This window comes from Mesorhizobium sp. M0960 (assembly GCF_040319055.1).
Classification (GTDB): domain Bacteria; phylum Pseudomonadota; class Alphaproteobacteria; order Rhizobiales; family Rhizobiaceae; genus Mesorhizobium.
This window is the reverse complement of sequence record NZ_JAMYNN010000020.1, coordinates 1-106124: the sequence shown is the minus strand read 5'-3', so window position 1 is coordinate 106124 and position 106124 is coordinate 1. Positions and strand designations below refer to the sequence as shown.

The 106124-nt window shown below is 59.7% G+C and carries 75 protein-coding genes and 28 pseudogenes; 65 read left to right on the top strand and 38 right to left on the bottom strand.

What is annotated here, in order from left to right; all coding sequences use genetic code 11:
* The 3 genes and pseudogenes from NKH63_RS26615 to NKH63_RS26605 all read left to right on the top strand — a co-directional run.
* Nucleotides 1-211: hypothetical protein (locus NKH63_RS26615; protein ID WP_352919413.1), on the top strand; the 211-nt coding region annotated here is incomplete at its 5' end.
* Between the two features lie 707 nt (nucleotides 212-918).
* Nucleotides 919-1539: a nitrogen fixation protein NifQ gene (locus NKH63_RS26610; protein ID WP_352842913.1), complete on the top strand. Its 621-nt coding sequence runs from the start codon at nucleotides 919-921 to the stop codon at nucleotides 1537-1539.
* A gap of 145 nt (nucleotides 1540-1684) precedes the next feature.
* Nucleotides 1685-2459: pseudogene (locus NKH63_RS26605) on the top strand (ABC transporter permease); the annotation flags it as partial.
* Between the two features lie 235 nt (nucleotides 2460-2694).
* Here NKH63_RS26605 and NKH63_RS26600 read toward each other — a convergent pair.
* From NKH63_RS26600 to NKH63_RS26590, 3 genes are all read right to left on the bottom strand, one after another.
* Nucleotides 2695-3912: an MFS transporter gene (locus tag NKH63_RS26600; RefSeq protein WP_352919410.1), complete on the bottom strand. Its 1218-nt coding sequence runs from the start codon at nucleotides 3910-3912 to the stop codon at nucleotides 2695-2697.
* Between the two features lie 57 nt (nucleotides 3913-3969).
* Nucleotides 3970-5406 (bottom strand): RNA polymerase factor sigma-54, encoded by a 1437-nt coding sequence (gene rpoN / locus NKH63_RS26595; protein WP_352919407.1) that lies wholly within the window; start codon nucleotides 5404-5406, stop codon nucleotides 3970-3972.
* 69 nt (nucleotides 5407-5475) lie between these two features.
* A complete protein-coding gene (locus tag NKH63_RS26590; RefSeq protein ID WP_352456996.1) occupies nucleotides 5476-6009 on the bottom strand; it encodes a peroxiredoxin in 534 nt (177 codons plus the stop codon).
* 1644 nt (nucleotides 6010-7653) lie between these two features.
* Between NKH63_RS26590 and NKH63_RS26585 the strand changes: the two genes are divergently transcribed.
* From NKH63_RS26585 to fni, 9 genes and pseudogenes are all read left to right on the top strand, one after another.
* Entirely contained in the window at nucleotides 7654-8856 is a 1203-nt protein-coding gene (locus tag NKH63_RS26585; RefSeq protein WP_352919404.1) for a cytochrome P450, read from the top strand.
* 94 nt (nucleotides 8857-8950) lie between these two features.
* Nucleotides 8951-10240 carry a cytochrome P450 gene (locus NKH63_RS26580; protein WP_352919401.1) on the top strand — a complete coding sequence of 430 codons (1290 nt, stop codon included), beginning with the start codon at nucleotides 8951-8953 and terminating at the stop codon, nucleotides 10238-10240.
* Nucleotides 10224-10367, top strand: a pseudogene (locus NKH63_RS26575) (ferredoxin); the annotation flags it as partial. The gene NKH63_RS26580 and the pseudogene NKH63_RS26575, both read left to right, overlap by 17 nt.
* Nucleotides 10368-10535: 168 nt before the next feature.
* Complete coding sequence (locus tag NKH63_RS26570; protein ID WP_352919430.1) at nucleotides 10536-11378, top strand: SDR family oxidoreductase; 843 nt, start codon at nucleotides 10536-10538, stop codon at nucleotides 11376-11378.
* Nucleotides 11378-12721, top strand: a complete 1344-nt coding sequence (locus tag NKH63_RS26565; protein ID WP_352919398.1) for a cytochrome P450 — start codon at nucleotides 11378-11380, stop codon at nucleotides 12719-12721. Before NKH63_RS26570 ends, NKH63_RS26565 begins: the two co-directional genes overlap by 1 nt.
* Nucleotides 12722-12875: 154 nt before the next feature.
* Nucleotides 12876-13874: a polyprenyl synthetase family protein gene (locus tag NKH63_RS26560; RefSeq protein WP_352777127.1), complete on the top strand. Its 999-nt coding sequence runs from the start codon at nucleotides 12876-12878 to the stop codon at nucleotides 13872-13874.
* Between the two features lie 148 nt (nucleotides 13875-14022).
* Nucleotides 14023-15573, top strand: a complete 1551-nt coding sequence (locus NKH63_RS26555) for a hypothetical protein (protein ID WP_352919395.1) — start codon at nucleotides 14023-14025, stop codon at nucleotides 15571-15573.
* Nucleotides 15570-16472 carry a terpene synthase family protein gene (locus NKH63_RS26550; protein WP_352919393.1) on the top strand — a complete coding sequence of 301 codons (903 nt, stop codon included), beginning with the start codon at nucleotides 15570-15572 and terminating at the stop codon, nucleotides 16470-16472. The genes NKH63_RS26555 and NKH63_RS26550 overlap by 4 nt, the downstream gene beginning before the upstream one ends.
* A 69-nt stretch (nucleotides 16473-16541) precedes the next feature.
* Complete coding sequence (fni, locus tag NKH63_RS26545; protein WP_502896366.1) at nucleotides 16542-17606, top strand: type 2 isopentenyl-diphosphate Delta-isomerase; 1065 nt, start codon at nucleotides 16542-16544, stop codon at nucleotides 17604-17606.
* A 322-nt stretch (nucleotides 17607-17928) separates the two neighbouring features.
* Here fni and NKH63_RS26540 read toward each other — a convergent pair.
* The 4 genes and pseudogenes from NKH63_RS26540 to NKH63_RS26525 all read right to left on the bottom strand — a co-directional run.
* Nucleotides 17929-18419, bottom strand: a pseudogene (locus tag NKH63_RS26540) (helix-turn-helix domain-containing protein); the annotation flags it as partial.
* 218 nt (nucleotides 18420-18637) lie between these two features.
* Nucleotides 18638-20452 (bottom strand): hypothetical protein, encoded by a 1815-nt coding sequence (locus tag NKH63_RS26535; protein ID WP_352919388.1) that lies wholly within the window; start codon nucleotides 20450-20452, stop codon nucleotides 18638-18640.
* Between the two features lie 544 nt (nucleotides 20453-20996).
* A pseudogene (locus NKH63_RS26530) lies at nucleotides 20997-21104 on the bottom strand (excalibur calcium-binding domain-containing protein); the annotation flags it as partial.
* A 76-nt stretch (nucleotides 21105-21180) separates the two neighbouring features.
* Nucleotides 21181-21732: a thermonuclease family protein gene (locus NKH63_RS26525; RefSeq protein ID WP_352919386.1), complete on the bottom strand. Its 552-nt coding sequence runs from the start codon at nucleotides 21730-21732 to the stop codon at nucleotides 21181-21183.
* Between the two features lie 116 nt (nucleotides 21733-21848).
* On the opposite strand from NKH63_RS26525, the pseudogene NKH63_RS26520 reads away from it, so the two are divergent.
* Both NKH63_RS26520 and NKH63_RS26515 read left to right on the top strand, forming a co-directional pair.
* Nucleotides 21849-22109 (top strand): annotated as a pseudogene (locus NKH63_RS26520) (KTSC domain-containing protein); the annotation flags it as partial.
* Nucleotides 22092-22412, top strand: a pseudogene (locus tag NKH63_RS26515) (hypothetical protein). The pseudogenes NKH63_RS26520 and NKH63_RS26515, both read left to right, overlap by 18 nt.
* A 13-nt stretch (nucleotides 22413-22425) precedes the next feature.
* On the opposite strand, the gene NKH63_RS26510 reads toward NKH63_RS26515, so the two are convergent.
* The 3 genes from NKH63_RS26510 to NKH63_RS26500 all read right to left on the bottom strand — a co-directional run bounded on the left by NKH63_RS26510 (nucleotide 22426) and on the right by NKH63_RS26500 (nucleotide 23858).
* Nucleotides 22426-22599: a hypothetical protein gene (locus NKH63_RS26510; protein ID WP_352919383.1), complete on the bottom strand. Its 174-nt coding sequence runs from the start codon at nucleotides 22597-22599 to the stop codon at nucleotides 22426-22428.
* A 57-nt stretch (nucleotides 22600-22656) separates the two neighbouring features.
* Complete coding sequence (locus NKH63_RS26505) at nucleotides 22657-23451, bottom strand: deaminase (RefSeq protein ID WP_352919382.1); 795 nt, start codon at nucleotides 23449-23451, stop codon at nucleotides 22657-22659.
* Nucleotides 23452-23513: 62 nt separating this feature from the next.
* Nucleotides 23514-23858: a hypothetical protein gene (locus tag NKH63_RS26500; protein ID WP_352919379.1), complete on the bottom strand. Its 345-nt coding sequence runs from the start codon at nucleotides 23856-23858 to the stop codon at nucleotides 23514-23516.
* A 1848-nt stretch (nucleotides 23859-25706) separates the two neighbouring features.
* Here NKH63_RS26500 and NKH63_RS26495 point away from each other — a divergent pair.
* Both NKH63_RS26495 and NKH63_RS26490 read left to right on the top strand, forming a co-directional pair.
* On the top strand, nucleotides 25707-25904 hold the full coding sequence (locus tag NKH63_RS26495; protein ID WP_352919377.1) for a hypothetical protein: 198 nt from the start codon (nucleotides 25707-25709) through the stop codon (nucleotides 25902-25904).
* Entirely contained in the window at nucleotides 25894-27966 is a 2073-nt protein-coding gene (locus NKH63_RS26490; RefSeq protein ID WP_352919374.1) for a recombinase family protein, read from the top strand. The genes NKH63_RS26495 and NKH63_RS26490 overlap by 11 nt, the downstream gene beginning before the upstream one ends.
* Before the next feature lie 23 nt (nucleotides 27967-27989).
* Here the strand turns inward: NKH63_RS26490 and NKH63_RS26485 are convergent.
* Nucleotides 27990-29004 (bottom strand): annotated as a pseudogene (locus NKH63_RS26485) (IS3 family transposase); the annotation flags it as partial.
* On the opposite strand from NKH63_RS26485, the gene NKH63_RS26480 reads away from it, so the two are divergent.
* The gene (locus NKH63_RS26480) at nucleotides 28951-29505 is read left to right on the top strand and encodes an FRG domain-containing protein (protein WP_352919372.1); all 555 of its coding nucleotides are present in this window, start codon (nucleotides 28951-28953) and stop codon (nucleotides 29503-29505) included. The pseudogene NKH63_RS26485 and the gene NKH63_RS26480 overlap by 54 nt on opposite strands.
* A 634-nt stretch (nucleotides 29506-30139) precedes the next feature.
* Here the strand turns inward: NKH63_RS26480 and NKH63_RS26475 are convergent.
* On the bottom strand, nucleotides 30140-30937 hold the full coding sequence (locus NKH63_RS26475; protein ID WP_352919369.1) for a hypothetical protein: 798 nt from the start codon (nucleotides 30935-30937) through the stop codon (nucleotides 30140-30142).
* A 118-nt stretch (nucleotides 30938-31055) separates the two neighbouring features.
* On the opposite strand from NKH63_RS26475, the gene NKH63_RS26470 reads away from it, so the two are divergent.
* From NKH63_RS26470 to NKH63_RS26385, 18 genes and pseudogenes are all read left to right on the top strand, one after another.
* Complete coding sequence (locus tag NKH63_RS26470) at nucleotides 31056-32561, top strand: hypothetical protein (protein ID WP_352919367.1); 1506 nt, start codon at nucleotides 31056-31058, stop codon at nucleotides 32559-32561.
* Nucleotides 32525-33991, top strand: a complete 1467-nt coding sequence (locus NKH63_RS26465) for a hypothetical protein (RefSeq protein ID WP_352919364.1) — start codon at nucleotides 32525-32527, stop codon at nucleotides 33989-33991. Before NKH63_RS26470 ends, NKH63_RS26465 begins: the two co-directional genes overlap by 37 nt.
* Nucleotides 33933-34286, top strand: coding sequence for a hypothetical protein (locus NKH63_RS26460; protein WP_352919362.1), 354 nt, complete (start codon nucleotides 33933-33935; stop codon nucleotides 34284-34286). Before NKH63_RS26465 ends, NKH63_RS26460 begins: the two co-directional genes overlap by 59 nt.
* A 126-nt stretch (nucleotides 34287-34412) precedes the next feature.
* A complete protein-coding gene (locus NKH63_RS26455; RefSeq protein ID WP_352919359.1) occupies nucleotides 34413-35054 on the top strand; it encodes a hypothetical protein in 642 nt (213 codons plus the stop codon).
* A 394-nt stretch (nucleotides 35055-35448) separates the two neighbouring features.
* Nucleotides 35449-36342 (top strand): nitrogenase iron protein, encoded by an 894-nt coding sequence (gene nifH / locus NKH63_RS26450; RefSeq protein ID WP_023801970.1) that lies wholly within the window; start codon nucleotides 35449-35451, stop codon nucleotides 36340-36342.
* Between the two features lie 99 nt (nucleotides 36343-36441).
* Complete coding sequence (gene nifD, locus NKH63_RS26445) at nucleotides 36442-37944, top strand: nitrogenase molybdenum-iron protein alpha chain (protein ID WP_352919356.1); 1503 nt, start codon at nucleotides 36442-36444, stop codon at nucleotides 37942-37944.
* 126 nt (nucleotides 37945-38070) lie between these two features.
* Nucleotides 38071-39612 (top strand): nitrogenase molybdenum-iron protein subunit beta, encoded by a 1542-nt coding sequence (gene nifK / locus NKH63_RS26440; RefSeq protein ID WP_352843534.1) that lies wholly within the window; start codon nucleotides 38071-38073, stop codon nucleotides 39610-39612.
* A gap of 63 nt (nucleotides 39613-39675) precedes the next feature.
* Nucleotides 39676-41166 carry a nitrogenase iron-molybdenum cofactor biosynthesis protein NifE gene (gene nifE, locus NKH63_RS26435; RefSeq protein WP_352919353.1) on the top strand — a complete coding sequence of 497 codons (1491 nt, stop codon included), beginning with the start codon at nucleotides 39676-39678 and terminating at the stop codon, nucleotides 41164-41166.
* Between the two features lie 9 nt (nucleotides 41167-41175).
* On the top strand, nucleotides 41176-42558 hold the full coding sequence (gene nifN / locus NKH63_RS26430; RefSeq protein ID WP_352919350.1) for a nitrogenase iron-molybdenum cofactor biosynthesis protein NifN: 1383 nt from the start codon (nucleotides 41176-41178) through the stop codon (nucleotides 42556-42558).
* Entirely contained in the window at nucleotides 42524-43021 is a 498-nt protein-coding gene (nifX, locus tag NKH63_RS26425; protein WP_352919348.1) for a nitrogen fixation protein NifX, read from the top strand. The genes nifN and nifX overlap by 35 nt, the downstream gene beginning before the upstream one ends.
* Nucleotides 43022-43038: 17 nt before the next feature.
* Nucleotides 43039-43518, top strand: coding sequence for a NifX-associated nitrogen fixation protein (locus NKH63_RS26420; RefSeq protein WP_352919345.1), 480 nt, complete (start codon nucleotides 43039-43041; stop codon nucleotides 43516-43518).
* A gap of 66 nt (nucleotides 43519-43584) precedes the next feature.
* Nucleotides 43585-44331 (top strand): response regulator transcription factor, encoded by a 747-nt coding sequence (locus NKH63_RS26415; RefSeq protein ID WP_502896364.1) that lies wholly within the window; start codon nucleotides 43585-43587, stop codon nucleotides 44329-44331.
* A 108-nt stretch (nucleotides 44332-44439) separates the two neighbouring features.
* Nucleotides 44440-45327 (top strand): universal stress protein, encoded by an 888-nt coding sequence (locus NKH63_RS26410; RefSeq protein ID WP_352919340.1) that lies wholly within the window; start codon nucleotides 44440-44442, stop codon nucleotides 45325-45327.
* Nucleotides 45328-46690: 1363 nt separating this feature from the next.
* On the top strand, nucleotides 46691-47860 hold the full coding sequence (locus tag NKH63_RS26405) for a TlpA disulfide reductase family protein (protein WP_352919338.1): 1170 nt from the start codon (nucleotides 46691-46693) through the stop codon (nucleotides 47858-47860).
* 335 nt (nucleotides 47861-48195) lie between these two features.
* Nucleotides 48196-48654 (top strand): annotated as a pseudogene (locus NKH63_RS26400) (DUF269 domain-containing protein).
* Nucleotides 48655-48679: 25 nt separating this feature from the next.
* Nucleotides 48680-48883 (top strand): CCE_0567 family metalloprotein, encoded by a 204-nt coding sequence (locus tag NKH63_RS26395; RefSeq protein WP_352919335.1) that lies wholly within the window; start codon nucleotides 48680-48682, stop codon nucleotides 48881-48883.
* Nucleotides 48880-49197: a ferredoxin III, nif-specific gene (gene fdxB, locus NKH63_RS26390; protein WP_352919333.1), complete on the top strand. Its 318-nt coding sequence runs from the start codon at nucleotides 48880-48882 to the stop codon at nucleotides 49195-49197. The genes NKH63_RS26395 and fdxB overlap by 4 nt, the downstream gene beginning before the upstream one ends.
* A gap of 65 nt (nucleotides 49198-49262) precedes the next feature.
* Nucleotides 49263-49547, top strand: coding sequence for an exopolysaccharide production repressor protein (locus NKH63_RS26385; protein ID WP_352919427.1), 285 nt, complete (start codon nucleotides 49263-49265; stop codon nucleotides 49545-49547).
* 386 nt (nucleotides 49548-49933) lie between these two features.
* Here the strand turns inward: NKH63_RS26385 and NKH63_RS26380 are convergent, their stop codons facing one another.
* From NKH63_RS26380 to NKH63_RS26365, 4 genes and pseudogenes are all read right to left on the bottom strand, one after another.
* A complete protein-coding gene (locus tag NKH63_RS26380; RefSeq protein ID WP_352919424.1) occupies nucleotides 49934-50170 on the bottom strand; it encodes an integrase core domain-containing protein in 237 nt (78 codons plus the stop codon).
* A gap of 97 nt (nucleotides 50171-50267) precedes the next feature.
* Nucleotides 50268-51641, bottom strand: a pseudogene (locus NKH63_RS26375) (IS30 family transposase).
* On the bottom strand, nucleotides 51556-52215 hold the full coding sequence (locus tag NKH63_RS26370) for an IS3 family transposase (protein WP_352919421.1): 660 nt from the start codon (nucleotides 52213-52215) through the stop codon (nucleotides 51556-51558). The pseudogene NKH63_RS26375 and the gene NKH63_RS26370 overlap by 86 nt, the downstream one beginning before the upstream one ends.
* On the bottom strand, nucleotides 52194-52544 hold the full coding sequence (locus NKH63_RS26365) for a transposase (RefSeq protein WP_023680086.1): 351 nt from the start codon (nucleotides 52542-52544) through the stop codon (nucleotides 52194-52196). The genes NKH63_RS26370 and NKH63_RS26365 overlap by 22 nt, the downstream gene beginning before the upstream one ends.
* A 104-nt stretch (nucleotides 52545-52648) precedes the next feature.
* On the opposite strand from NKH63_RS26365, the pseudogene NKH63_RS26360 reads away from it, so the two are divergent.
* From NKH63_RS26360 to NKH63_RS26345, 4 genes and pseudogenes are all read left to right on the top strand, one after another.
* Nucleotides 52649-53386, top strand: a pseudogene (locus NKH63_RS26360) (pyridoxal-phosphate dependent enzyme); the annotation flags it as partial.
* Nucleotides 53387-54074: 688 nt separating this feature from the next.
* Nucleotides 54075-55346: a diaminobutyrate--2-oxoglutarate transaminase gene (gene ectB, locus NKH63_RS26355; RefSeq protein ID WP_352919330.1), complete on the top strand. Its 1272-nt coding sequence runs from the start codon at nucleotides 54075-54077 to the stop codon at nucleotides 55344-55346.
* Nucleotides 55324-56166, top strand: coding sequence for a 2OG-Fe(II)-dependent halogenase WelO5 family protein (locus NKH63_RS26350; RefSeq protein ID WP_352919328.1), 843 nt, complete (start codon nucleotides 55324-55326; stop codon nucleotides 56164-56166). The genes ectB (NKH63_RS26355) and NKH63_RS26350 overlap by 23 nt, the downstream gene beginning before the upstream one ends.
* Before the next feature lie 6 nt (nucleotides 56167-56172).
* A complete protein-coding gene (locus NKH63_RS26345; protein WP_352919325.1) occupies nucleotides 56173-56406 on the top strand; it encodes a hypothetical protein in 234 nt (77 codons plus the stop codon).
* Between the two features lie 577 nt (nucleotides 56407-56983).
* Here the strand turns inward: NKH63_RS26345 and NKH63_RS26340 are convergent.
* A pseudogene (locus NKH63_RS26340) lies at nucleotides 56984-57103 on the bottom strand (transposase); the annotation flags it as partial.
* Nucleotides 57104-57121: 18 nt separating this feature from the next.
* Here NKH63_RS26340 and NKH63_RS26335 point away from each other — a divergent pair.
* A pseudogene (locus tag NKH63_RS26335) lies at nucleotides 57122-57393 on the top strand (1-aminocyclopropane-1-carboxylate deaminase); the annotation flags it as partial.
* Between the two features lie 31 nt (nucleotides 57394-57424).
* Here the strand turns inward: NKH63_RS26335 and NKH63_RS26330 are convergent.
* Nucleotides 57425-58461, bottom strand: a pseudogene (locus NKH63_RS26330) (IS256 family transposase); the annotation flags it as partial.
* A gap of 580 nt (nucleotides 58462-59041) precedes the next feature.
* Between NKH63_RS26330 and NKH63_RS26325 the strand changes: the two are divergent.
* Nucleotides 59042-59995 (top strand): Rossmann-fold NAD(P)-binding domain-containing protein, encoded by a 954-nt coding sequence (locus NKH63_RS26325; RefSeq protein WP_352919322.1) that lies wholly within the window; start codon nucleotides 59042-59044, stop codon nucleotides 59993-59995.
* A gap of 92 nt (nucleotides 59996-60087) precedes the next feature.
* Here the strand turns inward: NKH63_RS26325 and NKH63_RS26320 are convergent.
* Nucleotides 60088-60372, bottom strand: a pseudogene (locus NKH63_RS26320) (transposase); the annotation flags it as partial.
* 443 nt (nucleotides 60373-60815) lie between these two features.
* Here NKH63_RS26320 and NKH63_RS26315 point away from each other — a divergent pair.
* Together NKH63_RS26315 and NKH63_RS26310 are read left to right on the top strand one after the other, a co-directional pair.
* Nucleotides 60816-61061: pseudogene (locus tag NKH63_RS26315) on the top strand (transposase); the annotation flags it as partial.
* 859 nt (nucleotides 61062-61920) lie between these two features.
* On the top strand, nucleotides 61921-62220 hold the full coding sequence (locus NKH63_RS26310) for a hypothetical protein (protein WP_352919319.1): 300 nt from the start codon (nucleotides 61921-61923) through the stop codon (nucleotides 62218-62220).
* Nucleotides 62221-62440: 220 nt separating this feature from the next.
* On the opposite strand, the gene NKH63_RS26305 is transcribed toward NKH63_RS26310, so the two are convergent.
* On the bottom strand, nucleotides 62441-63370 hold the full coding sequence (locus NKH63_RS26305) for a 2-oxoglutarate and iron-dependent oxygenase domain-containing protein (protein WP_352919317.1): 930 nt from the start codon (nucleotides 63368-63370) through the stop codon (nucleotides 62441-62443).
* 1385 nt (nucleotides 63371-64755) lie between these two features.
* Between NKH63_RS26305 and NKH63_RS26300 the strand changes: the two genes are divergently transcribed.
* Both NKH63_RS26300 and NKH63_RS26295 read left to right on the top strand, forming a co-directional pair.
* Nucleotides 64756-65997 carry an ATP-grasp domain-containing protein gene (locus NKH63_RS26300; protein WP_352919314.1) on the top strand — a complete coding sequence of 414 codons (1242 nt, stop codon included), beginning with the start codon at nucleotides 64756-64758 and terminating at the stop codon, nucleotides 65995-65997.
* A gap of 421 nt (nucleotides 65998-66418) precedes the next feature.
* Nucleotides 66419-66615, top strand: a pseudogene (locus tag NKH63_RS26295) (ATP-binding protein); the annotation flags it as partial.
* Here the strand turns inward: NKH63_RS26295 and NKH63_RS26290 are convergent.
* The 4 genes and pseudogenes from NKH63_RS26290 to NKH63_RS26270 form a co-directional block, all read right to left on the bottom strand.
* Nucleotides 66607-67288 (bottom strand): annotated as a pseudogene (locus NKH63_RS26290) (helix-turn-helix domain-containing protein); the annotation flags it as partial. The pseudogenes NKH63_RS26295 and NKH63_RS26290 overlap by 9 nt on opposite strands.
* A gap of 560 nt (nucleotides 67289-67848) precedes the next feature.
* Nucleotides 67849-68780, bottom strand: a pseudogene (locus NKH63_RS26280) (IS110 family RNA-guided transposase).
* A 221-nt stretch (nucleotides 68781-69001) separates the two neighbouring features.
* Nucleotides 69002-70107, bottom strand: a pseudogene (locus NKH63_RS26275) (IS256 family transposase).
* A 194-nt stretch (nucleotides 70108-70301) separates the two neighbouring features.
* Complete coding sequence (locus NKH63_RS26270; RefSeq protein WP_352919311.1) at nucleotides 70302-70781, bottom strand: GNAT family N-acetyltransferase; 480 nt, start codon at nucleotides 70779-70781, stop codon at nucleotides 70302-70304.
* A gap of 217 nt (nucleotides 70782-70998) precedes the next feature.
* Here NKH63_RS26270 and NKH63_RS26265 point away from each other — a divergent pair, with 217 nt between their 5' ends.
* Nucleotides 70999-72879 carry a M81 family metallopeptidase gene (locus NKH63_RS26265; protein WP_352919308.1) on the top strand — a complete coding sequence of 627 codons (1881 nt, stop codon included), beginning with the start codon at nucleotides 70999-71001 and terminating at the stop codon, nucleotides 72877-72879.
* Nucleotides 72880-73142: 263 nt separating this feature from the next.
* Here the strand turns inward: NKH63_RS26265 and hisD are convergent, their stop codons facing one another.
* On the bottom strand, nucleotides 73143-74441 hold the full coding sequence (gene hisD, locus NKH63_RS26260; RefSeq protein WP_352919305.1) for a histidinol dehydrogenase: 1299 nt from the start codon (nucleotides 74439-74441) through the stop codon (nucleotides 73143-73145).
* A 176-nt stretch (nucleotides 74442-74617) separates the two neighbouring features.
* Between hisD and NKH63_RS26255 the strand changes: the two genes are divergently transcribed.
* From NKH63_RS26255 to NKH63_RS26220, 8 genes and pseudogenes are all read left to right on the top strand, one after another.
* Entirely contained in the window at nucleotides 74618-75166 is a 549-nt protein-coding gene (locus NKH63_RS26255) for a cupin domain-containing protein (RefSeq protein WP_352919303.1), read from the top strand.
* A gap of 237 nt (nucleotides 75167-75403) precedes the next feature.
* On the top strand, nucleotides 75404-76288 hold the full coding sequence (locus NKH63_RS26250; RefSeq protein ID WP_352919300.1) for a transporter substrate-binding domain-containing protein: 885 nt from the start codon (nucleotides 75404-75406) through the stop codon (nucleotides 76286-76288).
* 79 nt (nucleotides 76289-76367) lie between these two features.
* Nucleotides 76368-77039 carry an ectoine/hydroxyectoine ABC transporter permease subunit EhuC gene (gene ehuC / locus NKH63_RS26245; protein WP_352919298.1) on the top strand — a complete coding sequence of 224 codons (672 nt, stop codon included), beginning with the start codon at nucleotides 76368-76370 and terminating at the stop codon, nucleotides 77037-77039.
* Entirely contained in the window at nucleotides 77036-77704 is a 669-nt protein-coding gene (ehuD, locus tag NKH63_RS26240) for an ectoine/hydroxyectoine ABC transporter permease subunit EhuD (protein ID WP_352919295.1), read from the top strand. Before ehuC ends, ehuD begins: the two co-directional genes overlap by 4 nt.
* A 115-nt stretch (nucleotides 77705-77819) precedes the next feature.
* Entirely contained in the window at nucleotides 77820-78596 is a 777-nt protein-coding gene (gene ehuA, locus NKH63_RS26235; protein ID WP_352919418.1) for an ectoine/hydroxyectoine ABC transporter ATP-binding protein EhuA, read from the top strand.
* A 60-nt stretch (nucleotides 78597-78656) separates the two neighbouring features.
* Nucleotides 78657-79117: pseudogene (locus tag NKH63_RS26230) on the top strand (M24 family metallopeptidase); the annotation flags it as partial.
* 428 nt (nucleotides 79118-79545) lie between these two features.
* Nucleotides 79546-80709: a M20 aminoacylase family protein gene (locus NKH63_RS26225; RefSeq protein WP_352919292.1), complete on the top strand. Its 1164-nt coding sequence runs from the start codon at nucleotides 79546-79548 to the stop codon at nucleotides 80707-80709.
* Nucleotides 80710-80810: 101 nt separating this feature from the next.
* Nucleotides 80811-81971, top strand: a complete 1161-nt coding sequence (locus NKH63_RS26220) for a M24 family metallopeptidase (protein ID WP_352919289.1) — start codon at nucleotides 80811-80813, stop codon at nucleotides 81969-81971.
* 328 nt (nucleotides 81972-82299) lie between these two features.
* Here the strand turns inward: NKH63_RS26220 and NKH63_RS26215 are convergent, their stop codons facing one another.
* The gene (locus NKH63_RS26215) at nucleotides 82300-82626 is read right to left on the bottom strand and encodes a GNAT family N-acetyltransferase (RefSeq protein ID WP_352919415.1); all 327 of its coding nucleotides are present in this window, start codon (nucleotides 82624-82626) and stop codon (nucleotides 82300-82302) included.
* Nucleotides 82627-83063: 437 nt separating this feature from the next.
* Between NKH63_RS26215 and NKH63_RS26210 the strand changes: the two genes are divergently transcribed.
* The 3 genes and pseudogenes from NKH63_RS26210 to istA all read left to right on the top strand — a co-directional run.
* On the top strand, nucleotides 83064-83495 hold the full coding sequence (locus tag NKH63_RS26210) for a transposase (RefSeq protein WP_352919287.1): 432 nt from the start codon (nucleotides 83064-83066) through the stop codon (nucleotides 83493-83495).
* A gap of 40 nt (nucleotides 83496-83535) precedes the next feature.
* A complete protein-coding gene (locus NKH63_RS26205) occupies nucleotides 83536-84354 on the top strand; it encodes an IS3 family transposase (protein ID WP_352919285.1) in 819 nt (272 codons plus the stop codon).
* Between the two features lie 175 nt (nucleotides 84355-84529).
* Nucleotides 84530-85294, top strand: a pseudogene (gene istA / locus NKH63_RS26200) (IS21 family transposase); the annotation flags it as partial.
* Nucleotides 85295-85325: 31 nt separating this feature from the next.
* Here the strand turns inward: istA and istB are convergent.
* Nucleotides 85326-86042 (bottom strand): annotated as a pseudogene (istB, locus tag NKH63_RS26195) (IS21-like element helper ATPase IstB); the annotation flags it as partial.
* Between istB and NKH63_RS26190 the strand changes: the two are divergent.
* Together NKH63_RS26190 and NKH63_RS26185 are read left to right on the top strand one after the other, a co-directional pair.
* Nucleotides 85995-86198, top strand: a complete 204-nt coding sequence (locus tag NKH63_RS26190) for a hypothetical protein (protein WP_352919432.1) — start codon at nucleotides 85995-85997, stop codon at nucleotides 86196-86198. The pseudogene istB and the gene NKH63_RS26190 overlap by 48 nt on opposite strands.
* 141 nt (nucleotides 86199-86339) lie before the next feature.
* A pseudogene (locus NKH63_RS26185) lies at nucleotides 86340-87061 on the top strand (IS701 family transposase); the annotation flags it as partial.
* Nucleotides 87062-87689: 628 nt separating this feature from the next.
* Here NKH63_RS26185 and ehuB read toward each other — a convergent pair.
* Nucleotides 87690-88517 carry an ectoine/hydroxyectoine ABC transporter substrate-binding protein EhuB gene (gene ehuB / locus NKH63_RS26180; RefSeq protein ID WP_352919280.1) on the bottom strand — a complete coding sequence of 276 codons (828 nt, stop codon included), beginning with the start codon at nucleotides 88515-88517 and terminating at the stop codon, nucleotides 87690-87692.
* A gap of 456 nt (nucleotides 88518-88973) precedes the next feature.
* Between ehuB and NKH63_RS26175 the strand changes: the two are divergent.
* Nucleotides 88974-89370, top strand: a pseudogene (locus NKH63_RS26175) (transposase); the annotation flags it as partial.
* 152 nt (nucleotides 89371-89522) lie between these two features.
* Here the strand turns inward: NKH63_RS26175 and NKH63_RS26170 are convergent.
* From NKH63_RS26170 to NKH63_RS26155, 4 genes are all read right to left on the bottom strand, one after another.
* Nucleotides 89523-90509 (bottom strand): aldo/keto reductase, encoded by a 987-nt coding sequence (locus tag NKH63_RS26170; protein WP_352919279.1) that lies wholly within the window; start codon nucleotides 90507-90509, stop codon nucleotides 89523-89525.
* Nucleotides 90510-90551: 42 nt separating this feature from the next.
* Nucleotides 90552-92030 carry an aldehyde dehydrogenase family protein gene (locus tag NKH63_RS26165; RefSeq protein ID WP_352919276.1) on the bottom strand — a complete coding sequence of 493 codons (1479 nt, stop codon included), beginning with the start codon at nucleotides 92028-92030 and terminating at the stop codon, nucleotides 90552-90554.
* A gap of 141 nt (nucleotides 92031-92171) precedes the next feature.
* Complete coding sequence (gene ectB, locus NKH63_RS26160) at nucleotides 92172-93485, bottom strand: diaminobutyrate--2-oxoglutarate transaminase (RefSeq protein WP_352919273.1); 1314 nt, start codon at nucleotides 93483-93485, stop codon at nucleotides 92172-92174.
* 82 nt (nucleotides 93486-93567) lie between these two features.
* Nucleotides 93568-93927, bottom strand: a complete 360-nt coding sequence (locus tag NKH63_RS26155) for a hypothetical protein (protein WP_352919270.1) — start codon at nucleotides 93925-93927, stop codon at nucleotides 93568-93570.
* Between the two features lie 125 nt (nucleotides 93928-94052).
* Here NKH63_RS26155 and NKH63_RS26150 point away from each other — a divergent pair, with 125 nt between their 5' ends.
* The 4 genes and pseudogenes from NKH63_RS26150 to NKH63_RS26135 all read left to right on the top strand — a co-directional run bounded on the left by NKH63_RS26150 (nucleotide 94053) and on the right by NKH63_RS26135 (nucleotide 99403).
* Nucleotides 94053-94523, top strand: coding sequence for an Lrp/AsnC family transcriptional regulator (locus NKH63_RS26150; RefSeq protein WP_352919267.1), 471 nt, complete (start codon nucleotides 94053-94055; stop codon nucleotides 94521-94523).
* Between the two features lie 337 nt (nucleotides 94524-94860).
* Nucleotides 94861-96014 (top strand): annotated as a pseudogene (locus NKH63_RS26145) (IS3 family transposase).
* A 410-nt stretch (nucleotides 96015-96424) separates the two neighbouring features.
* Nucleotides 96425-98146, top strand: coding sequence for a GMC family oxidoreductase (locus tag NKH63_RS26140; protein WP_502896365.1), 1722 nt, complete (start codon nucleotides 96425-96427; stop codon nucleotides 98144-98146).
* 498 nt (nucleotides 98147-98644) lie between these two features.
* Entirely contained in the window at nucleotides 98645-99403 is a 759-nt protein-coding gene (locus tag NKH63_RS26135; RefSeq protein WP_352919261.1) for an aspartate/glutamate racemase family protein, read from the top strand.
* A 465-nt stretch (nucleotides 99404-99868) separates the two neighbouring features.
* Here the strand turns inward: NKH63_RS26135 and NKH63_RS26130 are convergent, their stop codons facing one another.
* From NKH63_RS26130 to NKH63_RS26120, 3 genes and pseudogenes are all read right to left on the bottom strand, one after another.
* On the bottom strand, nucleotides 99869-101035 hold the full coding sequence (locus NKH63_RS26130; RefSeq protein WP_352919258.1) for a M20 aminoacylase family protein: 1167 nt from the start codon (nucleotides 101033-101035) through the stop codon (nucleotides 99869-99871).
* Nucleotides 101036-101213: 178 nt separating this feature from the next.
* On the bottom strand, nucleotides 101214-102392 hold the full coding sequence (locus tag NKH63_RS26125) for a M24 family metallopeptidase (protein WP_352919255.1): 1179 nt from the start codon (nucleotides 102390-102392) through the stop codon (nucleotides 101214-101216).
* Nucleotides 102393-102881: 489 nt separating this feature from the next.
* Nucleotides 102882-103344, bottom strand: a pseudogene (locus tag NKH63_RS26120) (Lrp/AsnC family transcriptional regulator).
* Between the two features lie 456 nt (nucleotides 103345-103800).
* Here NKH63_RS26120 and NKH63_RS26115 point away from each other — a divergent pair.
* Nucleotides 103801-104169, top strand: a complete 369-nt coding sequence (locus tag NKH63_RS26115; RefSeq protein ID WP_352919253.1) for an SDR family oxidoreductase — start codon at nucleotides 103801-103803, stop codon at nucleotides 104167-104169.
* 214 nt (nucleotides 104170-104383) lie between these two features.
* Here the strand turns inward: NKH63_RS26115 and NKH63_RS26110 are convergent.
* The 3 genes and pseudogenes from NKH63_RS26110 to NKH63_RS26100 all read right to left on the bottom strand — a co-directional run.
* Nucleotides 104384-105166: pseudogene (locus NKH63_RS26110) on the bottom strand (IS3 family transposase); the annotation flags it as partial.
* Between the two features lie 14 nt (nucleotides 105167-105180).
* Nucleotides 105181-105402: pseudogene (locus NKH63_RS26105) on the bottom strand (transposase domain-containing protein); the annotation flags it as partial.
* Nucleotides 105396-106124 (bottom strand): helix-turn-helix domain-containing protein (locus tag NKH63_RS26100; protein ID WP_352919251.1); only part of this gene is annotated, 729 nt, incomplete at its 5' end. The gene NKH63_RS26100 and the pseudogene NKH63_RS26105, both read right to left, overlap by 7 nt.

The window sequence follows — 106124 nt, the reverse complement described above, 5'->3', positions numbered from 1 at the left end:
TGACATGTCGACTCTCGAGACACACGACAGGGAAGCCCTCGTCGACCAGGTGTCCGCCGATCCACTCCGATGTCGCACCGGCTTCCAAGCCAACGCGAACGAGATCGTCCCGCCATCGCTGAAGTGCAGCCGTCACAGCATCCGGGTCACCGAGCACCTTTCCCTGCCACAGCATCTCGCCGGTCTCGGCGATAACGCAAATAGCAAATAGCTACAGCGTCGAGTGAAGTATCCAGTCCTGCATAAACGCTCATGCCGATCTCCTCTTGCCAGGTCGGCTCTGAGCATCAGACAAACGCCATGATCCGAAAAGGGGCCAGGCGTTCAGCGAGCTGAACCGAATACTCCATCTCTTCAGAGAAGCGGCTACGTTTCATGTCCTGGTCCTCTCGATGGGCCAGAACGAACTTCAAACCGGATTAGATCAGAGGGGCAAGGTCAGTTCGACCTTGACGGGCAGACCGTGAGCGGCCGCAGCATGAGACCGGATAAGTTTTTACAAAGCCGATGTCGATACCGAGAGTCATCGGCCCGGCAGGATCGCGACATGAGCCGTTTGCGATCGAGAGCTGCGATGTTGCACTTCCCCAGATGTCTTTGGGGCATATCGAGGGCTGCTCCCTTGGAGCCGCGAGGGGACTTGCCTACCTCGCACATGTCGTCGATATGGAGGTCGATGAGTTCGCCGAAAGTTTTCAGGCGCGCTATACGGGACTCGGTCGGCGTGAATCCTCAGTCTGCGACGGCGAGGATACGTTTCGACGGCGAGGTCGATCGCATGATCATGGTTCTCCACCATTGCCGGCCTGTGCATTGGCTGCGGAGCGCGCCCGCTTCTGCCCGAAGAACTGCCCGACCCATGTTGCGGCCGACCCGGTCGCTGCATGACTTGATAGGACACACCAGGAGAACGGCACCATGTTTGCCCAACACTATGCCCGGCTCAGCACTGGCCAATGGCCGCAGATCGAGCTGGAGAGGAGGTTCGACCAGCATGTGCTTGCCTGTGTGCTTTCAAGTGCGCTCGAGGAGATCGAGGCCGGCGAGGCGACGGCGACGGAGGCAACCGGCCTTTCGCGCGCCGAGCTGCGCGATGTCCTGGCCCGCTGTTTCCCTGCTATTCCTATCAACGCGTTTGCCTTGGAAGAGGTGAGCGAGCCCGAGCCGGATCTGGAGGAAGAACTTCTGCGCGGACTGCTGCTGGCGCATGCCCGGCCGGGCGACCCGGCGAGCGCCCGCTTCGCCAAGATCATCGCCCGGCGTGCCATGCGCAATGACCATCTCTGGCAGGACCTTGGCCTTTTTAATCGAACCGACCTCGGCCGCCTGCTCGCCTTGCATTTTCCGACGCTGGCGGCCGGCAACACCCAAAACATGAAATGGAAGAAATACTTTTACCGCAAGCTCTGCGAGGCCGAAGGTTTTTCGCTGTGCAGCGCGCCCAGTTGCCGGGAATGCAATGATTTCGAAAGCTGCTTCGGCCCGGAGGAAGGCGAAAGCCGCCTCACACGGATCAAGAACGGCATCGCCTCGGATTGAGAGCCGCTTTCGTCAGTCGTACCCCCCCAGCGCTCGCGCCGCGCCATATGTCTCTTGTCGAATGTCGACGGACGCCTTCGAGGATTTCAATGCTGTGCCTGCTGTCCGATTGCTCGCGATGCTCGCTTCGGCGGGCGCCGTCATCATGGCGGTGCAGGACCCGACCCGCACCATCGCCGCCGAGCAACTGGTGTTCTCCGGGCCGTTGCTGCTCGCCTGCCTAGCCGGGCTCTATTCGGAGCGGGCCGGCGTCTTCGACACCGGGATCGAGGGCAAGATGCTGGCCGGCGCCTTTGCGGCGCCTCGGCGGCCGCGGCTACAGGCTCGGCCCGGCTCGGCCTAGGCGCCGCCGTAGCCACCGCCGTGGATCTTTCGCGCCAGTGCACGGTTTCGCCTGGATCACCCATCGCGGCGGCCAGATTGTCTTCGGCGTCGCCATCAATTTCATCGCTGCCGGCTCCACCATCATTCTCGGTCAGGCCTGGTCTCGGCAGGGCCCGCGCGCCGGCGCTCTCTGAAGACTCGCGTTTCGAGGCGATCGTTGTGCCCAGCGCCAAAGCGGTGCGCGGCGTGCCGGTGCTCGGGCCGGTTATTCCGAGCTGATCTACGGGCCGTTCGCTGCTGGTCTATGTCGCGTCCCCGATGGTGCCTGGTTGGTGCTGTTTCGCACCCGCTTCGGCCTCGGGCTTCGCGCGGTCGGCGAAAATCCGGCCGCCGTTGATACTTGGTATTTCGGTGATTTGGCTGCGCTGTCGTGCGGCATCTTCACCGGCGTTCTGACGGGCATGGCCGGCGCGTAGCTGTCGCTCCCCCAGAATGCCGGCTTCGTGAAGGATATGACCGCCAGCAAGGGTTCCATCGCGCTGGCAGCGCTCATCGTCGCCAGATGGAAATCGGTGCCGGTGAGGTTCGCCTGTCTGGCGGCGAAGGTCGCCATGGCCCGGAGGTGAAGCCGGCGAGGCGCTGACGCTGGTCCATGCGAGATCGGAGGCCGACACGGAACAGGCTGCCGCGGCGGCGATCCAGTCGGCCTATACGCTCGGCGAAACGAAGCCTGCAACCGCCAAAGTCATCATGCGGAGGATCGCGCCGCGCCGTGCATGCGATTGCATCTCTCGTCCCGCTGCGCTGCTGAGGCCTCTTTTGTCAGGCGGTCTAGGTTTCGCGCTTCGGGCCGAGCAGGAACACTGTCAGGGCGGCGAGGAACGTGGCAACAGCACTGTAGGCAATGGCACTGGCAATCCCGGCATTGTCCACCAATAGTCCGCCGAAAATCGCGCCGGCTGCGATTGCCACTTGGAACGCTACGACCATCAGCACACCGGCGCTTTCGGCCTGCTCGGGAACGGCGCGCCGCACCATCCACGTCTGCAATCCCACTGGCACCGCGCCGAAGGCAAAGCCCCACGCGGCAACCGCAATCGCCGAGCCCGAGGCCGATGCTCCCGCCGTCAGCAGCGAAACAGCGGCTATCGCTATGAGCAGCGGGGCAAGGGCCGCGACTGCCTTGAGACTGTACTCGGCCAGAAGCCCGCCGGCCAAATTGCCGAAGAATCCGCCGATGCCAAAAGCAAGCAACACAAGCGAGATCGTGTCGACATCCAGCGCGGGAACCTTCTCGAGGAAGGCGCGGATATAGGTGATTCCGGCGAAGTGGCCGGAAGCGACCAGCAGGACGACCAAAAGCGCGACCTTGACCATCGGAATCTTGGCCACATCCAGCAGGCTGCGGAAGCTAGCCACTCCGACCGGAGGCAGCCTCGGAATGGTTATGAGTTGCACCAGCAGTGTAGCGGCGCCGAAGGCTGCGGCGAGCATGAAGGCGCTTCGCCATCCCCAAATATCGCCGACATAAGCGCCGATTGGAGCTGCGCAAACGGTAGCGACGGAAACGCCGGTGAGGATGATCGACATCGCGCGCGGCAGGAGGTGGCTTGGAACGAGCCGCATCGCCAGGGATGCCGACATCGACCAAAAGCCTCCGAGCGCTATGCCGAGCACGACGCGTGCAGTCAGGAGAACCGCCAGCGACCACGCGCCGGCCGCCAGAACGTCCGACAGGATCAGCAGCAGCGTCATCGCCCACATGACGATCCTGCGGTCCAGGCGCTTTGCGATGATGGCCACCGTCGGCGCCGAGATCGCCCCGACGATAGCGGTCGCCGTCATCGCCTGTCCAGCCGCACCCTCGGTGACACCGAGATCATGCGCGAGGGGCGTGAGCAGGCTGACAGGCAGAAACTCTGCCGTCACCAACCCGAAGGTGCCCAAGGAAAGCGAAATGACCGCACCCCATGCGGGACCAGACGGTTGGTCGGGCTTTTCTGGGTCGTGCAGAACAGCGTCCATGACGCCTGCTGCGGATTGGGTCATGAACGAAGTCTCCACTTTGATGCAATGCAACGTGATGTTGGCTGCCTTGACCCAAATCTAAAAACACAAGCGCATTTCCCGGCGGCGTTGCACGGAGGAGGGGATGTTCATTGCTTCGCGATATTTTGTGACGGTGCGGCGCGCAACATCGATGCCGGTTTCCTTCAGCCGGACAGCGATGTCCTCATCGGAAAGCACGTCGCCGGGAGATTCTGCGGCAATGATCGCTTTGATCCGATGCCGGACAGCTTCGGCGGAGTGCGCATCGCCGCCTTGGCAGGACGCGATCGCGACGGTGAAAAAATACTTCAGTTCAAAGACTCCGCGCGGGGTAAGCATGTACTTGTTCGAGGTCACCCGGCTTACCGTCGACTCGTGCACGCCGATCGCGTCAGCGACGGTTCTAAGATTGAGAGGCCGCAGGTGGGCGACGCCATGTTCCAAAAAGGCATCCTGCTGACGCACGATTTCAGCCGCAACCTTAACAATGGTCTTGGCGCGCTGATCGAGGCTGCGGATTAGCCAGGTCGCGTTTTGCAAGCATTCGTCGAGAAATGCTTTATCTTTCGAATTTTGGGGAGTTTGACGCGAGACTTCGGCATAGTAGCTTTGGTTGATCAGCAGCTTTGGCAGCGTGGCAGGATCAAGTTCGATCTGCCACCCGCCTTGCGGCGAGGGCGTGACCCAGACGTCGGGTATGATTGATTCAGACGCACCGGATTGGAATCGGTTCCCAGGCTTGGGATCGAGCGCCCGAATCTCATGCATCATGTCGAGAAGGTCTTCTTCATCGACGCCGCAATGCTGCTTCAGTGCCTCAAAATCGCGTCGCGCAAGCATTTCAAGATTGGCAACCAAGGATGCCATTGCCGGGTCGAGCCGATTTCGCTGGCGCAACTGAATCTCGAGGCATTCTCTGAGACTTCGCGCAAAAACTCCCGGTGGATCAAATTGCTGCAAGGTTCCGAGAACCCGTTCCACAACAGCCTCATGGACATTCAGGCTCTCGGCCAGCTCCAAAAGGTTTGCCCGAAGATAGCCAGCATCTTCCAGATCGGCGGCAAGCTGGCCAGCGATCAGCCGCTCCTGTGGTGTGAACGCAGTGAGGGCGATCTGACGAGCGACATGGTCGTGCAATGTTTCGGCGAGGGTGGCAAACTCGTCGAGGGAAGGGCCATTGCCCGGCGGGTTGTTGGTCGTGTTGCCGAGTGATTTCCATTGCCCGAGCCGTTCAGGCGACCCTGCCCCGGTCGGTCCTTCAACGGCGTTTGCGCCAGGGCCGACAGGCTGATCCGCTCCCGAAATCGAGACGTCGTCAAAAGGCCCGCCATCGCTTGATGCAGATTCCAAAAGCGGGTTCTTCTCGATTTCCCCCTCCACGAACTGATGCAGTTCAGTATGCGCCAGTTGCAGCAGGCGAATCGACTCAATGAGTTGAGGCGATGCGACCATGGATTGCTTCTGGCGCTGAAGCAGGCTTGCTGAGGATTGCATGGTGAGCGCGAAAATCCTGTCGAGGAGCCTCTTGGGGCCGGCAATGGCACCACTGAGACGTATTCTAGGTCATGCGGCGGCTTTCAGCGTTTCGAGAACGTTTTGCGGGGACGAGACGCCATAGGGGTCGGCCTCGCAGTTGTCGGAGAAACCTTCCTCCTCGAACCAATGCTCCACCACGCCATTGTTGATCAGGGCGGCGTAGCGCCAGGAGCGCATCCCGAAGCCGAGATTGTCCTTGGCGACCAGCATGCCCATTTTGCGTGTGAACTCGCCTGAGCCATCGGGGATGAGCTCGACCTGCTTCAGACCCAAGGACTTCCCCCACGCATTCATGACGAAGGCGTCGTTGACTGAGAGGCAGTAAATCGCGTCAATTCCCTCCTTCTCAAACTCATCATAGAGCTCTTCGAACTGGGGCAATTGGTAGGTCGAGCAGGTCGGCGTGAAGGCGCCAGGCAGCGAGAACAGGATGACCCGCTTGCCGGCAAAGTAGTCGTCAGATGTCTTTTCTTGCCAGCGATATGGATTTGGCCCCTGGACTGACTTATCGTGAACACGCGTGAGAAAGGTGACGAAGGGAACTTTCTTTTGAACTGTCATCAAGTTGCTCCTAAAGAAGAAAACTGGCGCTGAATTCTGGCAGAGGCTGGCGCAATACCGAGCAAAGGCTCGTATGCCCGGCACGGAATGAGGACCTCGCGGCTCGCAACCTCCTTTTTCCCTCCCGACGTATGGGAACGTCTTGGCGGCTGGTCTTGTCACCCGAACGCAATCGATCTGAGCGAGCTGGACACCGTCGAGCCGCTTGGTTCCCACGGCTATGGCGCCGGAAGCGGGATCGGTCACTCGCGATCGTGCGTTTGGAAAAGGGATAGCGGCCGGAAGTAGCCAATATCGCAAGCATGTGGGGGCCTGAAATGTCACTTCACGCAGACTCGGGTCACTGGACTGGTTCAGCGTGTTGTCGATATGTGGCAGTGACCCGCCGGCCTTGGCTTGGGTGACCCTTTGACGGGGCTCTTGGGCACTCACATGCTGAACAGAACCGGTAAACGGCATTTGCGCGAGCGGCCCGTGTTGGCGTGCCGGCATCGGACCAGCCATGCGCAAAGCGGCCACCGAGAACGGCCTTCCGGAGGAGACGATGTCCCGATGTTCAGCGGGAACGGGCATCGTCTCCTCAGGCCACTGTCTAGAGCTTCGCGCGTCGGGCATGGTGCAAGTCGCTTTCATCGTGATTTTGATGGTGCTCTAACCAGGAGCAGCAAGCGGCGTGCCATTTCAAATAGAGGTGCTGTTGGACCGCCCCCTTCTTCTCGGAGGCCGTGTGTTAGAAGATCGGGCGCGCGCTATACCGCCTCGTCACACAGGCAACAACGATGCTGTATGGTGCGGATATTCGGCGCTTCAGCCCCGGCTGGGCAAAGAAGAACCGGAAGCCGAGCCGATGCACTACCTCAGGCTGGCGGGCACTCCAGTCATTGCGTAGCGTGTGCCGCTAGCGTTCATGGGTGCGCAGGCCCGGCTATCGCGAACACGCGCCTGTCGCAGCAACATGAGCGCGCGCTCTTGGGCAAGCGCCCTGGCGCCGTGAGGATCGAATTCCCAATCGTGTCTGTTTGCCGCCCTCTTATGTTCGAAACTGGACCAGAATGTCGCAAGCCCGACCTAAAGCTCGCCCGAGGCGTTCTGTCCGACACTGTTCCGTCGCCTTTGTTGGCCCGCGACACCGGCCTATTTCGCCTAGCTCTTCTCTGGCCTCACGCTAGGCCGCTGAGAAGCTGCCACAATTTTTTTCTGCTGCGGCCAAATTGGCACGAGATTTGAAGCACCTTCGTTGCGGGCCGGGAGCCGCCGACCGACTTTCATTTCGTGGATGACACGAATGGAACGAAGAAAGAAAAGCAAAATGTCAAATCCGCGTCGAATAGCGTCTATGGGCAAGGGGTCCTCGGCGAAACCGCCCTTACCCAACAGTTCGCCGCCCTTGTCGACCCTTGCGCAGGAAATCTTGGCCGGCGGCGGCTCAAAGGCCCACCACACCGACTTTGTCCTGACCTCGAAGGTGCAGGATAACGTTCTGCATCTCGCCGCGCGATGTGCCTAGACAGGTACGCGTTAGCCGATCTTGATAATCGGGTCTGCCTTCGGACGACGTCGTCTACATGCCGTCTTAGGTCTTCGCTGCCGCAGCGCCCGGCGGTCACCTTCCGCCCTTCCATCGCTATAGAGTGAAGTGCCACCATGCCCGAACAACCTTTGCCGACGCTGCCGATGTGGCGCGTCGATCACATTGAGCCCTCGCCCGAGATGTTGGCGCAACGCGCCAACGGTCCGATCCACCGCGTGCGCTTCCCGTCCGGGCACGAAGGCTGGTGGGTGACAGGCTACGATGAAGCCAAGGCGGTGCTGTCCGACGCGGCGTTCCGGCCCTCGGGAATGCCGCCGGCGGCATTCACCCCGGATTCGGTGATTCTCGGATCGCCGGGGTGGTTGGTCTCGCACGAGGGGGGCGAGCATGCCCGGTTACGCACGATCGTGGCGCCGGCCTTCAGCAACCGCAGGGTGAAGCTGCTCGCGCAGCAGGTCGAGGTGATCGCCGCGCAGTTGTTCGAGACACTGGCGGCCCAGCCCCAGCCCGCCGACCTGCGGCGCCACCTCTCCTTTCCACTTCCGGCCATGGTCATCAGCGCGCTGATGGGCGTGCTCTACCAGGATCACGCCTTTTTCACCGGGCTGTCCGACGAGGTGATGACGCACCAGCATGAAAGCGGCCCGCGCAGCGCGTCGCGCTTGGCCTGGGAAGAACTGCGCGCCTACATTCGCGGCAAGATGCGGGACAAGCGCCAGGATCCTGGCGACAACCTGCTGACGGATCTGCTCGCGGCGGTCGACCAGGGCAAGGCGACCGAGGAAGAGGCGATCGGCCTGGCGACGGGCATGCTGGTGGCGGGGCACGAGAGCACCGTCGCGCAGATCGAATTCGGCCTGCTGGCCATGTTCCGCCATCCGCAACAGCGCGAACGCCTGGTCGGCGATCCATCCCTGGTGGACAAGGCGGTGGAGGAAATCCTGCGCATGTACCCGCCGGGCGCGGGCTGGGACGGCATCATGCGCTATCCGAGGACCGACGTGACCATCGCGGGCGTGGATATTCCCGCGGAGAGCAAGGTGCTTGTCGGCCTGCCGGCGACGTCGTTCGATGCGCGCCATTTCGACGACCCGGAAATCTTCGACATCGGACGCGACGAAAACCCGCACCTGGCGTTCTCCCATGGGCCGCACTACTGCATCGGCGCGGCGCTGGCCAGGCTGGAACTCAAGGTGGTGTTCGGTTCGATCTTCCAGCGCTTTCCCGCGCTGCGCCTGGCCGTGGCGCCCGAAGAACTGAAGTTGCGCAAGGAGATCATCACTGGCGGGTTCGAGGAGTTCCCGGTGCTCTGGTGATGCGCCGACGCCGCCGGGAATCGCGATCTTCTCCGCAATTTGCCGGCGCGCCTGGCGCGCGCCGGTCAGATCAGCCAGCCAACAGGTAACCAAGATGGACGTGCAAGAAACCACGGCAGCATGCCGGGACGCCTTCGCCGAACTGGCGTCGCCAGCGTGCATCCACGACCCGTATCCGTTCATGCGGTGGTTGCGCGAGCACGATCCGGTGCATCGCGCGGCGTCGGGCCTCTTTCTGTTGAGCCGCCACGCCGACATCTACTGGGCGCTCAAGGCCACGGGCGATGCTTTTCGGGGACCGGCGCCGGGCGAACTCGCGCGCTATTTCCCGCGTGCGGCGACCAGCCTGTCACTCAATCTGCTGGCGTCCACGCTAGCGATGAAGGAACCACCGACGCATACGCGTCTGCGCCGGCTGATCTCGCGCGATTTCACCATGGGCCAGATCGACAACCTGAGGCCGACCATCGCTCGCATCGTCGCAGCGCGCCTGGACGGCATGGCGCCCGCGCTGGAGCGCGGGGAGGCGGTGGACCTGCATCGGGAATTCGCGCTGGCCTTGCCCATGCTGGTTTTCGGCGAACTGTTCGGCATGCCCCAGGAACACATGTTGGGGCTCGTCGCCGGCATCAGCGCCATTCTGGAAGGCCTGAGCCCGCACGCCAGCGATCCCCAGCTCGCCGCGGCGGACGCGGCCAGCGCCAGGGTGCAGGCCTACTTCGGCGACCTCATACAGCGCAAGCGCACCGATTCCCGCCACGACATCGTGTCAATGCTGGTCGGCGCACACGACGACGATGCCGAGACGCTGTCGGATGCGGAATTGATCAGCATGCTCTGGGGCATGCTGCTGGGCGGCTTCGCCACCACTGCCGCGGCCATCGGCCATGCGGTCCTGGCGATGCTGGCGTATCCCGAACAGCGGCACTGGCTGAAGGGAGATGCCGTGGGGGTGAAGGCTTTCGTCGAAGAAGCCCTGCGCTACGACGCGCCCGCCATGTTCAGCTCCATTCCGCGTATCGCCCAGCGCGACATCGAACTGGGCGGCGTGGTGATCCCGAAGAACGCGGACGTGCGTGTGCTGATCGCGGCCGGCAATCGCGACCCGGACGCCTTCGCCGATCCCGATCGCTTCGATCCCGTGCGGTTCTACGGCACCAGTCCTGGCATGTCGATCGACGGGAAGATCATGCTGACCTTCGGCCACGGCATCCACTTCTGCCTTGGTGCGCAACTGGCCCGGGTGCAGTTGGCCGAAAGCCTGCCGCGGATCCAGGCGCGCTTCCCCACGCTGGCATTGGCCGAGCAGCCGACCCGGGAGCCCTCCGCGTTCCTTAGGACGTTCCGCGCGCTGCCGGTGCGGCTGCATGGGCAGGAGGCCTGAGATGCGCGTCCTGGTCGATCAGGATCTGTGCGGAACTACCGGGCAGTGCGTGCTGACGCTGCCGGGCACCTTTCGCCAGCGCGAACCGGACGGCGTGGCCGAAGTGTGCGTGGCGACGGTCCCGCAGGCGCTGCACGCCGCCGTGCGGCTTGCGGCCAACCAGTGCCCGGTCGGCGCCATTCGGGTCATCGAAAGCGACGCTGGCCATGACGAGCGCGCCGGCGCCGACCCTGCGCCCTCTCCGGCGGATGCCGAGCGGCATGCCGCGAAAGACCAATGCAATTCAGGAGACACGATGGGACGGTTTGAAGGCAAGGTGGCCGTGGTGACCGGCGCCGGCGCCGGCATCGGCAAGGCATGCGCTCTCGCCATCGCGCGCGGGGGCGCCAGAGTGGTGGTGGCCGACATTGATGGCTCGGCGGCCATCGCCTGCACCGCGCAGATCGCGGCCGAAGCAGGCCACGCGCTGCCCTTAGCCATGGATATCGCCGATGAGCAGGCGGTGGCAGCGCTGTTCGAGACGGCGGAGCGGCACTTCGGGGGGGTCGACCTGCTGGTGAACAATGCGAGCGCCATGCATCTGACCCCGCGCGACCGCGCGATCCTCGACCTGGACCTGGCAGTCTGGGACCAGACCATGGCGACCAATCTGCGCGGCACGCTGCTCTGCTGCCGGCAGGCCATCCCACGGATGATCGCCCGCGGCGGTGGCGCGATCGTCAACATGTCGTCGTGCCAGGGGCTCAGCGGTGACACGGCGCAGACGTCCTACGCCGCGTCGAAGGCGGCGATGAACATGCTCTCGGCTTCGCTCGCCACCCAATACGGTCATGCGCAGATCCGCTGCAACGCCGTTGCGCCGGGTCTCGTCATGACCGAGCGTCTCCTCGCCAAGCTGGACGAGTGCATGCAACGGCATCTGCGCCGGCACCAGCTCCTGCAGCGCGTCGGCCGCCCCGAGGACGTGGCCGCGCTCGTGGCGTTCCTGCTCTCCGACGATGCTGCGTTCATCACCGGCCAGGTCGTGTGCATCGACGGCGGCATGCTGGCGCATGTGCCGACATACGCCGACGGTGGCAACAGCTGCGCCGCGCCCCCTGCCGGCGATACCGAATCGGCGGCGGCGGCGCGCTGCTGATGGACATGCTGCTCAACCCACTCAACCGTCGGCACCGGCTGCGATGCGACATCCCGGTCATGCCTGGCGCTTTCCCCCTGGTCGGGCATCTTCCCGCCATTGTCTGCGACCTGCCGCGCCTGCTGCAGCGCGCAGAACGGACGCTGGGCAGCCACTTCTGGCTGGATTTCGGCCCTGCCGGACATCTGATGACCTGTGTGGATCCGGACGCGTTCTCACTGCTCAAGCACAAGGACGTGTCCTCGGCGCTGATCGAAGAGATCGCGCCCGAATTGCTTGGCGGAACGTTGGTTGCCCTGGACGGCGGCGCGCACCGGCAGGCGCGCGATGCCATCAAGGCAGCGTTCCTGCCCAAGGGGCTGACCCAGGCCGGGATCGGCGACCTGTTCGCGCCCGTCATCCGGGCGCGGGTGCAGGCATGGCGCGCCCGCGGCGAGGTAACCATCCTGCGCGAAACCGGCGACCTGATGCTCAAGCTCATCTTCAGCCTCATGGGAATCCCCGCGCAGGACCTGCCGGGATGGCATCGCAAATACCGGCAACTGCTGCAGTTGATCGTCGCGCCCCCGGTCGACCTGCCCGGACTGCCCTTGCGGCGAGGCCGCGCCGCCCGCGACTGGATCGACGCGCAGTTGCGCCAGTTCGTCCGCGACGCGCGCGCGCATGCCGCGCGCACCGGGTTGATCAACGACATGGTGAGCGCCTTCGACCGCAGCGACGATGCGCTTTCCGATGACGTCCTGGTCGCCAATATCCGCTTGCTGCTGCTTGCCGGTCACGACACCACTGCCTCGACGATGGCCTGGATAGTGATCGAGCTGGCGCGGCAGCCTGTGCTGTGGGACGCCCTAGTCGAGGAGGCGCAACGCGTGGGCGCGGTGCCGACCCGGCACGCGGACCTGGCGGAGTGTCCGGTCGCCGAGGCGCTGTTCCGCGAGACGCTGCGCCTGCATCCGGCGACCACGCTCCTGCCGCGTCGCGTCCTGCAGGAATTGCAACTCGGCCAACGACGCATTCCCGCGGGCACCCATCTGTGCATCCCGCTGCTGCATTTCTCGACCTCGGCGCTGCTGCACGAGGAGCCTGATCAGTTCCGCCTGGCGCGGTGGCTGCAACGCACGGAGCCGATCCGGCCGGTGGACATGCTGCAGTTCGGTACCGGCCCACACGTCTGCATCGGCTACCACCTGGTATGGCTGGAAATGGTGCAGTTCTGCATCGCCTTGGCGCTGATCATGCACAAGGCCGGGGTGCGGCCGCGGTTGCTGAGCGGCGTCGAAAAAGGCCGGCGGTATTACCCGACCGCACATCCGTCCATGGCAATCCGCATAGGCTTCTCATGAGCTGGCATCGCATGCCCCGTGTGGCGAGGCAGCGGCGCCGGCGAGGCGCGGCATTGCTGCACTCAGCGCACGCGCTCGGTGCGACGCCGGCAACACCGCTGCGGCTTGGCGCTCGCTGTGGTCATCTCGTGTCAGGTACAAGGACATGAAAAACATGCAGACCGGTTCCACGCTATACGACGACCGAACTGGCGTTTCCGCGCTCCGCGGATTGGGCGCGCAGGCGCGCGGCGCATCCGGCAGGCTGCTGCCGGAGATCTGGATGCAGGACGGCGCAAAGCGGGTCGAACAGGCGCTGGCGCGTCTTCTCTGCGCCGAAGACGACGGTGAGACCGAGCTGATGGCGGCGATGCGCTACGCCACCTTGCATGGCGGGAAGCGCACCCGCGCCTTGCTCTGTCTGGCTGCCGGCGCACTGGCCGACACGCCGGCGCACATGCTCGACGACGTCGGCGCCGCCATCGAGATGATGCACGCCTGTACCCTGGTCCACGACGACCTGCCCGCGATGGACGACGACGTGCTTCGCCGCGGCCTTCCGACCGTGCACGTCAAGTTCGGCGAAGCCACTGCGATCCTGGTCGGCGATGCGCTGCAGGCGCACGCCTTCCTGACCCTGGCGAGCCTGGATGCGCCGGGCGACAACCGTATCGCGCTCGTGCGCGAACTGGCGCAGGCCGTGTCCGCCGAGGGTGCCGCAGGCGGGCAGGCCATGGATCTGTCGCTGGTCGGAAAGCACGCCGAGCTGGACAGGATCGTGGCGATGCACCGGATGAAGAGCGGAGCGCTAGTGCGCGCGTCCGTTCGCATGGGCGCGCTATGCTCCATCGCGGAGGATGCCGCGCACGCTGCGCTGTACTGTGCGCTCGATCGGTACACCGCCTGTTTCGGCCTGGCGTTGCAGGTGGTCGACGACATTCTCGACGCGACAGCGGATACCGCGACGCTGGGCAAGACCCCCGGCAAGGACGCGGCGGCGCAGAAGCCGACCTGCGCGTCGATCATGGGGCTGCAGGCAGCGCGCCAGTTCGCGCTGGATTTGTTGCGCGACGCCGGGGAAGCCATCGCCCCGTTGGGGCCGCGTGCGGAACGGTTGGCGCAGATACTGCAGCGGGCCAACGGGTATCTGTTCAAGCACGCGCCATGCGCATGAGCGCGCCCGTCCGCATGGAGTCGCCCCTGTGCCGCTGCGATCGGCCGGCGGCAGCGGTGCATGCTGCACTGTGTCCGAGTCCGCGGCGATGTGCGCGGCGTCTGCCGATCCTGGTTCTCGTCAACCGTCTGCAGAAGGAACATCCTGCGTGAACGCGCTGTCCGAACAGATCCTTTCCGAATTGCGCCACCTGCTGAGCGAGATGAGCGACGGCGGGAGCGTCGGTCCGTCCGTCTACGACACGGCGCGAGCTCTGCAGTTCCACGGCAACGTCACTGGTCGGCAGGACGCATACGCGTGGCTCATCGCGCAGCAACAGGCCGATGGCGGATGGGGAAGTGCGGACTTCCCGCTGTTCCGCCATGCGCCCACGTGGGCGGCGTTGCTGGCATTGCAGCGTGCCGATCCTCTTCCCGGCGCTGCCGACGCAGTCCAGGCTGCAACCCGGTTCCTCGAGCGCCAGCCCGATCCCTACGCGCATGCGGTGCCGGAAGACGCGCCGATCGGCGCGGAGCTGATCCTGCCGCAGTTGTGCGGCGAGGCCGCATCCTTGCTGGGCGGCGTGGCGTTTCCGCACCACCCGGCGCTGTTGCCGTTGCGGCAAGCGTGCCTGCTCAAGCTGGGGGAGGTGGCGACGTTGCCGAGCGGCCATCCGTTGCTGCACTCCTGGGAAGCCTGGGGGACATCGCCGACCACCGCATGCCCGGATGACGACGGCAGCATCGGCATCAGTCCGGCGGCCACTGCCGCGTGGCGTGCGCACGCCGTGACACAGGGAAGCACGCCGCAGGTCGGGCGCGCCGACGCGTATCTGCAGGCGGCATCGCGGGCGACGCGCAGCGGCATCGAAGGTGTCGTTCCCAACGTCTGGCCGATCAATGTGTTCGAGCCGTGCTGGTCGCTGTACACCTTGCATCTGGCCGGGCTGTTCGCGCATCCCGCGCTCGCCGAGGCGGTGCAAGTGATCGTCGCGCAGCTCGACGCCCGCCTGGGCGTGCGCGGTCTGGGCCCGGCCTTGCACTTCGCGGCCGATGCGGACGATACCGCCGTTGCGATGTGCGTCCTGCGCCTTGCAGGCGGCGACCCGGCGGTCGGTGCGTTGCGCCATTTCGAAATCGGCGAGCTGTTCGTCACCTTCCCCGGCGAGCGCAATGCCTCGGTGTCGACCAACATCCATGCCCTGCATGCGTTGCGAATGTTGGGAAAGCCCGCCGCCGGCACCAGCGCCTACGTCGAGGCCAATCGCAATCCGCACGGTCTATGGGACAACGAAAAATGGCACGTTTCGTGGCTGTATCCCACCGCGCATGCGGTCGCTGCGCTGGCGCAAGGCAAGCCCCAGTGGCGCGACGAGCGCGCGCTGGCGGCGCTGCTGCAGGCGCAGCGCGACGACGGCGGCTGGGGCGCCGGTCGCGCGTCCACATTCGAGGAAACCGCCTATGCGCTGTTCGCGTTGCACGTGATGGACGGGAGCGAAGAGCCGACAGGGCGCCGGCGCATCGCGCAGGCGGTGGCGCGTGCGCTGGAGTGGATGCTCGCCCGCCATGCGGCGCGTGCATTGCCGCAGACGCCGCTGTGGATCGGCAAGGAACTGTATTGCCCCACCCGGGTGGTGCGCGTGGCCGAACTCGCCGGGTTGTGGCTGGCGCTTCGTTGGGGGCGGCGCGTCCTGGCCGAGGGAGCAGGGGCGGCGCCATGATCCAGACCGAACGCGCGCTGCAGCAGGTGCTGGAGTGGGGGCGTTCCCTGACCGGGTTCGCCAACGGGCATGCCGTGGAAGCGGTCAGGGGCGGCCAGTACATCCTGCAGCGGATCCTACCGAGCCTGCGCCACACCAGCGCCCGCACCGGCCGCGATCCGCAGGACGAAACGCTGATCGTGGCGTTCTATCGCGAACTGGCGCTGCTGTTCTGGCTCGACGATTGCAACGACCTTGGCCTGATCGCGCCGGAGCAGCTCGCCGCGGTGGAGCAGGCGCTGGGGCAGGGCGTGCCGTGCGCGCTCCCCGGATTCGAGGGCTGCGCTGTGCTGCGCGCTTCGCTGGCCGCGCTCGCCTACGATCGTCGCGACTATGCTCAGCTTCTCGACGATACGCGGTGCTACTGCGCGGCGCTGCGCGCCGGACACGCGCAGGCGGCAGGGGCGGAACGCTGGTCCTACGCCGAGTACCTGCACAACGGCATCGATTCGATCGCCTACACGAACGTCTTCTGTTGCCTGTCGTTGCTGTGGGGGCTGGACATGGCGACCTTGCGCGCGCGTCCGGCGTTTCGCCAGGTCCTGCGGCTCATCTCCGCGATAGGGCGCCTGCAGAACGATCTGCATGGACGCGACAAGGACAGGTCGGCCGGCGAGGCCGACAACGCGGCAATCCTGCTGCTGCAGCGCTATCCGGCTATGCCTGTGGAGGAGTTCCTCAACGACGAGCTGGCCGGCCATATGCGCATGCTGCACCGGATGATGGCGGAAGAACGCTTTCCCGCGCCGTGGGGACTGTTGATCGAGGCCATGGCGGCCATCCGCGCGCAGTACTACCAGACCTCGACCAGCCGCTACCGCAGCGACGCTGCGGGTGGAGGCCAGCGTGCGCCGGCCTGAACGCACGGGAGGGGCGGCGTGCGCGCGCTGCCGTCGGTCCGATCCGACGCAACGCCGTCGCCCGATGCGATGGATGGAGCGAGCATGAGCGACACTGCCCTGAGCCGGCGCAAGGACGACCATCTGGACATCGTGCTGGATCGGCGAACGGCGTCGGCCACGGTCGCCGCCGGCTGGGAGTACATCCGTTTCGAACACTGCGCATTGCCCGAGTTGGACCTGACGCAGATCGACCTGCGCGCCTCGCTGCTGGGCAAGACCATGCGCGCGCCGCTGCTGATCAGCTCCATGACCGGCGGCATGCCACGCGCCGAGGCCATCAACCGGCATCTGAGCGAGGCAGCGCAAGCCTTGGGGATCGCCATGTGCGTCGGTTCGCAGCGCGTGAGCCTGCAATCCCGCAACTCCCAGGGGCTGACGCGCGCGCTGCGCCGCCTGGCCCCAGACATTCCCTTGCTGGCCAATATCGGTGCCGCGCAACTGTGCGAGGCCCACGGCCTGGACCTGGCGCGCCGGGCGGTGGATGCGCTGGAGGCCGATGGACTCATCGTCCATCTCAATCCGCTGCAGGAAGCGGTACAACCGGAGGGCGACCGCGACTGGCGCGGCGTCCTGGCGCAGATCGCTCGCGCCGCGCGCAGCGTGGGCGTGCCGATCGTGGCCAAGGAAGTGGGGTCGGGCCTGTCCGCTTCGGTGGCCTGTGCGCTCGTCGACGCGGGCGTGGCGGTGATCGATGTCGCCGGCGCCGGCGGCACCAGTTGGGCCGCGGTGGAGGGCGAGCGCGCCCGCGATGCCGCCGACCGTGCAGTGGCGATGGCGTTCGCCGATTGGGGGATTCCGACCCCGGCCAGCGTGCAGGCGGTACGTCGGGCGCTGCCAAGAGTGAAGCTGATCGCGTCGGGCGGGATCCGCGACGGCGTCGACGTGGCCAAGGCCATCCGCCTGGGCGCGGACATCGCCGGGCAGGCGGCTGGCGTGCTGTGCGCGGCTACGGTATCCACCGAGGCGGTTGTCGCGCATTTCGAGATCGTCATTCGCCAGTTGACCGTCGCCTGCTTCTGCACCGGCTCGGCTGATCTGGCGGCGTTGCGTCAGGCGCGCTTGTTGCCCTCGGCACATCTGCCCGCCGGTTGATCCCGGCATCGCCCGCACGTGGCGGCGGGCGCCTAGTCTTACTGAGTCAGAAAATCGCGGATGCGGAGGGATTCGCGCCGGTCGCGGAAGTGATCAGGGAAGCGCCCCACCATGCCCGACTGACAGCCGAGAGTGAAGCCGCATTTGACGCCTAAGTCGATTGCTCTGATCGGTCACGCCGACCGAGCTGAGCCCCTGAAGGGGTCGGAACAAGGTGCGCCGGGAGACCGGCAGGGAGTAGAGGAACGATATCGCGGCCAGACCGGCAGGCCGTGTCCCATCCCCATTTGCCGGCGACGCTTCGCCTGCTTGCTGGTCGGTCGCCGCGCGACTTGCCCTTTTGCGGATCGCCGGCGATGCGATGGCCGACTTGGCTGAAGCGGCCGAGCTTCTTGATGTCGATATGGATCATCTCGCTGGGATGCGCGCGCTCGTAGCGCCGGACTGGTCGGCCGGCTCGACATCGCTCAGCCGCGACAGCCCGGCGCGCTTGAGAACCCGGCTGACGGTGGCGGGCGAGACGCCGACCTTCATGGCGATGTGACTGCCGGTCCAACGCTGCCGCCGCAGCGCCACGATACGCTCGGCGATCGACGTGGCGGTGGTCTGTGGCATATGGCAGGTCGCGAGGAACGATCGACCATGCCGGCCCGCCCTTCGGCCTTGTAGCGCTCGACCCAGCGCGCCACGATCTTGGCCGACACGTCGTAGACGCGCGCCGCATGGCTTGGGAAAGACGCCCCTCAATGACCGACAGCGCCATCTCTCCTCTCGACGCAGCGGCGTGAGACGGGCATTCTTGTGGATGTTCATTCGGACCCTCCGGTGAGTGCTGCAGCGTGATAACTCCAGTCTCCTCGGTCCGGTCCGAATGGACAACCCTCTGAAAGCTCACACCTAGGCCCTCCGAAGGCAGGGTCACAGGTTCGAATTCCTGTCGGGTTCGCCAACGAAAGCAATGGCTTAGTTAAATTGGTCGCCGCCGGCTCACACTTGCGTCCCACATAGGCACCGATTGGATAGTTACCGTCCTAAAGGCTGGCAGAAGTTTTATATCGCCATGACCACGCCCCGTCGTTAATTCGGCCATCTAGAGTCTGGTCGACAACGTTCTTTGCCTCTAGGCTCAGCAACAGGGATCGAGAGCCCTCATCCAAGGTTAGCTCTCTTGTGGTGCCGCTCTCATCCCGCCACATTGCGACGGTGGAGTTCGGTGGGTACTTGCCGGCCCTAGTGCTTCGGTCCATCAGTCCGAGAGATGTAACCGTAAGCACCGATGTGCCGGGGTCGTCCGCAAGTGTCGCAGCATAGCGCGCCGGCCATCTGAAACGCGTCTGGGGACCGTCCATTAAAATTGCGAATAGCAAATTCGGGCCAATTGCCCTGAGGATGTCGTGGCAAGGATCGCTCCGGGCCAAGTCCTCACATATCATTGTAGTGAAAACAGACGTCTGTCTGAAATGGAAGAAATGAATTTCTCTTTGCGCAATTCGATGGCTTTCCCACCAGGCTGCACTTTCGTCAAGTATGCCCTGAAGATTATAGTCGAGTATTTGATCTCCGGATAGGCGCCATCTATGATGCTTTCTTCTGCTTGTAAGAAGATACCGATTTTCTTTTTCGCTTAAGGCGTCAAGCCTGTTATTCTTCCAAATCGCCGTCAACACGAAGTTTCCTTCTTCTGTGTCGCAGTTTGTACTACTTCCTGTGATGGCGAACTCGAGTTCGGGCGCTATTTGTTTTATTCTGTCGCAGATCTTGTTAAACACTGGTTCGGTTAGAGCGTACTCTGGAAATATCACTCCATTGAGATATTCAGTGCCGAGCTGCTTCTTTGCCTTTTGTACCTCCTGCGCGACCATCTCTATGAGGGCCGATTGATCGACCAACCAGTCTTGAGCGATCTCGAAATTCCCCCAGCGCGGTCGCCTGTCGTCATGCGGCAGCGCCGTGCTCTTGGTGCGAAACCAGTTATCTTCTATCACGAAAGGCAAAGGAATAATGAGAATGTCTAGGGCGTCCGCATCCTCTTGTAGGGTCGAATTTATAGGCTGATGCCAGTGGCAACGGACGTTGCCCACATGCGGGATGTAGGCGAGGTTTCTTGTCAGATTTCGCATATTACAGCCGACCGCAGAGATCCTGTTTTTGGGCTGAACACACGCGACGTCTGGATCGCTGTCACGTCCAAACGTCATCAGTTGTCGCTTAGCTCTATAGGCGCCCTCATCAGTCAGCCTTCGCAGACCCACGAAGGGCTTTGCGAAAAGCTGCTGAAAGGCGTCGATGAGCCACCGGGGCTTGCGCGGATCCGGCGGCGATCCGAGCCCGACGCATGCCTGATCGGCGATAATTAGAAGCTCAATTGCTGCCTTCCACCATTTCGGAACATTCTTTCGATTGCTTTTTTGGGTGTGGAACGACGCCCGGATTGGCTGCGACCAACCAGCAATGACTACGTCCCATAGATCGTACACGAAATCAGGAATGTCGTCGTTCTCCGACCAAGTCGTGCCTGCGCGCTCACATTTGGCCCGGTCTTCCAAGCTTAGTGTGAAACACATTGGCCTGTCACCCAATTGTGGAATGACATCGGGGTCGGGATCAAAATAAGGCAGCAGTCCTGAAATGTGAACAATGTGAGCTGCAGTCGCGAAAAGGTCCGTTGGCCAAATGGGAGGATCAATCCAAGGTTCGTAATCGGCCAGATCATCATCCGTTTCTTGAATTTCTTCTGTCGCGTCGCCGACATCTTCCACTGGGAGATCGGACAGTGGCAGAGTCCCCATCGGCATGATGCTCATCACCGTGTCGCCAACGGTATGCCGTAAACTTTCGTCGATCATTCGATGGATGCCCCCTTATTTTCCCCGCGCGAATTTCTACTTGTTGATGCTGGCTTTGCAAGCCGAGACTTCCAGGCTCGTTTGCTCGCCTGTTGACAAGCCGGGTGTGGGGGTGCATTGGAACCGCCCGAAGTCCGGCCCGTTGTAGTGAATGCGGTTCGAACTCGTTAGGCTCCTGTTAAGCCGTTTCGACCATCTTGACCCTGCCTCGGCGAGGGTGTCTTATGTGCTGCGCAGCATGCTTCGGGGAGCGGGCAGAAGGATGAGCACATGTCGTCAATGATTTCGAAGGAACTTCGGGGAGAGGTCTTGGCTGAGGCCAGGCGCAAGAATGCAGGTACCGTAGCGTCGGTGCAGGGCATGTATCGTAAGCGTCTTGAGAAGTCTGAGAAGCGAGGCCACATATCTCGCGGTCGCAAGGATGCTCTGGCCCGCCAGTTCGAAGTCCGGATCTCGAAGGAATTTGCGCTTTAGAGGCTTTCGTTCGATTTTGCGTGAAAGGCGGCCAACGCCGCCTTTTTTTGTGTGCTAGTGTGTACCCGTCCTAGCACAGAGTTTCGCAGGCTACTCCGTCGCCATCACGATCCAGATTGCCACCCCACGAGCAGTTGCTGAGATACCGTTGGGCCTCGTCGCAGGAGCCAATTTGCGAGCATTTCCGCCGCGGTTGACAGGAATAGCTCTGCGCGCGACCTGTCTGTTGATGAACCCAAGAGGCTGGCTGGTTGTCATCCGAACACCGCCGTCCCTATGCCCCGCGCGCCATTGCCAAGGCGCCTGAAACGTTCCGGCCCACAGTCCACCTTCGCTGCTTCTGCCTTCGGCCGCTGCGCTGCATAGGCGCCGCGGCTGTAGCTAGGCCAATCAAGAGCCTGGCCGTTCTCCACCAGCCACGAGGCAACGCTTCTGCCGTCGGCCCGCGAGCAGTCGGCAACAAAGCGGCCGTAGCGGTCCCAAGCGACGAAAGTGCACCGGAGCGGCCTCGAGGCTGCCAGGAAGGCGTCAAGGGCGCCGGCGGACTTCGCACCGCACTGGTAGCGGAAGCCCTTGGCGTCATCGCACCGTTGCGCGACCTCCGGGGCGTCGATTCCACTGAAACGGATACGCTGGCCGCGGATTTCGATCGTGTCGCCGTCGATCACGGAAGCAACACCCGCTATAGGCGCCGGAGCCGGGCCGACCCATTTCGACACGGCTTCTTGGAAACCGTCGGTGTGCTGCAGGAAGTACTGTGTCGCCAGTGCGGCCACTGCCGCGATGGTCACATACACCAGCCGCATCGGCACGCCCGAGAGCCGTCGCGCACGATACCGCCTTAAGCCAGCGCGCTTCCGCCACCGGCCAGACCGATTGTTATGTCGAGATTTGTCCAAGTCCCCCGCTCCCCTCGGGAACAATGCGATCTTTGCTCCGGAGAGTCCAGTGGGCCTTCACAGTTGCGCGGACAGTTGGCGTGACAAGGGCGTTCGGCTTCGTAGTCACGAAGCCCATTGACCTCGTAGTCCCTGGGACCTCCTGGACCTTGCGCATCCCCGCCGTCATGCCATCCACCTCGATACGCAAAACGGAATACGATCTGGATCGCAGAATCCTTTCGGTGTGGTTCGTCGCCAGCGGCAAACGATACGAATTTGAAGATGTGCCGCCGGAGACCTTTGCCGAGTTCCGAGGCCCGGTCGTTGCTGCCGGCCTCGCTGGGGGCGTCCTGCGCGCTCTGTCGCGCCACCGCTACAAGATACGCGCATGGTGGCGTCGCCGATCTGCGGCGCCCTGGCGGCTGCCCTAGCTGACGCTGCCGGTAGTGAATTACTTCCGCGCCACAGGGTTGCCGATTCCGGCGACCGACGACGACACAACGACGCTCGCCGCGGCGTTCCTGATCGGGGTGTCGGCAATGTGGATCTCGGACATCCTGTTCGAATTCATCGTGCGGAAGTTCAGACCGGCGGCGGAGGAGTGAATCGGCCGCTGGGTCACTGGGCCGCAATATTTTCTGTATCTGCTGTCGTCTTGTCGATTTCATCCGACTCGGACTGCTCTGATTTGACCACTATACCTAGCTCCTCAGCCACTGCTATTAGGGAGGAGTATATAGCGGACTCTTCATCGTAAATGTACGACGGGCCTTTAGCTTCGAGCAAAGGCATAGGCTCTCCTTTGTACCATTCAGCAACTTTCCCATCAGCAGAGCGTCTCGAACCTTTTTAAAATATGCCTCGATACCTGCGGGGCGAAATACCCACGAAATGCTCAAATAAAACGCGTCCTTCATTCTTTTCATCAAGGACGGCAGAGTCCTCGTGAAACTCCAGGGCCTTACTTTTTGGGTACGGTTCGATGAACACAACCCGCTTTAAACCTGATGCAATTATGTGCTTCGCGCAGTTGTGGCATGGAAAGGTTGTGACAAAGATGGTCGCGCCGCCTGTTGGCCGACCCAAGCGCGCCGCATCGCAGAGTGCCGTCATCTCGGCATGGGTCATTCTCCCGAATTCCGTGATATCGGAAATCGAGGCTGCCTTAATTCGCTTCCGGACGGCCGAGTCGGCATAAAGCGCTTCGGCTGTTGCGCCATCCTTCAAAACGGATGCCTCCTCCAAAGTTCGAAGGAAGTTGAAAATAATTCGGTTCTTTTCGGTTCGATTTACGTCGACCCCATCATCATAGTCCCTATGGGGATCATCGTCTTCGGTCCAATAGGTGCCGCCACCAAATTTCGGCACCTCGTTGCAGCCCAACGCAATAATTTCCCCTTTGGAAGAAAACACTGCCGCCCCGACCTGGCGTGCAAGGTCCAGCGAACGAAGAGATGCGGAGGCAGCCATGTATGCCCCATACTCATCTTTGTTTGGGCTGATCGAGTTTTTTCCAAAAAAAACCTGAACAAAACGGTCGATGGTTCGAGAGATACTCTCTTCGTTTCGCCCATGAATAAAGGTATCTCCCATATGGAACACCTCTTCAATCCGTTGCCCATGCACGTCGGAACGCTCGTACATATCTGTCTCAACGAGAGTTTCGGCCGCTTCAGCACAACTGCTTGGGCTCAGATTAGGATTGCTTAGCGCGATGGTCCGCTCCAGATTCTTGCGCCTTTCCTTCTCATGAGGTGCACCGAAATCTGAATGAACTTGCGTCCGTAAACCTTCTCGAGCAGCAATATCTCCTCGGCTCTTTTCAACTGTCGCAGGATGTAAGCGCTCTCTTCGACAGGTAGTCGCTGAGGTTGAGCAGAAGGGTGATCGGGTCCCCAGTGGACAGAACGCAACCCTCGGATGTCATTTATGGCAAGAGCGGCCAAAGCAGCATCGTTGGCGCATTTTAAACGCACCGCATTTGCGTATTGGATTCGTGATTGATAGTGGCTCACTGGATCGCCGCCGTCGGCGACTTCACCCCCGTCCACAGCTATATCCTCATGAGACCAGTCAGTCTTATGACCTGCGGACGATATCCTACCGAAACCAACGCTTCTTCAAGTTTGCGCGTGACGATGTTCATGTCGACCCCAATGGGCCCCACCAACCCGAAGACCAATTCTGGCCAGTCGGTGGAGTCGCGGACTTCCGCGTCGGATACAATCATCACTTTTCCCCCCGAGCCCAACAAATCGCTTGTTCGTAGGACCGGAAGGATTCATTAATCGGAATCGCGGAGGAATCAATTATGGCTGAGAGTTTTAAAGGAGCGTCGGTGGCACACGGTACAGTGAAGCAGCACTCGAGTGAGCTCCAAAATAGTCTTCGGTTGGTTGCAAAATCGCTGAGCAGCCGCCCGCAGGAGCTTCGCGGCCCTTTTGTAATTCGTTCTGTATCCAGCGCGCTGCCAAAGACGAAATGAGTTCGTGATATCGACCAGCCCGCCGCATCCAAGTTGCGGCGGGTTTTTGCGTGGCGATGAACTAGGAACGCTACTCCGATCGTTGATGGTTTTTGATCGAGCCGCGGTCGTGCCAGGCAAGCTGTCGAAACATTCCAACTGCCGGTTGGTAGACGCAGCCGCCTATGAGCATAGGTTCTACGATCACGTGCAGGGCACACCACCCCGCCCACACCCCCGTGCCTGGTGAACGACTGATCGCCCGCCGTGCCGAAAGGTGCGGCGGGCGGTTCCCGATCGCCGGGTTTTGTCGGCGCTCAGACCAGAGGCACGTCGCAGCGCGAGCGCAGTTTCTACCTAGTGGAAGTCAATCTTTTTTGACGACTGCGAGGTGTGTCTTTGGAGACTGATGAGCGCAGGCGTGTCGATCTTCGACGCTATGCGCCTAGCGAGTTCCCGCAATTCGAAAAAGCCGTCAATACTCATTAGGCTCAACGGTTGGCCTGACGAAGTGTCCCACCGCAAAGGTGCTTTGTCTTGCCTGTACGAAGATCCGTTCATCTCGCAAATGGCATCGTAAATCGCCTGTGCGATCGACATTTCGGCAAGGATACGCTCTGCATCTTTTTGGCTATTCACGAAAAGTTCCCCCAAATCCGCGCTCCCCTTAGCCGGTTTCATTAGAAGCCGCTAGATTACCCGGATGTGACACCTCGGATAAAATCGATTGATATGGCGGAGGGAGCACGCCGGGCTTTTTGTCTGGCCGTATGTCCGCGATGAAAAATCGACGTTTTTGTTGCTGCAGCCCGGCGCCCGCCGGCTCGAGTTCATTTCGCCGATGGAGCCAAAGCTGGTCGCCAAGCCGCCCGGTGGCGAGTGACCTTGCCCCCAGTTTCTATCCAGTTTTGAGTTCGTTTCCGGCGTGGGTTGTGCCCTGCTGGGCGGGTGAAGCGACGGGCGCTGGCGCGGAGCCTTTGGCATCGCGCAGCGCGAGCGACCGTCGCAGATTGAAGGTGGTGGCGAACTCGGCCGGTGTCTGCCAGGCGATTTGGGAATGCGGCCGGGCGGTGTTGTACAACACGACGAGAGAACGCCCACGGGACCGAGGAACGCAAGTTTCTTTATCCATGGCATCCCTGGGCCGGGCGTTGTGTTCACGTTCATGAGGTGATCGAGAAGGCTGACCGGGAGGTTTTCCGCTGCAGTCTCTCTGGCCACGCCTCCGATCGGTGGCTGGAGGTTCCGGCCTGGATGTTTGATCGCGCGGTCTGCACCGCGTGGCGCATTGCCGCTGCCCCACATGTCGATCCCAGAACGCTTGGCGTCTTGGTGACACTGCTGCAGGACGCGACGGCCAATTCCCACACCCCATCGCAATTGGAGGATTCGGGCGCAGCATCGGATCCTCACGACGCGAATCGGGGAGAGGTCCATGCCGCGCCAGCCCACGACATATCAGTTCGATCTGTTCTCCAACCCGCACGATGCGGAGACCGCGCAGATGCCACCATGGCAGGCGCTGCCGGAAGAGACGCGCCTGACGCTGACAAAGCTGTTGGTGCGCCTGATCCTCGACCACGTCGACGGCGAGCGCGCCGTTCCACGGCAGGAGGCACGCCATGATGCATGAGAAGATCCGGCCCCACCATCTGGAGCGAAAGGCGATCCTTTATGTGCGGCAGTCCTCGGCCCATCAGGTTCTGCACAATCGTGAGAGCAGCGCCCTGCAGTATGCGATGCGCGATCGCCTGGTCGCGCTCGGCTGGTCTTGCATCGAGACGGTCGATGACGATCTCGGCCGCTCTGCTGCTGGCGGTGTCGCGCGAGCGGGCTTCGATCGGATGGTCGCAGCAGTCTGTCTCGGCAAGGTTGGGGCGGTTGCGGCGCGGGAGGTATCGCGCTTCGCCCGCAACAGCCGCGACTGGCAGCAGCTCATCGAGATGTGCCGCGTCGTCGATACCGTGCTGATCGACCAGGAGACGGTCTACGCACCGCGCCAGGGCAATGACCGGCTGCTGCTGGGATTGAAGGGCAGTCTCAACGAGTATGAGCTCGATCTTCTGCGTCAGCGCTCCTTGTCGGCCCGCTATGAGAAGGCCCGGCGCGGTGAACTCGTCGTCGCTTCCCCGGTCGGCTTCGTGAAGGTCGGCGACCGGCTGGAGAAGGATCCCGACCGTCGCATGCAGGAGGCCATCACCCTTGTGTTTGACAAGGTGGCGGAACTCGGCAGTGCCCGCCAGGCCCTGCTCTGGTTCCTCGAACATGGGCTGGATTTGCCTGCCAAGCGCAACAATGGCGATGTGGTCTGGCGCAGGCCAAGCTATGCGACCATCCACCGAATGATCGAGAACCCGATCTACGGCGGCGCCTACGCCTATGGTAAGACTCGTGCTGCGTCGGGATATGATGCAACAGCCATTCGTTCGCGCAGCCGCCGTAAGGCGCGTGATGAATGGCTGGCGCTGATCCCGGGTGCACACGAAGGCTACGTCAGCTGGGAAAGGGCGGAAGCGATCCGCAAGATGGTGAGCGACAACGTGCCCACGAGCCGGCATCACGGGGCGCCCAAGCATGGCGACGCTCTGCTCGCCGGCCTTGTCCGCTGCCGGCGCTGCGGCCGCAAGCTGACGGTCCACTACACGGGAACCAAGCACAACATTCCGCGCTATTCCTGCTGGCGTGGTCTGCTTGACAATGGCGAGCCGCGTTGCATCGCCTTCGGTGGACTACGCGTCGACGACGCCATCGAGGAAGCTCTTCTGCGGGTTGTCGAGCCGGCAGCGATAGCCGCGGCCGTCGAGGCCGAAGCGCAAGCGGCCAGTCGCCGCGATCAGGTCCGCGATGCTCTGATGCGCGATCGCGAGGCGGCACGCTACAACGCCGATCGGGCGTTCCGGCAATACGACGCCATCGATCCGCAGAACCGGCTGGTCGCGGCGGAACTGGAGTTGCGATGGAACCGGGCGCTTACGCGTGTCGGCGAGATCGAGAGCAGGATTGCCGCGCATGATGCCTCGACATCGGAGCCATCACTTCTGTCGCCAATACACGTCACCGCGCTCGCCGCCGATCTCAAGGCTGTATGGGCGGCGCCGACGACGGATGCAAGGCTCAAGAAGCGCATCGTTCGCACCGTCATCCGGGAGGTGGTCGCCGATATCGATGACGAAGCGTCAGAGATCGTTCTTCTGATCCATTGGGTTGGCGGCGTCCATACTGAACTGCGCCTGCCGAAGCGGCGCCGTGGACAGCGCAACAGCACGTCCGGCGATATCATCGCGGCCGTCCGCCAACTGGTGCTCATCGCCAATGATGATCTGATTGCTGGCATCCTCAACCGCAATGGACTGGTGACCGGTCACGGCAATCGATGGACACGCGAACGGGTCACCGCGCACAGGTCGCATCATAAGATCCCTGTCTTCCGGCCAGCGGCGGACGGCAAAGAGCCATGGCTTAACCTGAACAAGGCGGCGCGCCTTCTCGGCGTTGCACCGAAGACCCTCAGGCTCGCCGCCGAGGCGGGCGAGATCGAAGGCGTTCATCCTCTGCCGGATGGTCCATGGGTCTTCAGCCGATCAACGCTTGGCGAACCTGCGGCACAGCGCATCGTTCATCGCGCGCGGCAAAACCCAAAATACCCCACGGGATCGCATCCAGATCAGCAAAACCTATTCACTTCAACGACATAGACAGATGGGTGTTATGAAACAGGATTGTAGTCGGCGCGCCACAGGGCGATGGCGACGCGTGCCTGAGCCAGCGAAGTAAACAGCGTCTCGTTGAGCAGTTCATCGCGCAGTCGGCCGTTGAAGCTCTCGATGAAACCATTCTGCATCGGCTTGTCGGGCGCAATGTAATGCCATTCGACGCGGTTCTGATCCGCCCAGGAGAGGATGGCGTTCGAGGTGAACTCGCTGCCATTGTCGCTGACGATCATTCTCGGCCGGCCGCGCTCGGTGATGAGCCGGTCCAATTCGCGGGCAACCCGCATGCCCGAGAGAGACGTATCAATGATGAGTGCCAGGCACTCTCTCGTGCAGTCGTCGACGACGGCCAGGATGCGGAAGCGGCGCCCGTCTGTGAGCTGGTCCGATACGAAGTCGAGCGACCAGCGCTCGTCGGGCCTCAGCGGCACCACCATCGGCGCCCTGGTCCCGATCGCCCGTTTGCGGCCGCCACGGCGGCGAACGGCGAGCTTCTCCTCCCGATAGAGCCGGAACAGCTTCTTGCGGTTCACGACCAAGCCCTCCCGCCTCAGCATCACGAGAAGACGCCGGTAGCCGAACCGGCGACGCTCCTGCGCGATCGCCTTCATCCGCTCGCGAAGCTCGCGGTCGTCCGGCCTGCTGGTCTCGTAGCCAACCGTCATGCGGCAACAGCCGATGGCTTTACACGCCCGCCGTTCGCTCATCCCGAAGCCTTCCTTCAGGCGAGCGACAGCTTTCCGCTTGGCCGCGGGCGTCACCATTTCTTTCCCACAAGATCCTTCAACGCGGCATTGTCGAGCATGGCGTCGGCCAGAAGCCGCTTCAGCCGCGTGTTCTCGTCCTCCAGAGCCTTCAGTCGCCGAGCCTCGGAGACATCCATCCCGCCGAAGCGGGCCTTCCAGTTGTAAATCGAGGCGTCGCTGACCCCAGCTTGCGGCACAGATCGGCAACCGATACCCCGGCCTCATGTTCCTTCAACATTCCGATGATCTGCTCTTCAGAGAAGCGGCTACGTTTCATGTCCTGGTCCTCTCGATGGGCCAGAACGAACTTCAAACCGCATTAGATCAGAGGGGCAAGGTCAGTGGCAACCGCGATTTCGTCTTCCGAGGACACCAGGACGAAGATTGGGAGATCGAAACGACTTACGCCCGCTTTACAACGACACCCCATAGCGCTTGGGATTCTTCAATTGACGAGATGTTGTCGCACTTTCTCGCAAATACTTTGACGATCGGATCGGTTCCATTCTCGGTGTCCAATCGTCGCTCCCGACTAGAGTACGCGCGGCACCACGGCGTTCCTACACCCGTAGTAGATTACTCGTATTCGCCTTATGTCGCGCTCTATTTTGCGTTTGGCGGACTACAGTATCGCCACGGGTCAGTTCCAAAAAACGCTTCGATCTATGCACTAGATCTAAGTCGCCTGGGCATCCATTGGCGTCGCGCGTCGGCAAGGAAAAGAGGAATTTGGTGTGGCCTACGATGCGTTCATGCGAGAAAGGCCCCAGTTCTTTGACCATGGGTTTCCGGCTGGTACTCTGAAGTTCGTGTCAGTTTGCGCCCAGCTGGAACACCCGGATGCTAAGCCAACTGGGTTGCTTTATCTATGACACTCTGGACTACGGCGGTATCGGCGTTGGCCATAAAGGATTTGAGAGCTGGGTCGACAGCCTTGACGAGCCTCTTTCACCCGACGGAGTTAAGGAGCCTACCTTGATCAAGTTCGTCATCCCTCACGCAGAGGCACGCAACGTCTTCGCTCGTCTCGAGATAATGAACATCACTGGCACCAAACTGCTCGATCAGGAAGGGCGCGCTTCAGACGTAAGGAATTCGTACGATTACGTCAGAAAGACAGGCATCCCATGGACTTGGCGATCGATCCCGCCAAGGGATAAGGCGATCGTAAGATGTCGAAACCATCCACCAATGCCGTTTTGCCCGCATTTTTACTGAACCGTTTCAAATACGCGCCCGTTGAGTGCTGTACTCGCCAACAGGGAGAGAAATCATGGAAATAGTTCTAGCCGTTGTTGCATTCTGATTTGCGTCGGCCTGGCGAACATCGTCTTCTCGCTGTTTGGAGACGCGAGAGAAGATGCCCGGAGCCGCCCACGCCTAAAGCCTATCGAGAAGCGAAACGCGCAGCATCAACGCGCGCCGCGCGGATCCTGAAGCGTCTGCCCAATTTCGAAGAGCGTCCGTAGCCCGGCCTCCGGATAGCTGACAGTCGGCCGCCGATCGCGTGCCGCACGAGTCCTTTGCACAGCATCTGGTCCCGTCAGGATATCGGCCAAATCGCCAAGATTACCGCGCAATTGCGCTCGCTTCGCTGCGGCGCCAGCTTGCGTCACAAAGCTGGTGCCGAGCGACTTGGTTAGGTCGATAACCGCCCCCAAAGGTGATCTCGAGCCCAAGTCGCCATGTATCAACTGGTTTGCCGCCGTGGCGCTGCCCGGAGCGTCGCGGCGCATCGTTGCTTGCAAGACGTCCAGCAATTCCGGCATGGCTGCAGCGGCTTGTCCGCCTGGCAAACTGCGCAACACTGCATCGAGCACTTCACGTCGCTGATCATTCCCGGCGACGCTCTTGTGGAACTTTGCGCCAACCGATTCGCGGCTACCGCTTTGCGTTTCCATCTGCGCTGCCGAATACCGATCGGCAAGGTTCTGGCGCACGAGCGCAGCCGTCGTCTCAGGGTCTTGCCGGGTGAGACGCTGCACGGCGTCTGCGGCCTCCGGCGCCGAGCCCGCAAGCGGGTTCTGCGGCAAAATGGCGTTGCCGGCCCCAACTGTGTCCTGGGCCGTGGCCACGCGCCCGACCGGTCCCTGCACGAGCGGGTTCAACTCGTGCGGCGCAGCCGCTCCTGTTCTGCCAGCGCCTGTTCGAGCGCGCGAAAAACCGGGTGAGCGACTGCGGTTAGCTGGAAAGTTTTCCTCGTAGCGCAACGTCGTCTCCCCGTTGTACGATTCAGGGAGACTCGCGATCCAGGTCTGAGCACAGCGTTTGCGAGCATTTATGACGACCGAGCGTGAGCCGGGGGTGTGCCGTGCTGGAGGAGCTTTATTGACGAGCGTTTTCGGGTCAGGACCAAGCCTCGATGCACCAAAGGGTGATGTCGCGCGCCAGGCAACCGCTGCGCTGCGCGGTTATGGCTATCAGCTCTACGCATCAGGCTTGGCCTGGTTGGGTTTGGAAGACGGCGAGATCCTCCACCTCGAAGTGGCCGAAGACTATGCAGTCGCAACACGTGACGCGCTCGCAGGAACCCAAGTCAAAGACACGGGCGGAAGCGTGAACATCACCCTCCAGTCGGCAGGTGTTCGCGCCGCAATCGATTCCTTCTTCGATGTCGTGCACCGCAATCCCAAGCGCGCTGTTTCGTTCCACTATCTGACCACGTCCGAAATCGGCGTGGAGCGAAGCAAGGCGCATCGCATCGCAGGAGGTGCCGCACTCCATTATTGGCGCCGGGCCGCGGCGGGAGCCGATGTCGGGCCCTTACGCACGCTGGTGGCAGCGCTCGATCTGGAGCCGTCCACGAAAGCCCATCTCGAAGCACTGACGGACGACGATGCGTTCCGGAGCGATTTCCTCCGGCGCATACACTGGGATTGTGGCGCACCGGGCATTGCGGGCATGCGCGACGAGCTTGAGGCTGGGCTTATCGAATATGTTGCATCCGCAAGACGGCTCTCGAGCCATACGGCGAGGGCTGTTTTGCCGGCGGTTGTCGAGCGCCTGCTGATGACGGCGGTTACCGGCAATGCGCGACAATTGCGTCGTGCCGATCTCCTCGTGCTAATCGACGAGACAGCCATTGTTGCAGTTCCTCTGCAGCAACTATCGGCGGCGTTCCAGGGCGGCGGCACAGGCGCGACCTTCACGCGGCCGGCCTTGCTGGTACCGGCGAGCGACTTACCTCTTCCCGCGATCCGGGCTCCGCGAATAGACTTGGTCGCGGCGCTCGACACCGCACGCCGCACAGCAGGGGTTGCGATCGCGAGCGGCGCGACGGGATTGGGCAAGTCGCTCGCCGCGCGCGTCGTGGCAGACTGCTGTGAAGGGCGGTGGTCGATCGTCGACTTCCGCAACTTATCTCCCGCCGAGACCGCCGCACGGTTGTCGCTTCTGCGGGGGGAACTGGCTGCCACGTCCGCAACGCACCTTATTCTGGATGACGTGAACGAGATCGACGATCCAGCCGTACGTGATGCGCTGCTGCGCGTCGTCACCAGCCTTCGGCGACGTGATTGTAATGCGGTAATCACAAGCTATCGCGCACCGACCAAGGCTACCCATTACCAACTGGCACCCGAGGCGCCCTCATCAGTCGAGGTCGCGTATCTGGCGGAGGAGGAAGTTACCGAACTCGTCGCGTTGGCCGGCGGCGATACCAACTACGCCGGTGCGGTCTATCGCGCTGCGGCACGCGGCCATCCTCAGCTCACCTGGCCGCGCTGCTCCATCTCAAGTCAGCAAATTGGTCAAGGGCATCGATTGGCGCGGTCCTGGGCGGGCAGATCCCCGACGAATTGGGCGCGGAACGGCGCGCAGCGCGACAACGCCTGATCGCGGCGTTTCCGACCGACGCACAGACGCTGCTGCTGCGCGCCAGCCTGATCCGCGGTGGGTTCGACCGCGGCCTTGCCCTAGAGATCGCGGGGCTGGAACCGATCTTACCGCTTCCCGGCCTTCTGCTCGACCAACTCGTTGGTCCTTGGATCGAGCCCTATCGGACAAAGCGACTGCGGGTTTCGCCATTGCTCGAAGATGCCGCTGAGGATGTGCTCACCTCCGCAGAATGCCGCGCCGTTCATCGCCGCATTGCCGACGCGATGTTCCGGGCCAGGAGCATCTCCGTACTTGATGCGCCCGCAGCGATGCATCACGCGCTCAGGAGCGAGGAGGGTGGCTTCGTCTTCGCCTTCGCGCATAGTGTGATCACCTGCCCGGTCGAGGTGCTGGATTTTCTCGCTCCCTTCCTGGGCGAGCTTATGGCCTTCGCAACCGACACGCCGATCTTCCCGCAAGACCTCGCAGTGTCGGCGATGCTGCGATTGGCCCAATTGCTCGTCCTTCTTCCTTATGGCACTCCCGGGAATGCTCGGGCTGCCTGGGACGCCTTCGAACGCGAGCGTTTTCATGTGACGGGACCGGAACTCATCGAGGGCTTCACGCTTTCCAAGCTCCTACTTCATCCGCGCACCGGCGAGCTCTTTTCCGATTGGTTGGAGATACTACTTCGGTTCGACCGGCTGCTTGGGATCTCGCCCCAACTCGCCACGGCCAACAGCAACTTCAAGTCCGTTGCCGGCGATCCGCATGTGAGCGGCGTGTTGTTTGGGGCGCAACTTGGCAACGTCCGAACGGTCGCTCGTTTCAAGGAAATCCTGGAGCGACTTGATAATGAAGAGCCCGCGACGCGCGACCGGGTCCTCTCATCCTTCCAGCCTGGGCGAGGCGATATTTCGATCCTCGTCAACCATGGCTGGCTCAAGGAATCACGAATCGACACGTTTGATTGGGAGGCCGCTGCCCGCGATTATGCCGCCTGCGCAGACCTCGCGATCAACTGGGGCAATGCCATGCTCGCGACGCGCTGCGCGATAGCGCAGGCCATCTGCCTTGACGAGAATGGCGACGATGCCGAACGGGGCACTTGCCTGCCTCGCGCAAGCCGAGGACAAATTCGGCTTCGACATCGCAATTTCGCGCGCCCGGGCCAAGATCCATTGGCTCAGGCGCGATCATGCCGCGGCGCTCCCGCTGCTGACAGCGGCTGCAGAAGCCGGCGGCCAGGACACTATCGAACGGGCCTATATCGCTCGCGAGGCTGGCATAAGCGCCGCGACGCTCGGCGACTGGGCAGCCGCCCAGCAATGGTTCGAACGTGCTCAGGGGGAGGCTTCGACGCTCGACAAGATGCCTTCGGTGCGCGCGATGGCGATCGGGCTGCTCGCCGATACCGCCCATGCCGCTTATTGCGCGGGCCGGCCTGAAATCGCGATCGTCAAGATGCGCGACGCCCTGTCGGCCCTGCCTGGCATCGACCCGGCCCATTGCCACCGTGTCGTGCGCCATGGCCTGCTCTGGCTTTACCGCGAAATCACGGGGACCAAGGCCGGCGGTCAGGAAGAAGTGATCTATTCGCCTGGCTGCGCCAGCAACACCGAGCCGCTTGAAGCTATCCGCGAACATCCAGTCGTCGCCCTCGACGTCGCCTTCTACCTACTCGCCGATGCGGACGAAGCACTCGCGGCACCCACCGGCTTCTATCGCGATTTTCGTGACTAGCTCTTAGAGGGCCCGATCGTCTCGTCGAAGCTTTCAGCCGCGGTCGCCGAGGATCGAAGGACTATCGCAACCCACGATCCTACCAATTTCGTCCAGCGAGTGCGGCGCCATGCCTCGGTCGCCCAAATGGTCGCCTCCGGTGAGTGGCTCGAAACCGACGCTGCGCTCAAGAACCCCAGACGCGGCACGATACCGTTGGCGACCATTGGTGAAGACGCCGATGAGGACCTGCGCCGTGCGGCTGAAGACTATCTGTTGAGCTTCGCCACGGCCGCGGCGCTCGCCGGCGCGTTCGACGCGATCGACGCAGTTGTTCATGAGGGATTGGCCTCGTCCGAGATCGGAGCACTTCATTCCTTGCTTCGCCGCATGCGTGGCGACCTTACGATAATCGCGACCGATCGAGATGGCGCCGCCAACACGATCTGGCTGCTGCGCGAGGACCTAACGGCGCGCCCCGCCGAATTCTGCTGGGCAAGCGCATGGCTACTGTTCCATGTCAATGCCTCGCGGCTCCGTCTGGGTGTTGAAGAGCCGCTCGTGGCGTGGATTTTCGCTGGGTGCGCCTATCTGGTCAGCAACGGCCGCTTCCGCCTTTCGCTTCCGGCGACCACGGTGCCGCCGGTCGAGGCTGTGCTTGCGCGACCCGAGCGAACGATCGCGTCCGCCGCCGAGCTGCTTCTCACGCTCGCACCCGCAGTGGCGACACGGTTCATTCCACAGGCGCGGTCTACGCTGGAGAAGATCGCCGGAACCTCGCCGAAGTGAACGCTGCGATGAACTCCACTGCAATTCTGCAGGCGGTGTTGCTGCTGTCAGCCTCGTCCTCCGGCTCCATCACGGTGCCGCAATTAACGCTAGAGGGTCGAGATGCTGTTCGCCCACCTCAACACAACGATGCGGTTCGAACGAATGCGGTGACTGAGGATCGCGATCCGACGCTTTGTGTCGCCATTGTCGGGTCCGCTACACGGCTTGTTCCGACGATCCTTTCTTTGGCCTCGAGCTAAATCCCTGAAAAGCAACCACGAAATTATTCTTCGGTTCGATCAGCCAAGTTGGCACGACTCTTGAGATCCTTGGGTGCGAGGCGGCGACAGCTGCCCGACCGGCATTCATGTCGCGGCAGCCGCGATGAATGGAACGAAGGAAGGAAAGCTACATGTCAGGTTTGCGTCAGATCGCCTTTTACGGCAAGGGCGGCATCGGCAAGTCCACCACCTCCCAAAATACGCTCGCCGCCCTTGTCGACCTCGGGCAGAGAATCCTCATCGTCGGGTGCGACCCCAAAGCCGACTCCACCCGCCTGATCCTGAACGCGAAGGCGCAGGATACGGTCCTGCACCTCGCGGCAGAGGAAGGTTCGGTGGAAGACCTGGAACTCGCGGACGTGCTCAAGGTCGGCTACAAAGGCATCAAATGCGTGGAGTCGGGCGGCCCTGAGCCGGGTGTCGGCTGCGCCGGCCGCGGTGTGATCACCTCGATCAACTTCCTCGAGGAGAACGGTGCCTACGACGATGTCGACTATGTCTCCTACGACGTGCTCGGGGATGTGGTGTGCGGCGGTTTCGCGATGCCGATCCGCGAGAACAAGGCCCAGGAAATCTATATCGTCATGTCCGGCGAGATGATGGCGCTCTATGCCGCCAACAACATCGCCAAGGGCATCCTGAAATACGCCCATTCGGGCGGCGTGCGGCTCGGCGGCCTGATCTGCAACGAGCGCCAAACGGACCGCGAGCTCGACCTCGCCGAAGCGCTGGCTTCCAGGCTCAATTCCAAGCTCATCCACTTCGTGCCGCGCGACAACATCGTCCAGCACGCCGAACTCAGGAAGATGTCTGTCATCCAGTATGCGCCGGACTCCAAGCAGGCCGGGGAATACCGGGCGCTGGCCGAGAAGATCCATGCCAATTCGGGCCAGGGCACCATCCCCACCCCCATCACCATGGAGGAGCTCGAGGACATGCTGCTCGACTTCGGCATCATGAAGACGGATGAGCAGATGCTTGCCGAGCTTCAGGTCAAGGAAGCGGCGAAGGCGGCCGCACAGTAACCACCGCTACTGACTGGGGGCGCGGCCTTGACCTGGCGCGCCTTTCAAAGAACGGCGCCTCGTTGGTGAGGCGTCACCCTGAACCTTGAAAGGGGTCCCATGAGCCTGGAATACGAGAATGACGGCGCCCTCCATGCGAAGCTTATCGAGGAGGTGCTGTCGCAATATCCTGACAAGGCGGCGAAGCGCCGCAAAAAGCACCTGAGCGTCGCAAAGAGCGGCGACGAGGCTGGCGAGGAAAGCGAGGTCCTTTCCGAATGCGAGGTCAAATCGAACATCAAGTCCATCCCCGGAGTGATGACGATTCGCGGCTGCGCCTATGCCGGCTCGAAAGGCGTGGTCTGGGGTCCTGTCAAGGATATGGTCCATATCTCGCACGGCCCGGTCGGCTGCGGGCAATATTCCTGGTCGCAACGCCGCAACTACTACGTCGGCACGACCGGCATCGACACGTTCGTCACGATGCAGTTCACCTCCGATTTCCAGGAGAAGGACATTGTTTTCGGCGGCGACAAGAAGCTGGAACGGATCATCGACGAGATCGAGGAACTGTTTCCGCTGAACAAGGGCATGACTGTACAATCCGAATGCCCGATCGGCCTGATTGGCGACGACACTGAAGCTGTGTCCCGCAACAAGGCAAAGGAGCACGAAAAGACGATCGTGCCGGTGCGCTGCGAGGGCTTCCGCGGCGTCTCGCAATCCCTCGGCCACCACATCGCCAACGACGCGATCCGCGACTGGGTGTTCGAGAAGAAGGACGTCGAGTTCGAGGCCAGCCCGTACGATGTCAATGTGATCGGCGACTACAATATCGGCGGCGACGCCTGGGCTTCGCGCATCCTGCTCGAGGAGATGGGCCTGCGCGTGGTCGGCAACTGGTCGGGCGACGCTACGCTGGCCGAAATAGAGCGCGCGCCGAAGGCCAAGCTCAATCTGATCCATTGCTACAGGTCGATGAACTACATCTGCCGGCACATGGAGGAAAAGTATGGCATCGACTGGATGGAGTATAATTTCTTCGGCCCCTCCCAGACCGAAGCCTCTCTGCGCAAGATAGCCAAGCATTTCGGGCCGGAAATCGAGGCCAAGGCCGAGGCGGTCATCGCCAAATACCGGCCCCTGGTCGATGCCGTCATCGCCAAGTACCGGCCGCGCCTCGAAGGCAGGACGGTGATGCTCTATGTCGGCGGGCTGCGCCCCCGTCACGTGGTCACGGCATATGAGGATCTGGGCATGGTGATCGTCGGCACTGGCTATGAATTTGGCCATAACGACGACTATCAGCGTACCGGCCATTACGTGAAGAAGGGCACGCTGATCTATGACGACGTGACTGGTTACGAGCTGGAGAAGTTCATCGAGGGGATCCGTCCTGATCTCGTTGGCTCCGGCATCAAAGAAAAGTACCCGGTCCAGAAGATGGGCATACCGTTCCGTCAAATGCATTCCTGGGATTATTCCGGCCCGTATCACGGCTACGACGGCTTCGCCATCTTCGCCCGCGACATGGATCTGGCCATCAACAACCCGGTCTGGAACCTCTACGACGCCCCCTGGAAGAAAAAAGCCGAGTCGTCGGCGGCGATCGCAGCCGAATGAAAACCTGGCCTCCCGTAAGCCGGGAGGCCGTTAAACGCCTGTGGCCCTTTGTCCGCGGGAGACCTGAAACGTTTCGACGTCCCTGTGCCGCCGTATGGCGGGCCAGATGGAAAGAGGTAACCACCCATGCCGCAGTCGGCTGAAAAAGTTCTCGACCACGCTCCCCTGTTCCGCGAGCCGGAATACAGGCAGATGCTCGCCGAGAAGAGGCTGAATTTCGAATGTCCGCACCCGGACCAGGTCGTTACCGACCAACGCGAATTCACCAAGACGTGGGAATACCGCGAAAAGAACCTTGCTCGCGAAGCGCTTGTCGTGAACCCCGCCAAGGCCTGCCAGCCGCTCGGCGCGGTATTCGCGGCCGCGGGCTTCGAGCGAACCATGTCCTTCGTCCACGGCAGCCAGGGCTGCGTGGCCTATTACCGCTCGCACCTGTCGCGCCATTTCAAGGAGCCTGCTTCGGCAGTTTCCTCCTCGATGACCGAGGACGCGGCAGTGTTCGGCGGTCTGAAGAACATGGTCGACGGGCTAGCCAACACGTATCAACTCTACGACCCGAAGATGATCGCCGTCTCGACCACTTGTATGGCCGAGGTCATTGGCGACGACCTGCACAGCTTCATCGAGAACGCCAAGGACGAAGGCTCGGTCCCGCGCGACTTCGACGTGCCCTTCGCCCACACGCCGGCCTTCGTCGGTAGTCATGTCGACGGCTATGACGTAACGGTCAAGGGCATTTTGGAGCACTTCTGGAAAGGCGAGGAGCGAACCGAAGCCGAGGGAACCATCAACATCATTCCGGGTTTCGACGGCTTTTGCGTTGGCAACAACCGGGAGCTCAAGCGCCTGCTCGATCTGATAGGCGTGTCCTATACCTTCATCCAAGACGCCTCTGACCAGTTCGACACGCCGTCGGACGGCGAATACCGCATGTACGACGGCGGCACGAAGATCGAAGACGTGAGGAAGGCACTCAACGCGGAGGCGACACTCTCGCTACAGCATTACAACACCCGAAAAACACTGGAGTATTGCGAGGGGGTAGGGCAGGCGACTGCCTCGTTCCATTACCCGCTCGGAGTCCAGGCGACCGACGAGTTCCTGATGGAGGTCTCCGCGATTTCCGGCAAGCAAATCCCCGAGGCAATCCGCCTGGAGCGCGGCCGACTTGTTGACGCCATGGCGGACAGCCAATCCTGGCTGCACGGTAAGAAATACGCCATCTACGGGGATCCGGACTTTGTCTACGGCATGGCCCGCTTCATCATGGAGACGGGCGGCGAGCCGACCCATTGCCTCGCCACCAACGGCACCTCGGCATGGGAAGCGGACTTGAAGGAACTGCTTGCATCATCACCCTTCGGCAAGGATGCTCAAGTCTGGGCGGGCAAGGACCTCTGGGCGATGCGCTCGCTGCTCTTCACCGAGCCGGTGGACCTGCTGATCGGCAACTCCTATGGCAAGTATCTGGAGCGCGACACCGGGACGCCGCTGATCCGGCTGACGTTTCCGATCTTCGACCGCCACCATCACCATCGGTTTGCGCTTATGGGCTACCAAGGCGGGTTGCGCGTCCTGACGACGATCCTCGACAAGATCTTCGACAAGCTCGATCGCGAGACAAGCGAGACGGGCGTGACGGACTATTCGTATGACCTCACCCGCTAAGCGTGGCAGCCGGCTCTTCGGTGAGGCCGGTCGTCTTCCCGAGGGACTTTGGAGACCGACGCAATGTCCTCGCTCAGAGCCAAAATCCAGGATGTCTTCAACGAGCCCGCCTGCGAGCAGAACCGCGGCAAGGATGCCAAGGCGCGCAAGGAGGGCTGTTCGAAGCCACTGACCCCCGGGGCGGCGGCCGGCGGCTGTGCCTTCGATGGCGCCAAGATCGTGCTGCAGCCGATCACCGACGTCGCGCACCTGATCCATGCGCCGCTCGCCTGCGAGGGCAATTCCTGGGACAACCGCGGTGCGGCTTCGTCCGGGCCAACGCTGTGGCGCACGAGCTTCACGACCGACCTCACCGAACTCGATGTTGTGATGGGACAGGGCGAGCGGAAGCTTTTCAAAGCGATCCGCGAAATCAAGGAAGCGTATGGGCCGCCGGCTATCTTCGTCTATCCGACCTGTGTGACGGCGCTGATCGGCGACGACATCGAGGCCGTCTGTACGCGCGCGGCGGAAAAGTTCGGCCTACCGGTGGTGCCGGTCAATGCGCCGGGCTTCGTAGGCTCCAAGAATCTCGGCAACAAGCTTGCCGGCGAGGCGTTGCTCGAGCATGTCATCGGCACGGTGGAGCCCGACGATGCCGGCCCTTACGACATCAACATTCTTGGCGAATTCAACCTCTCGGGGGAATTTTGGCTGGTGAAGCCGCTGCTGGATCGGCTCGGCATCCGGGTGCGCGCCTGCATTCCGGGCGACGCGCGTTACCTCGACATTGCCTGCGCGCACCGCGCCCGGGCGGCTATGATGGTGTGCTCGACCGCGCTCATCAATCTCGCCCGCAAGATGGAGCAGCGCTGGGATATTCCGTTCTTCGAGGGCTCCTTCTACGGCATCACCGACACCTCGGAAGCGCTCCGACAGATCTCTCAGCTGCTCGTGAAGAAGGGTGCCGATCCGGAGATCCTCGGCCGCACCGAGGCATTGATTGCAGATGAGGAGGCGATCGCCTGGAAGAAGCTCACGGCCTACCGGCCGAGGCTCGAAGGCAAGCGCGTGCTGCTCAACACCGGCGGTGTGAAGTCCTGGTCCGTCGTTCATGCGCTGATGGAGATCGGCATCGAGATCGTCGGCACCTCGGTCAAGAAGTCGACGGTCGAAGACAAGGAGCGAATCAAGCAGATACTCAAGGACGACAACCACATATTCGAGCAGATGGCAGCGCGCGAGCTTTACGCGATGCTCTCAGAACACAAGGCCGATATCATGCTGTCGGGCGGGCGCACGCAGTTCATCGCGCTAAAGGCCAAGACACCCTGGCTCGATATCAACCAGGAGCGCCAACACCCTTACGCCGGCTATGACGGCATGGTGGAACTCGTACGCCAGATCGACCTCGCCATTCATAACCCGATCTGGCGCCAGGTGCGGGAGCCGGCACCATGGGATTGCCAGCCTGCGGTGAGGGAGGAACTGCCGAGCACAAGGAGCGAGACCGCGACCGTCCAGGCTTTCAAGAAATTCGCCGGCACGATGGCCGACGATCTCGGCGAGTCTTGAGGAAAGCCGATGGTCCACATCCTTCCCCAGACGAAAGCGGCGGCGGTCAATCCGCTGAAGTCATCGCAGCCGCTGGGTGCCGCCTTGGCCTTTCTTGGCGTCGACGGTGCGATGCCGTTGTTCCACGGCAGCCAGGGGTGCACCAGCTTCGCCCTCGTGCTCTTCGTGCGGCATTTCAAGGAAGCCATCCCCTTGCAGACAACGGCGATGGACGAGGTGGCGACGATCCTCGGCGGGGCAGACCATCTGGAAGAGGCGATCCTCAACCTCAAGGCCCGCACAAAGCCAACGCTGATCGGGGTCTGCACGACGGCGCTGGTGGAAACCCGGGGCGAAGACTGCGCAGGAGATATCGCCAATATCAGGCTCAAGCGCACGGAAGAACTCGCGGGTACGGAGGTGGTGCTAGCCAACACACCGGATTTCGACGGCGCGATCGAAGAGGGCTGGGCCAAGGCTGTCACCGCGATGATCGAAAGGATTACGCGGCCCGGCGAGCAGGCGCGGCAATCGAAGAAGATCGTGATCCTGCCTGGCTGGAACCTCACTGTGGCTGATATCGAGCATTTGCGTGAGATGATTGAAAGCTTTGGACTTAAGCCGGTGATTCTGCCGGACGTCTCCGGCTCGCTCGACGGTACGGTGCCCGACCGCTGGATCACGACCACCTACGGCGGCACCAGCGTCGAGGATATCCGCGAGCTTGGCACGGCCGAGCAATGCGTCGTCATCGGTGAGCATATGCGCCGCCCGGCCGAGCTGCTTCAGAGGTTGACCGGCGTGCCTTACGTGCTGTTCCGGTCGCTGACTGGATTGAAGGACGCCGACCGGTTCGTCTCTCTGCTATCTGCGGTTTCGGGCGCGGCGGCGCCGGCTGGGGTGCGCCGTCGCCGGGCGCAGTTGCAGGACGCGTTGCTCGACGGACATTTCCATTTTGGAGGCAAGAAAATTGCGATCGCTGCTGAACCAGACCAACTCTACCAACTCGCGAGCTTCTTCATCGGCATGGGCTCCGAAATCGCGGCGGCGGTCACCACGACCGACATGTCGAAAATTTTGGAGGAAGTACCGGCGCAGTCGGTTCAAATCGGCGATCTCGGTGATTTGGAAGCTCTTGGCGCCGGCGCTGATCTTCTCGTCACTCATTCCCACGGCCGCCAGGCGGCGCAGCGCCTCGGCATTCCGCTCATGCGGGTCGGCTTCCCGATCTTCGACCGGCTCGGCAGCCAGCACAAGCTCACAATCCTCTACCAGGGGACCCGCGACCTGATCTTCGAGGTTGCCAACATTTTTGAAGCCGACCGGCACGCGCCGACGCCTGAGGCGCTTGATCCACTCCGTAAGCGAGAAATGCCAGATGAGCTCCGTTCGTCGCCTCTCGCTCGTCACTGACGAGGTTCACGCACCGACGCCGGAACGCCAAGCCGGCGCATTGCGCGTGGCGATCGCCACGCAGGACATGAAGAACCTCAACGCCCATTTCGGGTCGGCCAAGCGCTTTGCTGTCTACGACGTGACGCGCGAGGAGTGGCACCTGGTCGAAGCCGTGGCCTTCGATGACGTTTCCGACGAAACCGGGAAGCACCGAACTGAGGGCGATGACCGCATCACCCCGAAGGTGGAGGCACTGAAGGGCTGTCATCTGCTGTTTTGTCTGGCGATCGGCGGACCTTCGGCAGCCAAGGTTGTTTCGGCAAAAATTCATCCGATCAAAGTGCCGCACCCCCAAAGCATCCAGGAGGTGCTGTTGCGCACGCAGATGATGCTCAGGACGTGTCCTCCCCCTTGGCTGCGCAAGGTGCTGGCGCAGGCAGGTGTCGCCGAACAGAAACCGTCCTTCGAGGACGAGGACTGAAATGAGGAGTGGGCGAAATGTCTGACGCCGTGGTTAGCCCTGCTGTCGCCGAAGACGAGGCGGCCCTTGCCACCCCGTTCGTCAAATGTCTCGTGCGGCTGGTCCGGGCTCATGATTCCCACGGGTCTTGGGAAGGCAAATCGGACGCCGAGCTGCTGGGCGACTTCATCATCACCAGGGAACAGCGCCGTGCGATCCCGATCATCGGCGATCCCGATCCGGACGTGCTGTGGAGGCTCGAGATGTTTTACACCGCCGTCGGGCATGCGATCGAGGAGCGCTCCGGCCTGATGGCATCGCCGATGATGGAGATGAGCCATGAGGGCTTCGGGCGCGTGCTTTTCACGGCCGGGCGGTTGGTCGTTCTGTCGAAGACCCTGCGCGACGTCCACCGGTTCGGCTTCGAGACGTTCCGGAAACTCGCCGCGGCCGGTACCAAACTGGCCGGCGATGCGACCGCAGCCATTGAGGCTCATCCCGAGGTGGCGCGGGCGTGATGGAACCGATTTTCGATCAAGGGGACCATGTCAGGCCTTGAGCACATGCGATGGCCAGCCCTCTCAATGGAGGCGGTCGAGGCCGATGTGGTTCTTGGGGTAGCGCTGATGAAGCCACTGGTCCTGATCTGTTCGCAAGATGCTGAGTTGTATCTGTTCCTCAGCCACATTCTGGGAGTGGACGGCTTCACGAGTGAGCCGGCAGGCGGCGTGAAGGAAGCACTTGCATTGGCCGATGAACGGGAGCTCCAGGCGGTAGTGCTGGACTGCGGGCCAGCAAGCGCGACAGGCTCCACAATCTGCGCCCGGTTCAAGGGCGAGCCCCGGACCGGCGGCCTGCCCGTAATTGCGCTGATCGCGCCCGGCGCCGAGAACCAGCACCTCGATCTCTTGAAGGCAGGTATTGACGAGAGCTTTGTGCGGCCCTTCGCGCCGGCCAAGCTGCTCGACTGTCTACGGACGAAGCTGGCGCTGCCGAAGCCGGGTTCAAACGGGATCGAAAACGGCGGCTGGATCTCCTGTGGCGACCTTGAGATAAGGCTCGATGCCCACCGCGTTCGGGGTAATGGCCACGAAGTCCACCTTGGGCCGATCGAGTTCAACCTGCTGCGGCTTTTGCTTGAGACTCCCGGCAAGGTCTTCACCAGAGACGAGCTGATCAGCGCGGCCTGGCCGGCCAATATCCATGTCGGTGTACGCACCGTGGATGTCCATATCAGCCGGCTCAGAAGGGCTCTGAATGCGGCCTCCCCCTCCAGCGTCATTCGTACCGTCAGGTCGGCCGGCTACTCGCTCGAGTGGCCGGACGGCTGAATAGATAACCGATGTGGTGCCACTCCGCATTTCCGCCGTGCTGAGGGCAACCCTTGCGGCTTCGAAAAGGCGCCGGCAGGTACGACATATTCAGAAAGTAGCAGTCAAATGGCTTTCAGAAGCGTACTCAGTGTGACGGGAGCTGACCACTCCGATCAGGATGTCAGAACAGCTGCCAGCTTGTGTGCCGAAGTCGGCGCGTATCTTTCCGTACTGGTGATGTCGCCTCAGCCGCTCATTATGCCGTCTCCGCTGCTCGGCGATGGCATCCCCGAGTGGCCTGGACAACGCGCACAGGCCATCGCCAGACTGGACAAACGGTTTAGGCAGATCGAAAGATTTTCACAGGACATAGCCAAGCTGGAAAAGATATCCAGGGAAATTCACAAACTGCTGAGAGCCACGTGGCGGTGCTATGATGTCGATATTGCGAACTGCGATCAGGCCAGCGTCGGTGACGCGGTGCGACAGCGGGCGCTCTGCAACGACCTGACAATCGTCGGCCCCGCACTTCTCAACGACATTAACCTCGGACCCCTTGTTGTCAACGGCAGCCTGTTCGATACCGGAAAGCCGGTGCTTGTCGTGCCGGAGGGCGCTGAGGCGACTCTGTCGCCACGGCGAGTGCTGGTCGGCTGGGATTCGCGAGTCGAGGCGTCTCGTTCGGTTCGGGAAGCGCTGGATCTGCTAGCCGGTGCTGAGGAAGTTCGTGTCGCACTAGTCGATCCGGAGGCGACCTGCACCGGAAACGGCGCCGAGCCGGGAGCCGACATCGCTGCCTATCTCACTCGGCACGGTGCTCGGGTGTCGGTTGACCGGCTGGCGAGCGCCGGCAAACCGGTGGCTATGGTGCTCGCGCAGCACGCAATCGACACGTCTGCCGACATGATAGTCATGGGCGCTTATGGCAACCGCAGGCTACGTGAGCGACTCTTCGGCGGCGTGACGAGATGGATAGTTGGGAAGCCGTCATTGCCCTTGTTTTTGGCTCGCTGACGCGTTCCAAAGTAGCACCGACGCTGTCCGAAGCTCTACTCCCCTGGGTCACCTATCCCGATGCCAAGTTAGAGAAAGGTCGCGGCAAACGCGCCCAGTTTCGCGCGCCTCCTCGAGCCAATCTGCAATCGCCGTCGCCGAGAAAATCGCGGACGTCTCGCGTTCGGGGTTCTGCTCGCCCGAGATGATCCATAACGCGGAGACCAACACCGGGCAGAGATATGGGCAGTCCTCAATGCAGTGAAGATCACGGCTCGCAGGTCGGCGTCAGGTTAAAGAGAGTCGTTCAGCGCGGCTGGCCGAGTTCCGATCCGTAGCGGCATCGTACGGGCGGTATCATGATCTCTCCTGACTACTGGCCGGGAGCTGAACAACGCGATGACCGGGCCGAGGCCGACGCCCCTCAATTTCGAGTCGGGACGGTCGGGCTCTTGCCGGGTTCGGCAGGAATCGATCGTATCAATCACATTGTCATCATGTGGGATGGTAGCCGGGTTAGCGGCGAGGACGGCCGCGTCCTCAGTGTTTCAGTCGGTCCGGCCGGACCCGCGTGACGACCGAGCGGTCTTTGGGGCTGGTCAAATTCCGACAACGCTCAAATTCGAACCAGGCGGTCCCTGTAGCGCCTGAGCACAGGGAATACAGAAAATATCGGCACAAAGCAGGAATGCCGGAGAGTTCAACGGCCGGCACATGCCGGCACTCGGCTTGGCGTTTTTCGCCACGATATCATCGCGATCTGACGATGGCGGTATTGGCGAGCTACAGCTGGACCGGCTTCGGTCGTGAAGAACTCCCATGAAGCCAGCTAGGAATTCAATCGCAACGCGCAAGGGGGCAGGGCGCAGGCGGCGCTCGGTCGGGATGGAGCGCCTCCCTGCAATCGCAAATGACGAGATCCGCTACCGCCCGAAGGACTGGAACGGCAAAACGCTCAAGCCGGTGGCGTGAAGCGGACGATGGTGACGGGCCTGACGATAGCCAACGCTGTCATGATGTCCATCAGCCTCGTCCCTCGGCCCGAATGCATATTGAGTCGTCCGGGCCACGCTTTTCTGCCGCCGCGAAGCGCGTGATGGTTGTCGAAAACCTGACAGCGGCAGAAAACATGTCGGCTTCAATACAACCGGCCATCTTGCCTTTTGGAGGTTTTTCTAGCGATTCATGCGCTTACTGCCCGCTGAGCGCGGTGGCACGGCCTTTGCGAATTGAGATTCAGCAACACTGAGTGAAGGCTGACTGCACGCAGATGCGCAAGACGAGCGATGCTCTCCCTTCGTTGAACCCTAGTGCCCCGTCTCAAAGGGGGAACAAGCTTGCGCATAAGGTCACGCAACCTTTGGCAACAGCTTTGGAGAGCAAAATGATGTTGCGGATGGGGTCACCGGCTCCTTCGATCAAAGTGGAGGACTGGCTGCGTGGCGAGCCCCTTGCGAACTTCCAGCCCGGCAAAGTCTATATTGTCGAATTTTGGGCAACTTGGTGCGAACTATGTGCGGCGGAGATGCTCGATCTGATGCGGCTACAGGAGAAATACAGGGACAGCGGACTTGAGGTCGTCGCAGTCGCGGCTAATGAAGACGCTCCAACGGCCGTTGAGGCTCGCACCAAGTTAAAAGCTTGGTTGACCGAAAAGTGCTCGCATCTGAACTATCGGATCGCGTTCGACCACACAGGTGAAATGAACAAGCTTTGGAGGGACCCCAGCTTTTCCGTCGGGATTCCGACCTCGTTCGTGGTCGACCGAGACGGCCACATCGCCTTTATCGGTCATCCCAGCCAACTCGATAAGGTTTTGCCGAAAGTGCTCAACGGCAGCTGGCGCATCAGAGATAAAGCTAAAGCCGCCGATACGGAGCGGATCGCCACAAGCGAACCCATAGCGCGCGAACAAGCGTTGAAGCAGCCGATCGATGAGAGATTCTGGGCGGCGGTGAAGTTAGAAGATTGGAAGACGGCGCTCTGGGCGATCGAAGAGGGCATCGCCTTAATGCCCGACGACATCAATTTCCGCCTGGCTCATGCGCATCTGTTGCTTCACAAAATTCAAGACATGTGGACCGGCTTGCCCGTGATGCGCCAATTGGTTCGCGACGCGATCGACAAAAACTCCGAGGACTGGATGGTTTCGGCGCTAGACCAACTTTTCCATCCGGCCAATGACCATTCGCGCCTTCCCTCTGCTGAGCGCTTCGCGATGGGCAAGGAGCTGTCCGAACACATCCTGACGCTGAATCCCCCGCAAGGCGACAGCCCTAAGTTCCGGTCCTATCCCGCGGTCGCCCGGTACTATCACGAGAACGGCAACAATGATCGCGCGATCGAGTTGGTCGAACTGGCACTGACGTCGCTGGACGGTCCGGAGCCTATCCCGGCCGAATTGAAAGAGCAGCATCTGCCGGATTTGCTGCAGGCCCTCGCCAAGTACAGGGGTGGGAAGGTTTGTTGCGGCGCAATCTGTGCGGCTCCGCAAAACCATTTCCCGAAGGTGCCAAAGCGCGGTCGGCCGAGGAGGAAAGATAAAAAAGGTTAATTGGTCGAAATGGCTTACTGGGCAATTCGTCCATTTCCCTGGCGTGACCGCAGCAGGAGGGTCCATGCAGCACTTGGTCGATCGTCTGCAGCAGGATCGAGGCTCGAAACTTCATGGCCTCCGGCCGCATTGCGGCGGAAGTGATGTTCGACGCGAATTCACGTTGAAGACTTCGCAGTCAAGGACGTGTTCAAGGTCGGCCAGAGGGATATCAATTGCGTGGCATCAGCCGCGCCGAGCCGGGCGTCGGCTGCGCAAGTGTGCCCGAAGTAGGCATCCCAGGAAAACAGACGTCGTGCTTCGACGAAGAGGACTGAAATTGAGGAGAAGGCGAAATGTCTGATACCGCGATCGGCCCTGCCGAGGACGAGGCGGCGCTTGCCACGCCTTTTGTCAGATGCCTCGTGCGGCTGATCCGTGCTCAAGACTCCTACGGCTCGTGGGAAGGCAAATCGGACGCCACGTTGCTGGCCGACTTCATCGTCACCAGAAAACAGCGCCCTGGGATGCCTGTCATCGACGATCCCGATCCTGACGTGCTGTGGAGGCTCGACATGTTCTAAACGGCCGTCGGGCTCGCGATCGAGGAGCGCTCCGGCCTGATAACATCGGCAATGATGGAGATGAAACCTTGGGGGCTTCGGGCGATTGCTTTTCACGGCCGGGCGCTTGCTCTGTCGAGACATCCACCGGTTCGGCTTGAGACGTTCAGGAAGCTCGCGGAGGCCGGTACGAACTTGGTCGACGATGCGACTGCAGCCAATGAAGCCTATCCCGACGTGGCGCGGGCGTGATGAAACAGATTTCGAGGAAGGATTTATGTCAAAGTTAGATGAGATGCGGAAGAAAGTTCGAAACCTTCAGCTGCGCGCGGCAGTTGCCAAGATAAGATTGCGCGGCCTTGCAGAGGATCTCCCGAGAAAATGGAGGGAGATAGAGGAAGTTGCCGAGGAAACGTCCGCCGTTTTTGCCGAGTTGGATGGTGCCAAGAGAGAGCTCGCTGCAATGAAGAAGTTACGATGAAGAACACATTCACCACCCGCGACGGCTCCGGATGGATGCCGGAATATCTCACCGCTATAGACTGCACGACCTGCATCGGCTGCGGCCGGTGTTTCAAAGTCTGCTCGCGCGAGGTCATGCATCTTTACGGCGTCGATGACGCGGGTGAGATCCTCGGCGCCTGCGACGGCGAAGACGACGATTTCGACGGCGAGCTCAATCGCATGATCATGGTCGTCGACCATGCCGGCCGCTGCATTGGCTGCGGAGCCTGCGGCCGCGTCTGCCCAAAGAACTGCCAGACCCATGTTGCGGCCGACCTGGTCGCAGCATGATCTGAGGAGACAAAACCAGGAGAACGGCGTTGCCCTTTAGAATCTTTTGTCGCGTCCTGGGGCTGGTGCTGTGCAGCACCGCACTGACTGTCTACTTCGCTTCTCACTCCATCGGCACAGTATTCGTCACGACGCTGACTTGTTCGCTGCTCCTTCAGCTGGCGTATTTCGCAAGCGTGCTCTTTCTGATCTGGCGGTCTGGCTGCGTTAGCCGAGCTGGCCAAAGGGCTGAGCATTCCGACAGTTGCAAGGAAGTTGGATCCGAGCCAGACCATTATGAGGTGACGAATGAATGCGCAGAGTTGCTCCAGCGGGATCAAATGCTCGCCATATCGCTGCTGCTGCCTTGAGGCTCCACAACAAGGTCAGTGCTCAAGCCGGCGCAGACTTTGGACCAAATAAACATTGAACGAGTATCATAAGGGACCCTGTGCTTGAGAATGGCGACGCAATCCGGGTCATTCTATTTAATCGAGGAGATACAGTTCTTGAATGCCATACGCATTGGGGTGGTCTCTCGCATGCCGGCGTGCGGTTGCAACTCTCAATGACGAACGAGGCGCTGGAAATAGGTAATGGGACTCTTCTCGCGCCGAAAAATGCAGATGAGGTCAAATCAAAGACGCCTCTAGTATGAATTGTGAATGGCTCAGTCAGCTCCATCGCGTGTTGCCGGAGAGAAAATGCTGGAAAAGTTCGAACGCTATCTGGAGTGCGCCCCTCAGACCGGACAGGGTCAAGCCGCAGTTTTGACCATCTGCCGGGCGTGTTGGTCCTCGAACTGTTGCGGGCTGAGATAGCCGAGCGCTGAGTGCAATCGGCGGGTGTTGTAAACCTCATCAATGAAGCGGGGAAGGTCCTCAGCGACGTCGGCGAAGGTTTCGTAGGCCATCGGACAGACGGCTTCGACCTTCATCGTCTTCATGAAGCCTTCCGCTTTCGCATTATCGTAGGGATTGCCGCGCCGGCCCATCGATCCAATAAGATCGTGCTCGGCGAGAACGTTGCGGTAGAGAAGTGCGGCATATTGGGCGGATTCAAGCGATCGTCGCAACACCGATTGTGTTCACTCACGACAGCAACTCGTCAAGCGCCTCTGCGGGCGTTTTCCAGCCCAGGGTCTTTCTCGGTCTGGCATTGAGGGCCGCAGCCACGGCGGCGATCTCGTCAGCGCTATGGATGCTCAGGTCGGTGCCTTTCGGGAAGTACTGACGTAGCAGCCCATTGGTGTTCTCGTTGGTGCCCCGCTGCCATGGGCTTTGCGGATCGCAGAAGTAGACTTGGACGCCCGCGTCGATCTTGAGACGATCGTGCTGAGCCATTTCGGCTCCCTGATCCTAGGTCAGCGAACGGCGCAGTTCTTCGGGCAAGGTGATGATGGTCCGCGTAATTGCGTCGCGCACGGCTTCGGCCCCGTGTCCCGCGAGAGCGGGTCCATTTTTCATGCGCGGAGCTTCGCCATGCCCCGCAAGCCGGGGAAGATGGAGTAGCATCGTGAAGCGTGTCGTACGTTCAACCAGCGTGCCGATCGCCGAGCTGCCAAGACCAAGGATGAGGTCTCCCTCCCAGTGACCCGGCACCGCGCGATCGGCCGCTTCGGCGGGGCGTTGACTGATCATGATCTCCGGCGAGACAAAGCTCTTGCCTCGCCTGAGTACGCGCGCCCTGGGGACCCGCAGCACGCGCCCCGTTCGCAAGCAGGCCGACAGTTCGCGGCGTAGCGCTCCCCGACCCTGAACGAAGAGGGCTTGATAGATGGCTTCGTGGCTGATGCGCATCGTCTTGTCGTCCGGGAAGTCGATCGGCAAGCGTCGGGCAATCTGCTCCGGGCTCCAGGCCCTGGCCCAGCGCCGATCCTTTCGCGGGCCATGCCGGCGGCCCTTCCACGGAACGGCGGGACCAGGAACGGCGGCGCCGCTCGGGGTCATGACGATGCCGGCCAGTCGCTGCTCCACATAAGTGCGCAAGGTCGTGTTGAGCGCAAGCTTGGTCGGTTTGGGCCGACGGGCCGATCGCTCGGCGTGCCATTGGGCTGTCGATGCACGATACTCCAGGCCGCCGCTGCGCGTCGCGGCATTGCGTCGTAGCTCGCGGGAGATGGTCGAGGCGGATCGGCCAAGTCGGAGTCCGATCTCGCGTCTCGAACGGCCCTGAACGCGAAGAAGTGCGATCTCCTCGCGTTCCGCAAACGAGAGGTACCGCCCGGACGGCGGTCTGGCCGAGGAACTGAACATCGCTGGTGGCATGCCGCCTGCCTCTCGAAACAATCTGGTTCCGACAGGCTGCGACATGCCAGCCGTCAGCGCAGCATCCTCGCTGGTCATTCCCTGCGCAATCCCCAACCAGAATCGCTGGAGTTCAAATCGCCCCGCCACTGGCGGCCGTCCCGGCGACGGCAACGGCGCTCGTCCAGAACGGTGTGATCTTCGTTTTCGAATGACCATCGCAACCTCCTTCGCTCAGGTGTTGCGACGACCGCTTGAATCCGCCTTGCGACCCTCGGTCCGAGTGATGGACGCAGCCCGGCGGGGGTTTTCGTCGTTCGATTGCCGCCTTCAATGCTGCAACGGTCAAGCGCGCGTCGATCGACCGACCGATGGCGTAACCAACGACCTTGCGCGACCAGGCATCCAAAATGACCGCGACGTAGACGAAGCCCGCCGCAATCGTCACGTATGTTATGTCGCTCACCCAGAGCTGGTTCGGGCCGTCGGGTGTCACGTTCTTCCCCAAGTTCGGGAAGATCGGCAACTCGTGATCGCTGTCCGTAGTGGCGATGAAGCGCCGCCTGATCCTGGGCTGCAGATCGTGCTCGCGCATCAACCGTCTGACCTTCTTGTGGTTGACGACGATGCCGCGCTGCCGCAGCGCCGCCTGCATGCGGCGATAGCCGTAAGCTTCGAAGCTGTCGGAGATCTCACCCATCGTCTCGACGAGCGCTGTGTCATTCACGGCGGTTTCGGGCTGATCGTAGTAGGTTGATCGCGCGATCCCCATCAGCCGGCATCCTTCAGCGATGGAGACACCGCCGGGCCGGTGATCACGGATGTAGTCCCGCTTCTCGGACGTGGTGCGCTTTTCAGAGCCCCCTTTAGAAACTCAATTTCCAAGGCTTGCCGGCCTACCAGCCGCTCCAGCGCTGCGATCCGCGCCTCATAGGTCTGCATCGTGTCGGCCGCCGCCACGTCTTCGTCGAAGGAGCCGGCCTCGTATTTCTGAACCCAGATGCGGATCAGGTTACGCGGCAGTTCGTGCCGCTTGGCGAGACCATGCAGCGTCTCGCCGGACAGGAACTCCTGCACTACCTGACGTTTGAACTCGATGCTGTGCGTGCGATAAGTCACCATGGGCTTCCATCCTTCGAAAGCCCGGCTTCCAAGTCAATTCTGCTTGTTCATCCTGTCCGGTCCGAGGGGCGCACTCCAATCCGCTCACATTTTGACCCACGCCCATCGAGAAGCTCGACCGCCTCTCCAAGCATCTGGGGGGCAAGGTGGAAATCTACGCCAAACGCGAGGACTGCAACTCCGGTCTCGCGTTTGGCGGAAACAAGCTGCGCAAGCTCCAATACATCATCCCCGATGCGATCGTGTCAAATGCCGATACGTCTGTCTCCATCGGCGGCGTGCAGTCCAACCACACGCAGATGGTCGCCGCGGTCGCCGCCAAGATCGGCATGAAATGTCTCCTGGTTCAGGAGAGCTGGGCACCACATGAGGACGCCGTCTACGACCGCAACATTCTCTTGAGCCGGATCATGGGAGCAGAAGTGCGCCTTGTCGACAAGGGCTTCGATATCGGCATCCGCTGCAGTTGGGAACAGGCGCTCGATGAAGTCAAGTCAAGGGGCGGCAGGCCCTACGCGATACCGGCCGGGGCCTCAGTTCACAAATATGGCGGGCTTGGGTACATCGGGTTCGCGGAGGAGGTGCGTGCCCAGGAGAAACAGCTTGCGTTTGGCTTCGACTACATCGTCGTTTGCACGGTCACGGGGTCGACGCATGCAAGCATGCTCGTTGGATTTGCCAAGGACAGTCGACAGCGCAATGTCATCGGTATCGATGCTTCTGCCACCCCCCAGACCAAGGCGCAGGTGCTAAACATTGCCCGCGATACTGCGAAGCTCGTCAAGCTTGGCGTGGAAATCGTGGACGATCACGTGGTGCTGCTCGAGGGGTACGCGTCTCCCGGTTAGCTTTTCGAGACCCTGATCGCTCGTTCAGACATAACTGGTCGAGACGCTTCAGAAGCGGTCCGAAAGCGGCCCGACATCGAAGAACGCCGATCATCGCCGCTAACGCCGCTCGCTCGCTACAGCGCTGTTGAGGGCGCGCTCGCGAGCGGCTTCGCTATCGCCGAGCTACACCCACGAGCCGGGGCACGATGTGGTTCGTATCGCTGCCGAAGCGGCCTGCAACCTGCAACACCTTAGCAGTCTGCTGCATGGCAGAAGCGCCTGTCACACATGAGCCGGTGCTAGCGCTGAGCTTGATAAGATTGGCAGGGCGTTTCGCCGGGTACAAGCAGGTGCGTCAACTACCAAATGCCGTAGTATCGACGCTTCCCCGAAAACTCTAGAACTGAGTTCGTTCCAACGCATAGACGAGAGATATCGCCGTGCAGAGCAACGTGACTACGGTAGAGGTTCCGAAGTGCGTCAGTGCAGCAGTTGAGCTGCCGCGCGAGTCCGGTCTCCCTTTTGTCGCTGACGTTTTTGAGGAGCGTGTCGGCATCCCGAACATGGGAAGTCACGACCGTCCAAAGTTCCGCCCGGAATCGTTCCGATCTTCAAGTGAAGCTGAAAGCAACCGCAACAAACCAAACGCATGTAATCACTTGCTCGTTGAACGCGACGCGACACGCAGAGGGACCCTGAAATGAACACTGAAATCTTTACGGCTCATGAGTCCAACGTTCGTCGCTACGCGCGGTCGTTTCCTGCAGTCTTTACAAAGGCCCTTGGGGCGACAATCTGGGATGAGGCCGGTAACCCTTATATCGATTTCCTTGTTGGGTCCGGCGCACTCAACTACGGACACAACAATCCAGAAATTATTGCACCAGGAATTGAATATATGGTAGGCGAGAACATTCTCCTATCCCTAGACATGTATACAGCGGCAAAGCGTGACTTCATTGAAGCGTTTGTGGATTCGATCCTGAAGCCCAGGGGGCTTTCTTACAAGATACAATTTCCTGGGCCGACCGGCACAAACGCTAACGAAGCAGCGCTGGCACTGGCGCGAAAATATACCGGCCGCTCGAGCATCATGGCATTCTCGAACGCGTTCCATGGCATGTCGCTTGGCTCTCTGGCGGTGTCGGGGTCGGCGTCAACCAGGGAACTGGGCGGCGTTGCTCGCCACGATGTGATCCGTGTCCCTTACGATGGATATCCGAGCAAAGCTTTCGATTCCGCTAGCTACATCGATTTCGTTTTGGGCGACCCAGGGAGCGGCATAGAAAAGCCGGCTGCAATCATTCTGGAGACCATTCAGGCAGAAGGCGGCTTGAACACTGCATCTGCTGCTTGGCTAACAGAAATTCAGCGCATTTGCCGTGAGCACGGCGTTCTTTTGATTGTCGACGACATTCAGGCAGGTTCGGGACGAACGGGCGATTTCTTCTCATTTGAATTCGCGAAAATCGAACCCGATATCGTATGCCTTTCGAAATCCCTAAGCGGTTCAGGAAGTCCGTTCTCCATTGTTCTGATTCGCCCCGACTTGGACATATGGAAACCCGGAGAACATAGCGGGACTTTCAGAGGCAACAATCTTGCCTTTGTGACTTCAGGGGCCATGTGCAAAATGTGGTCAGACAGGCAGTTTACTGCTGGCGTCGAGCGGACGGCCGCCAAACTGCAAAGACATCTTGATAACCTCGTTGCAAAATTCCCAAATTGCATCGAACAAAAGCGCGGCCGCGGTCTAATGGCGGGTCTCAAGTGTCGATCACAGGCTGTTGTCGGCCGTGTGCACGATGTCGCCTTCGAAAATGGCCTACTGATCGAATCTTCAGGGCCGAATCGCGACGTTGTCAAAGTCCTCCCACCGATAACCATTACCGATGACGATCTCGAACACGGCATCGCCATCCTTGATCACGCGCTACAGGAGCAAGACAATGAAGACCAACCAAGTATCTAAAGCGGCAGCCATCTCGCCTCTTGCGATCAGAGAACGAACCGGCTCGATCAGCACTGCGGAGATCATATCAGTCCTGCACGGTGAGATCACCGGTCTGCACATCAAACAAGCATTCAGCACCGAAGTCGCCGAGGAGATCACCGCGAAGTTTGTTGGCAGTCCCGGTCTCCAGGAGCGTAAAGATGGCGTCCCTGGACAGTATGTCGGCGCATCCCACTATAGGAAGGATGCAGCCACCTATTTCGCAGCATCGGAAACTGCGCGACCGTACGTCGACGCCCTTTTCGAGAATTTGGTTGATCCGGTCCGAGCATTATTCGACGCGTTAAAGCGCGAGCTTCACAGGCAAGGGATTGATTTGCGGCTGGCCCGCTCGCAAGACGGCCACGCTAACATTTGTCGCGCTCTTAGCTGGTCTGGCGTGGGCGCGTATGCCTTGGAGCCCCACGACGATGTTGCTCAAGTCATATGTGCCGGGAACGATTACGAGTTTTCTGCGGTGGCGCACAACACCGTCGCAGCGCTCAACTTCTACCCCAGCTTGGCCGACGAGGGCGGGAATCTGCGCCTCTGGAGCCATAAGCCGACAGTCACTGACCGAAAGTCGCAGGGTGTTGAGACCACGGGCTATCCCTATTCGAAAGCTTATCTCGAGCCCGTTCCCTGTCGCGACCTCCAGCTCAAGGCCGGCGATATTGCCCTAATTGATGGCGGTTTCGTTCACGGCGTCACCTGTCAATCAGGCAGCGGAAAGCGTCGCCTGGTGCTGAACAGCTTTTTCGGCTTTGCGCAGCCGGACCTTGTTCTCTGGTGGACCTGAAGTTGGATGTCGCAGCGACTGACCGGCGGCACTAAAACGTCAACATTCTTCCTCACGGCGGAAAACACTAAGCCGAACGGTGCAGTTTGGCTATCAGATCACGTCCCAGTGGTGGCGCTGCTGCCCGATTTCGGTAGCGACGGCTCGTCGCTTTTGAAGATCTGGCATGGAAGCACCATCATGGCGGTCGATGCAGAGAGAGTGGCGAGACCATCGCGCGGATGCTGCTCGCCGGTTTAGCAGCGCCCAGCAAGGGAGACATCCTCATTGATGGAAACTCAGCGGCCGTCCTACCAGCGCGTCCAAGGCATCGTTTTCCAGAACTGTGCCCTCTTTCCACACCTAACAGTGCGCCGGAATATGGAATTTCCGCTCGAAATGCCGATATGCAAGTAGCCGACAGGGCAATGCGGGCGATACGACTGCTCCGCCAGTCTGTGCCGACTGCCGCCGTCAGGTCTTCGTTGCATGCACGCGATCAAGCACGGCGCTGGCCTTCGCCGACAACGCCCATCAACGCAACATGGCCGAGGCGGCTGGTAGCGCCGTCGACAACTATCGCATCTGGTAGCTTCGTCTTGCAGCCGCATCGCATTCAAGCTGTGGAGCGATCCGTCGGACCGCGGGTGCTGTGGTTGGATTAGAAGTCGCGATCCAAGCATTGGACCGGACACAGCCGTTGTTGCCGACCCGGAGGGGACAGGTCGAGCGCCGCGGGTTTCGAAGGTTTGCCTCGGCGTGGCGGCCTATGGCGGCACCCTTTTGGTGGGATATCCAGTCTAGAGCGGTTCCGTTTTTGACATCGGAATTGACCTGGGTCATACAGCGTAGCCGCGCTCATCGCGTGCTTGCGCGCAAGATCGCCCGCCTTCGCACCCGCCACGTGCTCGCGCAGAACCGCAATGATCTGTTCCTCCGTGAACCGCTTCCGCTTCATCTGTGGAGGAAAACTCAGTGGCAAGTCAGAATCCGCCGCAGTTGGGAACAGCGCTCTGAGGCCAACGGGCGGCAGACCATATGCGACACGGAGCGTCTGCTCACCCGAACGGCGGCCTCGGCTATATCGGGTTCGCGGAGGAGGTGCGTGCCCAGGAGAAACAGCTTGGGTTCGCATTCGACTACATTGTTGCCTGCACGCTGACAGGTTCAATACATGCCGGCATGCTCGTCGGATTCGCCAAGGACGGTCGACCGCGCAACGTGATCGGTATCGATGCCGCTGCCACCGAGCTATGACGGCTTTTGGTGACGGGGTTGATCAAGCGGTGCTTTGCGGCTTCGATGCCTCGATCCCGTCTTGGAACCTGGCACCTGCGAGCAGTTTCGGCAACTGATTTTGTCCTTTCAATCGACGCCAGGATTTGGCGGCGGCCATGACGAGAAGACCATCCACATGGCGGTCTTCGACGATAGGGAGCCCTTCGTGCGCACTGTTCGGTGGCGAACGGTGGCAAAGACGCCCTCTATCGGGTTCCACGGTCGCAGTTGATCCCACTGTTCGGCGGAGAAGTTGTAGAACGCCAGCAACGTCTTGCGATCCTTCGTCAGCCAGTCGACCACCTTGTTGTACTTCGCGCTCCGTATTTTTCGGCGAACACCTCGATCGCCGTTTCGGCTGCTGAGCGTGTCGGCGGCCGTAAATCTCGCGCAAGTCCGTCTTCATGTTGGCCTGCACCGAGAGCGGCACCTTGTTCAGGACGTTGGCCGGTCTTGTGCACCCAGCAGCGTTGGTGCCTGGTGCAGGGAAAGCCTCGTCGAGCGCCTTCCAGAAGCCAAGCGCGCCACTGCCGCGGCAATATCGGGCGGGATCTTCTGGCTACGCCGCTCCACGTCGGCCAGCAGCTCGCACCAGCTTTGCGCGCTTTCGCGAATGCCGGTCTGGAAACCGAGAGTTCTTTTGCCTTCGGACGTGGCGCCGATCAGGACCAGCATGACATTCGGCTTGGTCTTCCACCCGCGCCTGCAGGTAGATCCCGTCCGCCGGGCACATAGACATAGCGGGCGCCGAAAGTCGCGCTTTTGCCACGCTCGTAATCGGCGCTCCACTCCGCCGTCAGCCGCGTCATCACCGAGGGGTGAAAGGTTCGGCGCGTCATTGCCCCACAAGCGCCCTCAGCGCTTCCTGAAAATCGCCCGTCGAAACGCCGAGCAGGTAGAGAACGGGAAGCGGCGCAACCCAGACTTCGCGTCCGACGCGCCCCATTGCGGCAGGATCGACGAGGCGAACCGGACCCGCTCAACCTCGCCATTGCGCTGCGATCCGGGTCTTCGCCGGCTGACTGGCACCGGCCCGATGACGTCTACATACTCCGCTCCACTTCCAGAAATCGCTTTCTCTTGATCAGCCATCCTTCAACCAAGGCCCGGACTATCTTCCCAGATGGAATCTCAGTGCCAGGTCATCCCGACGATTGTTTCGTTTGTCGGGTCCGAGACACGGTAATGTCCCGCTGGCGTCCTGCCACACTATCATTGAAGCCGTTGAATCGTATGCAAGACAGTTCTGCTGCGGCTCTAGTGCGGAGCTGGCGCGACTTTTGCTGCTCCTGGTCGCGAGGAGGCGGAGATACCAACCAATATGACGTCACTCAAGGGACTAGCGGAAACCAATATGTCAGGTCTGCAAGAGATCCGCCATCTAGGGAAGGAGGTGATAGGTAGGTCCGGCAACTCCCAGATACGCTCGCCGCCTCCTCGACCTCAAGCATTCCCTCATCATAGGCTGCGGCCCGAAACCGACCTAGCAGCCTGCTCCTGAAGGAAAAGACGAAGGACACCACGCAGCATCCATCAGCAAATGAGGGTTGGTGAAACACCTCGAAAAAGATGCGCTCCTTGCGCAAATCAATTTCGAATTAACTTTGGGATGAACGGAATGAGCAGACACCTCGGCCTTTATGTTGATCACAAAATGACTTCGCCATTTGCAATGGCGCGTCATTCTGCGAAGACAAAAACAATTGCAAAAGATATCTCAAGAAGAGGAGTTCTGCTTGTTGCTACATGTTTACGAGTTGAGGTATACGGATCTGCGACATCGCTTATAAATATCGACAGAAAAGTATTTTCAACATTTAGCTATGAACAGGTTAACGGTACAGTAGCTATTACTAAAAGACTTGCAGAGATTGCCTGTGGCGCTCATTCCCAGATCCTTGGCGAGAATTATATTGGAGATCAGCTCGCGAAAGCTATCGATATGCTCGATCCAAATCTTCCGATTTTTCAGATTGGACGGCTGGCAATTGATATAGGTCGTGCATCGCGCCAGCGACACGGGTTCATCGCGTCGTTCAACTACGATCAGATCGTTAGAGACATCATAGCTGATCGATTTCAGAATGGAGAGCTGCCCGACCGGCTTTACATGATCGGGGCGGGTATGCTGGGTCGCGAGTTGATCAGGAGTGGTCTGGGAGAGCGATTTCGTTCAACAATAATTGTTACGCGGAACCCCAAAAATCTTCGCAGACGTCTGCGCTCTTGGGCCGACATAGAAGTTTCGCTCATTCGCCCGGCGGAGATGGGGCCCGTACGTGAACCTCGGTCGATCGTTGTCATCGCTACCGCCGATGTCAATGATGAATACGAAGCAATTCTTCGCGATGCGCTTCTGCGGTTGGAACCGCGCGCCATAGTGGATCTCTCATCAATCCCAGTTCTATCTCGCGAAGTTGCAAGAAGTATTGATTATGTAACAATGTATGATGCAGAATTTCTTCGATTTGTGGCTATTAACAATAGGCGTATCGCTTCGAAGTTGTCGATACTTAGTTCAGACATAGAGGAGACACTCAATTATAGACTAGAACACATGTCGAAGATTTAGTACATGCTCCAAGGAGGAAACATCCGTTAGCCAAATAGATGTCGCGGGAAAAGGAGAGTACGTTCGGTATACCCGTACTATGAATTAGTTTAGTGGATGGTCTGGAACAGAAAACGCTGCGCCAACTCGCGAAACCAGCCGTAGACCGTCTGCCAAGGCCCGAAATGGATCGGCAGCATTCGCCAACCGCAACCGGAGCGGATCGGGTAACGCACCGCGTTGACCACCTCGCGAAAATCAACCTCGCGCGGACGGCCGCGACGTCAAGGCTTGGCATCAGCGGCGCGAACTGCTCCCACTCATCCGTCAAATCACACGGGTAGCGCTGTCTTCTTGGCAATCTGGGCCATCCGGCCATGGCTCTGCTCTGTCCACATCCACAGCTGGCCGCCTTAGGCAAACTGCCGGGGCTGTCTTCTCTATTCGGCGCCGGTAAGGTCAAGCTTTGTTACGACGAAGCGGACGTCGAGGCGTCGGGAATTGAGGGCCGCTGCCACGTCGGTGATCGGTGGTGTTCTCCGTTGGTGGCCACGCTGCCATGGCCTTTGCGAGTCATAGAAGTAGACTTGAACGCGCGCATCGATCTCGAGACGATTGTGCTGGGGAGATCTGCTCTCTTCCTGAACCGCGCTTTCCAATGAAAGTACCGCCCGGAGGGTGGCTTTGGCAGAGGATCTGAACATCGCTGGTGGCACAGCCTGCGCCATCAGGAAGCTTGGTCCTTACAGGCGGCGACACTCCGGCTTAGAATGCAGCATCGTCGCTGCTCAGCCGATGCTGATCACGCTTTCGAATGCACATCGCAACCCAACTTGGTGGGGGCGTCTCCGACATGGCCTTCCACAAGAAAGCCGGCCTCAAGATCGAGGACATGGTCAGAAGCAACTCGGTCTATCGCAAGCTGCGCAACTTTCGCGCCGGCATCGAAGCTGGCATCTCGTGCCTCAAACGCGCTTACGGCCTGGCGCGCTGCACTTGGCGCGGCCTTGATCACTTCAAAACCTACGTCTGGTCCTCGGTCGCGGCCTACAACCTCGTCCTCTTCGCCCGCCTCAGGCCGATCTGATATCAGCTCGGCATCGCACCGTCCCGCCGGCAAAGCCGCCGACAATGGGCGTGCGTGCGATCGTTGCCAAGCACGGCATTTTGTCAATCATCAACTATTCCTGACCTGTCCACGCCCGTTAACGGCGCTTCCGGTCGGATCCAAGTCATTTAAATGCCGCAAAATGCCGGCGTTTATGGACGGACACTAGCTTAGCCTAGCAAGGCCAAAGGTCCGACGGGACGAACTGCGCAGGCTGAACGAGTAGCCCCTGCTGCGGATGCGTACCCATCCGGTGTGGCTTTCGATTATCGTTTGCTGGCCTATTGCCCCGTACGAGTCTGCCGTGATTCTGTCCGTGACGCCGAATGAGGGAGGTGTCACGGATGCGAGACAAGACCAGCAGCAGCAAGCCGCTTGGCAGAAAGAGCTTTGCGCGGCGACCCTTCCCGACAAGCGCCTGGTCCGCCGCCTGCAGCGGTTGCTCAGCTGTCAGCAGCGCCGGGCATGCCGATCCTGGCGGCCTGTGGCGACTGGGCAGCGGCGAAGGCGGCCTGCCGATGCTGCCCCACACGATCCTGCTCATCGCGTCTTTGCCCAACTTGCGACGGCGCCCTGGGCGGGACGTCATCGCATACGTCGATCAGGACGAGACGAGACGACCTGGCTGCAGGTGAAGTTCGCGCCATCAACACATTGCCGCCCGTGGGCAGCAGAAGCGCTACAGTCCGCAGGTTCTGACCTACATCCATGCTCTCGAAGAGAACCCGCCGGCCGGTCGCGAGCCGATCGACTGGAAGCTGGTAACCAACCTGCCGGTCGAAGATCTCTCCGTGAGGTCGAGAAGCTCGGCTGGTACGCCCTGCGCTGGAAGGCGGAGGTGTTCCACAAGGTCATGAAGTCCGGCTGCCGTGCCGAGGAGGCGAGGCTCGAGACCGCAGAGAGGCTGGCGAAGTTCCTCGCTCTCATCGCGGTGGTCAGCTGGCGAATATTCTTCGTCACTATGTCGGCGCGCGCCAAGCCAGACGCCGCGCCAGACAGCATTCTCACCTTCGCCGAGATCACTGCGCTCGACCAGATCGACGCCCTCCCGAACGCGACCGTGCCTCCAACGGCCCACGCTCGCCGCCTACCTGCTGCAAATCGCCATGCTTGGCGGCTATCTCGCCCACAACCATGATTCGCCTCCCGGCAACATGGTCGTCTGGCGCGGCATGACCCGCTTGCACGACATCGCCTTCGGCATCTCCATTGGATCAAGCCGACGATGTGGGTAATCGAAAGCCTCACCGGAGGCGTACGCGGATGCAGAATTCGCGCCCGGAATAGTACCGATCGCTCGTGCCTGTAGAATGGCTGGCTCCGGCACGTCTAATCTTCTTGTTTGAGAGACGGAGCGATTACTGCAACTCGCGCGCACGACCGGCGCCATTGCCGGTTTCGATTGACTCGGACAAGCGCAACATCATTTCCGCGACACTGAAGGAATGCCGCCCTTGCGGCGACGTCAAGTGAGCGTCAACATCAGGATAGATGAAAAAAGGCAGCGAGATTCGCTCAGTCGGACCGTTGTGCTCGACCCGGTGGGGGGTACTCCTAAAGCGATTGTCGCTTAAGGCCTGTAGCATATCGCCGAGATTGACCACGAGGCTGTCGGGCAAACTCGGAACCGGGGTCCAACGTTCATGGAACCACACTTGCAAGGACCGTGTAGGTAGTTCCTCCTGCAGCAGCAGGGTGAAAAAGCCCCCGTCGGTGTGCTTGGCGGCGACGCCGCCGCTGGATGGGTACCGGATCACGCGTTGCCCCAGCGTTGGTGGGCTGAAATGCCGCCGAAACCAGCCCTGTTCCATACCGATTAGGTCGGCAAGCGCATCCCCGAGCTGCGGGACAACCCCATTGACTACCGAAGCCTGCAACGCCAGAAGGCTTCGCGCGAAGCCAGGAGCCAAGGCGTCATCCGGCAAAAGCGTGCGTCCGGCATAGGGACGCCGATCGTACTCGTTCTCAATTCCGAGATCAAATACCTCCTTTGGATCGGGACCAGCCTGCGGATGTAGCACCTCGCCTTGCAATGGACTGTATCCACGAGCGATTGTGGGGTACACCTCTTGGAAGGCATGGCTGTAGCGTTCCTTGACCGACAGCGGCAATGCGAAGAACTTCCGAGAGTTCTGGATCGCTTGTGCGATCTGTTCTCTCGGTATGCTGTGTTCGACAAGATAAAAAAACCCATATTCTTCGCAGGCCGCGCGCAAGTGTGCTCGCTCTTCATTTCGCGTGGCATCGGCTGCCAGTTTCGCCAGGGAGATTTGCGGTAGCATGGTCATAGCATAAATCCTATTTGTTCGTTGTTGCGGAAATGAGTAGCGCACACGGGCGCGTCCTCCTCTAAAGCAGAATTATGGCTATGTTTACGAGTAAGTTCATCATGGACTGACTTCAGCCTTGTTCTGCCATGCTAAGATATAGAACATTTAGAGTCAGTGAAGAGGTATATATTCTAATTCTGTTAATTGTCGTTGCATTGCCATGACGACGTTTAATATTCTGAGAAGGTAATTTTAAAACCGGTGGAATAAGAGGTGTTCGGTCGTACCCACGCGTGGGGTAGCTCCGTTGTCACGAAGCCGCTCTCGATAGCGCTGTAGATGCTATGGGCGGCGAGCATGTGGCACCCTCGGCGCTGTTGAGCAGCTACCCAAGGAGTGTCCCATGTCGCCATCCTTTGATGCTGGCAAATCCCTTAACCGCCCTTGATCAGAACAGCACGTTGGTCGCAGTGATTGAGATGAGCCTGATAAGTGGCTCATTGCTGGGACGGTCCCTGGCTTTAAACATAACCCTCTCAAGAAGCTCGATGCCGACCCGGATTCGGTGTTCAGGCTGTCGCGCCGCTGGCGCAGAAAGCCATCCAAGCCGGGCGTGAAGTCCGGCGCATCGTTGTCGCCTATGAGGCTGGACGCGACGCCTTTTGGTTGGCGCGCTGGCTCCAGGCGCGCGCTGTCGAAGCTTATGTCATACATCCATCGAGCGTCCCGGTTTCTCGTGAACATCGGCGTGCCAAAACCGATGGCCTGGATACCGAACTGCTGATGCGCGCCTTTCTTGGCTGCGGGACGAGAAACGTCACTGCAGCATGGCAAGCCATCCCAACCATCAATTAGGAGGAGGCCCGCCGTCCGAATCGTGAACGAGACAATCTCGTCCGCGAACGTACGCGGATCGTCAACCGCATCAAGGCAATGCTCGCTCGCCTCGGCATTTCGCGCCTTCAAACCCAATCTGCGACAAAGCTGCCAAGAAACTGGAGGCTCTGCATACGGCGGAAGGTATGCCCGCTACCGGAACGAAGCCGAGCCGAGTTGCACCGTAATCTCGGACGGCGGGTGACCGCCTCCGGTGGGACCCGGTTAAAAGCCGAATGGCTGAGCTACTTGACCACCATCGGGCTGTCGCGGAACACCATCCGCAAATACCTGCGCTGCGGCGAGTTCGAGCCGCGCCAAGTGCGGAGCGGGCCGAAGCAAGCTTGATGACCATGCCGAGCGGCGGCAGGATGCTTTCGAAGGTGACGAGCGGATACGTCAACTACCAGATCCCATAGTATCCGTCCCGGACCCCTGACTATAGAAGACTTAGCATTCCCGAATGAAAAGCTCATACAGATTGCACTCACAATAGCGCACCGACTGCAGGGAAAGGTCAATAGCCGATGCCAAGACGAGCTCTCATCCTGCTTGAAGGTCATAGGGGCAATGGGCTGCTATACGTTCAAGCGGCCCAGCGTCTAGGACTTCATCCCATCACCCTGGCGGCTGATCCAAATCAATACGACTATATTGCGGCGGAAGGCATTGAGGCCATTCGCGTCGACACCGAAAAATTCGATTCGCTGATGCAGGTATGCTCTCGGCTGCGTGCGGCCTATGATATTGTTGGCATCACTGGTTTTGCGGGTCGAGATGAATCGCTTAACGTGACAGTTGCCAAGCTGTGCCAGCATTTCGATCTACCGGGGCCCAGCCCCGCATCTATTGTACGATGTAGCGATAAATTTACTCAACGTCAGCTCCTAGCGCAGGCAGGTGTTTCTGTACCTGCTTACCGATTGGCAGCAAGTGCGATCGAAGCAAGAAGATCCGCCGCGGCCATAGGCTTCCCGGTGATTCTTAAACCAACTGAAGGCAGTGGCAGCAGTGGCGTCAGATTGTGCCACGATGTTGATGAGTTAGCTGAGCATACAACATTTCTGTTGGGAGGCGCGCACACTTGGCGGTCTGCGCCGAAAATATTGGTCGAAGAATTCGCACAAGGCGCTTTCTATGACGTTGCTACTATGGGAGACGCGGTCATTGCAGTCGGCACCGCCCGCTTCGACCGGTCACCGTATTTCGTCCCCCGCGAAAGCGTGTTTCCAGCCGCGCTAACTCATGAGGAGCATGAGCGTATCACCGATGTTTCGCGGAGTTGCTTGCAAGCTCTCGATCTTGGCTGGGGGCCAGCGAACATTGAATTCCGATGGACGAACCGGGGTCCAGTAATAGTGGAAGTCAATGCGCGTCTTCCGGGTTGGACCACTCCTCTGCTGGTTCAGCTGGCTTACGGTGTCGATATGATCAACGAGCACATCAAGCTTATCATCGGTGACAAATGCGATCTGCGCGCAAGCCATTCACACACTTCGGCCGCCCGGTTCTTACTTCCTGATCGCGACGGCATCCTCGATCGTATCGAGGGCGCCAGTCTTGCGGCGGCTGTACCGGGAGTCGTCGACGTCAGATTTTATGTTGAACCCAGGGCCTCGATCGTCCGCAAGGGCGATTACAGAGACATGATGGGGCATGTCATCGCTGCTTCGCCTGATTGTACTCGCACCGAGGCGATACTTCAGCGTGCCGTCGACCTACTCGATTGGCCAATCATACCACTTCTGCCCTCTGGTGAACAGAAATAGTCTGGGATCGCTTGCCGCGCGATTCCACCCCATCGCCCTGACGTTTGTGCCACATTAATTTCCAGGAAAACTAAGGATTCCGCCGTGGGCTGCCGGGCTGATAAAGCCTATGAAGACGCGCAACGGGACGACTTCCGGTGCTGGCGGAAGTCGCTGACGTGGCGGGAATATTGGGGCTGGCAATGGGAGCGCTGGCGGGACTGTTTCCTCGGCACGGCGCCGGTCCTCGGGGGCTTCCTGCTGCATAGCTACTGCCGTAGCCTAGGCCTTTTTAGGCTCCTCATGCCTCGGCCCGGCATTCGGAACTCCTCGGCAAGGGCGCTGCGGAGGCGCACGTCGGCGCCGTAGGCTTCCTGTGCGCGGAAGCGGGCTAGGACGGCTAGGCGCCAATCCCGGAGAGCTTGGCGGCGGTTGCGGGCGCCGCGACGACCGCTCCGTTCTCTATCCGCGCCTGCCGCGCCTGTTCCGGGGTTCGCTCGCGGCGACGCTACGCGCGGTTCACGCGCAAGCTCGGCAGCGTTCAGTTGCTGATCCCTCGGCAACCCGACCTATGCCGACGCCATCTTGGACCGCATCGCGCACAACGCCCATCGCATCAACCTCACCGGCAAAAGCCTTCCCTCTGTAGCAGGACGTTATCGGTCATGACGCGCGCTATCGCGACGACGAGGCTGCCGCAGTAGGCGACCGCCGCCTTGAGGAAGGCGATGGCGCTCTCCTTTTCTCGTCGGGCAGGATCTGCGAGAAGGCGATGCGGGAAGCATCGTCGATGCAGACATGGACGAACTCCCAGCCGGCGCCCCGAGACTTGCCCTTTTGCGGATCGCCGGTGATGCGATGGCCGACTTGGCTGAAGCGGCCGAGCTTCTTGATGTCGATATGGATCATTTCGCCGGGGTTCTCGCGCTCGTAGCGTCGGATCGGTTCGGCCGGCACGATATCCCTGAGCCGCGACAGCCCGGCACGCTTGAGAACCCGCTGACGGTGGCGGGCGATACGCCGACCTCGTGAGCGATGTGCTTGCCGGTCCAACGTTGCCGCCGCAACGCCACGATGCGCTTGGCGATCGATGCAGCGGCAGCCTGTGGCATATGAGCGGGCCGCGAGGAACGGTCGACCATGCCGGACCGCCCTTCGGCCTTATAGCCCTCGACCCAGCGCGCCACGATCTTGGCCGACACGCCGTAGACGCGCGCCGCATGGGGCCTTGGAAAAATGCGCCTTCTATCACCGACAGCGACATCTCCTCCCGACGCAGCGGCGTGAGGCGGGCATTCTTGAGGATGTTCATTCGGACCCTCCGATGGATGCTGAAGCCTGGTAACTCCAGTCTCCTTGGTCTGGTCCGAATGGACAACCTCCCGAAAGCTCACATTTAGCGCGCATCCAACCTGTCTTATGACGCTCGCCACCCAGCAAACGGTCTAGGAAAGAATCCCTCCTCCGGAAACAGTCCAAGCATACGGGCTTCACGTCACGCAGCGACTATGCCCACAGTTCTCAGCCCGGTTTCAATTGATGCACCCGTCATCCATGACCTCCGAATCATGGAGGCCAATAGGTGAATACCCAACTGTAGTACTTCTGTAATGGGCCTTCGATCGTCAAGTCCCCTCTGAACGAATCTCATCGCCAGGATCATTCTTCTGTCGGTGGTCAGCGCGAAGGCCGCCACACCATGCCATCAGATCCAGAGCTGACAGGTCAATCTAGGAAGCGTGGTCTGCCGAAGCATCACAGCACTACACACGACCTTGCCAAGCCCTCGTCCCGGCGACGTGACCTCAGGCGAGCCCTGCCGTCTCGGCTCGCTCCGAACGCTCTATCTCCTGCCATCGCTGCGGCTTTGCTTCAGCGGAACTCGATCGCATTCACCCACACGCGATGGAGCACGACGTTCAACTTGCGGGCAAGGGCCACCTTGGCGCGCTTCATGCCTGACGTTTCGCCACATGTGCGCCGCTTCAAAGAGCGCTGTTCGCACCATGGCGTCGCCGACCTTGCTGACACCACCGTCCCGATCGGTCTCACCAGATTGATATATTTGGGCGTAAGCCCGAAGTAGGCTCCGACCGTACTGGATTTCCCAAACCGCATCGGGTCGTCCACCGCCGAGCGATAGGTGAGCGCAACCAAGGCCCCGACCCCAGGTGTGCTCATCAAATCGGCAAACCTTGTCAGCGCGCGCGATCTTCAGCATCTCGCGATGGAGCTTAGTGAACTCGCACCACAACGCCGTCCACGCCGCCAGCATCGCACCAATCACCGTCTCCACAGTGACGTGCCCTGCTGTCAGCTCCCGGATGCGCGCCTCAAACCTTCCACGACTGACTTCTCCGACCTTCAGCCCATAGACGCGCAACATCCCGCGGATGCTCAGTTCAACGTCGAGAAGCTTGCCTTGCAGAAGCTTGCGTCCAACAAGAAGGGCTCGGCTATCCTTGCAACCGGGCAGTACCATCCCATCCGCAGCAGTTGGGCGATCCCGCCTGCATCTTTCCGGTCGGTCTTCACCGGCATCGCCGAGAGCGCCGCCTTCACGTGCCGCGTCTCGAGAAAACCGCATCGCGTCCGGCGGCCACAAGCCCGGCATGCAGCCATTGCGACAATGGCCCGGCCTCGAGCCCAATGCGGCCGACAGACAATTCCAGTTCGTCGAAATAGCGGACCAGTGCCTCGGGCTCGCTGGCGACCTTGAACTCGCGCACCATCGTTCCGGGCGCGTCCACAATGCACACGCTGCTCTCTTCCAGAGAGACATCGGTTCCCACATCGTGTTCCATGGCTGTTCCTCTCATGATGCTTGGACCCGATCGCTCGGACTCCGTTTCAACACCATCATTCTGAGGGACAGCCACCCAACCTGGCTATGCTCGCAAACACGGCGTGCGGACCAAGCCACAGCATGGAGAACGAGTTGATTCCGCTGATATCTAGATCGTGTCCCGGAGTGGTGTAGCTGACGGCTTGGTCGCCGCGCTCTCCGGCATGGGGGCCGGGCTGATCAGCGTGCCACGGCTGGCAAGTTGATGAGCGGATCATCGCTCATTTGGCTGATGGTTTCCAGCGTCATGTATCTGGCGCGCTGCACGGCCCATTCGTCGTTCTGTTCGAGCAGGATTGCGCCAACCAGGCGGACGATGGCGTCATCATTTGGGAAGATGCCGACGACCTTGGTGCGCTTGATCTCGCCGTTGAGGCGCTCGATCGGGTGGGTCGAGTGCAGCTTGGCGCGGTGCTCCTTGGGGAAAGTCATGTAGGCAAGCACGTCGGGCTCGGCGTCGTACATGATTGTCGCCAGCTTCGGCACCTTCGGCCGGATCTGGTCGGCGACGGCGAGCCATTGCGCGCTTGCGGCCCCGGGCGTTTCCTGGGCGAAGGCGGTGGCGATGAAAGCGGAGACGACGCGGCGCCCGCTCTTGCCGGCATGGGCCAGCACGTTCCTCATGAAGTGGACGCGGCACCTCCGCCATGACGGCACAGCAGCTTGGTGACGGCCGCCTTGATGCCTTCATGGGCATCGAGACGACGAGCTTGACGCCGCGCAGGCCGCGGCGGGTCAGCTCGCGCAAGAACTCCGTCCAGATCGGCTCGGCCTCAGACGTGCCGACCTCCATGCCCAGCACCTCGCGCCGGCCCTCCGCGTTGACACCGACAGCGATGATGACGGCGACCGAGACGATGCGGCCGCCGCGGCGCACCTTCAGGTAGGTGGCGTCGATCCACAGATATGGCCAGTCGCCCTCGATGGGTCTTTCAAGGAAACGCTTTGACCTTGCCGTCGTCTACTTCGCACAGCCGGCTGACCTGGCTCTTGGAGATGCCGCTCATGCCCATGGCCTTGACCAGGTCGTCGACCGAGCGGGTCGAGATACCCTGGACGTAGGCCTCCTGGATGACGGCGGTCAGCGCCTTGCCGGCCCGCGTCTCCCAGTCGCGCTCGCGATAGCCGTTGCGCTGGGCCGTGCGCAACGGGCTTTCTCGCCATAGGCGGCGCCGAGTGGCGGCCCCAACCTCCAGTTCCATCAGCCGCTCGGCGGCAAAGCCAATCATCTCGCGCAAGAGATCGGAATCCGGAGTCTTCTCCACGAGCGCGCGCAGGTTCATCATGTCGTCGGTCTGCGAATGGTTCCTTCGAATCAGGTTGGTGTCAGCAACCCGACCTTACTGGCGAACTGTCGATGACCACCGCAAAGCCGCTCGCTCGCTACAGCGCTATCGAGAGCGCGCTCGAGAGCGGCTTCGATACCGCAGAGCTACACCACCTGTGGGGACGCGACCGATATCTAAGCCGACAGGTAACTTCATGGGATCCCAGATATTTTGTTCTTCCTGAAGATGCAGACATTGTCCTTGCCCACATTTAGCTCGATCTCCGTCCAGCCGTTGCCGCTGTAGAATGGCCGAAGCGCAGAAGTACAATATAGATAAAGTGCTCGCTGACCTGCGTTGAACGCACGCATCTCGGCAGCCTCAAGGAGGCGTGACCCTATACGATGTTTGCGAAACTCAGGTTCGACCCAGACTTCAGCAATCCAAGGACTTAAGTTTGGCCGGTCAGGCATATCCGATGTTACGACCGATGCTGTCCCTAAAAATTGGCCATCTCGGTGCCCAACCAACGTAAACTCGGCTTCAGATATCAAGATGCCAACGAACTTTTGCACAACATCCTCAAAGCGCAAGCCTTCCCGCATCCTCCACGCTTTCCAAATTCGATCGGCTATTGTTTCTAGAAAATCTGGTCTCTGCGCTAAATCTACTATATCAATTTGGAAGTTCATCGCTCTCGCCTCCGTAGTCTTGTTCTAAATGTCAAAACCCCTCCTCATTGCGGCTAGCCGGCACGGTTGCTACCATTTCGAAACAAGCACCGATACTACGGCATCTGGTAGTTGGCTCATTTCGTTCATAGCTACGAAAGCGGCTGGCGAGTAATTGAAGTGGGGGTGCTGTCATGACAGGGCGAAGCCCAGGCGACTGAGCAGGGAGCGCGCGGCGATGGTGGTGCCACTAATCGAGTCGGTTTGGCAGGACAGGATTCGCGCGTCGGCTACTTTCAGCCTAGGCCAGTTGACTCTGCCGGTGACTGGCCATTCTGAGCCAAGTCAAATCCATGCGCGAACCCCAACCGGCAGTGCGCTTTCAGCACTTCGCAGCACCTTTTATGGTGAGAATAGTAAACAGATATTGGCGCAGAACATGCGAAAGACCTTTTTTCAATCCGCCAGATGGGCCTCAATCCGGTGGGACGCCGGGAAAGGTGCTAATTTTTATGACCTCCGAAAAGGCAAAAGCTTTAGCAGTCTCCCCGGCGTGCTAGTGTTTGCCAAACAATTAAGAGGCGAGACGATGGCTAAAAGGCGAATTCTTACGGGGGGCATTGCACAGGAGTCCCACAGTTTCAACCCAATCCTGACTCCCCGCGAGCGCTTCACCATCATCGAAGGTCAAGATGCGATTGAGCGCAATCGCGGGGCCAATTCTACATTCGGCGGAATAGTCGACTCAGCCTATGCGGCAGCTGTTGACCTCGTCGTGCCTACTGTGTTTCGGGCGCAGTCAGGGGGAGTTGTGGATGATAGGGTTTTTGTGGAAGTGAGCGACATCATGATCGATGCGGCTAGGCGAGGTGACTTCGATGCAATCGTGCTCCCCCTGCACGGCGGCATGCTCACACAGACCTTGGCTGATCCAGAGGGCGTTCTGATCGCTCAGTTAAGGGCCGTGGTTGGCAACGATATTCCGATTACGGCCGCATTCGATCTTCATGCCCACGTGAAGGAAACCACCTTGGAGCCCTTGGATTTTCTTGCCGGCTATCTGACTAATCCGCATGAAGATCAGTCCGCCACAGCAAAAAGAGCGTTCCGTGCGGCGATGGGTATGCTTGAGGGCACCTTCGAGCCTGTTGTGGCCGCAACGTTCCTCCCGATGCTGACCTTAGGTAACGACACGACGCTAAGCGGGCCCCTCGATGAAATCCACGCCTATGCTAAAGAGGCGGTGAAACAGGGGCGGGCTTGGGACGTATCGATTTTCAACTCCCAGCAATTCCTCGACGTTCCTGCGATAGGGCAGGCGGTCCTCGTCTATGGCAATGATGAATTTGATGAGGCTCGCAAGCTCGCGAACGAGATCATGAGGATGATCTGGGATTTTCGCGACGATTTTATCATCACGTATCCTACGGTCGAACAAGAGTTGCAAAATCTTGCTAGCTTTGCTGGCCCCATCGTCATTGGTGATCAAGGAGATCGCGTTATCGCCGGAGCACCGGGCGATAGCACCTACATCCTGAATTATTTGTTGCAGCATAAGATCGATGTGGTGACTTACTTCCCTGTGTACGATCCAGAGGCAGTCGCCGTCTGCGCTCAAGCGGGCATTGGCAGTGAAATAAACCTGACCTTTGGCGGAAAATATTCCACGGTCAGTCCAAGTGTACGTGCCTACGGCAAGATAGTTGGCGTTGGCGACAATGTCCCGGTTGTGTACGACGGTCCGTCCGACGAAGGCACCAAGACGTATCTCGAGAAGTACGCGGTCTTTAGAATGGGGAACATCAACGTCGTGCTCACAAACCAACCGTACGGTTATATCGACCCAGCCTATTTCAGAGCGGTAGGTCTTGACCCCAGTATGGCGAAGCTGATCGTCACTCGCTCCGGTTATCACTTCAAGCTCAATTTCGCGAAGATCGGCCGCGTGGCTACCGTAGATACACCTGGAATGAGCTCATATTACTTGGATCAATTTCAGTGGCAGCATGCGCGCCCGTTCTATCCGCTCGACGCAATTGAATATGAGCCGCGCCAGTATAGTCGCCGTCGCGCCCGAGGTGCGGCGTCGGTCGTTGTCCAGGGGAATGTGCGCGCGTAAATGGGTGCGCGAGCTATCGTGAGTAGATGATATCCGGTCCAGCAGGAGATTGACCGGCTGCGTAAGGACGCCGCGAAACTGAAGGCGTACCGCGGCATCTAAAAAGATCACAGCCTGTTCACAGAGGTCGCTTTGACCGCGAGGCTGGCCGGCGGCATTATTAAGCGACGCCGAGGTCGACGGCCCCTTCACCAACTTAGCGAGCGACCGCAAGATTTATTGGTGACGGTCTGCTCGCAGGCGTGTTGATTGGGAGGATGAGATCAGTCCACAGCGAGCTGCCTGGGGCTGAGACGCAATGCAGCGGCGCGGCGGTGGCCTTCTAGCTTTTCGGTCGCACTCTGGCGCACGGCGGCTGGGGCCACGGCAGCAACGCCGCGCTCATCGAGCCACTGGTGGGTGGCGATCTTCACGTAAGAGCCGACCCAAAGGCCGCCGGTGTAACGAGCTGCAGCCATGGTCGGCAGCGTATGGTTCGTCCCGCAGCACTTGTCCGAATAGACGACGCTGGCCAGTTCACCTATGAACAGCGAGCCATAGTTGCGAAGTTTCTTCGCTGTTGCCTGCGGGTCGCGAGTATGAACCTGCAGATGCTCGGTTGCTATGTAGTCCGAGTAGGCGATCATGGCATCTTCATCCTCAACGAGGGTGATTTCGCCGTAATCCCTCCATGCAACGCCTGCTACCGGAGCCGTTGACAGGCTTTCTAGCTGTCTTTCGACCTGCTTTAACACGTCTTCAGCCAGCTTGCGGTCAGTCGTTACGAGGCCAACCCGGGTGCAGACGTCGTGCTCGGCCTGGGCCAGCAGATCGGTCGCGATGGTTGCTGCATTGCCGGTTTCGTCGGCGACGACAAAGATTTCGCTCGGTCCAGCGAGCTGGTCGATGCCGACCTGACCAAAGACTTGGCGTTTTGCTTCATTGACGAAAGCGTTACCGGGACCAACGATCTTGTCAACTCCAGCAATGGTCTCGGTACCGTATGCCATAGCGGCAATTGCTTGAGCTCCGCCAACGCGAAAGATCCGGTCCGCACCGGCAAGGTGGCAGCCTGCGATCATCGCTGGATGGGCATTTGGAGGAAGGCAGGCGATCACCTGGTCACAGCCTGCGACCCTGGCCGGTACAATGGTCATGACCGGCGCCGATAGAAGAGGGTAGCGCCCTCCGGGAACATAACAGCCGACGGTTTCAATTGGGATGACCCGGTGACCCAGGTGAACGCCGGGGAGGCTCTCGATTTCGAGCGGTAGAATGGTGCCCAGCTGCGCTTCGGCGAAGCGCTTGACGTTCGCGATTGCAAATTCGGTATCTTCGCGGGTCTGCTGATCAAGATTGGCGACCGCCCTCCGCTTCTCTTCCGTAGTGACCTCAAAGTTGGCCAAGTCGGCCTTGTCGAAGGCAAGTGAATATTCACGAACAGCGGCGTCCCCACGCGCGCGGACGTTGGCAATGATCTCCTTTACAGTGTTCTCGACTGGAGCTGTGTCGGAGACGGCGTTCCGTGAAGGTTGCTTGATTTGGACAAATTTGTCCTTTAGCGCAGCAAGACGCGACGTCATAAAAATCTCCTAGGTGGGATTGTTTCGATCGAGCATCTTGCAACTACCGCGCTCCGGCAATTGCTTGCCAGCAGCCTGTTCACTAATCTCACCACTCGGTTAGCCATCCTACTTCCATGGGTTGTGGTAACCCCTAGGTGTCTTGGTATCAAATCGCTCATGCAAGGAATTGAGGAATGCCAAAAATTGGCAGCAAGTTGCGTGAACTGCGTCGCCGACGTGACCTTAGTGGCCGGGAGTTGGCGGCTCGTTCAGGAATTTCACACTCAACCATATCCCTCATCGAGCGTGATCGAATGAGCCCGTCTATTGACACCCTTGGCGCTGTCCTAGATGCCTTGGGTACGACGCTTCCCGGCTTCTTTGCTGACCTACAGTCCGGCCTTCCATATTCTCCATTCTACCCGTCAGCTGACCTCGCAGAGATTGGGAAGATTAGCTCAATCTCATATCGTGTCATCGGACTCGATCACCCCAACCGCCAGTTACTCGTGTTGCACGAACGATACGCGCCGGGCGCCGATAGCGGCGAGGAATTCTCTCACGCGGCGCAAGAGGGGGGAATGATACTGACCGGTATGGTGGAGGTCACAGTGGGAGATCAGAAGAAAATCTTGAAGGCAGGCGACGGATATTATTTCGATAGTCGGCTGCCGCACCGCTTTCGCAACGTTCACGAAGGCCACAGTGAGATTTTGAGCGCGATTACGCCGCCGACCTACTGACCGGCGAAGTGGCTCTAGATGGTGACTATACTCACCAGCGGTGATCCACGGCCTTCTAAAACTGTTTAAATCTGCTTTCCTATCAACAGTCGCGACAGCCCTCAATTACCGACTTGTGCCCAGGGTGTGCCGTAGAAAGGCTGCGCGTGGGCAAGTGTGCAGGGGGCACAAGGGGAATGGCCACTGCGTTGCGTAGAGCTGGTCTAAAAGACAATAAAAAAATGGAGGAACTACCAGATGAATATTTGGAGACACGACGAAAACAGGAATAGTCCGTTGAGCCGAAAAATCCTAGTGGGATTGGCTGCATTCGGCATTGCGATGCTGGCGGTCGGCTCGAGCGCCAGCTCCGCATCGGCCAAGTCCTTACTAGAGAGGATCAAGGACGGAGATACAATCCGCTTGGGCTTTACCAACGGGCCTCCGGGGGCCTATCCCGGTAAGAACAATGAGCCCCTCGGCGGGGTCAACGCCATAACGATCGACATCCTCAAGAAAATGGGCACCACCAAAGTTGAGTCGGTCGTGACTGACTGGGAATCACTCATCCCTGGTCTGCAGGCGGGCCGCTTTGACCTGATAACAGGCGGCATGTACATCAAGCCGGAGCGCTGCCGCAACGTGCTGTTCAGCGAGCCCTTCGCCATGGCCGAAGACGTACTGCTCGTCCCGAAAGGCAATCCTCAAGGTCTGCATCGCTGGGAGGACGTACGTGACAAGGGCCTCACCCTCGTCACCGGCTCCGGCTACACTGCTGTCAAAGTCGCCCAAGAAATGGGCTTCGCAGATGACAAGCTCATGCAGGTTGCTGGACCTCCGGAAATCGCGCAGGCTGTGAAGACAGGCCGCGCTGCCGCTGGCGTTGTTGACTCCCTGGACGCAAAGCCTGTTGTTGCGAAGGACCAGAGCGTTGAGTTGGCCGCTCCGTACACCTCGCCAGTGCCAAAGGACTATGCCGCCATCGCTTTCCCGCTCGGCGAGCAGGCGGCGGTTGATGCCTTCAACGCGGTGTTGAAAGACTATCTGGGCTCTAAGGAGATGATAGCGTCGGCCGGTAAATTCGGATACGGCACGGACAATCTGCCCGACGCCACCAAGACCGCTGAGATTTGCAAACGGTAGTCGCAGGTGTGGAGCTGCCAAATATTAGCTTGAGTGCTTCCCGGCCTTGGCCGGGGAGCATTCAGTTGAGGCAAGGGACATGACCGAGGTTGAATTCGATTTGGCGGTTACGGTGCTCACTAGGGGCATCATCACGACCTTAATCATAACCGTCGCAGCATCTATCGTTACGGTCCTTCTTGGGCTATTCGTCGGGCTGATCCGTGTGTCCCGCCATCGGCCGCTACGCTGGCTCGGCATCGCTTACATTGAATTTTTCCGCGGTACGTCGATGCTTGTCCAGTTCTATTGGTGGTTTTTTGTATTGCCACTGTTCGGCGTTTTCCTGTCGCCATGGAATGTTGCAATCTTTGGTATTGGGATGAATGGCGCCGGCTATGGTGCCGAATACGTGCGCGCCGCCATCCAGGGCGTCGATCAAGGACAGTATGAGGCATGTACGGCTCTAAACTTTTCGCGGCTCACAATGATGCGCCGCATCGTGCTTCCGCAGGCGATCCGTGCCATGCTGCCGGCTTGGGGTAATATGTTCATCGATGTCCTCAAGGGCAGCTCTCTCGTCTTTTTTATCACCATTTCCGAGTTTACCAGCGCCGCCAAGCAGGCTGCCGACGCCTCCGGCAACTACCTGCTGTTTTTCGCAGTGGCGCTGTTTGGCTATTACCTCATCGCGCGCGCCCTCATCACGCCGTTTGTGCGCTGGCTGGAGCGTCGCTACTCGCGCGGTTTCGTACGGGAGGCCTCTGCATGAGCATTTGGGAATGGTCTTACGTATGGGAGGCGCTCCCATATCTATATCGGGGCGCGATCATCACCATTGAGGCAACCGTACTCGGCTTCGCGATCGCGCTCGTTTTGGGTCTGATTTTCGCACTGATCCGCCAGTCTCCCAACCGTTATGTGTCCACGGCCATGGCGGAAATAGTGGAATTCATCCGCTCGACCCCGCTGCTGCTGCAAGTGTTCTTCGTCTATTTCGTAGGCCCGCAAGTCGGCATTGTCATTCCTGCCTGGACAGCAGGCATTGGTATGCTCGGCATCCACTACGCAGCTTATATTTCGGAGGTCTACCGCGGGGGCATCGAGAACATGGATGGCGGCCAGTGGGAGGCCTGCACAGCTCTCAACCTGTCCCAAGTGCGGACTTGGCGCGCCATCATCCTGCCGCAAGCCATTCCACCGATCGTGCCAAGCCTGGGCAACTACCTGGTTGGCATGTTCAAGGACACGCCGATCCTGGCGGCGATCGCCATCCTGGAAATGCTTCAGCAGGCCAGGAGTTTTGGTGCGGCCCATTACCGGTTTACCGAGGTAATCACCATGGCCGGCTTTTTCTATCTCGTGTTCAGCCTGGTCGCGTCAGCAATTGTGCAGTGGGTGAGCTTGTGGCTTCGCCGCCGTTACCATCTGCAGTAGGAGGCCTTCCGCGATGAACGAATTTGTGCTTCGCTTTGAGAAGGGCACGAAGCGCTATCGCGCCCAGACGGGACTAGACGAGCTCGATGTCGATATCACTCGCAAAGAGAGAGTCATGAATGAACCCATGGTCCGCTTTGAAAACGTCACCAAACGCTACGGGGCGTTGACCGTTCTGGATGGGCTCAACCTAGACATCGCGCGTAACGAAAAAGTGTGCATCATCGGGCCGTCCGGCTCGGGGAAGACCACCGTGCTTCGCATGCTAATGACGCTAGAGCGCATCAACGGTGGAGTGATCTGGGTAGACGGTGAGCCGCTGACGCAAATGCAGAAGAAAGGCCAGATGGTGCCGGCGAGCAACCAGCATCTCAGGCGCGTACGCGGCAAGATCGGCATGGTATTTCAGCACTTCAACCTGTTCCCGCACATGACAGCGCTGCAGAACTGCATCGAAGCGCCGGTCTCCGTGCTTGGGCTATCCAAACAGGAGGCCGAAACCAGAGCGGCAGAATTGCTCGACCTGGTTGGGCTCAGCGAGAAGAAGAACCATTTCCCGATCCAGCTGTCCGGCGGCCAGAAGCAGCGCGTGGCCATCGCTCGTGCGCTGGCTATGCGACCGAAGGTCATGCTGTTCGACGAGGTGACCTCGGCGCTCGACCCGGAGCTGGTCGGGGAAGTGCTCAACGTGATCCGCAAACTCGGTGCTGAGCATGATCTCACCATGCTGATGGTCACTCACCAGATGGGCTTCGCGAGAGAGTTCTCTGACCGCGTCTGTTTCTTTGACGGCGGCAAGATTGTTGAACAGGGCCCGCCAGATCAGCTCTTGGGCAATCCGCAAAACGAGCGGACGCGACAGTTCCTTAATGCGGTGCTGGAGGCGAGGTAGGCATCCGCATAGAGCCGCTCGGCGACACGTGGACGAGGAAACTGCTCTGGACAATGCCGCGAAGATGCGATCCATCGGGGCTCCCAGATTAACCTCGAAAGTAGCCGGCGTTCGTCACGGTTATGTTGCGGCTATGATGCAAACATTTTCCGTCGGAGCTCCCTCCGATCGTCTCCAACGTGTTCATGATGCGGAGGTGCTCGGTTTAGAGACAGCGCTCGCTACAGTGCAGCCTGGCGCAACATGTAGCGATGTTGCTAACGCGTTTTAGATTATCCGCAAAGCCGGCCTCCAAAAAGACTCGCGATGCGGATATGCGATCGGCATCGATTGGACTGAGCCGACTGCTAGCCTGAAGGATGGAGATTTAACGGAGTTGAAGCCGAATATGACCTTCCATCTGATGCTCGGAAACTGGATTGAAGAAGATTTCGGCTACGTGATCAGCGAAACGTTCCGTGTCACGGAGACGGGGGTGTGAAGTGCTGACGAAATCGCCTCGCGAGATATTCGAGATCTAGGTGGGCCGCATACCCGTGCGCCGTCATACTTTCGTGCGAGAACAACCCTGTATGGCATCCCGGAGCGGATCTGACCCAGGTCGAGGTGCATTGCCTCGACTGAACATGACCGAAGGACACGGTAACGGACTGGAGGCATGTTCGAGTGCAAAGCAGTTCAACCCGAGTCACGACACCAGGCCAGAATATGTTCGCGTGTGCCTTAACTGGGTCACAGCGTGCTATGCCAATTCAACCTCGCGAGCTAACAAATGGCAGCCTGCAAAATCAGCAGACTACGGCAATGTCGCTGGCGCATCAGCAAATGCGGGTGCCGCCGGTTTAGGTGATCAACCATCTGGCTGCGAGATGGCGCTAATATGCAAACTGAATTTGATTTACAGCCGCGCGATCGGTCCTATAGGCGGTTAGCTAGTCAGGAGCCTACTGTGCACAGCGTTCAATCGTTCCGGGACTTACAAGACGAGGCGACGGTCTGGCGCCGCTACCTCCACCAAAACCCTGAGCTCGACTACAAGGTCCACCAAACGGCGGCATTTGTGACAGAAAAACTTGCCTCGTTCGGGATCAATCATATCGAAACCGGAATTGCTGAAACTGGAGTCGTTGCACTGATTCAGGGCGAGGCCGGAGATGGACCTACCATCGGGCTAAGGGCTGATATGGATGCGTTGCCCATTGTCGAGAGGTCCGACAAACCGTGGTCCTCGAAGATACCGGGCAAAATGCATGGCTGCGGTCATGACGGCCACACGGCCATGCTGCTGGGTGCCGCGAAGTACTTATCGAACACGCGCAACTTCAAAGGCACCGTCGCCCTGATCTTTCAACCAGCGGAAGAAGATGGCCGGGGTGCTGAAAGGATGGTGCAAGAGCGTATTATGGAACGTTTTGGCATCTCCAAAGTCTTTGGAATGCACAACATGCCCGGAATGGAAATCGGGACATTCGCCATCTGCGACGGCCCTATGATGGGTGCGCTTGACGAATTCGACATTCTCGTGAAGGGACGTGGAGGTCACGCTGCAACTCCGCACAAAAACGTCGATCCGATCGTTATCGCGGCGCAGATTGTCATTGGACTTCAAACTTTGGTTTCTCGTGGTACGGATCCCATGGCGTCCCTCGTCATTTCAGTCACAAAGCTAAACGCGGGCGAGGCCTACAACATCATGCCAGAACAGGCTCAGATAGCCGGCACCGTCAGGGCCTTGGAGCCAGCCTTACGAGATTTCGCCGAGGCGCAAATTTATGCATCTTCCCAAGCCATTGCCTGCGGATTTGGCGCAGACGTTGAGTTCAAATACCGGCGACTAGAGCCAGCCACCATCAATCAATCGGCTGAGACCAGCTTGGCAGTCGAGGCTGCACGCAAGCTTGTTGGGACAGCCTCAGTGAACGACAGGGTTAGGCCTCTGCTAGGATCAGAGGATTTTGCATACATGCTTAATGCCCGCCCCGGTGCTTATATTTTCATTGGCAACGGCTCTACCGCCTCGGTGCACAATCCGGAATATGACTTCAACGATGAAGCTCTGCCTTATGGCATCGGGTATTGGGTGAACTTGGTGGAGACGGCATTAGGTCGTTAGTACAGTTGTGGAGTTCGCACACTGTAGCTGAGCGGCGTTGACCGCCTTCGAGCATTCATGCGCAGATAACGCTAACATTTCAAGCAAAGAACGAGCAACCTATGGCCATGACACAGTCAGCAATTCCGCTAACCGGCGTCCCCTTTCCCCTTTCGGAGTATGAGCGCCGGCGGCAGAAAGTGCTTGAGGCCGTGGCCCGCGCCGGCCTTGACGGTCTCTTGGTTACTGCTCATGGGCATCTCCGGTACCTGACTGGTTATGATGGAAGTGGCGGCTACTTCGCACCGTTTCCTCTGGTTATGGTGCCAGGACAGGAACCGACCTATGTTGTACGAGAATACGACGCCCAGGCGGTTGAAGCGAATAGTTGCATCCAAGATATCGTGACATATCGGCAGCAACACGATTTTTCCGTGGTTTGTGCAGACGTTCTCCGCCGGTTTGGACTGGAAAGCAAAAAGATCGGTTTCGAGGTTGGCTGCTGGAATCTCGCTCCTGCCGACGTGACCACGCTGCAGGCGCAGATGCCGAACATGAAAGTGGCCGACGCCACACGTCTGGTAGCCTCAGTTGCTGCAGTCAAAAGCGAGCTCGAGCTTGAGTTCATGCGCGATGCAATGGCCATGACAGATGTTGCCGTTCGTGCATTTCAGAACTCTCTTCGAGAGGGCGTTACCGAGACAGAAGTGGCTGCTGCATTACACGCCGACGTCAGGCGCGCCGGCGGCGAGGAACTGCTGATGGGCTCCTTGAGCTTCGGTGAGCGGACTAAGCTGCCACATGGTGCACCAGCTTCTCATCCGATCCGAGTCAACGAACCCGCGATGGTTGAGCTCGGCGGAACGAAGCATGGATACCCTGCGGGACTGCTGCGAAGTGCGGTGCTCGGACGACATGCTGAAACGGAGTATTTGCACGCACTAGCCGTGGAGGCGCTTGAAGCCGCGATAGATGTAATCAAGCCAGGCGTCACAGCAGGTGAGGTGAATTACGCTGCGAGCAGGGTGATCGAGCAGTCCGGGCGCCCCGACATTCTTCGGCAGCGAACCGGATATCAAACTGGTGCCCCTTGGACAGAACGCGGCAATATCAGCTTGGAGCCGGGGTCGACCGACGTTCTTCAAGAGGGAATGACATTCCACATCCCAATTATTCTTTTCGGAGAGAGCGGCTATCTTTTTGGGACGGGGGAGCATTTGCGAGTTACCGAGCGCAGCGCGGAGACGCTTAGCAGCACCCCCCATACACTTTATTGGGCGTGACTCTTATGGCCGTGCCCCTCGGTCTCACGACAGCCTCGCGCACCGCTGTTCGCCAGCGTCCAAAATGCGCACGCAGTTGTCCTTGCAGAGAGACATCGAAATTGACAGCGTGCGTGTTGTCTCTGTTCTTCTGGTGCCCGAAGCCGATCCATGAATTTTAGCGCCGCTTTCTGGCTTCCTGAATCGCGCATAGTGCTCGTCAATCCTTGAGAGTTGCCGGCAGAGTGAATCAAGTTTAGAGCACCAAAGTCTGAGTTCTGTAGCTTCTCAGTTTACTTCGACATTCCGCTCGTATAAGGATATTACCTGGGGCGCCAAACAGATTGCCTCATGGCTCCTCTGGCAGTCTGTTCTTCCTGAAGATGCAGAGGTTGTTTTCGCCGGCGCCTAGCTGTTCGATCTCTGTCCAGCCGTTACCCTTGTAGAATGGCCGTAGTGCAGGGATACAATAGAGATAAAGTGCTTGCTGACCACCGTTGAACGCACGGTCCTCTGCAGCTTCGAGTAGGCGCGATCCCACACGATTTGTGCGATACTCCGGTTCGACCCAGACGTCAGCAATCCACGGAGTTAGGTTTGGCCTTTCAGCCAAATCCGATTTTACAACCGATGTTGTGCCGACAAATTGACCACCCCGAGCGCAACTAGGGTGAATTCGACTTCAGACGTAGATAAATCCCGAAATTTCTCAATGATGTCAGCAAAGCTTAATCCTTCCCGCTTCCTCCATGCATGCCAGATTCGATCAGCTATTGTTTTCAATAGATCTGGTTTCTGCGTCAAATTACTATTTCAGTTGAGGAAATCATGTGTGTAGTCGCTGCCTTCATAAAGTGATTTCAGATCTGGGCAGGGGGCACTTCGCTGCCGCAATGATTGCCGGATCTAAACAACGCAAATGATCGGCACGGTTCAGTTGCCGGACAACGGGACTTCTCCGTTCACCAGTTCGCGGCCTTAGCAGGATGGTCACGTCTGCGTGTTTCGGTAATTCCCGGATACCCTTTTCGCTAAATCCCGGACAGTGATGGAGTGCACCCCTCGACCGAGACAAATAAATAGCGGACAGTTTCTGGATTGCAGGGACTGGAAATGGTTGGAAGAAAGCCGAGATTTAGCGAAGAAGAGAAACTCTCCATGCTCCTGCGGATGCAAAGCGGGGAGAACGTCAGCCGGCTGGCGGATGAACTGGGTATTCACCGCCAACGCTTATATGCTTGGCGTGAACAGTTGCGGGTGTGTGGCAATCTAACGCCCAGCCGACAGGGGCGTCCAAAGAAGCGGCCTCCCGAGGCATCACCAGATCGGCAAGCCTTGACGGCAGGTTTTGCACTGTCGGCTGAACAGCGTCGTGCCGATGGGTTGACAAAAGCCCGTCGCCGCATTGTCGAACTTGAACGCAAGATTGGGCAGCAACAGGTTGAACTTGATTTTTTTCAAGAAGCCTTGCGGCATGTCAGGGGCAGTCAACAGCAGAAAGACGCACCTGGCGGTGCAGCGTCTTCGAAGTCATTCAAAAAATGACAGCCCATGTGCCGCAAGGCTCTCCAGGAATTGAACAGATGTGCCGTCTCGCCGGTGTCAGCAGGGCCGGATACTACCGGCATTGGCGACAGTCGGCGCCGCGTCAGGAAGAAACTGGTCTGCGAGATGTTATTCAAAGGCTGGCCTTGGCCAACCGGCACTATGGCTATCGCCGGATCGGCGCCTTCTTCGTCGCGAGGGTTGGCAGGTAAACCCCAAACGTGTGTTGCGGGTAATGGGGGAGGATAATCTCTTATGTTTGCGCACTCGGCCATTTGTGCCGCGCACTATGGATTCCCGGCACAGCTGGCGGGTCGTGCCGAACCTTGCCAGAGGCATGGAACTGACAGGCGTCAACCAGCTTTGGGTCGCGGACATCACGTATTTGCACCTTGCCGAGCAGTTCGCCTATCTGGCGGTTGTGCTCGATGCATTCAGTCGCAAGGTCATCGGATGGGCGCTCGAACTCCACTTGCGGGCCAGCCTTGCTGTCGATGCCCTAAAAATGGCGATCTCCGCACGTGTTCCGGTTCCCGGCAGTTTGATCCATCATTCGGACAGAGGAGTTCAATACGCTTGCACCAGCTATTCTGATATCCTCCATCGGCATGGGATCCAGCCGAGCATGAGCCGGGTGGGGAACCCTTATGATAACGCACGCGCGGAAAGCTTCATGAAAACCTTGAAGCAGGAAGAAGTCGCAGGATTGGCCTATCGCGATGCACCAGATGCGCGGCGACGTATCGCGAGCTTCATTGAAGATGTCTACAATCGGCAACGGCTGCATTCAGCACTCGACTATCTCACCCGGAAGAATACGAAAAGACCTTATGACACCATCGGAAAATGCCGCATTTGAACAATTGTCTCGCAATTTCTCTGTCTCACAATAGGGGTGCACTCCAGTGATTTCAGTAATTCGCGGACAGCGATTCCGCTAAATCCCGGACAGTTTTCGGGAGCGGATTTAGTGGTCGGTTCTCGGCTGCGCCGTTTTGGCAGTTTGGCCTCTCACGATGATGTTGAGAGGGACCATGGCGAGACGGAAGCAAGTGAGACGAACGAGCGTGAGGGATATCCAAGCGATCTTGCGCCTGACCCATGAGCAGGGTCTTTCGGTGCGTGAGGTGTCGGAACGGCTCAAGATCAGTAAGACGACAGTATCGACCTATTTGCTGCGGGCGCGGGAGTCCGGGCTGTCATGCTGGCCGCTGCCGCCCGGCCATGACGACGCGACGCTTGAGCGGCTGCTGTTTGGCCGTGCCAGTCGTCCGCCGCAAGACCTGAGCGAACCGGACTTTGCGCTGATCGCCCGGGAGTTGAAGCGCAAGGGGGTGACGCTGGCGCTGTTGTGGCAGGAGTATCGCGCCGCCCATCCCGACGGCTACGGCTACACCTGGTTCTGCGAGCACTTCGCCGCTTTCGAGCGCCGGACGAGCGCGACATTCCGCAATCGGCATGCGGCGGGCGCGGTGATGCAGACGGACTATGCCGGGCAGACGGTGCCGCTGATCGATCCGGCGACCGGCGCCATTTATCGGGCGCAGATTTTTGTCGCGGTGCTGGGCGCCTCCAATCTGACCTTCGCCTTTGCCAGCTCCAGCCAAAAGCAGCCGGACTGGATCGAGGGCCAGGTGCGAGCGCTCGCCTTCTTCGGCGGCGTCACCAGAGCGATCGTGTGCGACAACCTGAAGGCCGGGGTCGTCAAGGCGCTGTGGTTCGAGCCGACGCTGAACGCGACCTTTGCCGCCATGGCCGAGCATTACGACACCACCATCCTGCCGACCCGCAGCCGAAAGCTTGCGCTGTTTCAGAGGCTTTTGGCGAGCGCTGTTTTCGCATGCTTTCTCCGGTGAGATCGATGCGATAGGCGTTGTGAACGAGGCGGTCCAGGATGGCATCGGCCAGAGTTGGGTTTGCAATGATCTCGTACCAGCGATCCAGGGGCAGCTGACTGGTGACGATTGTCGATCGGCGTTTGTAGCGGTCTTCAATGATCTCAAGCACATCACGCCGCTGGTCATCATTGAGTTTTTCCGGCCCCCGGTCATCGAGAATGAGAAGGTCGGTTTTGGCGAGTTGTTTGAGGATCCGGCCATAGCGTCCGTCGCCTCTCGCGAGGGCAAGTGCTGCAAACAGCCGAGGAACGCGGTGATAGGCGACGGAGAAATCCTCTCGGCAAGCTTTGTGGCCAAGCGCACAGGCCAGCCAGCTCTTGCCGACGCCCGCCGGCCCGGTGATGAGAAGACTGTGATACTTGCGAATCCAGTCGCAGCCGGCGAGCGCCATGAACAGATTGCGGTCAAGACCGCGTGCGGCACGAAAGTCGGCATTCATCTGTGCGTCATGGCGAAGCTTTGCAGCCCTGGCGCGGGCTTCGAAACGCTTCTGGCGGCGCATGGTCGCCTCGCGCTCGAGCAGCATAGCAAGCCATTCGCCGTGCTCGAGGCCGCGCGCTTCGGACTGTGCGTCGAGTTCTAGGAAAGCGGTTGCCATGCCATGAAGGCCGAGTTCGCGCAGCATGTCGATGGTGGGATTGATCAGCATGGGTGTATCTCCTCAATGAAAGTAATCAGGGCCACGCAGATTGGCGTGATCGACGATGGCGGTTGGTTCGGTGGACTGCCTTGCGGCCTTGTGATTGGCGATGAGCGAGACGATGCTCTTGCAGTTCAGCCCACCGATCTCGACAGCGCGGGCTGACACGGCTTCGGCGCGATCGCGTGTGACATCGCGAAACAGGCGCAGAACACCCAGGCATGTTCGAAAGCCTTGTTCAGGATGTGGGCGGCTGGCGAGGATTGCGACAACCAAGCCTTCCGTCTCGGGCCCGACGGATGCGGCCCAGCGACGGAAACAAGGGATCGGGCGCGATGTGCCAGAGCGTCGATCCCGGAGATGGTCGAGTTTGCGACCAAGCCAAAGATGGCGCGCGCCATGGTCGAGGCGGCGCTCGATGCCGGCGTCCCGTGCGCTTACGTTCTGGGCGACGCTGTCTACGGGGCGGACAGCAGCCTTCGCCGGATGCTGGAAGCTCGCGAGCAGCCCTATGTCTTGGCGGTTCGAGGCGCTCACTTCATGCGCCGGGGAGGGGATCGTCTGTTTGAGGAAACCTCGCCCGAGGAACTGGCCAGCGAGTTCGAGCCCGACGACTGGGCCTGTCATGCGGCAGGTGAAGGCGCCAAAGGCCCTCGGCTCTACGACTGGGCACGCATCCGCCGCCCTTGGACGTCAAAAGGCGGCTTCGAGCATTGGCTTCTCGTCCGCCGCAAGCAATCGACATCCGGAGAAAAAGCCTACTACCTGGTCTTCGCCCCGCCCGGTTCCTCCTTGGCCGAATTGGCGGCAGTGGCCGGCCTGCGCTGGGCGATCGAGGAGTGCTTTGAGCGCGCCAAGGATGATCTCGGACTTGATCATTGCGAGGCTCGGTCCTGGCACGGATGGCATCGCCACATGAGCCTGTGCATGGCCGCCCTGGCATTCCTCTCGAAGCTATCGGTTGATCTTCGCCGCAGCGCATGGAGCAAACCGAACGAAACGAGTCCAAAGAGCCAATCGCCGCCTGATCCGAATGGCTGCGCTCGTCCCGAGCGTCCCCGAGATCCGCTATCTCCTCGCCCGGATCCTCATCTTCCCACCGACACAAAAGCCCTTCATCATCGCCTGGTCGCTATGGCGACGACGACATCAGGCCGCGGCCACCATCTGTCACTACAAACGGCATCGACATCCGCAACTGTAGTACTAGATCAGAGCCTGTTCTTCGGCCTCGACCACGCAAGCAGCGCCATCGCCGAATTCTTGTCGAGCCGGGAGCGATTACTGCAGCCGTCGAGGCCGAAGCACCAGCGGCAGCCGCCAAGTTCGTGATGCGCTGCTGCGCGATCTTGAGGCGGCGCGCTACAGCGCTGATCGGGCATTCCGGCAGTACGACGCCATCGATCCGCAGAACCGGCTGTTTGCAACGGAACTGGAGTTGCGATGGAAACTCGCGATCGCTTCATTGCTTCATTGGACGTCCTCATCCGGATAACAGGCTGCCCTCAAAGGGAGGACATTTCAGCGGAGCACGTCAACGCCGTTAGCGAGAACACCGCGCTGAAGCCGTGCGCGAACTCGTTCGTGCCTTCCTGGCTGGGCTCTCCCCGGCTATGCCGGGGAGGTGGGTCAGGTGGAGGATTGCAGTTTCCAGCATCACCGTTTGCAAATTTCGGCGGTCGTTGGGCCATCCGGCAGAGTGGTTTTGTCGTAGCCGTATTTGCCGACCAATGCCATCATTTCATCAGAACCAAGATAGTCTTTCAATACGGCATTGAAGGCGTCGACCGCAGTTTGTTCATTGGGCGGAAAGGCGATGGCGGCATAGTCCTTTGGCCCCGACGAGGTATAGGGATCGGCGAGCTCAATACTCGGATCTGTTTTGACAATAGTCTTCCCGTCCAAGTAGTTAACCGACCCCCCAGCAGCGCGGCCAGCCTTAATTGCCTGCGCAATCTCCGAATTTCCGGCGACCTGCATGAGCTTTTCATCGGCAAAGCCCATGTCTTGCGCAACCTTGACCGTAGCGTAGCCGGAGCCGGTGACGAGGGTGAGTCCCTTGTCACGTATATCCGCCAAACTATGCAGGCCTTTAGGGTTGCCCTTGGGTACGATCAGCGCGTCTTCGTCTGTGGCGAACGGCTCGCTGAACAGCACATTGCGGCAGCGCTCCGGCTTGATGTACATGCCCCCCGTGATCAAGTCTAAGCGACCAGCCTGAAGGCCGGGAATAAGTGCTCCCCATTCGGATATGACCGCCTCGCCTTTGGTCGTGCCCATCTTCTTCAGAATGTCTAAGGTTATCGCATTGCCAAAGCCGAGCAGCTCGTTGTTTTCACCGAGATAGGCAAAGGGAGGCCCGTTGGAGAAGCCGAGTCGGATCGTGTCTCCATCCCTGATCCTCTCTAGTAAGGGTTTGGCCGAGGCGGAGCCGGCTGTCAAGCCGACTGCCATCATCGCAATCCCGAGTGCGGTCAATCCCATCAGGATTTTGCACCTTAGCGGACGATTCCTATTTTCGTCCTGTCCCCGCTCATTCATCCGGCAGTTCCTCCTTCTTTGCGTTCATGTGTTGCCGCTGCTCTATGCGCGTAGTGCGGTCATCCCCTTGCGATGCGGGCCTTGGGCGTAACCCTGTTCGGCACCTGGCCGCCGAGTCCCGCTTTAGGAATGTAGCAATACTAAATGCGCCAATTTGCGCGTATCAGCCCCCAACCATGCAGGATACCAGCGTTTTCGCGATGGGAGTTGGCCGCGACGCCCATTCTTTTGGCCCGCTGCCGAGCGACGCCTGCACCTAGCCGACACGCTGGCCGTTGCGATCCACGATCCGTGCGACACCGGGTGACGCACGCGCTGGCCGACATTCCGCGCGCCCGGATCTTTGCGATCGCATGCGGCTACGAGAACGCCAACGAGCGTCTGCGCCCGCATCGAGGCACCACCCGCAGCCTCGACATCCGCTTCGTGGTCACCAATCTCGACAAAGGCTCCGCCGCGCATGTCTACGTCGTGCTCTACTGCTCTACTGCGCCCGCGGCCAGGCCGAAACCTGATCAAGATGCACAGAGCCAGCTTGCATCCGACCGCACCAGCTGCCGCTCACCGATTGCCAACCATGTGCGGCTCATCCTGCACACCGCTGCATACTGGCTCATGCTCACCCTGCGCGAAGCGGTGCCCAGAACGATCGTCTCAGCAACGCCGCAGGCTCCTCAAGCTTGGTGCCCGCGTCATCGAAACCGTCTCTCGCATCCGCCTGGCCTTCGCCGCCGCCTGTCCCGAGCCCAGCCTGTTCCGACAGATCGCTCTCACGCTGCAGCCCGCAGGAATATGAGCGCCGGGGCATCAAAGGCCCGCCGAACCCGACAACTTGACCCTCCAGCGCATTCCAAAGACCAGTCTCAGTGGCGGTGAAAAAGACGCCTGACACCCCCATGACCGAACGCTCAGCGGCGCTCGAACAACAAGGCTCATAAATAGGACGGGCTAAAAACTTCCTAGAAGCCTGAGCTGTTGCTCCTCAATTGTGAGCCGTGTCGCGCGCATGTTTTCTGTCAACTGCGCCACCGAACTCGCGGCTAAGATCGGTATGGTGGCCGGTGGCACTTGGAGAAGCCAGGCGAGCACCACTTGGTTGGGAGTCACGCCAAGCTCCTCCGCCACTTTGCGCAGCGATGTCATGCGCTGCTCGTTCTCTGCCGTCCGGTATTCTGAGTTCAGCTCGCGACCGGCGTATGCGCCTCGGAGCAGTGGGGAATACGCTAGGATCACCATGTCGCTGCGCGAATGGCAGCGGTCGATAAACTCGGTCGATGCGCTGAACTCGATGCCGAACTCTGAGACGGAGCCTAGCTGACTCTGGGTGCCGAAATCGGCATTTTCGCGTGGCCGCAGATAGCTGAAGCGTTGCTGCGTGGCGCAATAGGGAGTAAGCCCACGCGATGCTGCAGCTGTCTGCGCCTCTGCAATCCGCCAGGTAACTATGTTGGAGCAGCCGAGCGCCCGCACCTTGCCGGCTCGCACGAGCCTGTCGAACGCTTCCAGCGTCTCCTCGATGGGTACGCGTCGGTCATCCACATGAGCGTAGTAGAGATCGATGGTCTCGATACCGAGGCGTCGCAAGCTACCCTCAACCGCTGCCTCAATTGCTTGTGACGAAAGCCCTTCGACATTCGACAGGCCGCTGCCGGGTGTGAGCGGCTGCGCTCCCACTTTGGTCGCAATCGTCAACCGCTCGCGGTTGCCGCGTTCGCGCATCCAACGACCAATCACCAACTCGCTCTCACCACCCTGTCCGCCTTCTGCCCAGAACGCATAGTTGTTCGAGGTGTCGAGAAAGTTACCGCCGGCAGCAACATAGGTGTCTAGCAGGTTGAATGAAGTCTCTTCGTCAGTGCGGGTGCCAAAATTCATCGTTCCGAGACAAAGGGCTGACACGTCGATGCCACTGTGTCCCATGCGTACTGTCTTCATGCCGGCGTCCTCTTCGACTGAGTGTTTCCTCAAAAATCAACGTCATCTCGGCCTACTGCTGACGGAGCCGCATTCGGCTTGCGAGATCTGGATGCCGATGTTTCGCGTCTGGACGTAGCCGTCCAGCGCCTCCTGGCCCTTTTCTCGTCCGTATCCTGACTGCTTCACTCCACCGAACGGCGTTTCTACACCGCCGACATACCATCCATTCACGTACACTTGGCCAGCCCAAAGGCGATCGGCGGTCCAAAGGGCCTGGTTGATATTTCTCGTGAATACACCTGCTGCCAAGCCTTGATCGGTATCGTTCGCGAGTTCGACCGCCATTAACGGATCATCGAACGTGGTGACCGAGAGAACAGGGCCGAATACTTCCTTCTGGAAGAGACTGCTCTGCCGCGCCACATCTGCAAATACTGTTGCCGCCATGAAATAGCCGCTCCGTTCCGAAAGTACAGTCCCGCCGGTCACGAGCCGTGCACCCTGCGAGAGGGCCTCCTGGCAAGCCCGTTCGACTCCCTGTCGCTGTTTTTGGGAGATCATCGGGGTGATGTCGCAGTTCTGGCGACCTGGACCGATCGACAGCCCTTCGACGCGGACTTTCACCCGTTCGACCAGCTCGTCCGCAATAGAATCCTCCACAATCAGACGCGTAAGGTTGTTGCAATTCTGGCCTGCATTTAAGAAGGTCCCGATGCGAACCGCTTCCACAACGCAATCGAGATCGGCATCGGAATAGACGACTGCAGCCGACTTGCCGCCGAGCTCCATTATGCAAGGCACGACGCGCTCTGAAGCGCTCCTGAGGACCGTTCGTCCGGTGGCTAGCGAGCCCGTGAAAACGATGTGGCGAACATCGGGGTGTTCGATCAGCGCCTGGCCTGCCGTTTGGCCGTATCCAGTGAGCACGTTGACGGCTCCGGCAGGAACCCCGGCAGCCTCGCAGGCCCTTGCAAGTTCAACTCCGGATAGCGGAGCCAGTTCTGGCGACTTCACCACAACTGAGTTGCCGGTTGCGATGGCGCAGGCTAGCGAGCGGGCCGTCAGTTCAAGGGGACCATTCCACGGAACGATTTGAGCAGACACACCAAAGGGACTTCTGACAGTGTAGTCGACCAGGTTGGCCCCGCGTGGTATCGAGCGCCCTTCGAGCTTGTCGGCCAGGCCGCCATAGTAGCGCAGGTATCTGATCGCGGTCCGAACTTCGTCGCGGGCGAGATCTAGACCCTTCCCCGTCTCGGCGCAGTTGACGCTCGCTATCTCCTCGTGGCGCGCTTCAAGGGCGTCGGCAACTCGAAACAGCATGCGCCCGCGATCATAGGGATGCATGTCTATCAGAACGCGGTCGCGAAAAACGCGGTGGGCGGCAGCAACGGCGAGTTCGACGTCTCTGGGTCCTGCTTCTGCTATAACCGCAATAGTCTCGCCGGTCGCGGGGTCATCGACCTCGATCCGTGCACCGGATACACAATCCTGCCACATCCCATCGATGTAATTTTTGATCACTGCGGTATTCGCCATTCAGCCCTCCCTCGCGCTGGATCCGCAATCGCGGTGTCCTGCCGTATTCGCGGTGGTGCAGACAGGCCGCACCACCGGTACTTTGTCGATTATCAAGCCAAAGCCGACCCTTGAGGATCGGTATGGACTGAATACTGGTCTCTACTTGCGAAGGCTTGGTGGCAGACTGCCTTGCACCGCCTCGATGCTGTCGCGAATGATGGACAGACCACGACGCAGGTCGGCATCGGCGATAGTAAGCGCAGTCATGAACTTCAGCACTTCACCGTAGGAACCGGCAGTCTCGATAACCAAACCGCGACGGAAGGCTTCCTGCGAAACAAGGGCCGGTAACGCGTGGTGCTTTGGCGAGACGAGCCCATACATCAATCCGCGGCCTCGTAAGCTCAGTTCAAGGGCAGGGAAGTCGGCCGTGATCGACTTGAGCTCTGTAGCCAAGATCGCAGACTTGCGCGCGATCTCCGCCTCGAATTTCGAGTCGGACCAGTAGGTCTCAAGAGCCGCACGAGCGGTAACGAAAGCATAATTGTTACCTCTGAACGTGCCGGTGTGCGCGGCAGGCGCCCAAAGGTCAAGTTCAGGCTTGATGAGAACAAGGGCCATCGGCGTTCCGATCGCCGACAACGACTTGGACAGGGTAACGATGTCCGGCACAATCGCGGCTGCTTCGAAACTGAAGAATTTGCCCGCGCGACCGACGCCGGCCTGAATGTCGTCCAGGATCATGAGAATTCCGTGACGCGAAGTCAGCTCGCGGAGCCGTTGCAGCCAATCAACGCTGGCAGCGTTGATGCCGCCTTCACCTTGGACTGCTTCCAATATGACTGCAGCCGGTTTGTCGAGGCCGCTGTTCGGATCATCGAGAAGCTTCTCAAAGTACCTGATCGTGTCAACGGAAGCTCCGAGATACCCCTCATACGGCAACGTTGTGACGTGGGCGAGGGGAAAGCCGGCAGCAGTTCGGTGTTCCTTGTTTGAGGTTGCCGCCAGGGCTCCTGCGCTTTCGCCATGAAACGAGTTTGTAAAGGAGACAATGTTTGACCTGCCGGCCACTTGGCGAGCTAGTTTCAGTGCCGCTTCGACTGCATTCGTACCCGTTGGACCGGGAAACTGCAATTTGTATGAGAGACCACGCGGCTTCAGAATATACTGCTCGAAAGCTTCAATAAAGGCCTTCTTGGCAGTGGTGGCAAGATCGAGCCCGTGCACGATTCCATCGCGCTCGATATACTCCAGCAACGCCTTCTTGAAAGCAGGGTTGTTGTGCCCGTAATTCAAGGCGCCTGCACCACCAAAGAAATCGAGGTACTCCCGACCATCTGCAGCTATTAAAGTGGTCCCAACACCGCGATCGAACATGACGGGGAAGGACCTGATGTAGCTGCGCACCTCTGATTCAAGGCGATCAAAGACCGCAAGGCTTACATGGTTGATTGGGGCGACCTGCTTGTTCATGGGGCATACTCCTTCGAGTTAGCAGCCTGCAAATATATCAGGCCGGGTTCCGTGGGTGGGTTCAGGCGCATCAGTTGCCGTCCTAGCGAAGATAGCCCGCTTGCTTGGCCGGCTTGCGCAAATTTTGGTTGGCAAAATGCAGCAAAGATGCGAAGTTTTGGCTGCTGCGCATATATGCGGCAGGGAGTAACGAAACATTGGGGGTTTCCCCCGTCCTTAATTTGTGATCGTAAGATCTTATTAATACCCGGATGGCCGTTAACACGCCAATGCTCGACGCCACCTGGCGGGCTGCTTTGAGGATAATCGTACACGGGTTTAATTCATGATGGACGAACTGGGCAAAATCGGGCTTGCTAATACTTGAAGCGGGCAAAGGCATGAATGCTCTTCTTTGTGCAGCGTTGCCTTCGAAGCCGAGGGGGTACCCAGTATTTTCCATGGTCCGGGATCTCAGGTTGTCACCTCTGTCGCGCCCTGCTCAGCATGTTCGTCTGACACTTCCGTCAGTGGCGATGGCGAAGCGCATCTTTCATGCGCATGTTTGACTTTCTGCGGAGATCAACGATGGATTTGGACCGAATTGACCTGAAGATTTTGAGCGCCGTTCAGCGTAACAACCGCCAGACAACGGAAGAATTGGGGCAAATCGCCGGCATCTCGTCTACCGCTTGTCAACGGCGATTGAAGCAGCTTCGGGAAGCTAGGGTGATTGAGGCTGACGTTTCGGTAGTGTCGCCTGAAGCTGTGGGCCGGCCCTTAATGATGCTGATTTTGGTCGATCTTGAGTCCTATCGCTCCGACACGTTTGATCGATTTAAGCAGGCTATACGGCGCGCGCCTGAAGTCATGAGCGCATATACTGTGACAGGCAATGCTGATTTTGTTCTCCTCGTGTCAGTGCGTGACTTGCTCGACTATGAGGCATTTACTCGTCGGTTTTTCTTCGATAGCCCCGCTGTCAAGAACTATACAACCTTGGTGGTAATGGATCGGACTAAGGTGACTTTGGCCGTGCCAATCGACATAGACGTATAGGGAGAGGCCAGCGCCTTATGCAGCCCTGGACCGCTTGGTGTTTGGAGAGTCTCCATGTCATCGAAAGTGGGACGATGATGTGCAATATGACGAGCGGTTTTCACCTGAACGCTTCTGAAAAGTAGCTCGAGCCGGGCTGTGAGCGTGATTCAGTTTCTCCGGGGAGGAGAATGAGACATGCGCGGCGGGACGAACGGCCTGGCGAGTTGTTCAGTTGCGTTGATCTCGAGGCGCTGGTGCGGCGCGATCAGAGCTGGCTCCGCAAATTCGGACGGTGGCATAAGTGGATTTCATGCCTGACGGCGGCGAGGTTTCTCGCTGCGAATCAGGAGCAGACATGACGAAGAGAAGCCGCCGGACGCCTTCACCGGCTTTCAAGGCGAAGGTGGCTTGGCCGCCGTGATGAAGGAGGGGAGAAGTCGCTGGCCGAGCTGGCGCAACAGTTCGACGTTCACCCGAACCAGATCACGACCTGGAAGAACCATCTGCTGGAAAGCGCGGCCGGGGTGTTCGGGCCGGACAGGGCGGGGGCGACCGAAGTGCCGGTCGATTTGAAGGCGCTGCATGCCAAGATCGGCGAACTGACGCTGGTCAACGATTTTTAGAGGGAGCGCTCAGCAAAGCCGGCCTGTTGAGCGCAAAACGATGATCGACCGCGAGCACGCCTTTCCGATCGTGGAGCAAGCCAAGAAGCTCGGCCTTGCCCGCAGTAGGGTCTACTATAAGCCCCGGCCGGTCTCGGCCGAGGACCTGGCGCTGATGCGCCGGCTCGACGAGTTGCATCTCGATTACCCCCATCGTCGGGCGCGGACGCTTCGGGCGCTGCTGCGGCGAGCGGGTGTCGTGGTCGGCCGCCGCCATGTCGCGAGGCTGATGAAGCCATGGGGATTTTCTGCGATCTATCGGCGCCCGAACACGAGCAAGCCAGCTGCGGGCCACAAGATCTAGCCGTATCGGTTACGCGGCACGAAGATCGCACGGCCGAACCATGCCTTGGGCGATGAACATCAGCTATATCCCGATGCGGCGCGGCCTCGTCTTTCCGGCAGCCGTCGTCGACGTGTTCAGCCAGCGGGTGCTGGCCCATCGGGTCTCAATCACGATGGAGGCGGTGTTTTGCGTCGAAGCGCTGGAGGAGGCCTGGCCAGACTTGGCCGACGGAGATCTTCAACACGGACCAGGACAGCCAGTTCACCAGCCTCGAGTTTAGGCGTGCTGACGGCGGCGAGCATGTTCATCAGCATGGATTACGAAGGTGCCTGGCGCGACAACGTCTTGGTCGAGCGGCTGTGGCGCACGATCAAATACAACGAGGTCTATCTGCGCGCCTACGACAGCGTGTTCGAGGCCCGCGCGTCGATCGGGCGCCCGCATTCGAGCCTTGACGGGCGCACGCCGACGTGGCTTATTTATGCCGCGCGGGCTGCAGCTCTGGTCGGGCTACGCCCTCCCGACGCCGCAGCAAAATCGCAAGTCCCGCGCTCATCGTAACCCGGGAGGATGCCACTTAAATCGAGCCCGAGCTGATGGTGCAGCTCCAGGATCTTCTTGGGCACTTAATCGTCACTTCATCCGTGGATGAAACAGCAAGTCGCGTGGCTTTTGCATCGCTCCGCTGTTGCCAGCAGCCCCACACGATCTGAGGGCTGCCACGGAACTTTTAACCTCGTAGGTTCCCGCTCTCTCGTCGAATTCCGGCGTCCGCACACATGAGACGCCGATTTTCTGAGCGCAAATGGGAGTCGCTTGCATACGGTTTGCTTTGCGGTGCTGCTACACTCACCTAGGCGAGCCGGCGTGAGTGGCACTTTGCGAGCCTAGTATGAGCACTCATTAAGCAGAGCCCGGCATTGCCGTGCTTTCGTTCGGTCCAGTTTGACGGTGGGAAATAGGGGTTGGTATTGGTTTTTGATTATATCATCGTCGGTGGCGGTTCCTCGGGTTGCGTGATGGCAAATAGGCTTTCCGCGCAAGGAAGTCGGGTGCTGCTCATCGAGGCCGGCTCCGACACCCCACCGAACGCCATTCCCGAGGATATCCTCGACGCCAACCCAACGCGCGCCTACCTCAATGCCGACTATCAGTGGCCGTCATTAGAAGTGACGACTGTCGGGGATGGCCGCAAGCCAATTTACTACGAACAAGCCCGTATCCTTGGCGGCGGCTCCAGCATCAATGGCCTAGTAGCAAATCGCGGTGGTCCCGAAGACTACGATGGGTGGGCGTCGAGCGGTGCAACCGGCTGGGGCTGGGAGGAAGTCTTGCCTTATTTCCTTCGTCTCGAAAGCGATTTGGATTTCACTGACGAATTCCACGGCAGGGACGGGCCGCTACCAATCCAACGTGTGCGGCGATCGGACTGGTCCGGCTTTATCCGAGCAGTGTCAGAAGCCTACGACGCTTTAGGCATTCATTTCAGACCTGACTTCAATGGAGCATTCGGCGACGGTTACTCCGTGGTTCCGTTGACCGCCCGCAACGGCCAACGCGTCTCCGCGGCGATGGCTTACTTGTCTGAAACCGTCCGCTCTCGGTCCAACTTAGCAATCTTGTCGGGTACCACCGTTGTGCAACTGACGTCTTCGGGGACTATGGTCACGGGTGTTGAGACGGAGAGCAAGTCCGGCCGGCAGTCGTTTAGTGCGTCAACGGTGATCCTTTGTGCCGGGACGCTCCATTCACCCGCCTTACTGATGCGTTCCGGAATCGGTGCGGCGGAGCAATTGACGAAACTCGGAATTCCAATCGTTGCCGACTTGAAGGGTGTGGGGCAGAATCTCCAGGAGCACGCCGCCATCTCCCTTTCTGCCTATTTGAAGCCAGGCGATCGCATGTCACCCGATGTCAGCGGGCACATCCAAATGCATGCTCGCTACTCGTCGGGTTACGATGGCTGCCCTTCGACAGATATGGCAATATCAGCTCTTGCTAAGTCGTCTTGGCACCCGGTTGGGCAGCGCCTCGGAACCCTTTCATTGTGGGTCAATCGCAGTTATTCGACCGGAGCCATCACGCTCAAGGATCGCGCTCACACCATTGAGTCGGAGGTGAATTTTAACTGGTTGAGTGACAAGCGTGACATCGAGCGATTGAAGCAAGGGTTTCGCCTCATGGCCCGACTGCTGCAGCAGAGTTCACTGTCTTCTATGGCGATCGATGCGTTCCCCTCAGCCTGGAACACTCGAGCGAAACGGGTGAGCCGGATCACTCGAAAAAATTACGTGCTAACCTCAATACTGGCGCGGCTTATGGACAGCTCTCCGCAGCTGCGGCGTTGGCTCATCAGGCAAGTAATAACGGATGGCCAGAGCATTTCTGACCTTCTTAATAATGAAGAACAGCTAGATCAATTCGTACGTTTAAACGTCATCGGAAGTTCTCATCCGACGTCAACCTGCAAAATGGGGGCAGCCTCAGATCCTGGCGCTGTCACAGATCCGTCTGGGCGCGTTCATGGCGTTTCGGGCTTGAGAATCGCCGACGCTTCGGTAATGCCATTCTGCCCCCGGGCTAACACGAACATTCCAACGATAATGGTCGCTGAGAAGATGGCCGATGTGATTTTGAAAGCAGATCGGGCCAGTCTGGTTCAGACAGAGCTCTTGGCCGGTCCTCGACCCTAGCAGAACACTCGTCGCTCGGGTCCGATCGTGCGCACCTACACGTTCGCGTTGTTCCCTGCATATCCCGGCTGCGCGGAAGTCCGCGCACCACGACGTCGAACCTTTGACTCGTTGACTAGCGAGGCCGCGCGTCCAAGCCATCCTGTATTCGCCGAAGTGGATAGCGCTCTAATTCGATGTGACCTGACCTCCCGCAATGGTCGCCGGCTGTATTCGGATGGTGCTCCGCTAAGCAATCGCAGGAAAGGTGCGTTTTCGTCGAAAAAGCGTCGTTATTCATGCATTGACAGCCGGCGATTTCCGCGATGCGGCTATATCAGAGATGCTAAGTTTGTCTTGGTTCGACCGACGGCGGCCGTCGCTGACACATCGCGGTACGGCGGAAACAACTTGGCAGGCGGAACCCAAATGCTGAGATATGAAATGGTTGAAGCTAGGCCGGCAGACAGTTATTAAGTTCCCAAAGTCGCTGTCGGAGGTCTCAACGCGGGGTTTTTGATGACCTTGACAAAATTCCACTGTCTTGGGCTTCTCACACTGGAGGGGGGGCCTGCGGCCGGCGAAGAGCCGCTATGGTCAGCGGGGTCCTTGTTGAATCCAGTTACATTTAACTTCCCGATCATATCGGAAAGGGTTTCTGGTTCTTGGGCCGAATTCGTTTTCCGCGGAGATCGAGCGCTTGAGTCCCCTTGCATTGAAGCTGCCAAGCGTTTGGTCGAAAGAGGCGCAAAGGCGATTACGGCAGACTGCGGTTTCTTGATCAGGTACCAAGCAGCCATCGCTGCAGCAGTGGACATTCCAGTCGCGATGTCAAGCCTTTTGCTTATTCCAACTCTGCTGCGCCAGCTGCAGCCGGCTGCTAAGCTCGCTATCATCACTGCCAATGCAGCTCACTGCGATTTCGATCTCCTCGGGATAAACGATCCGGCTGATCGCGAGAGGGTGGTCATCGGGGGTGGCATCGGCAATAAACTGATGGAGCGGCTTAAGACATTCCACCCACATTCTCCGACCGAACCTACCGAAAACAAAGCCGATAAAGCCGCCGAGGTCGAAATCGCTAGCTGCGTTGCTGATCTAGAAATCGATATAGCTGCCTGTATCGCGCAGCTTCGTGCCGAGCATCCTGATATTGCAGCCATCCTATTCGAATGTACCTTGTTTCCGGTGGTCACGTCCGCAATCCGTCGTGCAGTCAAATTGCCAGTCTATGACATTACGACTCTCGTTCGGATGACCTTCGAGTCCCTTTCCTAGTCCCTTAGTCAGCCTGTCAGATCCAGTTCAAATGGATCTGAGTTGCGGCTGGCTGCCAACAGGTGACCGAAGGTTCTTGTCCGTGGATATGCCGAAATTGCGAAATCGTTATGGACACCGCAGTAATCTGATCGAAGCGATCAACGGACATTTGCGTTTGCCCTCCGCCCGAGCGGCAGCGTATGGGAGACGACCGCATCTACTATCTCGGTCATCGCAGGCAAGCTTCGACCGATGCCAGAGCTGGTCATCCGCCGAAACAGAAGCAACACGAATATCTTTCGCCGCATCGGTAAGATCCGCAAAGCGATTTGTGTGCGCAGCGAGCGACACCACAGCTGCCAAACCTCTCGGTCCCACTCGTTTTCGCTAAAGCAGTCGGTATTAACGTGGCCAGATCGGCGCGCCTAACCCCAACGCCAACGACGTCGCGGTCACCAACAGGGCGCCGGCGAGACGAAAATTCTAACTCCCGAGCGTGTTTTCTACTAGCTTGATCCAGTACGATGTGCCGTACGGGATAGCCTCATCGTTGAAATCGAAAGCGGGGTTATGCAAACCAGCGCTGTTGCCATTCCCGCACCAGATGAAAGCACCCGGACGCGCCTGCGCCATGAAGGAGAAATCTTCTCCAACCATAACTGGCGGCGTTTCGAGGACGCTGTTTTCGCCGGCCACATCCTTCGCAGCATGAAGTGCAAGTTTGGTGGGCACAGCGTGATTGAAAACAACAGCATCGCTGTCTTGGATCGTTAGATCGATCCTGGCGCCCGTTACCTGCGCGATGCCAGCTACTACCTCGCCCACGCGCTTCTTAATAAGCTGACGCACCTCCGGCGTAAGCGTCCGCATACTGCCGCGCAGCTCAGCTGTCTGGGGAATAATTCTCTGCGTGTTGCCCGAATGGAACAGATGAAACGAAAGGCCGGCCGAATCGACGGGGCTAACATTCTGCGCCAAGATTTGTTGCATCGCGACTATAAGCTGCGCTCCAACATGAATTGAATCAATGCATTCATGGGGCCTCCCGGGATGGCCGCCGTGGCCCTCGACTCGAATCTCGATCTCATCGGTTGCCGCCATCGTCGGACCCTGGCTAATTCCAAAGGTGCCGATAGGCAAGCCCGGAAAAGCATGCATCCCAAACACCTGCTCGATTCCGAACCGGTCCATCAGGCGGTCCTGTATCATCGCGACCGCCCCTACGCCAAGTTCCTCTGCTGGTTGGAAAATCAAGACGGCCGTGCCAGCAAAATTCCGGGTCTCGGAAAGGTAACGCGCTGCGCCCAACAGCATCGCTGTGTGACCGTCATGTCCGCAGGCATGCATGACGCCGTTGTTCTTGGAGGCATAAGGCAAACCAGTCACTTCCTCTATCGGCAGCGCATCCATGTCAGCGCGCAAACCGATGACCTTGGCGTTGCTCGCGGCCCTCTCGCCCCTGATGACGCCAATGACGCCGGTCTTACCGAAGTCTGTGACGATCTCGTCGCAGCCGAATTCGCGCAGGCGCTCGGCGACGAAAGCCGAAGTGCGATGTTCGTCAAAGCCCAGTTCAGGATGCGCATGGATGTCGCGGCGCCAAGCCACAATCTCAGGGAGAAGCTCGGCGACGCGATTGAGGATGGGCATAGGGTTGTCCTTTAAGGTCGAAGAAGCTTAAGCCTCTGTGGCGTTACTCGCGACTGGCGTTCAGCCGCAACGGGTCGACGTCGCCATCCCAGAACGCCGCTTACGCCGACTACAATCCAGCCTATGCATATTGGGTTCGACATTACCCCGCGGCAGTTCTGAGGTTGACTATGGTCGCTTACCGAACGTAAATCTTACGCTCGACATTGGTGAGTATTTCACATCCCGTCTCTGTCACGCGCACGGTCTCACTTGTACCCGCGTCTGCAAAGCCAAATACCTTAACCATCGACGGAATATGGAATGTCATATTGGGACGAAGCGTCCGAGTTTCTCCTCGCTTGAAAGAAAGAATATAGCCCTCGCCCCAATCGGGAGGGTAATTAACTCCGATCGAATAACCGGTCCGTTTGAAACGCCCCTCATAGCCGCCGTCGGTCACTGTCCTTGACCAAACATCCCAAACTTCTCCCATGGGGCGGTCAGGCCGGATGGCTTCAATCATTTTTTCCAAAGCCCTGCGGGATACATCTTCCATGCGCGCAAACTCAGGGTTGGCTGACTTGGCGACGGCAATTCGCATGACAGCTGCACTGTAGCGCCGGATGTTGCCTGATAGTTCCAATAGGACTGGATCACCTTCCACAATTTTTCTGCCGGACCAGGTGGCATGGCAGTAGCTGGTGCGAACGCCGGATGAAATTAGCGGCGGCCCACTCGTACAGTCGCTGCCCATGATCGTCACAACTCGCTGAATCTCCGCAGCGATATCATTCTCGCTCGCACCAACGTGAACTTGGTTAAGGCCAGCCTCCATGCCCGCGTCCGCAATTCGGGCAGCTTGACGGATATAGTCGATCTCAAGGTCTGACTTGACGACTCTAGCACTTTCGACAGTCAAGGAACCGTCTTCAAACTTCGTGCTTGGAAGTAGATATTTCAGTCGTTCATAATTGGCGACGGTCAGAAATATGCTTATTTTTTCAACGCCGATAATCGAGTTCGCGTACCCCTTGCTTTTGATGGTTTCCGCGAGAAGCTCGATGGGCGACTCGTGATCCATGTAACTAGCCCGTTGCTCTGTCCACGAGGATATTACGACATTTGTCTCCTCTATGGCGCGAGTTATAAGGAACGGATCGCCATCTAGTGGCACTAATAGGAACTGTGTAGAGGTATAGCCCAGAGTATCGAACCCAGTTAGGTAATACATGTTTTCGGGAGTTGTCACGATCAGCATATCAAGCTGCCGAGTTGACATTTCCTGTCGGACAGCTTTAAGGCGTTGCTCAAACTCGGCGATCGGAAATGCCAGATTTTTTTGGACACTGGCCGTATTCACGCCGGAGACTTTCATGATTTTATCCTGTTGATCGAGATCATCGTATATTGGATCGGACACCCTAGCCCCTCCGTATGGCAACAAATGTAACAAGTACCAAACAGCTTCTTTGCGCGAAGGGCCTAGCTTCCCCGCAGGAAAGCCGCGTTTTTTCGGCCGCTACCGCACAATATCACCACGTTAAAGTACGCCGCACCGGTACTCCCCCGACAGCCTCTCGATTCTTGTTGTTGAGTGCCTGACGATCCTCCCTCGGACTCTCTGCCCTAAGTCCGAATCAAGCGATAGCGGAACGAGACACCGGCCAGGCGACGGCCATTCGGCTCAGCGGACAACCAGGTTTGTGCTGTTTCAAGACGTCCGATCCGCCCAGATGGAATCTGAGGATCGGTGGCTGCCCACGCGCCCCGTTCACTCGGATGCGAGCAGCCACAGTAAGAGCGCTCTACCGAGGCAACATTTCGATTAGTTGGCATCGAAAATCGCCTCGTGTGATCGGCTCGACTACTCGCCGGCCGGCAAAGCAAAAGATGCTTTGATCCTATCCATCACCACGGTTGTTTTAAATCCCTTAACCTGGATGTTCGTAAAAGAATTTCCAAGTAAAAGCTTCGCACTCTACCATGTCATGTGCAGATACCGTAAGAATGAAGTCAGAGTCGCCAGTTACATAATATGCGCACATGATCTCTGGCATGCGCCGAATCGCCTGCTTAAATCGATCGATAATACCTGCTCGTTCGCGCTCGAGCGTGATCGAGACCAGCAGCAGCAACGGTCGTCCGACGGCTTCTGGACAAACTATCGAAACGTCCGCTTCAACCACACAGGCATCTCGAAGTCGCTTCAATCTCCTCTGGCAGGCGGTAGCGGATAGTCCAGCGATCTCGCCTAATTCCTCTGTTGTAAGTCGATTGTTGCACTGCACAGCATTAAGAATCTTCCGGTCAATTCGATCCAGATTCATGTACCGTCTCTGCTTGCAATTGATTGCGGATCAATGAGCCCTGCGCAGGGTTTCTGCATGGCTGGCTGTTAACAAGAGAAAACGTGTACGTTTCACCGCGTCCTTCCCCATATCGCATGAAACGGCGTTCTATCGGTTAAATGCGCATATTATCTGCATAAGGGCGGCGGGCCGCGCGTTGGCGCCCGACGCCGTCGAGGTGGCAGCTCGCAGAGTTTCCGAACCCGCTGCGCTTGGATTTCTGAGCCTATTCCGCCCGCGATCCATAGTTCACCCCGACCTGGTTATAAAGATTCGAGCGAGGTGCTGTTGAAGGTCGCTTTTCTGAGTGTACCGGGGGATCGGTGCTGCGGCTGAAATGGTAGTCAGTCCGGTCCTACGGGCGCCTTCGACATCGCCGGCGTTCCTCTAGCCCTGAAGACGACGCGCGGAGCTGTCATCAGTATCCTGTCGGTCGTGGCTTTTACTGGCGGGTTTGCGCACGTTGGCTATACCGCCTCGAGGGGCGGAGTTCGGTCGCTAACCCACATCATGTGCCGCGAGCATGCGCCCAACTTGATACGAGTCAACGCGGTGGCTCCGGGCTATATCGACATTGCAATGGCGGAAAGTGGGACGGCAAGACGGATGAGTAATTGCTGGCACTGTCCTATGCGACGGTTCGGACAGGCTCGCGAGATTGCTGAGCCGGTGGTGTTCCTGGCCTCGAAGGTAGCTCCATTAATGGGGTACCCCTCGCGGTTAATGGCGCCCATCTCACGGTTAGGTGCGCAGCAAAAAGTATTTAGGCGAAAGCGGACCTCTACCCAAGCGTTTAACCGATAAGTAGCGAGAACGGGAAAGAAGCGAGCTCTGCCGGACAGGTTCGGTTTAGCCGTGCTTGGCATTGCGTTTTAAAGGTTTGTCGCCGTAGCACGATGGGGTGGGATCCATGCGCTCACGGCATCACCATCGAACTTCGGCTACTGTCCGTCGTCAGGGAATTTGAGACAACTGGCGCTCTGATTTAGCGGAGGCTCTGGCGCATCTCGGTGTCATTTTAGGCGGCGTCTCTGCGGTGTCGCAAGCGCCGTTGTTCGATGGTCTTTCGTTTGATCTTTTCTCGTTGCAACAGAATGGTCTGGCCTCGGCCGAAGTAGACGTCGGCCGGGGTGAGATTGCCGAGGCTTTCGTGGTAGCGCCGGTGATTGTAGTGCTCGACGAAGGCGGCGATCTGCCTGTCGAGATCGCCGGGCAGGAAGTAGTTTTCGAGCAGAATGCGGTTCTTCAGCGTCTGGTGCCAGCGCTCGATCTTGCCCTGCGTCTGCGGATGGCTGGGCGCGCCGCGGGTGTGCTCCATGTTTTGATCCGAGAGCCAATCGGCCAGGCCGCCGGCGACGTAGCACGGGCCGTTGTCGGAGAGCAGCCGCGGCCGCCGATAGATAGCCCGATCGCAGCCCGATGCCGTGAGCGCCAGGTTCAGCGTGTCGGTGACGTCCTCCACCCTCATGGTCGTGCATAGCTTCCAGGCGATGATGTAGCGGGAGAAGTCGTCCAGAATGGTGGAGAGATAGAACCAGCCCCAGCCGATGACCTTCAAATGGGTAAAGTCGGTCTGCCACAGCTGGTTGGGCGCCGTTGTCTTGTCCTTGAACTCGTCGGCGGCCTTGATGACGATGAAGGCAGGGCTGGTGATCAGATCATGGGTCTTGAGCAGACGGTAGACCGAAGCCTCTGCGACAAAATAGCTTTCGGCGTCGGTGAACGTTACCGCCAGTTCGCGCGGCGACAGTTCCGGCCTGTTCAAGGCGAGGTCGATGATGCGCTCCCGCACGTTCTCGGGAGTAACCGCTGTTCTCAGGCCACGGCCTTGAGCGGCATAGGTCTGTAGGCCCAAGGCAGCAGATCGTCGATCTGGCTTTGTGGATGGCCGGCGACGATCCGGGCGATCACGTCAGCGAGATAGGTATGAGGCTCGACGCCGTTGAGCTTGCATGTCTCGATCAGCGAGGCGATCGTTGCCCAGTGCTCGGCGCCGCCGTCTGAGCCGGCGAAGAGCGCATTCTTGCGGTTCAGCGCGAAGACCGATTCATTATGCACCTCCTTTTCAAATGGCGGAAAACAGCGATTCCTGGTTGTCGTCGTGGATGCGACGCGGAGTATTGCGCGTCAAATCGGCCCGCGCCGCGCATGACCTGCTCGGCAGGCAAGAGGCCATCCCTGATGAACCGGCGGATTTTGACGTGTGAGACTCCAAGCCGGGCGGCCGCGTCCGACATGGTAAGCCACTCGCCATTCTTGTCGGAAGAGCGATAGCCGCTGATCTTGTGCACCGTGCGCAGCGATTGGACGCGACGCGCGGTCCAGGTCTTTCCCTGACCGGTCTGCATGCCCATGCGATTGAGTGTGGCAGCGATTTCGGCATCCGACCACCGGGTTGCCATGGATCGCATGATCGCCAGAGCCTCCTCAGGCGTACGCTGGCCATGCTCTCCGGATTTGGGCTTGCGAACCCGTACCTGCGAGTGCTGGCCTCCGTGCCAGTGGATGGTCAAGATCACGTCGCGCGCATCGTCATCGACATCGGCCACGATGTCCTTGATGAGCGCGCGCAGCAGTTGCTGACGACAGCGCATGTCGACACCCGGCGCGTTCCAGGTGGCCTCGAGATTCTGGGCGAAGCCCGTGAAGTCCGGAACCGCGTCGACAGGCTCCGCACGCTGGACTTCGCTCAGCCGGGCCTCGCAGGTCTCCACGCGCCTGAGCGTGGCTTCCCAACTCCTCTCGAGCTGGGCCGCAAT

What these genes read in the sequence shown, in the direction of transcription:
- NKH63_RS26610 (WP_352842913.1), top strand. Translation starts at nt 919, where the DNA reads ATGTTTGCCCAACACTATGCCCGGCTCAGCACTGGCCAATGGCCGCAG.
- NKH63_RS26600 (WP_352919410.1), bottom strand. Translation starts at nt 3,912, where the DNA reads ATGACCCAATCCGCAGCAGGCGTCATGGACGCTGTTCTGCACGACCCA.
- rpoN (WP_352919407.1), bottom strand. Translation starts at nt 5,406, where the DNA reads ATGCAATCCTCAGCAAGCCTGCTTCAGCGCCAGAAGCAATCCATGGTC.
- NKH63_RS26590 (WP_352456996.1), bottom strand. Translation starts at nt 6,009, where the DNA reads ATGACAGTTCAAAAGAAAGTTCCCTTCGTCACCTTTCTCACGCGTGTT.
- NKH63_RS26585 (WP_352919404.1), top strand. Translation starts at nt 7,654, where the DNA reads ATGCCCGAACAACCTTTGCCGACGCTGCCGATGTGGCGCGTCGATCAC.
- NKH63_RS26580 (WP_352919401.1), top strand. Translation starts at nt 8,951, where the DNA reads ATGGACGTGCAAGAAACCACGGCAGCATGCCGGGACGCCTTCGCCGAA.
- NKH63_RS26570 (WP_352919430.1), top strand. Translation starts at nt 10,536, where the DNA reads ATGGGACGGTTTGAAGGCAAGGTGGCCGTGGTGACCGGCGCCGGCGCC.
- NKH63_RS26565 (WP_352919398.1), top strand. Translation starts at nt 11,378, where the DNA reads ATGGACATGCTGCTCAACCCACTCAACCGTCGGCACCGGCTGCGATGC.
- NKH63_RS26560 (WP_352777127.1), top strand. Translation starts at nt 12,876, where the DNA reads ATGCAGACCGGTTCCACGCTATACGACGACCGAACTGGCGTTTCCGCG.
- NKH63_RS26550 (WP_352919393.1), top strand. Translation starts at nt 15,570, where the DNA reads ATGATCCAGACCGAACGCGCGCTGCAGCAGGTGCTGGAGTGGGGGCGT.
- fni (WP_502896366.1), top strand. Translation starts at nt 16,542, where the DNA reads ATGGATGGAGCGAGCATGAGCGACACTGCCCTGAGCCGGCGCAAGGAC.
- NKH63_RS26535 (WP_352919388.1), bottom strand. Translation starts at nt 20,452, where the DNA reads ATGATCGACGAAAGTTTACGGCATACCGTTGGCGACACGGTGATGAGC.
- NKH63_RS26525 (WP_352919386.1), bottom strand. Translation starts at nt 21,732, where the DNA reads ATGCGGCTGGTGTATGTGACCATCGCGGCAGTGGCCGCACTGGCGACA.
- NKH63_RS26510 (WP_352919383.1), bottom strand. Translation starts at nt 22,599, where the DNA reads ATGCCTTTGCTCGAAGCTAAAGGCCCGTCGTACATTTACGATGAAGAG.
- NKH63_RS26505 (WP_352919382.1), bottom strand. Translation starts at nt 23,451, where the DNA reads ATGTACGAGCGTTCCGACGTGCATGGGCAACGGATTGAAGAGGTGTTC.
- NKH63_RS26495 (WP_352919377.1), top strand. Translation starts at nt 25,707, where the DNA reads ATGCCGCGCCAGCCCACGACATATCAGTTCGATCTGTTCTCCAACCCG.
- NKH63_RS26490 (WP_352919374.1), top strand. Translation starts at nt 25,894, where the DNA reads ATGATGCATGAGAAGATCCGGCCCCACCATCTGGAGCGAAAGGCGATC.
- NKH63_RS26480 (WP_352919372.1), top strand. Translation starts at nt 28,951, where the DNA reads ATGTTCCTTCAACATTCCGATGATCTGCTCTTCAGAGAAGCGGCTACG.
- NKH63_RS26460 (WP_352919362.1), top strand. Translation starts at nt 33,933, where the DNA reads ATGGCGATCGGGCTGCTCGCCGATACCGCCCATGCCGCTTATTGCGCG.
- NKH63_RS26455 (WP_352919359.1), top strand. Translation starts at nt 34,413, where the DNA reads ATGGTCGCCTCCGGTGAGTGGCTCGAAACCGACGCTGCGCTCAAGAAC.
- nifH (WP_023801970.1), top strand. Translation starts at nt 35,449, where the DNA reads ATGTCAGGTTTGCGTCAGATCGCCTTTTACGGCAAGGGCGGCATCGGC.
- nifD (WP_352919356.1), top strand. Translation starts at nt 36,442, where the DNA reads ATGAGCCTGGAATACGAGAATGACGGCGCCCTCCATGCGAAGCTTATC.
- nifK (WP_352843534.1), top strand. Translation starts at nt 38,071, where the DNA reads ATGCCGCAGTCGGCTGAAAAAGTTCTCGACCACGCTCCCCTGTTCCGC.
- nifE (WP_352919353.1), top strand. Translation starts at nt 39,676, where the DNA reads ATGTCCTCGCTCAGAGCCAAAATCCAGGATGTCTTCAACGAGCCCGCC.
- nifN (WP_352919350.1), top strand. Translation starts at nt 41,176, where the DNA reads ATGGTCCACATCCTTCCCCAGACGAAAGCGGCGGCGGTCAATCCGCTG.
- nifX (WP_352919348.1), top strand. Translation starts at nt 42,524, where the DNA reads ATGAGCTCCGTTCGTCGCCTCTCGCTCGTCACTGACGAGGTTCACGCA.
- NKH63_RS26420 (WP_352919345.1), top strand. Translation starts at nt 43,039, where the DNA reads ATGTCTGACGCCGTGGTTAGCCCTGCTGTCGCCGAAGACGAGGCGGCC.
- NKH63_RS26415 (WP_502896364.1), top strand. Translation starts at nt 43,585, where the DNA reads ATGGAGGCGGTCGAGGCCGATGTGGTTCTTGGGGTAGCGCTGATGAAG.
- NKH63_RS26410 (WP_352919340.1), top strand. Translation starts at nt 44,440, where the DNA reads ATGGCTTTCAGAAGCGTACTCAGTGTGACGGGAGCTGACCACTCCGAT.
- NKH63_RS26405 (WP_352919338.1), top strand. Translation starts at nt 46,691, where the DNA reads ATGATGTTGCGGATGGGGTCACCGGCTCCTTCGATCAAAGTGGAGGAC.
- NKH63_RS26395 (WP_352919335.1), top strand. Translation starts at nt 48,680, where the DNA reads ATGTCAAAGTTAGATGAGATGCGGAAGAAAGTTCGAAACCTTCAGCTG.
- fdxB (WP_352919333.1), top strand. Translation starts at nt 48,880, where the DNA reads ATGAAGAACACATTCACCACCCGCGACGGCTCCGGATGGATGCCGGAA.
- NKH63_RS26380 (WP_352919424.1), bottom strand. Translation starts at nt 50,170, where the DNA reads ATGGGCCGGCGCGGCAATCCCTACGATAATGCGAAAGCGGAAGGCTTC.
- NKH63_RS26365 (WP_023680086.1), bottom strand. Translation starts at nt 52,544, where the DNA reads ATGGTGACTTATCGCACGCACAGCATCGAGTTCAAACGTCAGGTAGTG.
- ectB (WP_352919330.1), top strand. Translation starts at nt 54,075, where the DNA reads ATGAACACTGAAATCTTTACGGCTCATGAGTCCAACGTTCGTCGCTAC.
- NKH63_RS26350 (WP_352919328.1), top strand. Translation starts at nt 55,324, where the DNA reads ATGAAGACCAACCAAGTATCTAAAGCGGCAGCCATCTCGCCTCTTGCG.
- NKH63_RS26345 (WP_352919325.1), top strand. Translation starts at nt 56,173, where the DNA reads ATGTCGCAGCGACTGACCGGCGGCACTAAAACGTCAACATTCTTCCTC.
- NKH63_RS26325 (WP_352919322.1), top strand. Translation starts at nt 59,042, where the DNA reads ATGAGCAGACACCTCGGCCTTTATGTTGATCACAAAATGACTTCGCCA.
- NKH63_RS26305 (WP_352919317.1), bottom strand. Translation starts at nt 63,370, where the DNA reads ATGACCATGCTACCGCAAATCTCCCTGGCGAAACTGGCAGCCGATGCC.
- NKH63_RS26300 (WP_352919314.1), top strand. Translation starts at nt 64,756, where the DNA reads ATGCCAAGACGAGCTCTCATCCTGCTTGAAGGTCATAGGGGCAATGGG.
- NKH63_RS26270 (WP_352919311.1), bottom strand. Translation starts at nt 70,781, where the DNA reads ATGAACTTCCAAATTGATATAGTAGATTTAGCGCAGAGACCAGATTTT.
- NKH63_RS26265 (WP_352919308.1), top strand. Translation starts at nt 70,999, where the DNA reads ATGGTGGTGCCACTAATCGAGTCGGTTTGGCAGGACAGGATTCGCGCG.
- hisD (WP_352919305.1), bottom strand. Translation starts at nt 74,441, where the DNA reads ATGACGTCGCGTCTTGCTGCGCTAAAGGACAAATTTGTCCAAATCAAG.
- NKH63_RS26255 (WP_352919303.1), top strand. Translation starts at nt 74,618, where the DNA reads ATGCCAAAAATTGGCAGCAAGTTGCGTGAACTGCGTCGCCGACGTGAC.
- NKH63_RS26250 (WP_352919300.1), top strand. Translation starts at nt 75,404, where the DNA reads ATGAATATTTGGAGACACGACGAAAACAGGAATAGTCCGTTGAGCCGA.
- ehuC (WP_352919298.1), top strand. Translation starts at nt 76,368, where the DNA reads ATGACCGAGGTTGAATTCGATTTGGCGGTTACGGTGCTCACTAGGGGC.
- ehuD (WP_352919295.1), top strand. Translation starts at nt 77,036, where the DNA reads ATGAGCATTTGGGAATGGTCTTACGTATGGGAGGCGCTCCCATATCTA.
- ehuA (WP_352919418.1), top strand. Translation starts at nt 77,820, where the DNA reads ATGAATGAACCCATGGTCCGCTTTGAAAACGTCACCAAACGCTACGGG.
- NKH63_RS26220 (WP_352919289.1), top strand. Translation starts at nt 80,811, where the DNA reads ATGGCCATGACACAGTCAGCAATTCCGCTAACCGGCGTCCCCTTTCCC.
- NKH63_RS26210 (WP_352919287.1), top strand. Translation starts at nt 83,064, where the DNA reads ATGGTTGGAAGAAAGCCGAGATTTAGCGAAGAAGAGAAACTCTCCATG.
- NKH63_RS26190 (WP_352919432.1), top strand. Translation starts at nt 85,995, where the DNA reads ATGAAGGCCGAGTTCGCGCAGCATGTCGATGGTGGGATTGATCAGCAT.
- ehuB (WP_352919280.1), bottom strand. Translation starts at nt 88,517, where the DNA reads ATGGGATTGACCGCACTCGGGATTGCGATGATGGCAGTCGGCTTGACA.
- NKH63_RS26170 (WP_352919279.1), bottom strand. Translation starts at nt 90,509, where the DNA reads ATGAAGACAGTACGCATGGGACACAGTGGCATCGACGTGTCAGCCCTT.
- NKH63_RS26165 (WP_352919276.1), bottom strand. Translation starts at nt 92,030, where the DNA reads ATGGCGAATACCGCAGTGATCAAAAATTACATCGATGGGATGTGGCAG.
- ectB (WP_352919273.1), bottom strand. Translation starts at nt 93,485, where the DNA reads ATGAACAAGCAGGTCGCCCCAATCAACCATGTAAGCCTTGCGGTCTTT.
- NKH63_RS26155 (WP_352919270.1), bottom strand. Translation starts at nt 93,927, where the DNA reads ATGGAAAATACTGGGTACCCCCTCGGCTTCGAAGGCAACGCTGCACAA.
- NKH63_RS26150 (WP_352919267.1), top strand. Translation starts at nt 94,053, where the DNA reads ATGGATTTGGACCGAATTGACCTGAAGATTTTGAGCGCCGTTCAGCGT.
- NKH63_RS26135 (WP_352919261.1), top strand. Translation starts at nt 98,645, where the DNA reads ATGACCTTGACAAAATTCCACTGTCTTGGGCTTCTCACACTGGAGGGG.
- NKH63_RS26130 (WP_352919258.1), bottom strand. Translation starts at nt 101,035, where the DNA reads ATGCCCATCCTCAATCGCGTCGCCGAGCTTCTCCCTGAGATTGTGGCT.
- NKH63_RS26125 (WP_352919255.1), bottom strand. Translation starts at nt 102,392, where the DNA reads ATGAAAGTCTCCGGCGTGAATACGGCCAGTGTCCAAAAAAATCTGGCA.